At 75.2% G+C, this 103,366-nt stretch carries 95 protein-coding genes and 3 tRNA genes; 37 read left to right on the top strand and 61 right to left on the bottom strand.

What is annotated here, in order from left to right:
• The coding region (locus D459_RS0109200; RefSeq protein ID WP_017592710.1) for a histidine kinase N-terminal domain-containing protein at window positions 1-989 on the bottom strand (989 nt) is incomplete at its 3' end.
• A gap of 106 nt (window positions 990-1,095) precedes the next feature.
• Between D459_RS0109200 and D459_RS0109205 the strand changes: the two genes are divergently transcribed.
• Together D459_RS0109205 and D459_RS0109210 are read left to right on the top strand one after the other, a co-directional pair.
• Window positions 1,096-1,839, top strand: coding sequence for a GntR family transcriptional regulator (locus tag D459_RS0109205; protein WP_017592711.1), 744 nt, complete (start codon window positions 1,096-1,098; stop codon window positions 1,837-1,839).
• 94 nt (window positions 1,840-1,933) lie between these two features.
• On the top strand, window positions 1,934-3,592 hold the full coding sequence (locus D459_RS0109210) for an acetolactate synthase (protein WP_017592712.1): 1,659 nt from the start codon (window positions 1,934-1,936) through the stop codon (window positions 3,590-3,592).
• A gap of 115 nt (window positions 3,593-3,707) precedes the next feature.
• Here D459_RS0109210 and D459_RS0109215 read toward each other — a convergent pair whose 3' ends face one another.
• The 5 genes from D459_RS0109215 to D459_RS0109240 all read right to left on the bottom strand — a co-directional run bounded on the left by D459_RS0109215 (window position 3,708) and on the right by D459_RS0109240 (window position 8,657).
• Window positions 3,708-4,115, bottom strand: coding sequence for a thioesterase family protein (locus tag D459_RS0109215; RefSeq protein WP_017592713.1), 408 nt, complete (start codon window positions 4,113-4,115; stop codon window positions 3,708-3,710).
• A gap of 132 nt (window positions 4,116-4,247) precedes the next feature.
• Window positions 4,248-5,540, bottom strand: a complete 1,293-nt coding sequence (locus tag D459_RS0109220; protein ID WP_017592714.1) for an HD-GYP domain-containing protein — start codon at window positions 5,538-5,540, stop codon at window positions 4,248-4,250.
• Window positions 5,540-6,877, bottom strand: coding sequence for an HD domain-containing phosphohydrolase (locus tag D459_RS0109225; protein WP_017592715.1), 1,338 nt, complete (start codon window positions 6,875-6,877; stop codon window positions 5,540-5,542). Before D459_RS0109225 ends, D459_RS0109220 begins: the two co-directional genes overlap by 1 nt.
• 830 nt (window positions 6,878-7,707) lie before the next feature.
• A complete protein-coding gene (gene rsrA, locus D459_RS0109235; RefSeq protein WP_017592716.1) occupies window positions 7,708-7,992 on the bottom strand; it encodes a mycothiol system anti-sigma-R factor in 285 nt (94 codons plus the stop codon).
• Complete coding sequence (locus D459_RS0109240; RefSeq protein ID WP_026120217.1) at window positions 7,989-8,657, bottom strand: sigma-70 family RNA polymerase sigma factor; 669 nt, start codon at window positions 8,655-8,657, stop codon at window positions 7,989-7,991. The genes rsrA and D459_RS0109240 overlap by 4 nt, the downstream gene beginning before the upstream one ends.
• A gap of 377 nt (window positions 8,658-9,034) precedes the next feature.
• Here D459_RS0109240 and D459_RS0109245 point away from each other — a divergent pair, with 377 nt between their 5' ends.
• Window positions 9,035-9,895, top strand: a complete 861-nt coding sequence (locus D459_RS0109245; protein WP_017592718.1) for a methyltransferase domain-containing protein — start codon at window positions 9,035-9,037, stop codon at window positions 9,893-9,895.
• A gap of 204 nt (window positions 9,896-10,099) precedes the next feature.
• On the opposite strand, the gene thiC is transcribed toward D459_RS0109245, so the two are convergent.
• Together thiC and D459_RS0109255 are read right to left on the bottom strand one after the other, a co-directional pair.
• Window positions 10,100-11,764 carry a phosphomethylpyrimidine synthase ThiC gene (gene thiC, locus D459_RS0109250; RefSeq protein ID WP_040709628.1) on the bottom strand — a complete coding sequence of 555 codons (1,665 nt, stop codon included), beginning with the start codon at window positions 11,762-11,764 and terminating at the stop codon, window positions 10,100-10,102.
• A gap of 285 nt (window positions 11,765-12,049) precedes the next feature.
• Window positions 12,050-12,916, bottom strand: coding sequence for an SOS response-associated peptidase (locus D459_RS0109255; protein ID WP_017592720.1), 867 nt, complete (start codon window positions 12,914-12,916; stop codon window positions 12,050-12,052).
• A 332-nt stretch (window positions 12,917-13,248) separates the two neighbouring features.
• Between D459_RS0109255 and D459_RS0109260 the strand changes: the two genes are divergently transcribed.
• Window positions 13,249-14,313 carry an ABC transporter ATP-binding protein gene (locus D459_RS0109260; protein ID WP_017592721.1) on the top strand — a complete coding sequence of 355 codons (1,065 nt, stop codon included), beginning with the start codon at window positions 13,249-13,251 and terminating at the stop codon, window positions 14,311-14,313.
• The gene (locus D459_RS0109265) at window positions 14,310-15,122 is read left to right on the top strand and encodes an ABC transporter permease (RefSeq protein ID WP_017592722.1); all 813 of its coding nucleotides are present in this window, start codon (window positions 14,310-14,312) and stop codon (window positions 15,120-15,122) included. Before D459_RS0109260 ends, D459_RS0109265 begins: the two co-directional genes overlap by 4 nt.
• 80 nt (window positions 15,123-15,202) lie before the next feature.
• On the opposite strand, the gene D459_RS0109270 is transcribed toward D459_RS0109265, so the two are convergent.
• Complete coding sequence (locus tag D459_RS0109270) at window positions 15,203-15,688, bottom strand: OsmC family protein (protein WP_017592723.1); 486 nt, start codon at window positions 15,686-15,688, stop codon at window positions 15,203-15,205.
• Between the two features lie 117 nt (window positions 15,689-15,805).
• On the opposite strand from D459_RS0109270, the gene aroA reads away from it, so the two are divergent.
• On the top strand, window positions 15,806-17,080 hold the full coding sequence (gene aroA / locus D459_RS0109275; protein ID WP_040709630.1) for a 3-phosphoshikimate 1-carboxyvinyltransferase: 1,275 nt from the start codon (window positions 15,806-15,808) through the stop codon (window positions 17,078-17,080).
• On the top strand, window positions 17,077-18,075 hold the full coding sequence (rsgA, locus tag D459_RS0109280; RefSeq protein WP_017592725.1) for a ribosome small subunit-dependent GTPase A: 999 nt from the start codon (window positions 17,077-17,079) through the stop codon (window positions 18,073-18,075). Before aroA ends, rsgA begins: the two co-directional genes overlap by 4 nt.
• Window positions 18,076-18,097: 22 nt before the next feature.
• Here rsgA and D459_RS0109285 read toward each other — a convergent pair whose 3' ends face one another.
• From D459_RS0109285 to D459_RS33555, 4 genes are all read right to left on the bottom strand, one after another.
• Window positions 18,098-19,411, bottom strand: coding sequence for a YeeE/YedE family protein (locus D459_RS0109285; protein WP_017592726.1), 1,314 nt, complete (start codon window positions 19,409-19,411; stop codon window positions 18,098-18,100).
• A 370-nt stretch (window positions 19,412-19,781) separates the two neighbouring features.
• Entirely contained in the window at window positions 19,782-20,363 is a 582-nt protein-coding gene (locus tag D459_RS0109290; protein ID WP_241484982.1) for a DUF2087 domain-containing protein, read from the bottom strand.
• A gap of 51 nt (window positions 20,364-20,414) precedes the next feature.
• Complete coding sequence (locus tag D459_RS0109295; protein WP_017592728.1) at window positions 20,415-21,134, bottom strand: HAD family hydrolase; 720 nt, start codon at window positions 21,132-21,134, stop codon at window positions 20,415-20,417.
• Between the two features lie 124 nt (window positions 21,135-21,258).
• Window positions 21,259-22,101: an NAD-dependent epimerase/dehydratase family protein gene (locus D459_RS33555; protein WP_017592729.1), complete on the bottom strand. Its 843-nt coding sequence runs from the start codon at window positions 22,099-22,101 to the stop codon at window positions 21,259-21,261.
• Between the two features lie 242 nt (window positions 22,102-22,343).
• On the opposite strand from D459_RS33555, the gene D459_RS0109310 reads away from it, so the two are divergent.
• Complete coding sequence (locus D459_RS0109310; protein ID WP_017592731.1) at window positions 22,344-22,907, top strand: TetR/AcrR family transcriptional regulator; 564 nt, start codon at window positions 22,344-22,346, stop codon at window positions 22,905-22,907.
• A 52-nt stretch (window positions 22,908-22,959) separates the two neighbouring features.
• Here D459_RS0109310 and D459_RS0109315 read toward each other — a convergent pair whose 3' ends face one another.
• Window positions 22,960-23,562, bottom strand: coding sequence for a TetR family transcriptional regulator (locus D459_RS0109315; RefSeq protein WP_017592732.1), 603 nt, complete (start codon window positions 23,560-23,562; stop codon window positions 22,960-22,962).
• A 163-nt stretch (window positions 23,563-23,725) separates the two neighbouring features.
• Here D459_RS0109315 and hisN point away from each other — a divergent pair, with 163 nt between their 5' ends.
• The 4 genes from hisN (at window position 23,726) to D459_RS0109335 (ending at window position 27,999) form a co-directional block, all read left to right on the top strand.
• Window positions 23,726-24,532, top strand: a complete 807-nt coding sequence (gene hisN / locus D459_RS0109320) for a histidinol-phosphatase (RefSeq protein ID WP_017592733.1) — start codon at window positions 23,726-23,728, stop codon at window positions 24,530-24,532.
• Between the two features lie 412 nt (window positions 24,533-24,944).
• Entirely contained in the window at window positions 24,945-26,180 is a 1,236-nt protein-coding gene (locus D459_RS0109325) for an ABC transporter permease (protein ID WP_017592734.1), read from the top strand.
• Between the two features lie 14 nt (window positions 26,181-26,194).
• Complete coding sequence (locus D459_RS0109330; RefSeq protein ID WP_017592735.1) at window positions 26,195-27,259, top strand: HlyD family efflux transporter periplasmic adaptor subunit; 1,065 nt, start codon at window positions 26,195-26,197, stop codon at window positions 27,257-27,259.
• Window positions 27,259-27,999 (top strand): ABC transporter ATP-binding protein, encoded by a 741-nt coding sequence (locus tag D459_RS0109335; RefSeq protein ID WP_017592736.1) that lies wholly within the window; start codon window positions 27,259-27,261, stop codon window positions 27,997-27,999. The genes D459_RS0109330 and D459_RS0109335 overlap by 1 nt, the downstream gene beginning before the upstream one ends.
• A 126-nt stretch (window positions 28,000-28,125) precedes the next feature.
• On the opposite strand, the gene D459_RS0109340 is transcribed toward D459_RS0109335, so the two are convergent.
• The 4 genes from D459_RS0109340 to D459_RS0109355 form a co-directional block, all read right to left on the bottom strand.
• A tRNA-Met gene (locus D459_RS0109340) sits at window positions 28,126-28,202 on the bottom strand.
• A 350-nt stretch (window positions 28,203-28,552) separates the two neighbouring features.
• Window positions 28,553-28,629, bottom strand: a tRNA-Met gene (locus D459_RS0109345).
• A gap of 202 nt (window positions 28,630-28,831) precedes the next feature.
• Window positions 28,832-28,908 (bottom strand) — tRNA-Met (locus D459_RS0109350).
• Window positions 28,909-29,073: 165 nt separating this feature from the next.
• The gene (locus tag D459_RS0109355) at window positions 29,074-32,094 is read right to left on the bottom strand and encodes a UPF0182 family membrane protein (RefSeq protein WP_051065386.1); all 3,021 of its coding nucleotides are present in this window, start codon (window positions 32,092-32,094) and stop codon (window positions 29,074-29,076) included.
• A gap of 298 nt (window positions 32,095-32,392) precedes the next feature.
• On the opposite strand from D459_RS0109355, the gene D459_RS0109360 reads away from it, so the two are divergent.
• Window positions 32,393-32,914, top strand: a complete 522-nt coding sequence (locus tag D459_RS0109360) for a PPA1309 family protein (protein ID WP_017592738.1) — start codon at window positions 32,393-32,395, stop codon at window positions 32,912-32,914.
• A gap of 146 nt (window positions 32,915-33,060) precedes the next feature.
• Here D459_RS0109360 and D459_RS0109365 read toward each other — a convergent pair whose 3' ends face one another.
• From D459_RS0109365 to D459_RS0109375, 3 genes are all read right to left on the bottom strand, one after another.
• Entirely contained in the window at window positions 33,061-34,149 is a 1,089-nt protein-coding gene (locus D459_RS0109365) for a YlbL family protein (protein WP_017592739.1), read from the bottom strand.
• Between the two features lie 75 nt (window positions 34,150-34,224).
• Window positions 34,225-34,671 carry a molybdenum cofactor biosynthesis protein MoaE gene (locus D459_RS0109370; protein ID WP_017592740.1) on the bottom strand — a complete coding sequence of 149 codons (447 nt, stop codon included), beginning with the start codon at window positions 34,669-34,671 and terminating at the stop codon, window positions 34,225-34,227.
• Between the two features lie 40 nt (window positions 34,672-34,711).
• Window positions 34,712-35,806 (bottom strand): NAD-dependent epimerase/dehydratase family protein, encoded by a 1,095-nt coding sequence (locus D459_RS0109375; RefSeq protein WP_017592741.1) that lies wholly within the window; start codon window positions 35,804-35,806, stop codon window positions 34,712-34,714.
• A 145-nt stretch (window positions 35,807-35,951) separates the two neighbouring features.
• Between D459_RS0109375 and D459_RS0109380 the strand changes: the two genes are divergently transcribed.
• Window positions 35,952-37,358 (top strand): zinc-dependent metalloprotease, encoded by a 1,407-nt coding sequence (locus tag D459_RS0109380; protein WP_017592742.1) that lies wholly within the window; start codon window positions 35,952-35,954, stop codon window positions 37,356-37,358.
• Entirely contained in the window at window positions 37,355-37,906 is a 552-nt protein-coding gene (locus D459_RS0109385) for an NUDIX hydrolase (protein ID WP_017592743.1), read from the top strand. The genes D459_RS0109380 and D459_RS0109385 overlap by 4 nt, the downstream gene beginning before the upstream one ends.
• A gap of 121 nt (window positions 37,907-38,027) precedes the next feature.
• Here D459_RS0109385 and D459_RS34965 read toward each other — a convergent pair whose 3' ends face one another.
• The 7 genes from D459_RS34965 to D459_RS0109420 all read right to left on the bottom strand — a co-directional run bounded on the left by D459_RS34965 (window position 38,028) and on the right by D459_RS0109420 (window position 44,151).
• Window positions 38,028-38,681: a hypothetical protein gene (locus tag D459_RS34965; protein ID WP_086003868.1), complete on the bottom strand. Its 654-nt coding sequence runs from the start codon at window positions 38,679-38,681 to the stop codon at window positions 38,028-38,030.
• A gap of 79 nt (window positions 38,682-38,760) precedes the next feature.
• Window positions 38,761-39,315, bottom strand: a complete 555-nt coding sequence (locus D459_RS0109395) for a M48 metallopeptidase family protein (RefSeq protein WP_026120222.1) — start codon at window positions 39,313-39,315, stop codon at window positions 38,761-38,763.
• 428 nt (window positions 39,316-39,743) lie between these two features.
• Window positions 39,744-39,911: a hypothetical protein gene (locus D459_RS36130; RefSeq protein ID WP_169558453.1), complete on the bottom strand. Its 168-nt coding sequence runs from the start codon at window positions 39,909-39,911 to the stop codon at window positions 39,744-39,746.
• A 102-nt stretch (window positions 39,912-40,013) separates the two neighbouring features.
• Window positions 40,014-40,292 (bottom strand): WhiB family transcriptional regulator, encoded by a 279-nt coding sequence (locus tag D459_RS0109405; RefSeq protein ID WP_017592747.1) that lies wholly within the window; start codon window positions 40,290-40,292, stop codon window positions 40,014-40,016.
• A gap of 189 nt (window positions 40,293-40,481) precedes the next feature.
• The gene (locus tag D459_RS0109410) at window positions 40,482-40,802 is read right to left on the bottom strand and encodes a hypothetical protein (RefSeq protein WP_017592748.1); all 321 of its coding nucleotides are present in this window, start codon (window positions 40,800-40,802) and stop codon (window positions 40,482-40,484) included.
• A 225-nt stretch (window positions 40,803-41,027) separates the two neighbouring features.
• Window positions 41,028-41,975: an acyl-CoA thioesterase II gene (tesB, locus tag D459_RS0109415; RefSeq protein WP_017592749.1), complete on the bottom strand. Its 948-nt coding sequence runs from the start codon at window positions 41,973-41,975 to the stop codon at window positions 41,028-41,030.
• Entirely contained in the window at window positions 41,965-44,151 is a 2,187-nt protein-coding gene (locus D459_RS0109420; protein ID WP_017592750.1) for an ATP-dependent DNA helicase UvrD2, read from the bottom strand. Before D459_RS0109420 ends, tesB begins: the two co-directional genes overlap by 11 nt.
• Window positions 44,152-44,513: 362 nt before the next feature.
• On the opposite strand from D459_RS0109420, the gene D459_RS0109425 reads away from it, so the two are divergent.
• Together D459_RS0109425 and D459_RS0109430 are read left to right on the top strand one after the other, a co-directional pair.
• The gene (locus D459_RS0109425; protein ID WP_017592751.1) at window positions 44,514-44,774 is read left to right on the top strand and encodes a mycoredoxin; all 261 of its coding nucleotides are present in this window, start codon (window positions 44,514-44,516) and stop codon (window positions 44,772-44,774) included.
• 89 nt (window positions 44,775-44,863) lie between these two features.
• Window positions 44,864-45,358, top strand: a complete 495-nt coding sequence (locus D459_RS0109430; RefSeq protein WP_017592752.1) for an ANTAR domain-containing protein — start codon at window positions 44,864-44,866, stop codon at window positions 45,356-45,358.
• Window positions 45,359-45,379: 21 nt separating this feature from the next.
• Here the strand turns inward: D459_RS0109430 and nudC are convergent, their stop codons facing one another.
• Entirely contained in the window at window positions 45,380-46,360 is a 981-nt protein-coding gene (nudC, locus tag D459_RS0109435) for an NAD(+) diphosphatase (protein ID WP_017592753.1), read from the bottom strand.
• A 61-nt stretch (window positions 46,361-46,421) separates the two neighbouring features.
• The gene (locus D459_RS0109440) at window positions 46,422-47,798 is read right to left on the bottom strand and encodes a dipeptidase (protein WP_026120224.1); all 1,377 of its coding nucleotides are present in this window, start codon (window positions 47,796-47,798) and stop codon (window positions 46,422-46,424) included.
• A gap of 308 nt (window positions 47,799-48,106) precedes the next feature.
• Here D459_RS0109440 and D459_RS33560 point away from each other — a divergent pair, with 308 nt between their 5' ends.
• From D459_RS33560 to D459_RS0109465, 4 genes are all read left to right on the top strand, one after another.
• Window positions 48,107-50,470, top strand: a complete 2,364-nt coding sequence (locus tag D459_RS33560) for a sensor histidine kinase (protein WP_017592755.1) — start codon at window positions 48,107-48,109, stop codon at window positions 50,468-50,470.
• Between the two features lie 309 nt (window positions 50,471-50,779).
• Window positions 50,780-51,457 carry a response regulator gene (locus D459_RS0109450; protein WP_081620498.1) on the top strand — a complete coding sequence of 226 codons (678 nt, stop codon included), beginning with the start codon at window positions 50,780-50,782 and terminating at the stop codon, window positions 51,455-51,457.
• Window positions 51,458-51,559: 102 nt separating this feature from the next.
• Complete coding sequence (locus D459_RS31175; protein ID WP_017592757.1) at window positions 51,560-52,399, top strand: alpha/beta hydrolase; 840 nt, start codon at window positions 51,560-51,562, stop codon at window positions 52,397-52,399.
• 619 nt (window positions 52,400-53,018) lie between these two features.
• Window positions 53,019-54,272: an acyltransferase family protein gene (locus tag D459_RS0109465; protein WP_241484983.1), complete on the top strand. Its 1,254-nt coding sequence runs from the start codon at window positions 53,019-53,021 to the stop codon at window positions 54,270-54,272.
• A gap of 79 nt (window positions 54,273-54,351) precedes the next feature.
• Here D459_RS0109465 and D459_RS0109470 read toward each other — a convergent pair whose 3' ends face one another.
• From D459_RS0109470 to D459_RS0109500, 7 genes are all read right to left on the bottom strand, one after another.
• A complete protein-coding gene (locus tag D459_RS0109470; protein WP_152522935.1) occupies window positions 54,352-57,750 on the bottom strand; it encodes an ATP-dependent DNA helicase in 3,399 nt (1,132 codons plus the stop codon).
• A gap of 142 nt (window positions 57,751-57,892) precedes the next feature.
• Entirely contained in the window at window positions 57,893-61,171 is a 3,279-nt protein-coding gene (locus tag D459_RS0109475) for an ATP-dependent helicase (protein WP_017592761.1), read from the bottom strand.
• A gap of 194 nt (window positions 61,172-61,365) precedes the next feature.
• The gene (locus tag D459_RS0109480) at window positions 61,366-61,881 is read right to left on the bottom strand and encodes a GNAT family N-acetyltransferase (protein ID WP_040709632.1); all 516 of its coding nucleotides are present in this window, start codon (window positions 61,879-61,881) and stop codon (window positions 61,366-61,368) included.
• A 68-nt stretch (window positions 61,882-61,949) separates the two neighbouring features.
• Window positions 61,950-62,288, bottom strand: a complete 339-nt coding sequence (locus D459_RS0109485) for an MGMT family protein (RefSeq protein ID WP_017592763.1) — start codon at window positions 62,286-62,288, stop codon at window positions 61,950-61,952.
• 53 nt (window positions 62,289-62,341) lie between these two features.
• Window positions 62,342-62,710: an SPW repeat domain-containing protein gene (locus D459_RS0109490; protein WP_017592764.1), complete on the bottom strand. Its 369-nt coding sequence runs from the start codon at window positions 62,708-62,710 to the stop codon at window positions 62,342-62,344.
• Between the two features lie 115 nt (window positions 62,711-62,825).
• Window positions 62,826-64,004, bottom strand: coding sequence for an adenylyltransferase/sulfurtransferase MoeZ (moeZ, locus tag D459_RS0109495; RefSeq protein ID WP_017592765.1), 1,179 nt, complete (start codon window positions 64,002-64,004; stop codon window positions 62,826-62,828).
• Between the two features lie 97 nt (window positions 64,005-64,101).
• Window positions 64,102-65,076 (bottom strand): alpha/beta fold hydrolase, encoded by a 975-nt coding sequence (locus tag D459_RS0109500; RefSeq protein WP_017592766.1) that lies wholly within the window; start codon window positions 65,074-65,076, stop codon window positions 64,102-64,104.
• A gap of 167 nt (window positions 65,077-65,243) precedes the next feature.
• On the opposite strand from D459_RS0109500, the gene D459_RS0109505 reads away from it, so the two are divergent.
• The 3 genes from D459_RS0109505 (at window position 65,244) to D459_RS0109515 (ending at window position 67,508) form a co-directional block, all read left to right on the top strand.
• Window positions 65,244-65,465, top strand: coding sequence for a hypothetical protein (locus D459_RS0109505; protein WP_017592767.1), 222 nt, complete (start codon window positions 65,244-65,246; stop codon window positions 65,463-65,465).
• A 209-nt stretch (window positions 65,466-65,674) separates the two neighbouring features.
• A complete protein-coding gene (locus D459_RS0109510; RefSeq protein ID WP_026120225.1) occupies window positions 65,675-66,307 on the top strand; it encodes a TetR/AcrR family transcriptional regulator in 633 nt (210 codons plus the stop codon).
• Between the two features lie 340 nt (window positions 66,308-66,647).
• Window positions 66,648-67,508, top strand: a complete 861-nt coding sequence (locus D459_RS0109515) for a mechanosensitive ion channel family protein (RefSeq protein WP_017592769.1) — start codon at window positions 66,648-66,650, stop codon at window positions 67,506-67,508.
• A 66-nt stretch (window positions 67,509-67,574) separates the two neighbouring features.
• Here D459_RS0109515 and D459_RS0109520 read toward each other — a convergent pair whose 3' ends face one another.
• From D459_RS0109520 to D459_RS0109530, 3 genes are all read right to left on the bottom strand, one after another.
• Window positions 67,575-67,817 (bottom strand): hypothetical protein, encoded by a 243-nt coding sequence (locus D459_RS0109520; RefSeq protein WP_026120226.1) that lies wholly within the window; start codon window positions 67,815-67,817, stop codon window positions 67,575-67,577.
• A gap of 244 nt (window positions 67,818-68,061) precedes the next feature.
• Window positions 68,062-68,373 carry a DUF6401 family natural product biosynthesis protein gene (locus tag D459_RS0109525; protein ID WP_017592771.1) on the bottom strand — a complete coding sequence of 104 codons (312 nt, stop codon included), beginning with the start codon at window positions 68,371-68,373 and terminating at the stop codon, window positions 68,062-68,064.
• Between the two features lie 193 nt (window positions 68,374-68,566).
• Complete coding sequence (locus D459_RS0109530; protein ID WP_017592772.1) at window positions 68,567-69,262, bottom strand: ferritin-like fold-containing protein; 696 nt, start codon at window positions 69,260-69,262, stop codon at window positions 68,567-68,569.
• Window positions 69,263-69,842: 580 nt separating this feature from the next.
• On the opposite strand from D459_RS0109530, the gene D459_RS31180 reads away from it, so the two are divergent.
• The gene (locus D459_RS31180; protein ID WP_241484989.1) at window positions 69,843-71,294 is read left to right on the top strand and encodes a DEAD/DEAH box helicase; all 1,452 of its coding nucleotides are present in this window, start codon (window positions 69,843-69,845) and stop codon (window positions 71,292-71,294) included.
• Between the two features lie 126 nt (window positions 71,295-71,420).
• The gene (locus tag D459_RS0109540; RefSeq protein ID WP_040709634.1) at window positions 71,421-72,308 is read left to right on the top strand and encodes an alpha/beta fold hydrolase; all 888 of its coding nucleotides are present in this window, start codon (window positions 71,421-71,423) and stop codon (window positions 72,306-72,308) included.
• A 123-nt stretch (window positions 72,309-72,431) separates the two neighbouring features.
• Here D459_RS0109540 and D459_RS0109545 read toward each other — a convergent pair whose 3' ends face one another.
• The 5 genes from D459_RS0109545 to D459_RS0109565 form a co-directional block, all read right to left on the bottom strand.
• Window positions 72,432-73,634 (bottom strand): MBL fold metallo-hydrolase, encoded by a 1,203-nt coding sequence (locus tag D459_RS0109545; RefSeq protein WP_017592775.1) that lies wholly within the window; start codon window positions 73,632-73,634, stop codon window positions 72,432-72,434.
• A gap of 134 nt (window positions 73,635-73,768) precedes the next feature.
• On the bottom strand, window positions 73,769-74,662 hold the full coding sequence (locus tag D459_RS0109550; protein ID WP_017592776.1) for a PHP domain-containing protein: 894 nt from the start codon (window positions 74,660-74,662) through the stop codon (window positions 73,769-73,771).
• A 45-nt stretch (window positions 74,663-74,707) separates the two neighbouring features.
• Window positions 74,708-75,373, bottom strand: coding sequence for a DUF6758 family protein (locus tag D459_RS0109555; protein WP_051065389.1), 666 nt, complete (start codon window positions 75,371-75,373; stop codon window positions 74,708-74,710).
• A 197-nt stretch (window positions 75,374-75,570) separates the two neighbouring features.
• Complete coding sequence (locus D459_RS0109560; protein WP_241484984.1) at window positions 75,571-76,899, bottom strand: CPBP family glutamic-type intramembrane protease; 1,329 nt, start codon at window positions 76,897-76,899, stop codon at window positions 75,571-75,573.
• A 39-nt stretch (window positions 76,900-76,938) separates the two neighbouring features.
• Entirely contained in the window at window positions 76,939-77,862 is a 924-nt protein-coding gene (locus D459_RS0109565) for an RNA polymerase sigma-70 factor (protein WP_017592779.1), read from the bottom strand.
• A gap of 222 nt (window positions 77,863-78,084) precedes the next feature.
• On the opposite strand from D459_RS0109565, the gene D459_RS0109570 reads away from it, so the two are divergent.
• On the top strand, window positions 78,085-79,224 hold the full coding sequence (locus D459_RS0109570; RefSeq protein ID WP_026120228.1) for an Mrp/NBP35 family ATP-binding protein: 1,140 nt from the start codon (window positions 78,085-78,087) through the stop codon (window positions 79,222-79,224).
• Window positions 79,225-79,376: 152 nt separating this feature from the next.
• On the top strand, window positions 79,377-79,844 hold the full coding sequence (locus tag D459_RS0109575; protein ID WP_017592781.1) for a nucleoside deaminase: 468 nt from the start codon (window positions 79,377-79,379) through the stop codon (window positions 79,842-79,844).
• Window positions 79,845-79,946: 102 nt separating this feature from the next.
• Here the strand turns inward: D459_RS0109575 and D459_RS31185 are convergent, their stop codons facing one another.
• The 4 genes from D459_RS31185 to sigE form a co-directional block, all read right to left on the bottom strand.
• On the bottom strand, window positions 79,947-81,038 hold the full coding sequence (locus D459_RS31185) for a S1C family serine protease (protein WP_040709668.1): 1,092 nt from the start codon (window positions 81,036-81,038) through the stop codon (window positions 79,947-79,949).
• A gap of 463 nt (window positions 81,039-81,501) precedes the next feature.
• Window positions 81,502-82,596, bottom strand: coding sequence for a sigma-E factor regulatory protein RseB domain-containing protein (locus D459_RS31190; protein WP_152522933.1), 1,095 nt, complete (start codon window positions 82,594-82,596; stop codon window positions 81,502-81,504).
• Window positions 82,590-83,267, bottom strand: a complete 678-nt coding sequence (locus tag D459_RS0109590; protein WP_020380105.1) for a zf-HC2 domain-containing protein — start codon at window positions 83,265-83,267, stop codon at window positions 82,590-82,592. Before D459_RS0109590 ends, D459_RS31190 begins: the two co-directional genes overlap by 7 nt.
• A gap of 2 nt (window positions 83,268-83,269) precedes the next feature.
• Window positions 83,270-83,869 carry an RNA polymerase sigma factor SigE gene (gene sigE / locus D459_RS0109595; protein ID WP_017592785.1) on the bottom strand — a complete coding sequence of 200 codons (600 nt, stop codon included), beginning with the start codon at window positions 83,867-83,869 and terminating at the stop codon, window positions 83,270-83,272.
• A gap of 357 nt (window positions 83,870-84,226) precedes the next feature.
• Here sigE and D459_RS0109600 point away from each other — a divergent pair, with 357 nt between their 5' ends.
• A complete protein-coding gene (locus tag D459_RS0109600; protein ID WP_017592786.1) occupies window positions 84,227-84,895 on the top strand; it encodes an O-methyltransferase in 669 nt (222 codons plus the stop codon).
• 13 nt (window positions 84,896-84,908) lie between these two features.
• Here D459_RS0109600 and D459_RS0109605 read toward each other — a convergent pair whose 3' ends face one another.
• A complete protein-coding gene (locus D459_RS0109605) occupies window positions 84,909-86,399 on the bottom strand; it encodes a leucyl aminopeptidase (RefSeq protein ID WP_017592787.1) in 1,491 nt (496 codons plus the stop codon).
• 88 nt (window positions 86,400-86,487) lie between these two features.
• Window positions 86,488-86,655, bottom strand: coding sequence for a DUF3117 domain-containing protein (locus D459_RS34205; RefSeq protein ID WP_081620500.1), 168 nt, complete (start codon window positions 86,653-86,655; stop codon window positions 86,488-86,490).
• A gap of 279 nt (window positions 86,656-86,934) precedes the next feature.
• Here D459_RS34205 and D459_RS0109615 point away from each other — a divergent pair, with 279 nt between their 5' ends.
• Window positions 86,935-87,747, top strand: a complete 813-nt coding sequence (locus tag D459_RS0109615; RefSeq protein ID WP_017592789.1) for an enoyl-CoA hydratase-related protein — start codon at window positions 86,935-86,937, stop codon at window positions 87,745-87,747.
• 212 nt (window positions 87,748-87,959) lie between these two features.
• On the opposite strand, the gene D459_RS0109620 is transcribed toward D459_RS0109615, so the two are convergent.
• The 3 genes from D459_RS0109620 to D459_RS31195 form a co-directional block, all read right to left on the bottom strand.
• Window positions 87,960-88,550 carry a hypothetical protein gene (locus D459_RS0109620; RefSeq protein ID WP_017592790.1) on the bottom strand — a complete coding sequence of 197 codons (591 nt, stop codon included), beginning with the start codon at window positions 88,548-88,550 and terminating at the stop codon, window positions 87,960-87,962.
• A 184-nt stretch (window positions 88,551-88,734) separates the two neighbouring features.
• The gene (locus D459_RS0109625; RefSeq protein WP_017592791.1) at window positions 88,735-89,322 is read right to left on the bottom strand and encodes a DNA-3-methyladenine glycosylase I; all 588 of its coding nucleotides are present in this window, start codon (window positions 89,320-89,322) and stop codon (window positions 88,735-88,737) included.
• Between the two features lie 52 nt (window positions 89,323-89,374).
• A complete protein-coding gene (locus D459_RS31195) occupies window positions 89,375-89,794 on the bottom strand; it encodes a hypothetical protein (RefSeq protein WP_017592792.1) in 420 nt (139 codons plus the stop codon).
• Window positions 89,795-89,870: 76 nt separating this feature from the next.
• On the opposite strand from D459_RS31195, the gene D459_RS0109635 reads away from it, so the two are divergent.
• Window positions 89,871-90,185: a hypothetical protein gene (locus D459_RS0109635; RefSeq protein ID WP_017592793.1), complete on the top strand. Its 315-nt coding sequence runs from the start codon at window positions 89,871-89,873 to the stop codon at window positions 90,183-90,185.
• 10 nt (window positions 90,186-90,195) lie between these two features.
• Here the strand turns inward: D459_RS0109635 and D459_RS0109640 are convergent, their stop codons facing one another.
• From D459_RS0109640 to D459_RS0109650, 3 genes are all read right to left on the bottom strand, one after another.
• Window positions 90,196-90,993 (bottom strand): LOG family protein, encoded by a 798-nt coding sequence (locus tag D459_RS0109640; protein ID WP_017592794.1) that lies wholly within the window; start codon window positions 90,991-90,993, stop codon window positions 90,196-90,198.
• Window positions 90,994-91,043: 50 nt separating this feature from the next.
• Entirely contained in the window at window positions 91,044-92,129 is a 1,086-nt protein-coding gene (gene dapE / locus D459_RS0109645; RefSeq protein ID WP_017592795.1) for a succinyl-diaminopimelate desuccinylase, read from the bottom strand.
• A gap of 78 nt (window positions 92,130-92,207) precedes the next feature.
• Window positions 92,208-93,044: a 2,3,4,5-tetrahydropyridine-2,6-dicarboxylate N-succinyltransferase gene (locus D459_RS0109650; protein WP_017592796.1), complete on the bottom strand. Its 837-nt coding sequence runs from the start codon at window positions 93,042-93,044 to the stop codon at window positions 92,208-92,210.
• Between the two features lie 267 nt (window positions 93,045-93,311).
• Here D459_RS0109650 and D459_RS0109655 point away from each other — a divergent pair, with 267 nt between their 5' ends.
• Window positions 93,312-94,232, top strand: coding sequence for a hypothetical protein (locus tag D459_RS0109655; RefSeq protein WP_026120230.1), 921 nt, complete (start codon window positions 93,312-93,314; stop codon window positions 94,230-94,232).
• Between the two features lie 237 nt (window positions 94,233-94,469).
• Here D459_RS0109655 and fepB read toward each other — a convergent pair whose 3' ends face one another.
• Window positions 94,470-95,441: a Fe2+-enterobactin ABC transporter substrate-binding protein gene (gene fepB, locus D459_RS0109660; protein WP_017592798.1), complete on the bottom strand. Its 972-nt coding sequence runs from the start codon at window positions 95,439-95,441 to the stop codon at window positions 94,470-94,472.
• 35 nt (window positions 95,442-95,476) lie between these two features.
• Between fepB and fes the strand changes: the two genes are divergently transcribed.
• Both fes and D459_RS31200 read left to right on the top strand, forming a co-directional pair.
• Window positions 95,477-96,826, top strand: coding sequence for an enterochelin esterase (gene fes / locus D459_RS0109665; RefSeq protein ID WP_026120231.1), 1,350 nt, complete (start codon window positions 95,477-95,479; stop codon window positions 96,824-96,826).
• Between the two features lie 206 nt (window positions 96,827-97,032).
• Entirely contained in the window at window positions 97,033-97,407 is a 375-nt protein-coding gene (locus D459_RS31200) for a MarR family winged helix-turn-helix transcriptional regulator (protein ID WP_017592800.1), read from the top strand.
• 185 nt (window positions 97,408-97,592) lie between these two features.
• Here the strand turns inward: D459_RS31200 and dapC are convergent, their stop codons facing one another.
• Window positions 97,593-98,714, bottom strand: a complete 1,122-nt coding sequence (gene dapC, locus D459_RS0109675) for a succinyldiaminopimelate transaminase (protein WP_026120233.1) — start codon at window positions 98,712-98,714, stop codon at window positions 97,593-97,595.
• A 156-nt stretch (window positions 98,715-98,870) separates the two neighbouring features.
• A complete protein-coding gene (gene fdxA / locus D459_RS0109680) occupies window positions 98,871-99,194 on the bottom strand; it encodes a ferredoxin (RefSeq protein WP_017592802.1) in 324 nt (107 codons plus the stop codon).
• Window positions 99,195-99,397: 203 nt separating this feature from the next.
• On the opposite strand from fdxA, the gene D459_RS0109685 reads away from it, so the two are divergent.
• The 3 genes from D459_RS0109685 to D459_RS0109695 all read left to right on the top strand — a co-directional run bounded on the left by D459_RS0109685 (window position 99,398) and on the right by D459_RS0109695 (window position 102,498).
• Entirely contained in the window at window positions 99,398-99,616 is a 219-nt protein-coding gene (locus D459_RS0109685; RefSeq protein ID WP_241484985.1) for a putative acetyltransferase, read from the top strand.
• Window positions 99,617-99,721: 105 nt separating this feature from the next.
• Window positions 99,722-101,050, top strand: a complete 1,329-nt coding sequence (locus D459_RS0109690; RefSeq protein WP_017592804.1) for a hypothetical protein — start codon at window positions 99,722-99,724, stop codon at window positions 101,048-101,050.
• A 224-nt stretch (window positions 101,051-101,274) separates the two neighbouring features.
• Window positions 101,275-102,498 (top strand): site-2 protease family protein, encoded by a 1,224-nt coding sequence (locus D459_RS0109695; protein WP_017592805.1) that lies wholly within the window; start codon window positions 101,275-101,277, stop codon window positions 102,496-102,498.
• A 73-nt stretch (window positions 102,499-102,571) separates the two neighbouring features.
• Here D459_RS0109695 and D459_RS31205 read toward each other — a convergent pair whose 3' ends face one another.
• Window positions 102,572-103,015, bottom strand: a complete 444-nt coding sequence (locus D459_RS31205; RefSeq protein WP_017592806.1) for a hypothetical protein — start codon at window positions 103,013-103,015, stop codon at window positions 102,572-102,574.
• Window positions 103,016-103,366 lie beyond the last annotated feature (351 nt).

Raw genomic sequence — 103,366 nt, forward strand, 5'->3', positions numbered from 1 at the left:
CGGCGGGCCTGCAGCCGGAGCAGCGCCGCCACGGTCTGCAGGTTGTTCTTGACCCGGTGGTGGATCTCCCGGATGGTGGCGTCCTTGGTCATCAGCTCGCGCTCGCGCCGGCGCAGCTCGGTGACGTCGCGGACCATGACCAGCGCGCCGACCCGCACCCCGTCGTTGACCAGCGGGATGGCGCGCAGCTGCACGGTGGAGCCGCGCGCCTCCACCTCCGCCTCGCGCGGGGCCCGGCCGCCCGCGGTCCAGGTCAGCGACTCGTCCCGGGCGTCCCCGGCGGAGGCCAGGGCGAGCGTGGTGCGGGCCAGGCTGGTGCCGTACAGGTCGGCGGTCAGCCCCAGCCTGCGGTAGGCCGAGAGCGCGTTGGGGCTGGCGTAGACCACGTCGCCGCCCTGGTCCAGGCGGAGCAGCCCGTCGCCGACCCGCGGCGAGCGGACCATGAGCGGCTCCTGGTCGCTGAACGGGAACTGGCCCTCGGCGATCATCTGCGCCAGGTCGCTGGCGCTCTGCAGGTAGGTGAGTTCGAGCCGGCTGGGGGTGCGCGCGGAGCTCAGGTTGGTGCTGCGCTGGATCACCCCGATGAGCTTGCCGTCCCGGCGGACCGGGATGGCCTCCTCGCGCACCGGCACGCCGCCGGACCAGTCGGGGTCGCCCTCCCTGCGGATCCGGCCCTCCGCCCACGCCCCGTCGATCAGCTCCAGGCGCGCGGTGATGCGGGGGCGGTCGGCCTCGTCGGCGGCGCGCGCGGTCTCCGCGGAGAGCTCCGTCTCCACCAGGTCGTCCTGGAAGGCGGTGGGGCCGGTGGTGGGCCGCATCTGGGCGACCGAGACCCAGCCGGTGTCGTCGCGCATCCGCACCCACAGCACGAGGTCGGCGAAGGAGAGGTCGGCCAGCAGCTGCCAGTCGGAGACCAGCGAGTGGAGCCACTCCAGGTCCGCGCTCTTGAGTGCGGTATAGCGTCGGATCAGGTCGCTGAGGTGAGGCACTCACAGATCATCCCACGGGTGGAGGCATACTCGAGGAACGTACTCGACCAGTGGTCCACACCAGTGGGCCCGCGTGCACCGCGACGGCGGGTGGAGGCAGAACGACGTGACGGGTCAGCGAACGATCCGCGAGGATCCCCGGGTCCCCAAGTACTACCAGGTCAAAAAGCAGCTCCTGGAGCTGATCGAGACCATGTCCGCGGGCGAGCCCGTTCCTCCCGAGCGCACCCTCGCCGCGGAGTTCGGCACCTCCCGGACCACCGTGCGCCAGGCCCTCACCGAGATGGTGGTCGAGGGGCGGCTGCTGCGCATCCAGGGCAAGGGCACCTTCGTCGCCCAGCCCAAGGTGGCCCAGGTGCTCCAGCTGCAGAGCTACACCCAGGAGATGCGCGCGCACGGCCTGCACCCGGCCACCCGGATCCTGGACGTCAGCTACATCAACGCCGACGACCAGCTGGCCGAGCTGCTGGCGATCCGCTCCGGCGGGCGGGTGCTGCGGATCGAGCGGCTCCGGCTGGCCAACGGCGAGCCGATGGCGGTGGAGACCGCGCACCTGGCGGCCCGCCGGTTCCCCGGGCTCCGCCGGCAGCTGGACCGGTACGCCTCGCTGTACGAGGCGCTGGCCTCCGCCTACGAGGTGCGGCTGGCCGAGGCCGAGGCGACCATAGAGACGGTGCTGGCCACCCCGGACGAGGCGCGGCTGCTCGGCGTGGACGTCGGCCTGCCGCTGGTGCTCCACTGCCAGCACAGCTTCGACGCCGACGGGCACCCGGTGGAGTGGGTCCGCTCGCTGTACCGGGGCGACCGGTACAAGTTCGTCACCCGGCTGCGCCCGCCGGACCGGGACTGACCCCCGCCCCTCTTGTCCTGATGCGACGCGGATCACTACGGTTCTTTTGAACTCACCGGTAACGTGACCGCGGACCAGGACAGCGAGGCAGGACATGGACACGCCCCCCTTCTCCGGGCGGATCGAGGGCCACGGCGGCGCGCACGCGGTGGCCGTCGCCCGGCACCACGGCGCCGACACGATGTTCACGCTGAGCGGCGGGCACGTGTTCCCGCTGTACGACGCCGCGGTCAAGCCGGAGCCGACGATGCGGCTGCTGGACGTCCGGCACGAGCAGACCGCGGTCTTCGCCGCCGAGGGCGTCGGCAAGCTGACCCGGCGGGCCGGGCTGGCCGCGGTGACCGCCGGCCCCGGCGTCACCAACGCGGTCAGCGGCGTGGCCACCGCGCACTTCAACGGCTCCCCGATGGTGCTGATCGGCGGGCGCGCCCCGGAGGCCCGGTGGGGCCAGGGCCTGCTCCAGGAGCTGGACCAGCCGCCGCTGCTGGAGTCGGTCACCAAGCTCTCCCGGACCGCCCGCACCACCGGCTCGATCGCCGCCGAGGTGGACGAGGCGTTCCGCACCGCCAACGCCGCGCACCGCGGCCCGGTCTTCCTCGACGTGCCGATGGACGCCCTGTACGACCAGGCCTCGGTGGAGCCGGGCGGCGCCGCCGCGGAGCGCCCCGCCCCCGACCCCGGGGAGGTCTCCGCGGTGGCCCGGCTGATCTCCGAGGCCGAGCGGCCGGTGCTGGTGCTCGGCTCCGACGTGTGGCTGGACGGCGCCGAGGACGCCGCCCTGGAGACCGCCGAGGAGCTGGGCGTCCCGGTGGTCACCAACGGGCAGGGCCGCGGGCTGCTGCCGGGCGGCCACCCGCTGCTGGCCAACCGGGCCCGCGGCGCCGCCCTGGGCCGCGCCGACCTGGTGGTGGTCGTCGGCACCCCGCTGGACTTCCGGCTCGGCCACGGCCTGTTCGGCGGCAGGGACGGCGCGCCCCTGGCCAAGGTCGCGCACGTCGCCGACTCCCCCGGCCAGCTGGCCGCGCACATGGTCCCGGCCGCCACCGCCGCCGGCGACCTGTCCGCGGTGCTGCGCGGCATCGGTGACGAGGCCCGGCCGCGCCCGGAGGTCCGGGAGTGGCGCGCGGAGATCACCGCGGCGGCGGCGCGGGCCGCGGCCGCCGACGCGGAGGTGCTGGCCAGCGGCTCCGACCCGATCCACCCGGCGCGCGTCTACGGCGAGCTGAACAAGGTGCTGGCCGAGGACGCCGTGGTGATCGGGGACGGCGGCGACTTCGTCTCCTACGCGGGCAAGTACATCGAGCCGAAGCGCCCGGGCAACTGGCTGGACCCGGGGCCGTTCGGCTGCCTGGGCACCGGGATGGGCTACTCGATCGCCGCCCGGCTGTCCCGCCCCTCCTCCCAGGTGGTGACCCTGCTCGGGGACGGCGCCGCCGGCTTCTCCCTGATGGACGTGGACACCCTGGTCCGGCACCGGCTGCCGGTGGTCATGGTCTGCGGCAACAACGGCGTCTGGGGCCTGGAGAAGGCGCCGATGCGGATGCTCTACGGCTACGACGTGGCCGCCGAGCTCACCCCGCAGACCCGCTACGACGAGGTGGTCCGCGCCCTGGGCGGCGGGGGCGAGCTGGTGACCGACCCGGACGAGATCGGCCCGGCCCTGAAGCGCGCCTTCGACTCCGGGGTGCCCTACATGGTGAACGTGGCCACCGACCCGGACGACGTCTACCCGCGCAAGACCATGGGCGTCTGACCCGCCCCCGGGGTCCCGGGCCCCGCCCCCGATGATCTTGACGTTGCGGGGGTATCAGAGCGCTCTGCTGCCCCCGCAACGTCAAGATCATCGCCCAAGGGCGCGGCCGGAGCGCTCAGCCGGCCGCGGAGGCGATGAAGCGCTCCCGGTCGACCACGACCCGCTCCACGGTCCCGTCGGCGACCACCCGGCCGCCGCCGGGGCCGCCCTCCTGCACCGCTTCGACGGCGAAGACCAGCCGGCGGCCGTCGGCCTCGCGCAGCTCGGCGCGGACCCGGACGCGCGCGCCCACCGGGCTGGCCGCGAGGTGGCGCAGGCCGACCGAGGTGCCCACCGTGGTCCTGCCCGGCTCCAGGCGGCCGGCCAGCGCCGCCACCGTCGCCTCCTCGGCCAGCGCGAGCACCCGCGGCGTGCCGAGCACCGGCACGTCGCCGCTGCCCAGCGCCTGCGCGGTGTCGGCGGGGCCCACTTCGAGCCGGGCCTCCCCGGTGAGGCCGGGACGCGGTTCCTCGATATCGCTCATGGTCCGGAAACCTACCCGGGGGCTGTTCGGCGGCGGCGGGCAGGCCCCTCCCGTTCCCGATGATCGTGACGTTGCGGCCCCGTCGGCGCGCGTCGACGGGGCCGCAACGTCACGATCATCGGCCGGGGCGGGCTACCAGCGCGGCCGGGCCCGGTGCAGGGCGCGCGCCGCGGCCTCGACCACCTCGGGGTCGTACTCGCCGCCGGAGTCCATCCGCAGCCGCTCCAGCACCGCCTCGCCGCGGTCCGGGTCGACCGACTCGCCGACCAGGTCGTCGAAGGCGTTGGCCACCTTGATGATCCTGCTGCCCAGCGGCGGCGGCCCGGCGGCGCCGTCGCCCTCGCACCCCTCGCACTGCCGGCGGACCAGCTCGGCCACCGGGTCGAGCACCCCGGTCTCCCGGATGATCGCCGAGCCCAGCTCCGCGATGCGGCGCTGCTCGCGCGGGGCGGCCAGCACGGTGGCGCCGCTGGCGATCGGGTCGCGCAGGGACAGCTGGCCGATGTCGTGCATCAGCGCCGCGTACTCCAGCTCGCGCAGCTCCGACTCGCGCATGCCCAGCTCGCAGCCGATCGCGGTGGCCAGTTCGGAGACCCGGCGGGAGTGGCCGGCCTCCACGTAGCCGCCGACCTCGGTGACCCGGGACAGCGCGCGCACGGTCTGCAGGTAGGTCAGCCGGATGTCGGCGAACCGGCGGAACGCCACCTGGGTGACGAGCAGCGGCGCGATGAACACCAGCAGGCCGACCAGGCCGGTGGCGGTGCAGGCCAGCGAGATCAGGATGCCGGTGGCGCCGATCGCCATGCCGATGCCGAACTGGGCGCGGAACTCGTCGCGCAGCGCCACCGAGATGCGGGTGCCCACCCGCTCGGCGCGGATCAGCGCGGCCAGGGCGGCGTCCACGCACCAGGCGGCCAGGACCAGCGCGATCATCACCGCCAGGGTCAGCCACCAGTCGCGCGGCGCCGGGGAGAGCAGGTCGGCGAAGGGGCGGAAGGCGGCGGCCAGGGCCACCGCCGTCAGCAGGCGCCGGGAGAGGTCGCTCCAGCGCGGGCCGCGCCCCACCGCGATGTGCGGCAGCTCGCCCAGGGCCAGCCCGAGCGCGACCACCGCCACCACCTGCTCGGCGGAGTGGTGCACCGGCCGGCCGCCGATGTCGGCGAGGAGCGCGTAGCCGATCGCGCCGGCCGAGGCGATGGGCGCGGTCTCCCGGCGGCCCGGCAGGGTGATCCGGACCAGCTCGCCGACCGCGATGAGCACGCCGAAGGCGAGCGCGACCTGGGTGTCGGCGAACCCCGCGGCCAGCGTCCAGACCAGTGCGCCCAGCCCGCAGACCACCGCGGCGGCGATCACCCACATCCGGACCGGGTCGATGCGGGTCGGCCCTCCGCGGCCGCGCAGCGGGCTCCTCGCCCCCTGGGCCATCACCGGTCGCCCTCCCCGGCGACGCGCAGCGGGACGCTCGGGTCGTCGTGGTCCTGCTGGGCGACGTCGGCGCCGTCGTCCGGCGGCTCGATGTCGACCGGCGGGTCCCAGCCGTCCCGCTCGACCGCCCGGACCAGCGCCTCCACCATCCGCGGGTCGAACTGCTCGCCGGCGCAGCGGCGCAGCTCGGCGACGGCCTCCTCGACCGAGCGGGCCTTGCGGTAGGAGCGGGTGGAGGTGATGCAGTCGAAGACGTCGGCGACCGAGACGATCCGGGCGCACTCGGGGATGTCCTCCCCGGCCAGGCCCATCGGGTAGCCGCGGCCGTTCATCTTCTCGTGGTGGTGCATGATTCCGGCCAGCGCCTCGTCGAGGAAGCCGATCTCGCGGACGATCTCGTAGCCGCGCATCGGGTGCAGCTGGATCGCGGCGAACTCCTCCTCGGTGAGCCCGCCCGACTTCTGCAGCACCTTGGTGGGGACGCCCAGCTTGCCGATGTCGTGCAGCATTCCGGCATAGCGGACGTTGCGCACCCGCTCGGCGCTGAGGCCGAGCTCCTGGGCGATCATCCCGGACGCCTTGGAGACCCGCATGCAGTGGCCGCGGGTGTAGTAGTCCTTGGTCTCCACCGCCTGGGCCAGGGTGGCCAGGGTGGCGTCGTGCGCGTGCTGCTCGGCGACGTACTGGTAGAACGCCCAGCGCGCGATGAACAGCGGCAGCAGCACCAGGAGCACCGCGAACAGCCCGACCAGGTCCCAGATGGCGGCGATGAGCAGGCCGAGCATGGCGTAGCCGAGGGAGGCCAGCTCCAGGCCGACCACCGGGCGCCAGCGCATCCGGCCGGGCCGGCGCAGCTGCAGCACGCCCAGGCAGCGCAGCAGGCCGGCGATGAGCGCGCCGTTGACCGCGGTGTGCACCAGGATCGCCGCCGTGTAGGGCAGCACGATCCACGGGAAGTCATCCCGGTCCGGGACCCCCATCCGCCCGCCCAGCAGCAGGTAGGCGTGGCCGGCCGCGTAGCCGGCCAGGGCGAACTGGGCGCCGTTGAAGAACCGCTTGACCAGGTTCTGCCGGCGCAGCACCACCAGGACCGAGCAGAACCCGACCACGGCGGCGCCGACCGGACCGGTGAGCACGACGGCGGCCAGGGCCGCCGAGGAGCTCGGCGAGATGCCGGTCCGGTCGCCCTCGCCGCCGCCGTTGTCGACCATCGTGCTGATCGACTCGGCCACCAGGAACAGGACCGCGAGGAGGACCAGGGTGACCGGTTCGATCCCGGAGTAGGGTCCGGCGGCCAGCACCGCGAGGGCGCTCAGGACGACGAGGCCGACGTACAACCGCGCCGCTACCGGCAGCGAACGCAATTCTCCGTACCTCCTGCCCCATTGCCGACCGAACCGTCATGATTTCATCGTTTCCGTTCTACCACCAGGACCAGCCTCCCGCTGCGTTGACCAGCAAGAGAGCGGCCACCATCAGCGTGTGCAGCAGTGCGATGATCCCCGTCATGTCGCCTCCGCCTCCCTCGGTTCCGGCCGCCGCCCCCTGCGACCCGGCACGGATCCCCCCTCGGGGGCGGCAAGCGAATTACCCCAAACGGTCGATATGGCGGCCAGTTTAACGGCCTGTTCGAGGGCCCCGATTTCCGCGGACCGAACCGTGAGCCAACCGTGAGAAACGGTGTTCATCCCCGTTCCGGAATGCGAAACTACGAATCCGTTTCGAATTCCATTCAACTACTCGGAGTGATTATGGGCGCCGCCCCCGGCCTTCGCCGACCACCTGTCCGCGCGGAGCATTCGGCAGGTCACGGCGGAGATGAGGCGTCTACCGGCGACGGAGAGTCACGGCCCCGGCGGCCGCGCCGGCCAATGGGCCCCTTGCCCGCCTTCCGGGAGGCCGGATAAAAATTGATTCGACCATCGGGCGTGTCGACCGGCCACCGTTCCACCCATCCCCCATTTCACCGCCATTCGCGAATAACGACCGCTTGACACCGTTACATGCCGAATGCCGCACATCACGAAAATTCACGGGGGATGAGGTGAATCGCAGGAGAACGCACCGGTCGTCCCGGAAGGTCCCCGGGGTGCGGGCACGGAAAAAGCGGCGCCCCGCAGCTGCGGAACACCGCTTCCGGGCGGCCCCGGCCGGGCCGGGCTCGCGGTCACTCCACCGCGCCCTCCCGCTCGACCAGGTCGGTCCGGGCCGCCTCCAGCCGGAACAGCACCTTGCTGCGCAGGTCGTCCGGGACCGGGTCGCAGCCGCAGCACTTGGCCACCAGCTTCTTGACGACCTCCTCCAACCCGTACTCCTCCAGGCAGGGGCGGCACTCGTCGAGGTGGCGGCGGACCTCCTCGCAGCCGGCCTCGGCCAGCTCGCCGTCGATGTAGGTGTAGAGGTTCGCGAGAACCTCGCTGCACGGTGTCTCGTGCGTTCCTCCGCAGCTCATCGCCGTTCCTTCCGCGCCGCCCCGCCCTGGGAGGCTCCCGTGGCCACCGATTCCCTACCCGACCCGCCGGCCCCGCCGAGGCCTTCGCTGGAGAGGATCCCGCGGTCCACCGCGTACTCCTCCAGCAGGGTTCTGAGCTGCCGCCGCCCCCGGTGCAGCCGCGACATGACCGTCCCGATCGGGGTGTCCATGATCTCGGCCACCTCCTTGTAGGCGAAGCCCTCGACGTCGGCGAGGTAGACCGCGATGCGGAAGTCCTCCGGGAGCTCCTGCAGGGCGCGCTTGACGTCGCTGTCGGGGAGGTGCTCCAGCGCCTCGGCCTCCGCGGACTTCAGGCCGCTGGAGGAGTGCGACGCGGCCTGGGCCAGCTGCCAGTCCTCGACGTCCTCCGTACCGGCCTGCTTCGGCTCGCGCTGCTTCTTGCGGTAGGAGTTGATGAAGGTGTTGGTGAGGATGCGGTACAGCCAGGCCTTGAGGTTCGTGCCTTCCTTGAACTGGTGGAACGACCCGAAGGCCTTGGCGAATGTCTCCTGGACGAGGTCCTCGGCGTCGGACGGGTTGCGCGTCATGCGCAGCGCCGCCGAATACAGCTGGTCCAGGAACGGGAGCACGTCCCGTTCGAACCGGGCCCCCCGCTCGTCGAGTGTCTCCTGGCCTTGACTCAAGCCCGCCTGCCTCCTTGTACTGGTGTGCCGTGGGGCAACCGTCGCCTCACGATACGACGCCCAAGGAGCGGACCGCACGTCCGGACCCGCAGGTCGCGCGGTGGAGGGCCGGTCGAGCACCGGATCCTCGGTCACAGTCGGCATCGACCTCGCTGACCTCCTCTTCGACTTCCCGTTCCGATGCGTCCCCGGCGGGCCGGGCGCCCTGCCGGGACGATGAAGGTGCCAACAACGGCGCTCCCCCGCTGATTCCGGCGGCCGGACCGGCGCCGAAACCCGAGAACGCGACCGGAATTCCTCGCACCGCCTGCCCCCACCGGGTGATGCGTGCAAGAGTGCGGGTAGAACCGTCAGCAAAGACGTGGGAGAGGAGTGTCGTGCGCCCGTCCTCCAGTTCCGCGGCCCGTGAGCAGGCGTCCCCCCGAGGCGATGCCGCCGCGGAGCCGCCACCGCCCCGGTCCCCCGCGGCGCACTTCGCCACCACCGATTCGCTCACCGCCTACTGGCGGTTCTACTGGGCCGTGGCCGGGACCCAGCTCGCCCGCTGGCTCCCGGAGGAGCCGGGCGTGCTGCTCGACATGTCCGCCCCGGACTTCCGCGGCGCGCCGCGCGCGCTGGCCGCCGGGCACGACGTGGTCACCCTGCTGCCCTCCGCCGAGACCGCGCCCCGCCGGACGCTCTCCCTGGTCAACGGGAGCGCCCAGGTACCGCGCCGGCGGCGCTCCCCCGGGCGGCTCCGCCCGGTCGTGGGCGACCCGGCCAACCTGGACGGCTTCGCCTCCGGGGCGTTCGACGGCGTCATCGCGGACAACAGGGTGCTCTCCCGGCAGCTGGCCACCGAGGCCTCGCTGGCCGAGATCGCGCGGGTGCTCCGGCCCGGCGGCCGCACCCTGATCTGCGTCGACTCGGTGGTGCTCGGCATGGCCCTCCTCGCCGAGCAGGACTGCTGGCCGGAGCTGAGCTTCGCGCCCAGCGCCGACGTGCTGCTGGTGCCCTGGCCGGACGGCTCCATCACCCGGTGCTTCACCGCCGAGCAGCTCACCGAGCTGCTGGCCGGGGCCGGCCTGGAGGTGGAGTGGATCCGGCCGCGCACCGTACTGTCCGCCTCCACCGTGGAGCACATGGTCGAGTCCGACCCCCGGGCGCTCAACCGCCTGGTCGAGATGGAGCTGCGCGCCGAGGAGTCCGACGACTACGTGGGCGTGCACCTGCTGGCCAGCGCACGCAAGTCGGATTAGGCCGCCGCCGACCGCGATGACCGCCGCGGCCCCGTCGGAGCGCTCCGGCGGGGCCGCGGCGCCGAGACCACGGCGGAAGCGGGTGGACCGGGCGCCGCTCCCCGCTCGGCAGCGGCGCCCGAAGGGGGCCGGGGCCCGCCCGTCCTCCGCCGGGGCCTTCCGGCCCCGGCGCCGTCCGGCCGTCCTGCGGGCCCCGGGTGCGGCTCAGTCGGCGAGCGGGAGGTAGACCCGCTTGCCCTGCTCCGCGAACTCGGCCGACTTGTCGGCCATGCCCTTCTCGATGGCCTCGACCGTGGACAGGCCGTTCTTCTCCGCGTAGTCCCGCACGTCCTGCGAGATGCGCATGCTGCAGAACTTCGGCCCGCACATGGAGCAGAAGTGCGCGGTCTTCGCCGGCTCCGCGGGCAGCGTCTCGTCGTGGAAGGACTGCGCGGTCTCCGGGTCCAGCGACAGGTGGAACTGGTCCTGCCAGCGGAACTCGAACCGCGCCCGGGACAGCTCGTCGTCCCACTCCTGCGCCCTGGGGTGCCCCTTGGCCAGGTCCGCGGCGTGCGCGGCCAGCTTGTAGGTGATGACGCCGGTCTTGACGTCGTCCCGGTTGGGCAGCCCCAGGTGCTCCTTGGGGGTGACGTAGCAGAGCATCGCCGTGCCGTGCCAGCCGATCTGGGCGGCGCCGATGGCGGAGGTGATGTGGTCGTAGCCGGGCGCGATGTCGGTGGCCAGCGGGCCCAGCGTGTAGAACGGCGCCTCGCCGCACAGCTCCTCTTCGAGCCGCACGTTCTCGGCGATCTTGTGCATCGGGACGTGCCCGGGGCCCTCGATCATCACCTGCACGTCGTGCGCGCGGGCGATGTGCGTGAGCTCGCCGAGCGTGCGCAGCTCGGCGAACTGCGCCTCGTCGTTGGCGTCGGCGATGGAGCCCGGGCGCAGGCCGTCGCCGAGCGAGAAGGTGATGTCGTAGGCCCGGAAGATCTCGCAGAGCTCCTCGTAGTGGGTGTAGAGGAAGCTCTCCTTGTGGTGGGCCAGGCACCAGGCGGCCATGATCGAGCCGCCGCGGGACACGATTCCGGTGATCCGCCTGGCGGTCAGCGGGACGTAGCGGAGCAGCACGCCGGCGTGCACCGTCATGTAGTCCACGCCCTGCTCGGCCTGCTCGATCACGGTGTCCCGGTAGATCTCCCAGCTCAGCTTGGTCGGGTCGCCGTCGACCTTCTCCAGCGCCTGGTAGATCGGCACGGTGCCGATCGGCACCGGCGAGTTGCGCAGGATGCGCTCGCGGGTCTCGTGGATCCGCTTGCCGGTGGACAGGTCCATCACGGTGTCGGCGCCCCACCGGGTGGCCCACACCATCTTCTCCACCTCCTCCTCCACCGAGGAGGTGACCGCGGAGTTGCCGATGTTGGCGTTGATCTTCACCAGGAACCTCTTGCCGATGATCATCGGCTCGGACTCCGGGTGGCGGCGGTTGGCCGGGATGACCGCCCGGCCGACGGCGACCTCGGAGCGGACGAACTCGGGGTCCATCCCCTCCCGCGCCGCGATGTAGCGCATCTCGGGGGTGACCACCCCGGCCTTGGCGTAGGCCAGCTGGGTGACCGCGCCGCCGATCGGCTCGCGGGCCCCGATCCACTCCGCGCGCATCGGGGCCAGGCCCCGGTGGACGTCGATGTCGGCGGTGGAATCGGTGTAGGGCCCGGAGGTGTCGTACAGGTCGAAACGGGTGCCGTTGCCGAGTCCGACGCGGCGGTGCGGCACGCGGAGCACCGCACCGGTATCGGGGTCGGTGACCTCGTGGTAGGCCTTCTCCGAGCCCATGATGGGGCCGGTGGTCACCTCATGTCGGACGTCACGGTCGTCAAGCGCCGTCAAGGCACGCCTCCCTACGTCGGAATTACCCGAACAGGTTCTGCGGTCGGCGGCACCGGCCCCCTTCTGGGGGCAGCCGCCCTCTCAGCCCGCCAAGGCGCGAGCTCCCGCGTGCTATCGATTTGTCGAACCGCGCACCGCCGTCGCGGTGCGCGCCGCGCCGTCGCGCGGCGGATCATATGACCGGGGCCACCATACACAGAGCGCTACCGCCGCTCCACCCCCGCCCCTCCCCGCCCGGCGCCGGCCCCGGGGCGAGGGGGCGGGCCGCGGCCGGAAGCGCAGGGGTCAGAAGAGGGTGGCCGGCTCGGCCGCGGCGGCCTCCGCCGGGTCCGGCGGGTCCAGCAGCGCGGGGCCGTTGTTCTTGATGCTGTTGACCGCCGCGGAGACCTCGCGGAGCTCCAGGCCGCCGACGGGGGTGGCGTCCATCGCGCCGCGCACCGCGTCCCAGCCGGAGGCGGGGTCGAGCCAGGCGTCCCACTCCTCCGGCGGCAGCACGATCGGCATCCGCTCGTGCACGCCGGCCAGATCGCCGCGGGCCTCGGTGGTGACCACGGTGCAGCTCCACACCCAGGCGGCGGGGTCGCCGTCGGGCCGCGCCGGGTCGCGCCAGCGCTCGAACAGCCCGGCCAGCGCCAGCGGCGAGCCGTCCGGGTAGGCGACGGAGAAGGGGCGCTTGCGCGACTTGGCCTTGCGCCTGCGGTGCCCGGGGTCGGTGGCGGGCGAGGTGCCCGCCTCGGCGGTGCCGGGGGCGGCGTCCGGCAGGTACTGCCACTCGTAGTAGGCGGTGGCGGGCAGCAGGCAGCGGCGGCGGCGCAGCGCGTCCCGGAAGGCGGGCTTGTCCGCCACGGTCTCGCTGCGCGCGTTGATCATCTTGTAGCCGACCGCGGCGTCCTTGGCCCAGGAGGGGATCAGGCCCCAGCGGAACGTGCCCATGCCCTGCGGCCCGCGCGGCGCGTCCGGCCCGCGGCGGCCCGGCGGCGTGCCGAGCACCGCCTGCACGCTCTTGCCCGGGGAGATGTTGTAGTCCGGCTCCAGCTCCTCCAGCGGCGGCATGGCCGGGCCGCCGCCGACCGGAGCGGGGGCGGCTCCGGGGATGTCGAAGGCCAGCTGGAGTCCATGCAGGTTGCGAGCCTGGGCGAAGCGTCCGCACATGGGACGAGTCTGCCATCCCGCGCGGACCGCCCGCGCCGCGGCCGCCGGAAGGCCGGTCCGGGCCCGCGGGGCGGCATTCCGTGAATCGATGCCCGTATTCCTCACCCCTCTTTCCCCGACATTCCGCCGACCTGGCGGACTTTTTCTTGAACATCGATTCATTTTTTCGCTTTTCCGCAGGTCAGAGCGAATATGAACAGACGTCTCATGTTTGCTTTCCGCCGTTCTCCGAGTAAGAATCGGGGGCTCCCAGCGGCCGACCCCGGAACCGGGCCCACGGCCATGCCCGGATCCGGGCGCCGCCATTCCCACCGACACCCCGAGGAGGGGCCATGATCCATGCCCGCGGACTGACGCGGAGCTTCACCACCCAGCACGGAAGGGTGGACGCCGTGCGCGGCCTGGACCTGGACGTGGAGCCGGGGACGCTGGTCGCGTTCCTCGGCCCGAACGGGGCCGGGAAGAGCACCACCCTGCGGATGCTCACCACGCTGCTGCCGCCCACCTCGGGCACGGCGACCGTGGCCGGCGCCGACATCGCGACCGATCCGGCCGCGGTGCGCGCCCGGATCGGCTACATCAGCCAGAAGAGCAGCGCCGCGGACACCCAGCGGGTCGGCGACGAGCTGTTCTACCAGGGCCGGGCCTACGGGATGAGCCGGGGGCGGGCCCGCCGCCGGGCCGGCGAGCTGCTGGACCGGCTCGGCCTGGCCGACCTCGCCGACCGCAAACCGGTCTCGCTCTCCGGCGGCCAGCGCCGCCGGGTCGACATCGCCCTGGGGCTGGTGCACGGCCCGCCGCTGCTCTTCCTGGACGAGCCCTCCACCGGGCTCGACCCGCACAGCAGGGCGGAGATCTGGAGCACCATCCTGCGGCTGCGCGAGGAGACCTCGATGACGCTCTTCCTCACCACCCACTACCTGGAGGAGGCCGACAGCATGGCGGAGCGGGTGGTGATCATCGACCGGGGCCGCACCATCGCCGACGGCACCGCCGAATCGCTCAAGGCCGAACTGGCCGGGGACCGGGTGACCGTCGCGCTGCACGAGGCGGACGACGCCGACCGGGCGGCGCGGGTCGCCGCCGGGTTCGCCACCGCCCCGGACCGGGTCTCCCGCCTCGCCCCGGGCGAGTCCGCGCCCGGCACCGCCGACGCGCTCAACGGCTCCCGGGACGGCGCCGCCCGGGTGACCGCGCAGGTCGCCGACGCCGACGCCGCGCTTCCGGTGCTGCTGAGCGCACTGGAGGCCGCCGGGGTGAAGACCGCGGCCGCGCGCGGCGCCCGCCCCACCCTCGACGACGTCTTCCTCTCCCTGACCGGCCGCAGCCTCACCGAGGAGCAGGCCGCCGACGACCCCCAGGCCCACCACCAGCCCGAGAAGGAGCCCTCCGCATGACCGCCACCGCCCCGTCCGCCCCCTCCCCGGCCGGCGCCGGGTTCGCCCGCGACGTCGCCACCGTCTTCCAGCGCGAGATCCGCCCCTCCCTGCGCGAACCGCTGGGGCTGATCCTCTCCCTGGGGCAGCCGCTGCTCCTGCTGTTCTTCTTCGGCCCGCTGCTCGGCGGCGCCCAGGGGGTGGGCGCCCCGGGGGCCGGCGGCGACTCCTCCTGGCAGTGGTTCGTGCCCGGGGTGCTGGTGATGCTCTGCCTGTTCGGGCCGATGATGTCCGGCTACAACCTGCTCACCGAGCTGCTCACCGGCTCGATGGAGCGGATGCTGGTCAGCCCGATCGACCGGAGCGCGATGCTGGTCGGCCGCACGCTGAAGGAGTTCGCGGTACTGCTCGCCCAGGCGGTGCTGATCATCGCCCTGGCGGTCCCGCTGGGCTTCCGGCTGCACCCGGCGGGCATCCTGGCCGGCCTGCTGCTGCTCGGCGTCTTCGGCATCGGCCTGGGCGCGTTCTCGTTCTTCCTGGCGATGAAGTCGACGCCGAGCGGGGAGCTGTTCTACGGCGTCACCCAGCTGGCGCTCTTCCCGCTGATGCTGCTCTCCGGGGTGCTGCTGCCGATGGACTTCGGCCCGCGCTGGCTGCAGATGGTCGCCCTGGCCAACCCGGTCAGCCACATCACCGACGGCGTCCGCGCCCTGTTCTCCGGCGCCTACACCGACCCCTCGGTCCTCTGGGGCTTCCTGGCCGCGGGGGCGATCGCCGCCGCCGGCCTCCTCCTCGGCAACCGCGCCATCCGCAAGGGCGTCGGCGTCTGAGAGAACCGGCGACGGCCCGGCCCCGGCCGGGCGCGGGCCCCGCCTCCCCCGGCGGGGCCCGCGTTCGGGGGCGGGCGGGGTCAGGTCCCGGCGACCTCGATCACCGGTTCGTGGCGGACCGGGAAGTTCACCGAGCGGGCGATGAAGCAGGCGCGGCCGGCGGCCTCGTGCAGGTGCTCGGCCTTCTCCGCCATGGAGGCGTCGGCGACGGTGACCACCGGGTGCAGTACCGCCTCGGTGAACTCGCCGCCGGAGTCGGCGTGGGTGACCATGGTGGCGGTCGCGGTGTCCCGGTAGCCGACCACGTCCACCCCGGCGCCGACCGAGAGCGCCAGGTAGGACAGCATGTGGCACTCGCTCAGCGCGGCCAGCAGGAAGTCCTCCGGGTTCCAGCGCTCCGGGTCGCCGCGGAAGGCCTTGTCCGCGGAGCCCTTCAGGGTCGGCCGGCCGGGGGCGGAGACGTCGTGGTCGCGGCCGTAGCCGCGGTAGGTCGCGGTGCCGGTGCCCGTGTTCCCGGTCCACTCGACGCTGACCTCGTAGTGGTGGCTCTTGTCCTTGGCGTGCACGGCGGGCTCCTCCGGGGTCGGGGCGGCGCGGGCGTTCGGCGTCCAGTCTGGCACCGGGCCCGCGGCGGGGGCCGCGCGGCCGGGCGTTACCGGCGGGGCGGCCGCTAACCTGGGGGCATGCCTGCTGACGCCCCGAACTGGCCTGCGCCGACCGCCTCCAGCGCCGTGGACGCCACGGTCGAACTGCCCGGCTCCAAGTCGATGACCAACCGCGCCCTGGTGCTGGCCGCGCTGTCGGAGACGCCGACCGCGGTCCGGCGCCCGCTGCGCAGCCGCGACACCGACCTGATGGCGGCGGCGCTGCGCGCGCTGGGCGCCCGGATCACCGAGGACGGCGGCGACTGGGCCGTCTCCCCCGCCCCGCTGCGCGGCCCGGCCCGGCTGGACGTGGGCAACGCCGGCACCGTGATGCGCTTCGTGCCGCCGCTGGCCGCGCTGGCCGACGGCGACGTGCACTTCGACGGCGACCCGCGCGCCCGGGAGCGGCCGGTCGGGCCGCTGCTGGAGGCGCTGCGCGCGCTCGGCGCCGGCATCGACGACGAGGGGCGCGGCGCGCTCCCGCTGACCGTCCGCGGCACCGGGGCGCTGCGCGGCGGCCGGGTCGTACTGGACGCCTCCGGTTCCTCCCAGTTCGTCTCCGCGCTGCTGCTCGCCGGGGCGCGGTTCACCGAGGGCGTCGAGGTCCGGCACGAGGGCCCGCCGGTGCCCTCCCGGCCGCACCTGGACATGACCGTGCAGATGCTGCGCGAGGCCGGGGTGTCGGTCGACGACTCCGAGCGGGACGTGTGGCGGGTCGCCCCCGGCCCGGTGAAGGCCGCCGAGATCGCGGTCGAGCCGGACCTGTCCAACGCCGCCCCGTTCCTCGCCGCCGCGCTGGTCGCCGGCGGCCGGGTCACCGTGGCGGGCTGGCCGCGCCGCACCGCCCAGCCCGGGGACGCGCTGCGCGACCTGTTCTCCCGGATGGGCGGGGAGGTCTCCTTCGACGACGCCGGCCTCACCCTGCGCGGCACCGGGGCGGTGCACGGCATCACCGCCGACCTGCGCGAGGTCGGCGAGCTGACCCCGACCATCGCGGCGGTGGCGGCGCTGGCCGACTCGCCGTCCCGGCTGACCGGCATCGCGCACCTGCGCCGGCACGAGACCGACCGGATCGCCGCGCTGGCCCGGGAGGTCAACCGGCTCGGCGGCGACGCCGAGGAGCTCCCGGACGGCCTGGTGATCCGCCCGCGCCCGCTGCACGGCGGCGTGTTCCGCAGCTACGAGGACCACCGGATGGCGACGTCCGGCGCCGTGATCGGGCTCGCGGTGCCCGGGGTGGAGGTGGAGGACATCGCCACCACCGGCAAGACGCTGCCGGACTTCCCCGCGCTCTGGTCGGAGGTGGTGGCGTGAGGGGCGGCGGCCGGCACCTGGACGAGGACGACATCCGCGTCCGGGCGCGCGGCGGCTCCCGCCCCCGCACCCGGATCCGCCCCAAGCACGAGAACGCCCGGGTCGGCATGGTGCTCACCGTCGACCGGGGCCGCTACCGGTGCCTGGTCGACGGCCGGCAGGTCAGCGCGATGAAGGCCCGGGAGCTGGGCCGCGGCCGGATCGTGGTGGGCGACCGGGTGGCCCTGGTCGGCGACCTGTCCGGGGTTCCGGACACGCTGGCCCGGATCGTCCGGGTGGAGGAGCGCTCCTCGGTGCTGCGCCGCACCGCCGACGACACCGACCCGGTGGAGCGGGTCATCGTCGCCAACGCCGACCAGCTCGTCATCGTGTGCGCGCTGGCCGACCCCGAGCCGCAGCCGCGGTTCATCGACCGCTGCCTGGTCGCCGCCTACGACGCCGGGCTGGAGCCGCTGCTCTGCCTGACCAAGGCCGACCTGGCCGGCCCCGAGGAGCTGCTGGCCGGCTACGCGGCGCTGGACCTGCGCGCGGTGGTCACCGACCACCGCGGCGACCTGACCGAGCTGCGCGGCCTGCTCGAAGGGCGGGCCAGCGTGCTCGTCGGCTCCTCCGGGGTGGGCAAGTCGACGCTGGTCAACCGGATCGTCCCGGAGGCCGAGCGGGCCGTCGGCCGGGTCAACCCGGTGACCGGGCGGGGCCGGCACACCTCGACGTCGGCGGTGGCGCTGCCGCTGGACGAGGGCTGGATCATCGACACCCCGGGGGTGCGCAGCTTCGGCCTGGCGCACATCGCCCCGGACGACGTGGTGGCGGGCTTCCCCGACCTGGAGGAGGCGGTGGAGGAGTGCCCGCCCGGCTGCCCGCACGCCGAGGGCGCCGACGGGTGCGCGCTGGACGCCTGGCTGGACGCGGGCCGGCTGGGCCCGGCCCGCGTCGGTTCGCTGCGCCGGCTGCTGGCCGGCCGGGCCGGCGAGGAGGAGGCCGTCACCGGCTGACCCCCGCCGGGGGCGGCCCGGCTCAGCAGACGCCGTCGCCCGGCTTCGGGTTGGCCAGTCCGAACAGGGTGCGGGCGCGCAGGCCCGCCCAGGTGCCGGCCAGCGCCGCCACCGCCCACAGCCAGCCGTGCAGGCTGCCCGAGGCGATCCCGGCCAGGTAGGCGCCGATGTTGCAGCCGCCGGCCAGCCGGGCGCCGATGCCCATCAGCACCCCGCCGATCAGGCCGGCGGCGGCGGTGTTCCAGGCGAGTCCGGTGTGCAGGCGCCAGGACCCGGCCGCGGCGGCGGCGATCGCCGCGCCGAGGATGATGCCGATGTCGGTGAGGCTGGTCTTGTCGGCCAGGACCGGCCCGGCGAGCTGCGCGGCCTGCTCCGGCCGGCTCCAGAACGCCCACTCCTCCGGGTGCGCGCCGAGCAGCTGGAGCAGCTTGGCGCCCCACAGGTTGAACGCCGAGGTGATGCCCCAGGCGCCGCCGGAGACCAGCAGCACCGCGCCGCCCAGCACGGCCAGCGCCGCCGCCCCGGCCGTCATCGGCCAGCCGCCCCGGATGACCCGCAGCGCCCCGGAGGCGGTGGGCACCGCGCCGACCGGCGGCGGGACCCGGCGGTTCTGCACCGCGCGGGTGCCCACCACCACGGCGAGCAGCACGGCCACGGTGATCGCCCAGGAGCCGGCCCAGCCGACGTACTCGGAGAGCAGGAGCGGCGGCAGGGCGGGCAGGTCGGCGACGAGCGGCCAGGCGGCGCTGTAGACCACCGAGCCGATGACGAACCCGGCCAGGGTGACGAGGATGGCCGACTGGCCCGAGCCGACCGCGAAGAGCGTCCCCGAGGCGCACGCGCCGCCCAGCTGCATGCCGACGCCGAAGAGGAACGCGCCGAGGAGGAGCGCGATGCCGATGGGCCCGGCCGACGGCTGCGGGTCGCTGCCGAACAGCCCGGTCCCGGTGCCGATGATCAGGGCGAACAGGGTCGCGGTGGTGCCCAGCAGCAGGGCGTGGGCGCGCAGCCCGGCGCCGTTGCCGACGGCGATGAGCTGCCGCCAGGCCGAGGTGAAGCCGAACCTGGAGTGGAACAGCGCCACCCCGAGCCCGGTGCCGAGCAGCAGCAGGACGGCGGGGAGCGCCCCGTGCACGGCGCCCGTGTAGGCGGCGAGCGCGGCGGCGGCCGCCAGGGCGACGGCCAGCGGGCCGCGGCGGACCGGGCCGAGGCCGGGCGGCCGGGGCGGGGGCGCGGACAGGGCGGGCGGCCGGTTCAGCGCGAGCAGGGGTGCCGGGGCGGCGGGCCCGGCTCCGGGCCCGCCCGCCGGTGCGGGGTCGGCGGATCTCGATGTCACGGCGTCTCTCTCCAGGGGATCGCGGGCGGCCTCCGGGGCCGGCTGCGGGCGGCGGGAAGAACGCACCGGTACCGCCGCCGTGCGCGGCGCGGGGAACCCGCGGGTCAGGGAGGCCGGAACGCCCCGGTGGAGGGGCCCGGCCGGGAGAGGGGTCGCCCGGTGTCAGCGCACGCTTCGACGGCACCGGCGGCGACAGAGGCCGTCATCGGTGCTCGTCAGCGACATGGAGATGAGCACCATGCGCAGGAACCGAGTCGGACCGGACATGTTTCGCAATGGTACGCGCCCGGTCCCGGCCCGGTCCGCCCGGGGCCTCCCCGGTGGAGCGGGGCGGAGGCCGCTTCGGAACCGGGGCGGCGCCCCGGCCCGCTCAGACGTCGACGGTGCCGCCGCAGCGCCAGTAGCGGGAGCCGTCGCGGTCGAGGAAGCCCTCGTCGACCAGGGAGCGGCGGAGCAGGGCGTGGTCGGAGTAGAAGGCCCGCAGCATCGCGTTGACCTCGGGCTCGGTGTAGCGCAGGCCGGGTTCGAAGGCGCGGGCCACGTGGTCGAGCAGGATGAGCCGCTTGGCCCGCTGGACCGGCAGGGTGAGGATGCGGCCGTCCCGGGTGAAGGAGCGGAGCACCCGGGCCTGGTCGGCGGGGGTGCCCTCGGGGACGGGGGCCGCGGAGCGGTCCTCGGCGGCGGCGGTGACCGCGGCCCGGAGCGTCTCCGGGCGGGGCGACCACCGCCCCTCCGCGGAGCGGGCCGCGATGCCGCCGCGCTCCAGCTGGTCCAGGGCGCGCAGCGCGTCCTTCACCGGCAGGCCGGAGCGGAGCGCGACCTCCTCGCCGGTTCCGGCCCCCAGGACCAGGGCGGAGAAGGCGCGCAGCCGTTCGGGGGCGCTGAGCAGGCCGAGCAGGCGCAGGGCGTCGGGGTCGGACATGACCGCCATGCAACCAGAGGTCTCCGCCATCCGTCGCCTCCTTTCCGGCCGGGCGCCGGCGGGCTCCGGGCCGGCGGCGGGTCAGCCGCCCTCCTCCGCCCCGCGGACGCCCAGCTCGTCCAGGCGCGCGAGCAGCTCGGCGGGGTCGGCGTAGACCCGGTAGGCGCCCGCACGCTCCAGTTCGTCCCTGCCGTACCCGCCGGAGAGCACTCCGACGCCCAGCGCGCCGGCCCGGCGGGCGGCGAGCATGTCCCACACGCTGTCGCCGACGACGACCGTGTGCCGCGGGTCGACGCCGAGGTGCGCGGCGGCGGCCAGGAACAGGTCGGGGTCGGGCTTGGCGAACCGGACCTGGTCCCGGGTGACCATCGGGGTGTCCTCGGGCAGGCCGAGGAGCTCCAGGGCGTGCCCGGCGGTGCGGCGCTGGCCGCTGGTGGCGATGGCCCAGGAGATGCCGCGGGCGCTGAGCGTGCGCAGCAGCTCGGTGGCGCCGGGCAGCGGGACGACCGACGAGTGCTGGCGAAGGTACTCCACGGCGTGGTCCTCCACCGCCTCGGCCACCTGCTCGGTGGAGAGCCGCAGCCCGGTCTCGCGCATCAGCGCGTTGACGAACAGGCCGCCGCTCATCCCGATCCGGCGGTGGATCCGCCACACCGACAGCTCGATGTCGGCCTTGGCCAGGGCGTTGCGCCAGGCGATGACGTGCTGGTAGACGCTGTCGATCAGGGTGCCGTCCAGGTCGAACAGCAGGGCCGGTGCGACGGGCTCGGGGAAGGCCGCGGTGGTGCTCGATTCGCTCACCCCGCCAGTCTCGCCCCGGGGCCGGGCCGTTGGAAAGCGGCGCACCGGAGGTTCCCCTGAGGTTCACCCGCCCCATGCGCACCGGCCCGGCCGGGGCGCGGACCCGGCCGGGCCGGGCCGGGCGTCAGGGCGCGCCCGCCCGTCCGCGCCCGGCGAGCGCGGCGGCGACCACCTCCGTGAACGGCCGCGGCGCGTGCCCGGTGAGGTCCGCGACGACGGTGGTGGTCCGGTCCTCCGCGCCGGCCGCGATCGCCGTGTCCAGGCCGGCGAGGAGGCCGGCGTACTCGGCCGGGAGGCCCGCCTCGGCCAGTCCGGCGGCCAGTTCGCCGGCGCCGACGGAGCGGTGCCGCACCGGCCGCCCGAGGGCCGCGCCGAGGATCGCGGCGACCTCGTCGTGGCTCAGCGCCTCCGGTCCGGTGATGATGTGGTCGGTGTTGTGCGGCTCGGGGTCGGTGAGGGCCGCCGCGGCCACGTCGGCGATGTCGTCGGCAGCGACGAAGGCGACCCGCCCCCGCCCCGCGGCGGTGACGATCTCGCCCCGCTCGCGGGCGCTCCGGGCGTGCGGGTGGTCGCCGGTGAAGTTCTCCATGAACCAGGACGGCCGGAGCACCGCCCACTCGCCGAAGAGCTCGCCCAGCCGGGTCTGGACGGCGCCCAGGCCGGGCGCTCCCGGTTCGATCGCGGACGAGCCGAGCAGGACGGCGCGGCGGACGCCCGTCCGCGCGGCGAGTTCGAGGAACGGCCGCATGACCGGTTCCGGGTCGGGGTCGCCGACCGGTGCGAGCAGGTAGACGGCGGTGGCGCCCGCCAGCGCAGCGCGGTGGGTGGCGGCGTCGTACCAGTCGAAGCGGGCCCGGCCGCCGGCGCCGCTCCTGGAGGCGGCCCGGACCGGCAGGCCCCGGTCGGCCAGTCTGCGGGCGATCCGGCTTCCGGTGGTCCCGGTGCCGCCGGTGACGAGGATGCTCATCGGGCGCCCCCTCCGTCCGCCGCCGGGAAGGGGGAGAGCGGGTTCCGGTGGCCGCGGCGGCGGCCGATGAAGCCGGCCGCGTCCTTGGCGGGGAGGGGCCGCAGGCCCCGTGGGAAGAGCTCGGCCGGGTCTTCTGGCATGGGTGCGCCTCTCACTGTCCGGACCCCGGCCCGCTATGATGCGGACCAGCGGTCCGGTTCAACTTAACGGACCGATGGTCCGTTTATCAAGGAGGGTGCTCCGTGCGCGCAGACGCCGTGCGCAACCGGGAGGCCGTGCTGCGCGCCGCCGGCCGGCTCTTCGACGCCGCCGACGACCCGGAGCGGGTGTCGATGGACGACGTCGCCGCCGCGGCCGGCGTCGGCAAGGGCACCCTGTTCCGGCGGTTCGGCGACCGCGCCGGGCTGATCCGGGCGCTCTACGAGGAGCGGGCCGAGCGGCTGTACGCCTCCCTGGAGCCCGACCCCGGCCGCCCCGCCGCCGACGCCGTCGGCGACCTGATGAGCGCGCTGCTCCGGTTCAAGATCGAGAACCGGGCGCTGGCCCGCGCCTTCGAGAACGCGGGCGGCGGCCCGTACACCGCCTCCGGCTACGACCGCCTGCACTCCCGGCTCACCGGGCTGATGACCGAGGCGCGCGGCCCGGACTCCGCCGACTTCCTCGCCCACGCCCTGCTCGCCGGGGTCCGCAGCGACCTCGTCGAGCACCTCGGCGACTGGCCGGAGGAGCGCCTCCGGGCCGGGATGGCCGCCCTGGTGCGGTCGGTGCTGTCCGGCGGCGGCTCCCCCGGCCGGCCAGAGCGGTGATCCCGGTGCCGCGGCCCCCTCAGAGCGCTCCGGCGGGGCCGCGGCACCGGGATCACCGGGGAGGGGCCTCCCGGACCGGGGCCTCGGCGATGCCGGCGACCGCGGCGACGATGCGGTCCGCGGCGCGCTCCGGGTCGGTGGGCAGCAGCACGTAGGAGAGGCTGAGCCTGACCGCGACCTCGGTCATCGCCTCGCCCCGGCGGCCCAGGCCGGGGTGGTGGCGGCGCAGGTAGGCGTCGATCCGCTGCTCCAGCGCCACGTGCAGCGGCTCGGCCCTGGTGGTGAGCACCGGGAGGAGTTCGTCGTCACCGGTGATGATGGCGCGCAGCAGCGGGTCCTCGGCGGTGGTGGCCAGGGTCCAGCGGGCGGCCGCGGCCACCGTGCCGGCCGGCGTCCCCCGGTGGCCGGCCAGGATCCGCTCGACCCCGTCCAGGAACCGGTCCGCCTCGCGCAGCACCACGGCCTGGAGCAGCCCCTCCTTGGTGCCGAACTCGTTGTACAGGGTCTGCCGGGACACCGCGGCGGTCTGCGCGATGTCGGCCATCCGCATGCGCGACCAGCCCCCGGCCACGACCGCGCCGTAGGCGGCGTCCAGCAGCCGCTCGCGGACGCCGCCGGTGCGCGGGGGGCCGGGGTGTTCGGTTCGGGCCGTCATAGGGCCATCGTGTCAAAGATCCGGGCGGCCCCGGGCCGGACTCCGCGGAGGGCGGGGCGGATGAGACGGGTGGGGCGCACGGGGCACCCCCTGCCCGCCCGATCGGCCGGGCAGGGGGTGCCGCCCTGTCTGAGCGCGCCCCGGAGCGGTACCGTTACACGCCATGGCGGCCTTTGACGACGACCTGCGTCTGGCCCACGTCCTCGCGGACGCGGCCGACGACCTGTCCATGCAGCGCTTCCGCGCCCTCGACCTGCGTGTGGAGACCAAACCGGACCTGACCCCCGTGACCGAGGCCGACCAGGCGGTCGAGGAGACCCTGCGCAGCGTGCTCTCCCGGGCCCGCCCCCGGGACGCGGTGGTCGGCGAGGAGTACGGCAAGACCGGGAACAGCAGCCGGGTGTGGGTGCTCGACCCCATCGACGGCACCAAGAACTACGTCCGCGGGGTGCCGGTCTGGGCCACCCTGATCGCCCTGCTGGAGCACGACCGCCCCGTGGTCGGCCTGGTGTCCGCCCCGGCGCTGCAGCGCCGCTGGTGGGCCTCGCTGGGCGGCGGCGCGTGGACCGGCCGCAGTCTGACCAAGGCGTCCCGCTGCTGGGTGTCGAAGGTGGCGGAGCTGGAGGACGCCTCGCTCTCCTTCTCCGAGATGTCGGAGTGGGAGGAGCAGGGGCGGCTGGAGTCCTTCCTCGGGCTGACCCGGAACGTGTGGCGGACCCGCGCCTACGGCGACTTCTGGTCGCACGTGATGGTCGCCGAGGGCGCGGTGGACATCGCCGCCGAACCGGAGCTGTCGCTGTGGGACGCCGCCCCGCTGCCGATCATCCTGGAGGAGGCCGGCGGCCGCGCCACCGACCTGCGCGGCCAGGCGTTCACCGACGGCGGCGCCCTGGTCTGCACCAACGGCGCCCTGCACGACAAGACCCTGATGTGGCTGAACGGCGGGCCGACCCCGGTCCGCTCCGACTGACCCTCCGAACCGCCCGCGCCCGCCCCGGCGCCGCGCCCCGGACCTCCCGGCGGCCCGGTGCCGGGGCGGAGCCGTGTCCGCCCCGCGCCGGACGCGCCCCGCCGGTGTGACACCGCTCTCCCCGGGCCGCGGAGGCCCCGCCCGCCCGCGCCGCGCCCCGGTCCGGCCGCCCCGCTCCGAACAGGGGCCGCGGCGCCCCGCCCGGCCGCGGAGCGGCCCGGAACCCCCGCCGCAGAGGGGTTTTCGGCCCCCTGCTCACTTTGACGACACACGTCCCTTACGCGACGCTGATGCGCACTGGGGCACAGTGGCATCCCGGACCACTCCGGTCACCCGGGGCGCCCCCGCCCCTCCCATCCGCCCCCCGGGTGCGCCGCCCGCACCCCGTACACGCCGGGGAAGAGGCCGACGCTTGCTGCGCTCACTCATCTCGGGCCTGGTCCTGGCCTTCGCCGGTTCCCGAGCCAACATCTCGCGGACGATCCTGTCCTGCGCCGGCATCGTGGTCGGCGTCGGCGCGCTGATCGCGGTGGTGACCGCCGGGCACGTCGGCCAGACCTACGCCAAGGCCTACGGCGAGGCCAACACGGGCGTGGCCGCCACCTACGAGGTCACCTCGCCGGCCCCGGTCGACGACGTCGAGGCCTTCGAGGAGGACATGCTCCGGGCCGGCGGCGAGGCCGTCGCCCTGCAGCAGCCCCTGGACTCCGCCGGGATCCAGCTCCGCCAAGGCACCTCGGTGTTCAAGGACCCGACGGTCTTCTACACCGACCCGTCGCTCTCCGACATCCGGCGGATGAACCTGGTCGAGGGGCGCTGGTTCACCGAGGCCGACAAGGGGTCGCTGGCCCCCGTGGTGGTGCTGAGCGAGAACCTCGCCGAGCAGCTGGACCCCTCCGGCGGCTACGCCGACCTGCAGATCGGGAACAGCGAGTGGCTGCGGGCGCGGGTGGCCGGCGTGGTCGAGGGCACCGCGATGGACGACTGGGGCGGCTCGGGCACGGTCTACCTGATGCGCTCGCCGGCCACCGAGGAGATGGCCTTCCCCGCCGGGATCGGCGCCGCCGACGAGATGGGCATGGGGCTGACCTACCGGGTCCGGGTCTCCCCCGACGGGAGCCCGGGCGAGGAGGCGTTCACCGAGCGGCTCGCCGGCACCTCCTGGCGGTGGGGCCCCCAGGCCGACACGGAGATGCTCATCGTCTTCCGGGCGGACAGCTTCGAGGAGATCGAGGAGGTGCTGGGCTACCTCTCCCTCGGGCTGTTCGGGATCGCCGGCATCACCCTCACCACCGGCATGCTCGGGGTGCTCAACGTCGGGCTGGTGACGGTCCGGGAGCGCCGCCGCGAACTGGCCACCTACAGGGCGCTCGGCGCCGACCGGTTCGCCATGTTCGTCGTGGTGGTCGCCGAGGCGGTGGTGGTCTCGGTGGTGGCCGGGCTGATCGCGCTGCTGGGGTGCTACGGGATCGCCGGGGGCGTCCAGGCGTTCGTCGGGGACATGCTCCCCGCGGGCGTCTCGGTGACCGTTCCCCTGCAGGGGGTCCTCGTCGGACTGGGCAGTGCCGCCGCGGTCGGCCTGCTCGCCGGGGTCATCCCGGCGTGGCGGGCGCTGCGCACCTCGGTGGTGGCCGGATTGCGGGAATAGGAGCGGAAGAACCCTTGAAGAAGTGGATCATCACGGCGGCCGTCCTGGTCGTCCTGGCCGCCGCCGGCGGCACCGGCTGGTTCCTGCTGCGCGGCGGTGGGGGCGACGCGCCCCCCGACGACATCGCCGTGGGGGCCGAGGAGGCCGCCCCCGTCCCGGTGGAGTACGGCTCGATCACCGACGAGGTCGTCCTGGACGCGCAGGTCGAGGAGGACCCGGCGAAGAAGGTGGTGTCCAAGCGCGGCGGCACCGTCACCCGGGTGTGGGTGGGCGACGGCCAGGAGGTCCAGGAGGGCGCGCCGATCGTCTCGGTGCGCTCCGAGGACCCCGGCGCCGCCCCGGAGGCGGGCGGCGCCGGGGACGGCGGCGACGGCGGTGAGGGGGCCGGGGCCGATCGGCCCGCGGCGACCGAGGTCACCGTCACCGCCCCGGTCTCCGGCAAGGTCCGCGGGCTGGACGGGCTCGCCGCGGGCGACCCGGTGGAGCAGGGCGCATCGGTCGCCTCGATCAGCCTGGAGCGGTTCCGCGCGGTCGCCCCGATCCCCGCCAACGACCTGTACCGGTTCTACGACGACCCCGAGGAGATCACCCTCAAGATCGACAAGGGCCCGCCCGCCCAGGCCTGCAGGTTCCTCTCCATCGGCGAGTCCGAGGAGTCCGGCGACGGGGGCGGCTCCGCCCCCGAGGAGGACATGGGCATGCCCGGCGGCGGAGAAGGAGGCGGCGGCACCGGGGCCACCTCGCGGATCTCCTGCCGGGTCCCCGAGGACCTGCAGGTCTTCCCCGGCGTCACCGGGAAGATGTCGATCGTCACCGGAAGCGCCGACCGGGCGCTGCTCGTCCCGGTGACCGCGGTGCGCGGCGGGTTCGAGGAGGGCGAGGTCATCGTCGTCGGCGACGGCGGCGGGCAGGAGACCCGCCGGGTGGAGCTGGGCATCACCGACGGGGACCGGATCCAGGTCGTCGAGGGGCTCGACGAGGGCGAGCAGGTCCTGGACCCGATCCCGCTGGAGGAGGGCTTCGACGCGCCCGGTTCCGGCGGCGAGGAGGAGTCCTCCGAAGAAGGGGTGATGTTCTAGTGGGCGCCGCCGGCGCCCGGCGCGCGCGGCGCGCGGGCGGGGAGCCCCCGGCCGCGCCGCCCGGACCGCTGCTGCGCATCTCCGGCCTGACCAAGGGCTTCCCGGTGGACGGGGAGCGGATCCAGGTGCTGTCCGGCTGCTCCCTGGAGATCGACCGCGGCGAGGTGGTCGCGATCGTCGGGCAGTCCGGCTCCGGCAAGTCCACCCTGCTCAACATGGTCGGGCTGCTGGACACCGCGGACGGCGGCGAGCACGTCTTCAACGGGGTTGACGTCACCCGGCTCGGCGAGGCCGGCCGGGCCCGGCTGCGCAACACCGGGATCGGCTTCGTCTTCCAATCCTTCCACCTGCTGGAGCGGCGCACCGCGCTGGCCAACGTGAGCGTCCCGCTGGTGCTCAACGGCATGCCGCTGATCCGCCGCCGCGCGCTCGCCCGCGAGCTGCTGGAGTCGGTGGGCCTGGGGCACCGGCTGGGCTCCCGGCCGCACCAGCTCTCCGGCGGCGAGCAGCAGCGGGTGGCGCTGGCCCGCGCGCTGAGCCTGAACCCCCCGCTGATCCTGGCCGACGAGCCCACCGGGGCGCTGGACGCCGCGACCAGCTCGGCCGTCCTGGACCAGCTCATCTCGCAGGCCCGCAAGCGGAACGCCGCGGTCGTCATCGTCACGCACGACCCGCTGGTCGCCGAGGCCGCGGACCGCCGGATCACCATCCGCGAGGGCAAGACCTTCGAGGAGCCCTGAGCGGCCCCGCCCGGCCGGGCCCGCCGCTGCTCCGGGCCCGCCGGGGCGGCGGGCGGGAGAGGCCGCTGCGCGGCGCCCGGGAAAGGCGAAGGGCCCGGCACTCTTCCGAGTACCGGGCCCCTGCTCTGGTAGCGGGGACAGGATTTGAACCTGCGACCTCTGGGTTATGAGCCCAGCGAGCTACCGAACTGCTCCACCCCGCGTCGTTGTGTTCACAACCCTAGCGCCCCGCGACCACCAGTGCCAACTCGGCGCCGCACCGCCCCGGAGCGTCCCTCGGGGCCGGCCCCGCCCCCTTCCTTGAGGGCGGCGGAGGCGGCCCCGCGCACCGCCCGCCGTCCGCGAGGGCGCGGCTCCGCCCCACCGCCGGGAGCAGGGCGCACACGGCCCGCAGGGCGCACGGGAGGCGGGAGCCGGCACCGGAGGAGCGCGGCGGGGCGGGGCCGTGCCCGGAGGCCTCGACCGAGCGGAGGGCACCGGGGCCGCCGAGAGGGCGGACCCGCCGGGAAAAGCGCGGAGGCCGGGCACTCTTCCGAGTACCCGGCCTCTGCTCTGGTAGCGGGGACAGGATTTGAACCTGCGACCTCTGGGTTATGAGCCCAGCGAGCTACCGAACTGCTCCACCCCGCGTCGATGTGCCTTCAGCTTAGCGGTTCCCGCTCCCAGCACCAAATCGTTTCCCGCAGGGGCACCGCCGCCCCCCAGGGACGATGATCTCGACGGCGCGGGGGTGCCGCGGAGCGCTCCGGCAGGGCCGCAACGCCGAGAGCATCGCGAGAGGGGCGGGAAAGGCGAAGGGCCCGGCACTCTTCCGAGTACCGGGCCCCTGCTCTGGTAGCGGGGACAGGATTTGAACCTGCGACCTCTGGGTTATGAGCCCAGCGAGCTACCGAACTGCTCCACCCCGCGTCGTTGTGTTCACAACCCTAGCGCCCCGCGACCACCAGTGCCAACTCGGCGCCGCACCGCCCCGCGGGCCCTGGAACGCGCCCCGGAACGCGCCGCGGGGCGGGGGTCGCACACCCCCGCCCCGCAGTGGACTCCGCCGGCCGGACCGGACCGGGAAGGGCCGCCCTACTCGCCCTGCTCCTCGCGCGCCTTCTCCGCGCGCTCCAGAGCCTTGCCCAGCTCGTCGACGGCCTTGCCGTAGGCCTCCCAGTCGCCGTTCTTCATGGCCTCCTGGCTGTCCTCGTAGGCCTTGGCCGCGTCGTCCAGCGCCTGGGTCAGGGCATCGCCGTCGCCGCCACCGCCGTCGCCGCCGTCCTGGCCGTCCTCCTTCGGCTGCTCCTCCTCGAGCGGGCCCTCGCCGCCCTCGAACAGGTTGTTGAGCGCCTCCTGGAGGTTGCCGCCGATGGCGACCTCCTCACCGAAGCCGACCATGACCTGCTGGAGCAGCGGGTAGGAGGCGTCTCCTCCGCCGCCGGCCTGCACGTACAGCGGTTCGACGTAGAGCAGCCCGTCGCCGAACGGCAGGGTGAGCAGATTGCCGTAGGTGACCTCCGCCGAGCTCTGCTCCAGCGGGAGCAGCACCTCTCGGACGTTCGCGTCGGACTGGAAGGCGTTCTGCACCTGGCCGGGGCCGAGGATCACCGTGCTGCGCGGCAGCTCCAGCATCCGGATCTTGCCGTACTCCTCGGACTCCACGTCGCTGACCACCGACATGAACGCCGCCAGGTTGTCCCTGCCCCTCGGCACGAACGTGGAGGTGAGGGCGAAGCTCGCCTCCTCGTCCCCGGGGTAGCGCAGGGTCTGCCGGTACGGCGGCTCCGGGCTGTCCCCCTCCTTCGTCGGGTCGGAGGGGATGTCCCAGAAGTCCTGGCCGCCGTAGAAGGCGTCCGGGTCGGTGATGTGGTAGCGCTTGAGGATCTCCCGCTGCACCTTGAACAGGTCGTCCGGGTAGCGCAGGTGCCGCTGGAGCTCGTCGCTGATGTCCTCCTTGCTGGTGACCACCCCGGGGAACGCCTCGGACCAGGTCTTGAGGACCGGGTCCTTCTCGTCCCAGCCGTAGACGGTGACCGTGCCGTCGTAGGCGTCGACGGTGGCCTTCACCGAGTTCCGGATGTAGTTGACCTGGTTGCCGGGGATCGTCGTGGCCGAGTCGGTGCCCTGGCTGAAGGTGTCCTCGGTGGCCCGGGCGAAGTCGATCGGCGTCGAGTAGGGGTAGTGCGAGCTCGTGGTGTAGGCGTCCACGATCCACTGCACCCGGCCGTCGACCACCGCCGGGTAGGGCTTGCCGTCCACGGTGAGGAACGGCGCGACCTTCTCCACCCGGTCGGACGGGTCCCGGTCGTAGAGGATCTTCGACTCGCTGGTGATCGCGGTGTTGAGCAGGATGTCCGGCTCGCTGTACTTCAGCGCGTACAGGATGCGGTCGAAGAACGAGCTGAGCTGGACGCCGCCGTCGCCGTCGTAGTGGTTGGTGGCCTGGCTGCCGCCGCCTTCGCCACCGCCTTCGCCGCCGCCTTCGGTGGCCTCGGGGCTCTCCTCGGTCGCCTCGGGGCTCTCCTCCGGGGAGGGCGAGGCGTCGGCCTCGGCCTCGGCGCCGTCCGCCGGCGGCCGGGCCTCGTCGGCGCCGCCCTGGCCCTCGACGTCCTCGCTGGTGGTGATCTCCTCGTTGTCGCCGCCGCCGGAGTCGAGCGGGTAGTCGTACTCCGGCTCGGCGTTGACGATGACGTAGTCGGCGCCCTGCTGGCCGTAGTAGATGCGCGGCTCGTACTCGCCGTTCACCTCGGAGAGCTCACCGGTGGGCGGGATGTTGTACTGGGTGAAGACCGGCCGCCCCTCGGCGTCGACCTGGTTGCCGGCCGCCGCCACGATGCCGAACCCGTGGGTGTAGACGGTGTGCCGGGTCAGCCAGTTGTCCTGGCCCTCCGGCGGCCCGTCCAGCTCGCGGGCGGCGATGATGGTGTCGACGGTGTTGCCCTCGGCGTCCTCGTACCGGTCCACGTCGAGCACTTCGGGGAACTGGTAGAAGCCGCGGACCTGCTGCATCTGCTGGAAGGTCTGCGAGACGACGGAGGGGTCGACCAGCCGGACGCTGGGGATGGTGGAGGCCTCGTCCGCCAGCTGCTCGGGGGTGAGCTCGGTCTTGGCGTCGTAGGTCTCGCTCTCCGCCTCGGCGATGCCGTAGGCGCCGCGGGTCGCCTCGATGTTCCGCGCGATGTAGGGCTTCTCCTCGCGCTGCTCGTTCGGGCTGACCGTGAACTGCTGGACCAGCTGCGGGTAGACGCCGCCGATCAGCACCGCCGAGAGCACCAGCAGGCCCAGGCTGACCATCGGCACCATGGCGTTCTTGAAGTAGATGTTGGCGAAGAACAGCAGCGCGCAGACGACCGCGATGATCGCCAGGATGACCTTGGCGGTGAGCACCGCGTTCACGTCGGTGTAGGAGGCGCCGAAGGTGTAGCCCCGGGTGGAGAAGACCAGGCCGTACTGGTCGAGCCAGTAGGCGGCGGCCTTCAGCAGCACGAACAGGCCGAGCAGCACCGACAGGTGCACCCGCGCCGCCGGAGTGGCGCGCTGCCCCTGGGACTGCAGCCGGACCCCGCCGAACAGGTAGTGCACCACGACCGCGGCGATGAAGGCGAGCACCACGGCGGCGAACAGGTAGCCGAGCACCACCCGCAGGAACGGGTAGGTGAACGCGAAGAACGAGATGTCGATCCCGAACTGCGGGTCGGTCTGGCCGAACGGGTTCCGGTTGGCGTACTGCAGGTAGGTGCCCCACTCGGCGCTGGCCGAGGCGCCGGTGAGCAGACCCAGGCCGCCGGCGATCAGCCAGAAGAAGAGCTTCCGGTGCGGCTCGATCGCCATCCGGTAGCGGTCCAGGCCCTGCTGCTCCAGGCTCATCGGCCGGGTCAGCGGGCGGGACCGGTAGGCGAAGTAGATGCTGGCACCGACGATGAGCATCATCAGCAGCGCCGCGCCCACGAAGAGCATGGCGCGGGTGCGCAGCTCGGTCAGGAAGACCGATGTGTAGCCGACCGACTCGTACCACTTGTAGTCGGTCACGAAATTCGCGGCGACCAGAAGGCCCGCGACGATGACGACGACGACCGCTGCGACGGGCGCGAGCAGCCGGGATCGTCGAGGCATGCGCGCGGTTGGAGCGCCGGGCGATCGGAAGCTCACGCCTCCCCCTCGTCATGACTGTCGTTGAACGCGAGGAGCGTGGCCGCCCCTCTGTATCGGCAACTTATTGGCTCTGCCACGGGTTCCCGAAACCCCGCGCCGGTGCGGTGACAACATCACATCGGAGCGGCATCGGCGGGGGCTCGGCGGAGCCCGCACGTCGACCCTAGCGCCCGCGGCGGGCGCGTCCGCAGGGGATCGGGGAGGCCGGCCCGCGGCCTCAGAGGACCGCCGGGGGCCGGGTTTCGGGCACCATGGAGGGGTGACCTATCTGATCCGCGACGCCGTCATGGACCTGGAGCGCCACGCCTCGGAGCAGGGCTGGGACCAGCCGCCCCGGGTGTACGCCCTCGTCCCCACCGCCGAGCTGGCCCGCCAGGAGCCGGCGCTGGCCTCGATGCTCGGGCTGGACCCGTCCGCCGACCCCGCCGAGCTGACCCCGGTCGAGCAGGAGGCGCTGCCCGACGGCGTCCCGCTGGAGGAGGCCCTGGGCAGCATCGCCTGGCCGGAGGCGGTGGCCGGGTGCGCCCTGGTGCTGGAGCGGCTGGTGCTGAAGGGGTCGGACGCGACCCTGGACCCGCCGCGCGGCGCCGACACCGGGGAGTGGGCCAAGGCCCAGGACGGCAGCGAGGAGATCCGGATGGTCGCCGGCGTGCTGCGGGACGGCGGCCGGCACGCGGCGCTGCGGATGCGCTCGCACGACAGCGACGACCAGGTGCTCAACGGGGAGGACCTGGTGCCCGCGCTCACCTCGGCGCTGGCGCTGACCTTCGAGGAGGAGTGACCGCTCCCCCGCGCCCTTCCGGCCGCCGGCGGGAAGGCCCGCCGAGGCGATGGCCGTGGCGCCGCGGCCCTGCCAGAGCGCTCTGACGAGGCCGCGGCGCCACGGTCATCGGGGCGGGGCGCCGGGTCCGGCGGGCGCCGCCGGGCTCAGCCGGCCTGGCCGGACTGGCCGGGCTCGCAGCGCGGCAGCTCGGACAGGCCCTCGCCGGTCTTGATCGCCTCCAGCGCGCGGACCGCGTCGGAGAGCTCGGCGACCTTGAACACCTCGATGTCGCCGGTGGCGGCCGACTCGAAGGTCTGCGCGCAGCTCTCCTCGGCGACCAGGAAGTACTCGGCGCCCAGGTCGCGCGCGCTGACCATCTTCTGCGCGACGCCGCTGACCCCGCCGACCCTGCCCTCGGTGTCGATGGTGCCGGTGCCGGCGACCTGCTCCCCGCCGGTCAGCCCGTCCGGGTCGAGGCGGTCCATGATGCCCAGCGCGAACATCATCCCGGCGCTGGGGCCGCCGATGTCGCCGACCTGGAACTCGACGTCGAAGGGGAAGTCCGGGTCGTCGGCGATCATGATGCCGACGACGGCCCCGCCCTCGTCGCTCTCCTCGGTGGTGAGCTTCAGGGCGGTCTCGTCCGCGCCCTTCTCCGCGGCGCGGTCCACGGTGAGCTCGACCTCGTCGCCGGGGTCGCGGTCGCCGACCCGCTCGGCGGCCTCGGCCTTGTCCCCCACCGGCTCGCCGTCGACCTCCAGGATGACGTCGCCCTGCTCCAGCTCGCCCTCGGCGGGGGCGCCCTCCTGCACCCCGGCGACCATGGGGCGCAGCCCGTAGTCGACGCCGAGCTCGTTGAGGGCGGCCGCGGTCGCCGTGGTCTGCGAGTCGTCCATGGCCAGGGTCTGGCTCTCGGTGACGTCCTCGATGCTGCGGTCCGGCGGGAAGAGCGCCGCCTCGGGCAGCACCGCCTGGGTCGGGGAGAGCCAGGCGCCGATCACGGAGAGGATGTTCAGCCGGGCGTCCGGCCCGCCGGAGTACTGCACGGTGACCATGGAGAGCCCGCCGTCGTGCCGGTACTCCTCGGTGCCCTCGATGTGGATCACCGGGTCGCCCTCGGAGTTGTCGCCGAGGGTGTTCAGCGCGAGGCCGGGCGAGGCCACCAGGTAGGGGACCGGCAGGTAGGCCGCGCCCACGGCCAGTGCGCACAGCACGATGAGTGCCGCGAGGAGGGTCTTGACACGACGGAGCATGGGGCACAGCCTACGGCCCGCGCAGTTCCGGACGTTCCCGGCATGCCGCGGCGGGCCGCCGCGCCCCGGGGCCGGTCAGCCCTCGGCGCCGACCCACTCCGCGCCGCCGTCGCCGAAGGTCTGGTGCTTCCAGATCGGCACCTCGGCCTTGATGTCGTCGATCAGCCGGCGGCAGGCCTCGAAGGCCTCCGCGCGGTGGCCGGCGGCCGCGGCGACCACCACCGCCGTGTCGCCGATCTCCAGGTCGCCGACGCGGTGCAGCGCCGCCGCCCGGCGGACCGGGCGCCCGTCCCCGGAGGCGTCGGCGACGACCTTCTCCATCACCTCGCGCATCCGCTCCTCGGCGCTGGGGTGCGCCGAGTAGGCCAGCCGGGCGACGCCGCGCCCCTGGTCGTGGTCGCGGACGGTGCCGATGAAGAAGGCGGTCCCGCCGGCGCGCGGGTCCTCGACCGCTGCGAGGACCTCGTCGACGGAGATCGGGGTGTCCCGAATGCTTGCAAGAGTGATGGCTTCCACATCCATGACCGTACCAACGCCCTGTTCCGACCCCGCCGGGCCGCGCTCACCCCCGGCGGCGCTTGCGCAGGTGGCGGACTGCCGCGGCGGTGCCGATCGCGGCGACCGCGGCGCCGGCCGCGCTCGCCGCGGTGATGGTGGCCTCCTTGCGGCCCAGGGTCCGCCCGACCAGGGCGTGCTTGCCGCCGCGCGCCTCCAGCAGCGCCCGCAGCGCCTCGGCGTTGGTGTAGGACGGCCGCCACCCGGCCTCGCGCAGCGTGGCGCAGTCCACCACGCACGGGTAGACGAGGAACTTCAGCTCGCCGGCGGAGGCCGGGGTGATCCCGGCCCGGTGCAGCCGCTGGGTGGCGCCGAAGGCGAGGTTGGCCGGGACCTCGAAGCGGCGCAGCCCGGCGATCTCCTCGGCCTCCTCCTGGCCGAGCGACCCGTCGCAGCCGACCGCGAGCGCCCCCTCCTTGCCGTCCAGCCCCCGCACCGCGACCAGTTCCAGCGCGCCGGCCAGGTCGTCCACGTGGCAGAACTGCCAGCGCTGCTCGGTCCCCTTGACCGAGATGAGCCGGGGCGCGGCGAAGTGCCGGGTGAGCACGGTGTCCAGCTCCGGCCCGACCAGGGGGGCGGGCCGGACCACGGTGACCGACAGGCCGGGGTGCGCCCGGCGGGCCTTGCGGGCCAGGTCCTCCACCTCCGCGAAGTCGCCGACCAGGCCGACCCCGCCCTCGACGGCGACCTCGCCGTCCTCGCTCAGCGGGACCGGGTTGTCCGGGGCCGCGCCGTAGACCATGGTGCTGGTGACCAGGACCACCCGGGAGACCCGGGCCGCCGCGGCCGCGGTGAGCAGGGTCTGGGCGGCGCGCACCGCGGCCGCCCTGCGCTCCCGGTGCGAGGCGTCCGCGCTCCGCTCCGCCTCGGTGTGCACCAGCACGTCCACCCCGGCGAGCCGGGAGGCGACCAGCGGGTCGCGGATGTCGGCGGCGCACCACTCCACCCCGCCGCCCTGCGGGAAGGGCTCGGAGCCGTCCTCGCCCGCCGGGGCCGCGTCGATCCCGACGACGCGCGCGACGCCCCCGGAACCCGCGGCGGCCCGCAGACGTTCGACCAGCAGTCGGCCCACACCGGAGGCGGCGCCCGTGACCGCGATCACGGGGCCGTCGCCGTCCGGGCTGTGCTGTGGGCGAACCTGGCCGTTTTCAGTACTCACTCCGGGCTGCTCCCAGCTAACGTGACAGTGGAGACATTCCTATCCTGCCTGAGGTCTAATCGTGAGTGACCTGCCTTTTGGTTTCAGCATGCCGAACGACCCCGACGACGAGTCCGGGCGCGGCTCGGGCGGCTCCGGCCCGGGCGCCGGCAGCGGCGGCCCAGGCGGTGGGACTCCCGGGCCGGGCGACTTCCCCTTCGGGGACCCGCAGCAGATGGCCCAGATGCTCCGCCAGTTCGCCGACATGATGGCGGCGGCGCCCGCGCCGGGCTCCGCCGGCCCCGGTGACACCGGCAGCGGCATCAACTGGGACATGGCCAAGAACATCGCCCGGCACACCGTCTCCCAGCAGGGCGACGCCAGCATCGGCCCGCTGCAGTACGCGCAGGTCTCCGAGGCGCTCCGGCTGGCCGACCTGTGGCTGAACGAGGCCACCCCGCTGCCGTCCGGCGTGCAGACCACCGAGGCGTGGAGCCGTGCCGAGTGGGTGGAGCGGACCATGTCCACCTGGACCCGGCTGTGCGACCCGCTCACCTCCCGGATCGTCACCTCCATGGGGCAGAACATGCCCGAGGAGATGCAGTCCGTGGCGGGCCCGCTGATGGGCATGATGCAGCAGATGGGCGGCATGCTCGTCGGGCAGCAGGCCGGGCAGGCCATCGGCGAGCTGGCCGGCGAGGTGATCGGCTCCACCGACGTGGGGCTGCCGCTGGCCGGCGAGGGCCGCGCCGCGCTGCTCCCGCACGGCGTGGAGAAGTTCGGCGAGGGGCTGCAGATCCCCGAAGAGGAGGTCCGCCTCTACCTGGCCGCCCGCGAGGCCGCCCTGCACCGGCTCTACGCGCACGTGCCGTGGCTCCGCTCGCACGTCCTCGGCCTGGTCGAGGAGTACGCCGCCGGGATGTCCTTCGATATGAGCGGCCTGGAGGAGCGGCTCGGCGGGATCGACGTGTCCGACCCGGCGGCCCTGCAGGAGGCGCTCTCCGGCGGCGAGGGCCTCTTCCAGCCGGAGGACACCCCGCAGCAGAAGGCCTCGCTGTCCCGGCTGGAGACCTCCCTCGCGCTGGTCGAGGGGTGGGTCTCGGTGGTGGTGGACGAGGCGGTGCGCGACCGCCTGCCGCAGGCCGGCGCGCTGGCCGAGGCCACCCGGCGGCGCCGTGCGACCGGCGGCCCGGCCGAGCACACCTTCGCCACCCTGGTCGGCCTGGAGCTGCGCCCGCGCCGGCTGCGCGAGGCCGCCGCGCTGTGGAGCGCGCTGACCGAGGCGCGCGGCGGCGAGGGCCGCGACGCCCTGTGGGAGCACCCCGACCTGATGCCCTCCGGCTCCGACCTGGACGACCCCGAGGGGTTCGTCTCCGGTGCCGGCTCCGGCGGCGACCAGCTCGACCTGGACATCTCCCGGTTCACCGAGGGCCTTGAGGACGGCGGGAAGGACGACGAGAAGGGCGGCGGGGAGAAGGGCGACGGCCCGGAGAGCGGTCCGCGGGACGGCGCATGAGCCTGGCCGACGACGCCCGCGCCGAGCTGTCCGCCTGGCCGGCCCCGGACGCCGGGCAGGAGCGGCTGCGCCGCGCCTACCTGGAGCACATCGACGCCCACCCGGACGCCCTGCACCGCTCCTGCACCGCCGGCCACATCACCGCCAGCGCCGCGGTGCTCGACCCGAGCGGGACCAAGGGCGTGCTCACCCTGCACGGCAGGATCGGGCTGTGGCTGCAGACCGGCGGCCACTGCGAGGAGACCGACGCCACCCTGCTCGGCGCCGCGCTGCGCGAGGCCGAGGAGGAGTCCGGCATCGCCGGCCTGCGCCCGGTGCCCGGCCCGGTCCGCCTCGACCGGCACCGGGTCCCCTGCGCCGGCGGGACCTGGCACCTGGACGTGCAGTACGCGGTGATCGCCCCGGACGGCGCGGCGCTCTCCATCGACCCCGACGAATCCGCCGACCTGGGCTGGTTCCCCGTCGACGACCTCCCCGAGCCGACCGACGACGCCTGCCGCGCCCTGTTCGCCGCGGCCTCCGCCGCGGTCCGCGCCCACTCCGGCTGAGAGACCGTCGGGTGTGCGGGTGGTCACCCGGCCGGGCCCCTAGGCTGGTGGGGGTTTTCCGCCCGCCACGGAGCCCCGGCCCTCCCTGACCCCCGCACCGCGGCGCTGCCTCATCGAGGGCTCAACGAGGTGGCGCTGTGCCGCGGGGCGCTACGGCGCTGCGGGCCGTGGCGGCCGGGCCCTCCAGTAGGGCGCGGGTGCACTCCCAGCCCTCCAGGCCGGGGTCGAGGCGGGCCGTGTCGGCGGGGGTGCGCAGCCGGTGCCAGCCGGGGACCAGGGCCAGTGCGGAGCGGGACGGGCGTGCGGCGGTGAGCGCCGCCACCGCGTCCGGGGCGTCCAGTCCGATTCCGGAGGTCCAGGCCGGGGCGGGCAGCCGGGCGGCGAAGGCGGCGAGCCCGCCGCCGTCGGCCGGGCTCACCGCGGCCTCGGCCCGGCCCAGGGCGCGGAAGAGCTTGGCCATGAGCAGCGGCGGGAAGTCGGGGGCGTCGGCCGCCAGTACCGCGGCCAGCCCGGTGCCGCGCCGGTGCAGCTCCGCCAGGAGCGCGTCCAGCGCCGAGGGTCCGCCCAGCCTCAGCACCGGGGTTCCGGGCCAGGTCAGGCCGGCCGCGCGGGACTCCAGCAGGGCGGCCCGCCCCGGGTCGGGCGCCCAGACCGCCAGCGCCGCACCGCACCGCTCCAGCCCGGCGGCCACCTCGTAGGCGTCCTCGGTGAGCGCGTCGGCGAAGGCGCCCGGGGCGATCCCGGGAGGGGGCGCGGCCCCCGTCTCACCGGTCATGAGCACGGCGGCCGTCCTCTGCACCCGCGGGTCCCCTTCCTCTGCGTCCGCGTCCACTCCGTCCGGCCCGGCCGCCGGCTCAGTCGACGACGTCGTCCTCGTCCTCGCCGAGCGGGGCGGTCCCGTCGCCGGGGAGCCGGGAGGCGGCGCTGACCCCCTCAAGGTAGCCGCGGGCCCGCTCGGCCTTGGGGTAGCGGCGCACCATCGCCCAGAACTCCGGTCCGTGGTTGGGGATGATCAGGTGGACCAGTTCGTGCAGGAGGACGTAGTCCACCACCCAGGCGGGCATGCCGGACAGGCGCTTGGAGAGGCGGATGGCCCCGGTGTCGGGGGTGCACGAGCCCCAGCGCGTGTTCTGGTTGTCGACCCATCGGACGCTGGAGGGGCGGGCGAGGCCGCCGAGGTAGCGGTCGGCGAGTTCCACGGCGCGGTCGTGCAGTGCCGCGTCCCCCGGTCGGCGCCGCACGTCGCGCGCCTGGAGCCGACCCAGCATCCGGTCGACCCACTGCTCTTCTTCGGCGCGGGAGAACGTGGCTGGCACGAGGACGACCGTCTTGTCCCCGTCGCGGTAGGCGGAGACCGTCCGCCGCCGGCGGGGACTTCGGCGTACCTCGACTTCTGTGTTCTGAGGCACAAAGCCACGTTATCCCACCGGTGCGACACTCCCCAGAGGCCGATCTCGCTTTTTGGCGATGAAGCACACCATTTCCCCGGCCGGAACGGCCGCTCCCCGGGCCCGCTCCCCCGGGCGGCGGAGGTGAGCCCGTGCCCCGGCGCCCCCGGCGGTCCCGGGCGCCCCGCACCCGGCGGCGGATGCTGGCCGGATCCGGCCACCGGCCGGCGCGGCCCCGCTGGCCGGGGCCGCTCCCCCCGCCGAACGCCCGGGGAACGCGGCCCGGACGGCGGGTGTCCGCCCCTCCCCCGGGGGCTCCGGGACCGGCCGCCCCGGGAGGGCGACGGCCGCCGGAGGCGGCCGGAGGGCCCGGAAAGGCCGGAGGGCCCGGAAAGTCCGGAGGGCCGGCGCCCGGCGGGCGCCGGCCCTCCGGACCGGGGTTCAGGCCGTCAACACAGCCGCGACCACGCTATTTCCATGATCGCGCGCTCCTGGCGCTCGCGTTCGCGCAGCTCGGCGCGGAGCCGGCGGGCGGAGAGCCTGCGCCGCTCCCGATCGCCGGCCTCGGCGGATTCGGCGGTGCGGACGGGCTTGAGCAGTTCCAGCATGGTGTGCATGTCCATCATTCCTTCGCGTGTCTCTCCGGTACCGGGCCCTTCACGTGTCCGCGCGGGCCGGGCGGGTTCTGCTTCTTCTTCTCGGGGCGGGTGCGGACCGGGTCAGGCCGCGACCGGGCGGGGGTGCTTGCGCGGGCGGCCGCGGGGCCGCTTGCGGGCCACGACCTTCCCGGCGACGAGCAGCTCACCGCCCCAGACGCCCCACGGCTCCCGGCGCTCCAGGGCGTCGGCCAGGCAGCTCTCCTTGAACGGGCAGCTCTGGCAGACGACCTTGGCCGCCTCGACATCGGCCGGGGCCTCGGCGAAGAAGAGGTCCGGCTCCCGACGGCAGGGAACCTCCTCCTCCGCGAGCCACGGGGTCTCCAGGACCGACGCGAGCATCGGTGTCCTCCCTGATTCGTTCGTCCTCGGCGTTACGACTCGGATCTTCGATCGGGGCCGGACTGATCGGACGCTCCACGAAGACCGGCCATGCCTCGGACGAGGCTGGAAACGGGCTTCTGCGGAGGAACGAGAAAGCCGCGGCCCCTCAGTGAGGGCCGCGGCCACGGGAGGTCGTCCCGGCTGGAGTTAAGCCGGTGCGCTCCGTGGACACACCCCCACCGCGCCCTTGGGGCGCTGGGTTTCTGCGTGTGCGAGCAGCTGAATCGGTCCGCTATCGGCGGTGTGCTCCGGCCGGCCCTCGCCATAGCCGGCCTTCGAGCGGACGCCGCCGGACATACCGGTGGTGCTCTCATTGCCGGACGCATTGGCGAGGATCAGGGCGGCGGCGCTCAGGGCGCCGGCCTGGTCGCCGGTGGACACGCGAGCGCCGCGCTGGGTGCCCCACTCGCCGGAAACGAGCACGGCGAAGCGCACGGCGCTACCGAAATCGCTCTTCATCTCCGTCATCGGATTGGGACACCTCCTTCTGATCGGGCCTGCGGCTCTCGCCGCCTGCCTGCGCGGGCGCTGACGAAGTCAACTGTAGAGTGGTCCGCCGAAAACCGGCAACCTATTTTTGACCTGCGTTTTCGTCCGGACCCGGCCGGGATTTCCGGGAACCGCGGGCGGTCCGGGAACGTCAGGGGCCGGGACCGCGGCGCCGGCCTCGTCCGCCGGCGCCGCCCCTCGGCGTCACCCCTCGGCGGGGTCGCCGACCACCCGGATCAGCCCCTCCTGCACCACCGAGCAGACCAGGTCGCCGCCGCGGGTGTACACCAGGCCGCGGGCCAGCCCGCGGGCGCCCGAGGCGCTCGGCGTCTCCTGGGCGTAGAGCAGCCAGTCGTCGGCGCGGAACGGCCGGTGGAACCACATGGCGTGGTCCAGGCTGGCCATCGAGATCCCGGCGAACGAGCGGCCGTGCCGGAGCAGCACGGTGTCCAGCAGGGTCATGTCCGAGGCGTAGGTCATCAGGCAGACGTGCAGCAGCGGGTCGTCCGGGAGCTCCCCGTCGACCTTGAGCCAGACCAGGTTCTCCGTGGTGCTCAGCGACGGGTCCCGCTCCACCTCGAAGGAGAGCGGGCCCACCGGGCGCAGCTCGATCGGGTGCCAGCCGGCGAACCGGGGCACCTTGCCGAAGGCGGCCTGCAGCCGCTCCCGCATGCCGGCCAGCTCCTCCGGGCCGGGCACCTCGGGCATGGCGATCCGGTGCTCCAGGCCGGGCTCGGCCTTGTGGAACGAGGCCGACAGGGTGAAGATCGCCCGGCCGTGCTGGACCGCGGTCACCCGGCGGGTGGTGAAGGAGCGGCCGTCGCGGACCCGGTCCACCTCGTAGACGATCGGCACCGAGGGGTCGCCGGGCCGGATGAAGTAGGCGTGCAGCGAGTGCACCCGGCGCTCGGCGGGCACGGTCCGCCCCGCCGCCACCAGGGCCTGGCCGGCCACCTGGCCGCCGAAGACCCGCTGCGGGCCGTCGTCCGGGCTGGAGCCGCGGAAGATGTCGTCCTCGATCCGCTCCAGGTCGAGGATGTCGAGCAGGGCGGCGAGGGTCTGCCTGCGGGCCGGGTCGGCCGGGGGCGCGCCGCCCGGCTCGGCGGGCGGTTCGGGCGCCGCGGTCGCGGTCCGGCGGTCGTCACTCGTCATCCGGCTCCCCCACTCCGTCCGGTGCCGGGGGCTCCTCCCCCGCGCACAGGGCCAGCACGGCCTCACCGTAGCGGTCCAGCTTCACCGCGCCGACACCGGATATCCGGGACAGCTGCGCGGTGCTGCTCGGCACGTGCTCCGCGACGGCCTGCAGGGTGGCGTCGGTGAACACCACGTAGGCGGGGACCTTCTGCGCGGCCGCGGTGGTCCTGCGCCACTCCCGGAGCCGCTCCAGCAGCTCCTCGTCGTAGTCGGCGGGGCAGGTCAGGCAGCGGGCCAGCTTCCGCTCGGCGGCCTCGGTCAGGGTGTTCCCGCAGATCCGGCAGCGCACCGTCTTCGCCGAGCGGGACCGGTCCCGGCGGCCGGCCGCCAGCGACGGGGAGGCCGGGCGCAGGCCGTCCAGGAACCGGCTGGGCTTGCGGGTCCTGCGGCCGCCCGGGGAGCGCGCCAGCGACCAGGAGGCGGACAGGTACTCGCGGGCCCGGGTGACGCCCACGTAGAACAGCCGGCGCTCCTCCTCGACCTGCTCGTCGGTCTCGGCGTAGATGATCGGCATCATGCCCTCGGTGAGGCCGACCAGGAAGACCGCGTCCCACTCCAGGCCCTTGGCGGCGTGCAGCGAGGCGAGGGTGACGCCCTCCATCTCCGGCGCGTGCTCGGTGGCGACCCGGGCGTCCAGCTCCTCGGCGAAGTCGTCCAGGGTTGCGGTGTAGGGGCGGCCGCAGGCGCAGTTCTCGCCCAGCGGCGCGTTCTGCGGCCGGTCCGCGGCGCCCCCGCCGTCCAGGCCGCACTCGCCGCGGTGCCGCTCGGCCGCGATGTCGTCGGCGAGCTGGGCCAGCGCCGCCAGCGACTCCCAGCGCTCCCTGGCCTGGCGGCCCTCGGGGGCGGCCGCGGTCAGCCCGAGGGGGGCGAGCAGGTGCCGGACCGTGCCGGTGATCGGGTCGGAGCCGCCGCCCTGGCGGGCGCCGCGCAGCGTGTGCACGGCCTGCTTGATCTCGGGGCGGTCGAAGAACCGGGTGGCGCCGCGGACGGTGAACGCGATCCCGGCGTCGGCCAGCGCCTGCTCGTAGGCGGCCGACTGGGAGTTGGTGCGGAACAGCACGGCGATCTCGCGGGCGGGGGTGCCGGTCTCGATCAGCGCGGCGATCCGGCGGGCCACCGAGGTGGCCTCGGCGGGCTCGTCGTCGTACTCGGTGTAGGACGGGTCGGGGCCGTCCGGCCGCTGCGCGACCAGCTCCAGGCCGGCCTCGGCGCCGCCGGCCGCCGGCCGGGCGCGGCGCAGCACCTCGTTGGCGACCCGCACCACCTGCGGGGTGGAGCGGTAGTCCCGGACCAGGCGGACCAGGGTGGCGTGCGGGTAGGCGGCGGCGAACCGGGTGAGGTAGGAGGGCGTCGCGCCGGCGAAGGAGTAGATGGTCTGGCTGGGGTCGCCGACCACGCACAGGTCGTCCCGGTCGCCGAGCCAGGCGTCCAGCAGCAGCTTCTGCAGCGGGTTGACGTCCTGGAACTCGTCGACGACGAAGTAGCGGTACTGGCTGCGGACCCGCTCGGCGATCTCCGGCCGCTCCAGCAGCATCGCGGCGGTCAGCTCCAGCATCGACTCGAAGTCGAGCAGGTTCCGCTCCCGGCGGATCTCCTCGTAGCCCTCGAAGACCCGGGCCACCTCGCCGGCCTGCATCGGCGGGGTGCGGCCCGCCTTGGCCACCGCCTTCTCGTACTCGGCCGGGCGGACCTGGGTGACCTTGGCCCACTCGATCTCGGAGGCGAGGTCGCGCAGCCCGGTGCGGTCGGCGTCGACCCCGCAGGCGTGCGCGGCGCGCGCCACCGCCTGGATCTTGCTGTCGATCAGGGTGGGCTGGGGGCCGCCGACCGCCTGCGGCCAGAAGAAGGAGAGCTGGCGCAGGGCCGCCGCGTGGAAGGTGCGGGCCTGCACCCGGGGGGCGCCCAGGGCGCGGAGCCGGCCGCGCATCTCGCCGGCGGCGCGGGTGGTGAAGGTGACCGCGAGGATCTGCTGCTCGGCCGCCACCCCCGAGGCGACCGCGTGCGCGATGCGGTGGGTGATCGCCCGGGTCTTGCCGGTTCCGGCGCCCGCGAGGATGCACACCGGCCCCCGCAGCGCGCGCGCCGCCTCCAGCTGCTCCGGGTCGAGCCCTTCCAGCACGCGGTCGGGGTCCATGCACGTCCTCCGTTTCCGTTCCTGCTTCTGCGGCCCGGGGCCGCCTCCGGCCACACCGTGCACCGGACCGCACACCGAGTCTCTCAAGTATCGGTGACCGGACCGCCGGATTCGGCGTGTTCGCACCGGTCCTGTGGACGGCCGCGGCCCGACCGGTCGGGCCGGAACCGGCCGCGCGCACCGCCCGCACCGGGCGGGACGGCGGGAACCAGGTCGCATCCGGCGGCGTCCCACGAGGTGACGGAGACCTCCCCGGGAAGCCGGGAGCGGTCCGGTGCGTTGTCACTAGGCGGTGTTCTCATGGCACGCGAGCGGCGTGAGGCGTTCGCGACGGCCCGGACGATAAGGAGAGACGAGACCCGATGACCACCCCCAGCGCCGCCCCGATCACGATGTACAGCACCCCGTGGTGCGGCTTCTGCAAGCGGCTGAAGAGCCAGCTCTCGCGCGAGGGCATCGCGATCGACGAGATCGACATCGAGCAGGACCCGGCGGCGGCCGAGTACGTGATGAAGGTCAACGGCGGGAACCAGACGGTCCCGACGGTTTTGTTCGGCGACGGGACCGCACTGACCAACCCGTCGCTCAAGCAGGTCAAGGAGAAGATCGCCGAGCTGTCGTAGGTGCCCGCGCCGCCCGCACCCCGCGGGCGGCGCCGGCACCTCGGCCCGCGCCCCGCACCGGGGCGCACGGGGCGACGGAGAAGTAGGGGATGCACGTGGCAGCAGAGAGCACGATCCGAGACGGCGACGGCGGCACGCCCGCCGCGGGCAGCATCATGCGGACGCCCGGAGGGTGGCGCGTGCACGGCGGCGAGGAGCTCCCGGACCTGCTCAACGCCATGGTCCTCGCCGATCTGCTGATGGCGGAGGAGGGCGGGGTCCCGGCGCCGGGCCCGGCCCCTTCGCGCGCCCCGGAGGACGCCTCCGAGGTGGAGCGGCTGCGCGCCACGGTCGCGCAGCTGGAGCACGCCCTGCAGACGCGGATCGTCGTGGAGCAGGCCATCGGGGTCCTCGCCGAGCGGCACAGGCTCGCCCCGCGCAAGGCCTTCGAGCTGCTGCGCACGGCGGCCCGGTCGCGCGGCCGCAAGGTCGCCGACCTCTCCCGGGACGTCGTCGCCAGCTGCAGCAACCCGCTCACCGCGCTCCCCGGCGAACTCGCCGGGGAGAGCACCGCGGCGCAGAGCGCCCCTTCCCCCCGCGGCTGACCGCGGCGGGGAAGGGGGAGGTCACCGGTCGCCGGGCAGTTCCCCGCCGTACCAGTGCTCGATGAGCAGCCGCGCGATGGAGAGCCGCCCGGGGAGCAGCACCTCGCCCGAGCCGGTCGCGGCGCGCAGCTCCTCGCGGGTGAACCAGCGCAGGTCGGCGAGTTCCTCGGTGTCGGTGCGCTCGGCCTCGCCGACGGCGCGCGCGGTGAAGCCCAGCATCAGGCTGCGCGGGAACGGCCAGGGCTGGGAGGACAGGTAGCGGGGGTCGGCCACGGCGACGCCGGCCTCCTCCGCGACCTCGCGGACCACCGCGCTCTCCAGCGACTCGCCCGGTTCGACGAAGCCCGCCAGCACCGAGTAGCGGTTCTCCGGCCAGGCCGGGTTGTGCCCGAGCAGGCACTGCTCGTCCGCCCCGGAGCCGCGGTGCACCAGCATGATGACGGCCGGGTCCATCCGCGGGAACTGCTCGGTGCCCTCCCGCTCGCAGATCCGGACGTGGCCGGCGGACTCCGCCCGGGTGGGCGAGCCGCAGCCGGGGCAGAAGGCGTGCGAGGCGTTCCAGTTGGCCACCGCGACCGCGTGCACCAGCAGCCCGGAGTCGCGGGCGCCGAGCAGCGGGCCGACCTCGCGCAGCGACGCCGCCCGGCCCCGGCCGGCCTGCTCGGCCTCGAGGAACGGCTCCCGGTCCGGCTCGGCGCGGACCGCGAAGTAGGCCCGGCCGTCGCCGTCGGCGCCGAGCAGGTAGCGCTCCCCCGGCGGCGCCTCGGCGGGCGCGGTGAAGACCAGCCGCGCCGCGCCGTCCTCCTCGGCGACCAGCGCCCGCGACTGCCGCGCCAGCAGCCCCTTCCAGCCGTAGGCGACGGGGTCGCCGCCCTCCAGGACCAGTACCCGGGTGCGGGGGTCGGCCCAGGCCTTCTCCAGCCACTCCCGGTCGGCCCGCCGGTGGCCGGCCATGTCGACCGTGCTGCGGGAGAGCAGGGGCGTCGCTTCGTTCGGGGTCATCGCGTCTTCTCTCGTGCCGGATGGGGCGTGCCGGGGCGGGCGCGGGCGCCGCCCGGGCGGGTCAGGCCTGCTCGGCCAGGGACTCCCAGAGGTAGGCGATGCTCTCCGCGCCCTTCAGCAGCAGCGGCACCTCCACCTTCTCGTTGGGGGCGTGGATGCGGTCATCGTCGAGGCCGACGGCGACGAAGACGAGCGGGGCGCCGAGCGCCTCGGCCAGGTCGGCCTCGGGGCCGCTGCCGCCCTCCCGGGTGTAGAGCACGTCGGTGCCGAAGGCGCGCCGCATGGCGTCCCGGGCCGCGCGCACCGCGGGCGAGGAGAGGTCGGAGGCGCACGGGCGGACGCCGGGGCCGGCGAACTCCACCTCGGCGCGGACCCCGTCGGGAACGGCGGAGCGCACGTAGGCCCGGACCGCCTCCTGGATGCGCAGCGGGTCCTGGTCGGGCACCAGCCGGAAGCTGACCTTGGCGTGCGCGGACTTCGGCACGATGGTCTTGCTCCCGGCGCCGGTGTGCCCGCTCCACATCCCGTTCACCTCGGCGGTGGGGCGCACCCAGATCCGCTCCAGGGTGCTGCGGCCGGCCTCGCCCGCCGCCGCGGCGGCGCCGGCGGTGCGCAGCCACTCCGCCTCGTCGAACGGGAGCCGGGCGAGCAGCGCGCGCTCCTCCTCGCCGATCTCCAGCACGTCGTCGTAGAAGCCCGGCACGGCGATGCGGCCGTCGTCGGCGTGGAGGCCGGCGAGCAGCCGGGCCATCGCGGCGGCCGGGTTGGGCACGGCGCCGCCGAAGGAGCCGCTGTGCAGATCGCGGTCGAGGGCGTACAGGTCGATCCGGCAATCCGTGAGGCCGCGCATGCCGACGCACATCGACGGGGTGTCCGCGGACCACATGGTGGTGTCGGAGATGACGGTGACGTCGCAGCCGAGCCGGTCGCGGCGGGTCTTGAGCAGCTCCGCGAAGTTCGGCGACCCGGACTCCTCCTCCCCTTCCACCAGCAGCTTCAGGGTGACCGGCGGGGCGTCGGCGCCGGAGGCGGCCAGTCCGGCGCGCACCCCCAGGAGGTGGAAGAGGACCTGGCCCTTGTCGTCGGAGGCGCCCCGGCCGACCAGCCGGTCGCCGCGCTCGACCGGGTCGAACGGGTCGGTCTCCCACTCTTCGACGGGGTCGACCGGCTGCACGTCGTGGTGGCCGTAGACGAGGACGGTGGGCGCCTGCGGGTCGCGGGCGGGCCACTCGGCGAAGACCGCCGGCATCCCTCCGGTCTCCCACACCTCGACGGTGGGGAAGCCCGCCGCGGACAGGCGGCCGGCCAGCCACTCGGCGGAGCGTCGCACGTCGGGGTGGCGCTCCGGATCGGCCGAGACCGACGGGATCGCCAGCCACTCCTTCAGTTCGGCGACGAACTCGTCCCGGTGGTCTTCGATGTAGGTACGCACGTCCATGACCGGCGGCACCGTTGCCCTTCCGTTTCCGACTCCGGCCTCGTGGGCCGGTAACGAGCCTAATGCTCCCCGGAAACCGGGATGCCCGGTGGTCGGACCTTCCGCCGGCCGGCGGGACGCCTCTTCGGCGTCGATCCCGGCGTCGCCGCCGTCTCATCCGGCGTTGAGGCGGCGGCGACGCCGGGATGGCGCCCGGCGGGGTCACTCCCCGGTCGTACACCGGGTCCCTCCGTGGCGGGATGGCCGGGCGGCCGACCGGCCAATACGGTTGAGGTCCGCCGGGGCGGCGGCAGCAGCACGGGAGGACCATGGCCACTGAGACACCCGGTCCGGCGGACGGCGGCGGGGCCGGGCCGGAGCAGGCCGAGCAGCGCGGCGGGGGCACCGTGCGGCTGGGCCGGATGCTGTACGCCCTGCTCTGGCAGGCGCCCTCGGAGCTGCCCCGGCTGCTGCCCGCGGTGCCGGAGCGCCCGGTGCCCCGGCCGCTGCTGGGCGGGGTGTTCGCCGAGTCCGCCGCGCGCTCCGGGCGGCCGGTGCGGCGGGTCCGCATACTGGCCGCGGTCACCGTCGTCCCGCTGCTGCTCTACCCGGTGCTGTGGGCGGTGCACGCCGCGGGCCGCCCCTGGGCGACCGGGCGGGCCGCCGCCAACCGGATGCTGATCCTCTCCGCCGCCGCCCTGCTCACCGGGGCGGACGCCGCCACCGAGATGTCCGCGCAGGGGTCCGTCCTGGTGCACGGGTTCCCTCCGCCGGACGGGCTCCCTCCCGCGGTGGCGATCCCGCTCGGCGCCGCCGTGGGGCTGCCGCTCCTCCTGCTGGCGAGCTCCCCGCTGCTGGCCTGGCGGCTGATGACCGCGGCGGTGGTGCTGACCTCGCTGGTGCCGAGCGGCGACGGGCCCAACGACACCGTCGTGCTGGGCACCGCGCTCCCCGGCTACCTCGTGGTGCTGTTCGTGGTGGCGAGCCAGTACCGGGTCTCGGTGACGGCCGGGGTGGGGGCGGTGACCGCCGGGCTGCTCCTCCTGGCCACCGCCTACCCCTACACGAGCTGGGTGCTGCTGACGCTGGCCATGGCGCTGGCCGCCCTGTTCGCCGGGGACAACCTGCGCACCCGGCGCGAGGAGGAGGGGCGCGGCCTGCCGCTGCCGGGCCGGCCCCCGCGGCCGCGGCCGGACGGGTCGCCGCTGTCCCCCGTGGACGGCGTGGTCGACGCCGCCTGGCGGGAGCGGGTGGCCCGGCCCGGCGGGCCGGTCCGGCTCCTGCGCGGCCTGCGGCGGCCGCGCGGCACCCGGCTGCTCGGCGGGGTCTGCGCCGCCCTGGCCGGCGATTCCCGGCGGCTCCGGGTGGTGCTGCGGCTGGCCGCCGTCCTGCTGCTGCCCGGGACGGCGCTGGCGGCCTACCCGGTGCTGTGGCTGCTGCTGCCCTCGGAGGGCGACCCGCCGCCGCGCGCCCTGGAGGAGGACCCCGACCCGCCGGTGACCGGGCGGGAGTGGACGGCCTGGGCGCTGCTGGCGGTGGTCTCCGGGCTCGCCGCGCTGGGCGCGGGCGGGCAGCTGTTCGGCTTCCACGGGCTGGGGCTGCCGCTCGCCGCGGCGCTGGGCGCGCTCTGCGCCCTGCCGCTGGCGCTGGTCCCGGTCGCCCCGCTGCTCGGCTGGCGGATCGCGGCCGGCGGGCTCGCGCTGACCGTGCTGCTGGTCGCCTCGGAGGGGTCGGCCCCCAACGACCTGTGGCCGTGGCCAGCGGCGGGCCTCCTGGTGATGGCGGTGCTGCTGTACGCGGTGGCGGCCGCGCACCCGGGCCGAGTGGCGGGCGGCGCGGCCGCGATCACCGCGCTCCTCTGCTTCGCGCCCGCGCCCGCGGTGGCGGGCACCCCGTTCGGCCAGCCGCTGTGGATCTCCGCGGTCGCGGTGGGCGTCGCCGTGCTCGGCGCGAGCGTGCGCGGCCGCCGCTCGGCCCAGCGCGAGCTGGCCCGGGAGAGCGAGCTGCGCCGCCGCGACCAGGAGCGCAAGGCCGCGGCCGAGGAGCGCTCCCGGATCGCCCGGGAGCTGCACGACGTGGTCTCGCACCACATGTCGATGATCGCGATCCAGGCGGAGGCGGCGCCCTACAAGTACCCGGACCTCCCGCCGGGGGCCGCGGAGACGTTCGGCACCATCCGGGACGCGGCCCGCGGCGCGCTGTCCGAGATGCGCCGGGTGGTGGGGCTCCTGCGCGAGCAGGGCGAGGAGGCCGAGCGCACCCCGCAGCCCGGGCTGGAGCGCCTGGCCGACCTGGTGGACGGCGCCCGGCAGGCGGGCATGCGGGTGGACCTGGAGGACCGGTCGGCGGAGGCGGCGCCGCCGGACGCGGTGGGGCGCTCGGCCTACCGGATCGTGCAGGAGGCGCTGAGCAACGCCGCCCGGCACGCCCACGGCGCCCCGGTCCGGGTCCGGCTCGCCCCGGAGGGCGGCGCGCTGGAGGTGTGCGTCTCCAACGGCCCGGTCCCGGACGGCTCCGGGCCCGCTCCGCGCGCCGAGGAGGACGGCCCCCGGGGCGGGCACGGCCTGGTCGGCATGCGGGAGCGCGCTGCGGTCCTCGGCGGCACCCTGGAGGCCGGCCCCGCCCCCGGCGGCGGCTTCCGGGTCCGCGCCCTGCTCCCCCTCACCGACCGCGCCCCGGGCCGGGCGGAGTGACCGCCCCGGCCTCCGCACCGGGGGCGGCCGCCCTGTCCTGCCCGGACCGCCCCGCCGGCCGGCGGGGCGCCGGGCCGCACGGAACCGCGGCCCCGCCGGGCCGCCTGCACGGACGCCGGGGCCGGACCCGGGCCGCCTCCCGGCAGGCCGCGGACGCGGGCGGCGGGCCCCCGGGGCCGACGGGGAACGAACGGGGGGAGGGACGCCGGCTCCGCACCGCCGAGGCGGGCCTCTCCGGGGTCCTCCGGGGCGGGCCGGCGGGGCCGGGAGGCCCTGCGGCGGACCGGTTCCGGGCAGTAAGGTGGCCTGGTGCCGATCACCGTGATAGTCGCCGACGACCAAGCGATGGTGCGCGACGGCATCGCCACGCTCCTCGGGGCCGCGGACGACATCGACGTCGTCGCGCAGGCCCGGGACGGGAGCGAGGCGGTGCGGCTCGCCGCCGAGCACCGTCCCGACGTCGTCGTGATGGACGTCCGCATGCCGGTCATGGACGGCCTGGAGGCCACCCGGGAGATCACCGCGCCCGCCGGCGGGGCGTCGGCCGGGGAGGGCGCCGACGGCCCCAGGGTCCTCGTGCTGACCACCTTCGACCTGGACGAGTACGTCTACGAGGCGCTGGGCGCCGGGGCCAGCGGGTTCCTGCTCAAGGACGCCCCGGTGGACGACCTGCGCGCGGCGGTCCGCACCGTCGCCCGGGGCGACGCGCTGCTCGCCCCGTCGGTCACCAAGCGGCTCATCGCCGACATCGCCGCCCGCCGCCGCGACCGGGTGCACGCCCGCCCCGAGGCCTACGCCGACCTCACCCCGCGCGAGGCCGACGTGCTGCGGCTGGTGGCCCGCGGCCTGTCCAACGCCGAGATCGCCGCGGAGCTGGTCGTCTCGGAGCAGACGGTCAAGACCCACGTCGGCCGCATCCTGATGAAGCTCGACCTGCGCGACCGCACCCAGGCCGTGGTCTTCGCCTACGAGAACGGCGTCGTCTGACCCGGAGCGGAACCGCTCCGGAGGTCCCCCTCCGGGGGCAGTCCCGGGTTCACCTTGCGGGGGGACGACCGGGTATGAGCCGGATCCGTAGCTTCTCGGAGCATGCTCCAGCGCGCCCTCACCCTGCTCCTCGTCCTGACCGTCGCCGCCGCCGGGCTCGCCGCCGGGTGGTGGTCGCCCGCGGCCGAGGCCCGCGAAGCCGCCGACCCCCTCCGCTACTCGCAGGTCCGGGAGGCCGGCTCCGGCCGGACGCTGCTCGCCGACGACCCGGGGACCGGGCGGATCGTGGAGGTCATCGGCGACCTGGACGGCGCCGAGAACGTCGCCGTGGTCGTCCCGGGGACCGGGCAGAACCGGGGGAACTTCCGCACCAGCGACCGGGGCGCCGGAACCGTCCCGGTGCAGAACGGGGAGGCGCTCTACGCGGAGATGCGCGAGCGCTCCGACCGGGTCGCCGTCGTCGTGTGGCTGGGCTACCGGCCGCCGCAGGACCTGAACGCCACCGCCTACCGGCTGGACTCCGCGCGCGAGGGCGCCGACGAGCTGACCCGGCTCACCCGGGACGCGCTGCCCCGCGACGCGCACGTCACCCTCGCCTGCCACAGCTACGGGGCCTCGGTGTGCGGCCTGGCCGCGCGGCGCCCCGGGGTCGCCGACGACGTCGTCGCGCTGGGCGCGCCGGGGATGGGCGTCGGCTCCGCCTCGGAGATCGACGCGCGGGTCTGGGCCACCCGGGCCGGCGACGACTGGATCCGGTTCGTCCCCGGCATGCGCCTGGGCGGCTTCGGGCTGGGGCCCGAACCGGTCTCCGACGGTTTCGGCGCCACCGTCTTCACCGACGACCGGATCAGCGGGCATGAACAGTACTACCAGGAGGGCAGCGCGTCCCTGTCCGCCATCGCCGACATCGCCGTGGACGGCGCCGCGGCTCCGGCCTCCTGAACGGCCGGACCGGAAAGGCCGAGCGCATGTTCCAGCACCATTTGCACTCCGGACCGCGTCCCGCCCCGGCGAAGGGCGGGGGGCCGAACCGGCACGGTGCCCTCCGGCCCTCCGAGGCCCTCCCGGGCCGCGTCTCCGGGTTCCGCCGCGGAGTCCGGCCGGGGGAACGGGCCGCCCAGGCCCCTCCGGCCCTCCGTGCAGGCCTCCGGGCGCCGGGAAGGGAGAACCGCCCGCCGTTCCCGCCCGGAGAACCCCGGGACCGGGCGGAGCAGCGCCCGGGAGAACACCTCCCCGGCCGCGCCGCGGAGCCCTTCGGCGCCCCTCCGCCCGGACTCCGCGACGCCTCCGGCGCTCCGGCGGCCCCGACCGGCTCTGAGGCGGGGAGAACGGCACGTACCCCGCGCCAAGAGGCGTCCGGACGGCTCCAGGGCCCGGCGGAACCGCGTCCGCGGGGCCGCGGAGAACACCCCTCCGACCGCGCGGTGGAGCCCCTCGGCGCCGCCGCCGTCCGGGTGGGGCGGACCGCCGGCGGAGCGGCGGGGGGCGGTCCCGGGCTGCGGGGAGCGGTACTCCGCCGCGCCGGGGCGGCCGGGGGCGCGGTCCGGCGGGGGTGGTCCCGGTGACCGTCGTAGCGGCGAAGGGGACCGGGCCGCTGGGGCTGATCGGGGTGGCGGCGCGGCTGCTGGACGCGGCGACCCCGCCCGATCGCGAGCGGGCCGTCGACGGGCTGCGGGCGGTGGCGATCTGCGGGGTGGTGCTCGGGCACTGGCTGGTGACGGCCACCGTGCTGTGGGGCGACGGCGGGCTGCGCATCTCCAGCCCGCTGCGGGCGCTGCCCGAGCTCGCCGCCGCGACCTGGCTGTTCCAGGCGCTGACCCTGTTCTTCCTGGTCGGCGGGTACGTCTCCGCCCGCGGGCTGGAGCGCTCCCGGGCCCGGGGCGAAGCCGACCGGGCGTGGCTGCGCGCCCGGCTGCTCCGCCTGGGCCGCCCGGTGCTGGCCGTGGCGGCGGTGTGGGGCGCCGCCGCCCCGGTCCTGCTCGCCGCCGGGGTGCCCGAGGCGAGCGTGCGCAGCGCGCTGCTGCTGGTGCTGCAGCCGCTCTGGTTCATCGGCGTGTACGCGGCCGCGACCGCGCTCACCCCCTGGCTCCTGGCCGCGGAGCGGCGGCTGGGCCCCGCCGCCGCGCTGGCGGCCGTGCTGCTCACCGCCGGGGTGGACCTGCTCCGCTTCGGCCCGTGGAGCGGCCAGGTGCCCGAGTGGGCCGGGCTCGCCAACGTGCTGCCCGCCTGGTTCTTCGGCTACCTGCTGGGCATCTCCTGGGCGCGGGGGCGGCTGCGCCGGCCGTTCGCCGCCGCCCTGCTGGCCGGCGGTGCGGTGCTGCTCGCGGTGCTGGTCACCCGGCTGGGGTACCCGGTGAGCGCGGTGGGGGTGCCGGGGATGGAGCGGAGCAACTCCAACCCGCCGTCGCTGTTCGTGCCGGCGCTGGGCGCGGTGCAGGCCGGGGCGGCGGTGCTGCTGGCCGCCCCGCTGGAGCGGCTGCTGCACCGCCCGCTCGTGTGGGCGTGCGCGGTCCGGCCCAACCTGAACGCGCTCACCCTGTTCTGCTGGCACCAGACCGCGCTGCTCGCGGTGGCGCTGCCCGCCTCCGCGCTGCCGGTGCCGCTGCCCGGCCTGACCTCGGCCGTCGACGGCGCGGCCTGGCTCGGCGCCCGGCTGCTCTGGCTTCCGGTGCTCGCCGCGGTGCTGGCGGCGCTGTGCGCGGCGCTCCGCCGCTTCGAGCCGCCGTGGACCGGCCTGGCCGCCACCCTTCCGGGGCGCACCGCCGCGGCCCTGGGCGCCGCCGCCTGCGTCGGCACGGCCGTGCTGCTGGTCTGACCCGCACCCGGCCCCCGCGGGGCGCCGGTCGCGGCGCCGCCGCGGTCTCGACGCCGGCCGAGACCGCGGGGCGCCGGGATCAGCGCGGTTCGGGGCGGTCCGGCCCGGAGCGGCCCGGTCCGGGCCGGTCCGGTTCGGGGACGCGGTCCAGCAGGGCCGCCAGGCCCGCCTCGTCGAGGAGGTCGGCGGGGCGGACGGTGACGTCGGCGCGGACGTAGTGGAAGGCGGCGCCGACCCGGTCGAGGGGCACGCCGGTGAGGTCGGCCCAGGCGACGCGGTACGCGGCGAGCTGCACCGCCACCGCGTCCCGCTCCCGGGCGCTGCGCGGCGGCCGGCCGGTCTTCCAGTCCACCACGTCGTAGCGGTCCCCGACCGGGTCGTGGAAGACCGCGTCCATCCGGCCGCGCACCAGCCGGTCGCCGATGACCGTCTCGAACGGCACCTCCACGTCCAGCGGGACGCGCGGGCCCCACTCGCTCGCCTCGAAGAGCCGGCGCAGCTCCTCCAGGTCCTCGTCGCCGCCGGCGCCGTCGTCCGCCGCGCCGGGCAGCTCGTCCGGGCCGAGCAGGGTCTCCTGGCCGTGCCGGCGCTCCAGCCAGCCGTGGAACGCGGTGCCCCGTCGGGTGTGCGGGGCGGGCGGGCGCGGCATCGGGCGGCGGATCCGCTGCGCCAGGGCGGCCGGGTCGCGGGCCAGGGTGACCAGGGAGGAGACCGTCAGGTGCTCGGGCAGGTCCACCTCGGCCGGGCCGCCGGAGCGCTCGCCGGCGGCGTCCCGGTGCGCGAGCAGCAGCTCGGCGTCGCGCGCCCAGCCGTCCAGCCGGCGGCGCATCGACGCCGGCATCGACGCCCGCTCCAGGGTCTCCAGCCAGCGCCCGCCGTCCTCGCGGGCCTGCTCGACCAGGGCCGCGCCGGCCGCGATCTCCCGGTGCCGCTCGGCCGCCGCCCCGGTCTCCTCCTCCGGCGGGAGCGGCCAGTCGACCGGCTCCTCCCCGGAGGTCTGCGGGTTCTCCTCGCCCTCCTCCGGCGGCGGCGCCCAGACCGCGACCCGGCCGCCGCCGGCCTCGCAGGCCTCGCGCACCTCCTCCAGGAACGGGGAGGGGCCGCGCCGGGTGGCGCTGTCCCTGCCCCACCAGTGCCCGGTGCACAGCAGCGCGTAGGAGGCCCGGGTGACGGCGACGTAGGCGAGCCGCCGCTCCTCCATCAGGTGCCGGGCCTTGTCCGCGGCGAGGAACTCCTTGACCCCGTCCTTGTCGACGTCGTCCAGCCGGGGCAGGCCGGCCGCGTCGCCGCGGAGCGGGAACGGCAGCTGGTGCGCGTGGCGCACCCACGACCCGGCGTCCCGCGGGCTGGTGGGGAAGACCGAGGAGCGCCCGCCGTCCCCGGACAGCCCGGGGACCACCACCAGCGGCCACTCCAGGCCCTTGGCGGCGTGCACGGTCATCAGCTTGACCGTGTCGGTGGAGCCGACCCGCTCGCCGGGGGCGAGCCCGCGCTCGGCGTCCTCGGCCGAGCGCAGGTAGGTGAGGAACGCCGCCAGGGTGGGGTCGTCGGTGCTGCCGGCGAAGCGGACCGCGGCGTCGGTGAAGGCGTCCAGGTCGGCGCGGGCGGCGAGCGGGTCGCGGCCGGGCCGGGCGGCCACCTCGATGTCCAGGCCCAGCACCCGCTCGGTCTCGGCGATCAGGTCGGGCAGCGGCTGCCCGGCGAGCTTGCGCAGGCCGCGCAGGTCGGCGGCGAGCATCGCCAGCCGCTCGTAGCCCGCCTCGGAGTACCGCTCGGCGGGCCCCAGGTCGTCCAGGGCGTCGACCAGGCTGCCGCTCTCCGCGGTCAGGTCGAGCACGGTGCTGCGGAGCAGGTCCTCGCTGTCGCCGGGGGCGCCGTCCGCGCCGGGCTCCGCGGCGCCCTCGGCCGCTTCGGCTCCCTGGCCGACGAGGTCGCGGCGGGACTCGCGGACCAGTTCGGAGGCGCGCTCGCCGAGCGCCACCAGGTCGCGCGGGCCGAGCCGGAGCCGCGGCCCGGTGAGCAGCCGGGCCAGCTCGTTGCCTGCGGCCGGGTCGTGCACCACCCGCAGCGCGGCGATGACGTCGCGCACCTCGGGCACGGTCATCAGCCCGCCGATGCCGACCACCTCGACCGGGATGCCGCGCGCCTCCAGCGCCTCGCGCATCGCGGAGAACTGGGCCCGCTTGCGGCAGAGCACCGCCACTCCGCCCGGGGTGAGCGGGCCGTCCTCGCCGGCGGGGCGGACCAGGCCGTCGGGGGCGAGGTCCTCGCGCTGGTCCAGGGCGGCGTGCACGGTGCGGGCGATCCACTCGGCCTCTTCGGTCTCGGTGCTCAGCAGCGCGCAGCCGACCGCGCCGCGACCGCGCCGGTTCGGCCCCGGGTGCAGCACCGGCACCTCGGCCCGGCCGCCGGCCGGCTCCCGGCCCCCGTCCCCGCCGGTGCGCAGCGGTTCGGAGATCCGGGTGGCGACGTCCAGGATCCGCTCGCCGTTGCGGAAGCTGGTGGAGAGCGCGTGCAGCGGCGCGGGCCGGCCGGGGGCCTCGGGGAAGTCGGTGGGGAAGGTGGTGAGGCCGCCGGCGCTGGCGCCGCGCCAGCCGTAGATCGACTGACAGGGGTCGCCGACCGCGGTGACCGGGTGGCCGCCGCCGAACAGCTCGCGCAGCAGGGTGAGCTGGGCGTGGCTGGTGTCCTGGTACTCGTCGAGCAGGACCACCCGGTAGCGGCTGCGCTCGGTCATGCCGACCTCGGGGTGGCGGGAGGCGATCCGCGCGGCCAGCGCCACCTGGTCGCCGAAGTCCATCACCTCGCGCGCGGCCTTGGCCGCGATGTACCGCTCCACCAGCGGCAGCAGCTGCTCGCGCATGCGCTGCGCGCCGACCAGCCGCCCGGTGGTCTCCTTGGTCTTCCGCTTGGCGGGCAGGGCGGCGGCGCGGTCGTCGATCCAGCGGCCGACGCCGCGCACGTCCTCGGGGGTGCGCAGGTGGTCGGAGAGGTCGCCGGCGAGTGCCAGCACCCGCTCGACCACGGTCTGCGGGCCGAGGTCGACGGCGTCCATCGGGCCGTCGTAGGTCTCCACGATGTGCGCGGCGAGCTGCCAGGACTGCCCCTGGCTGAGCAGCCGGGTGCCGGGCTCGATCGCCTCGCGCAGCGCGTGGTCGCCGACCAGCCGGGCGGCGTAGGAGTTGTAGGTGGAGACCTCCGGTTCGCCGTCGAGGACCTCGGCGGGGACCTGCTCGGTGCCGCGCAGCTGGCCCAGCCGGGTGCGGACCCGCTCGGCGAGCTCGGCGACGGCCTTGCGGGTGAAGGTGAGGCCGAGCACCTGCTCGGGGCGGACGAAGCCGTTGGCGACCAGCCACACCACCCGGCCGGCCATGGTCTCGCTCTTGCCCGACCCGGCGCCCGCCACGACCACCGAGGGCCCCAGCGGCGCCGCGATCACCCGCGCCTGCTCGGGGGTGGGCTCCGGGCGGCCCAGCATCCGGGCGATCTCGGCGGGCGTGAGCACCCGCCGGGGGCGCTCCCCGTCCCCGGTCCCCCATGCGGCCCGATCGGTCACCTGCTCCTCCTCCGTCTTCCGCTCCGCTCCGCCTTGCCGTCCGCGCCGCACCCTCCGGGGCCGGTCACAGCCGCCTCCCCTCGTCGTGGGCGGGGCAGCTGGACCGGACCGGGCAGCGGCCGCACCGGTCGTTGCGGGTGGCGGAGAACCGGGCGCCGGACATGCCCTCGGCGGTCTCCAGGACGAGCCGGCCGGCCCACTCCGGGTCGGGGTCGCCGCCGAGCGGCCCCTGCTCCTGCTCCTTGGGGTTCTTCAGCGACCCGCCGACCTGGACCAGCGAGGCCCCGCCCGGTTCGGTGAGGCCGAGGCCGGCGAAGGCGCCCTTGAGCACCGCGAGCTGGTAGACGCCCAGCTGCGGGAGGCGGCCCAGCTCGTCCTTGCCGGGCATGCTGCCGCCGGTCTTGATGTCGACGACGAAGCCGCGCCCCTGCTCGTCCCGCTCCAGGCGGTCCACCCGGCCGGTGATCTCCACCCCGCCCACGTCGACCTTGAACCCCTCCTCGGTGACGACCAGTTCGCGCGGGTCGGCGCGGTGCCAGGCGATGAGCTTGCGCACCATCTCGTCGGTCTTCTCCCGCTGGCGGCCGGCGTACCAGGGGCCTCCGAAGTCCATCTCCGACCAGATCTCGTCCAGCCGGTGGTCGATCTCCTCCTTGGTGACGCCCTCGGCGACCAGCACCGCCACCGCGTGCACGATGCTGCCGAGCGCCGAGGCGGTCTCCGTCCCGGAGGCACCGGCGCCCTTCTCCAGCAGCCAGCGGAGCCGGCAGGTGCTGAACGTCTCCACCTGGGACGGCGAGACCCGGATGCCCTCGCCCTCCTCGGCCAGCGGCCGGTCGTCGGAGATCGGCGTCAGCGCGTGCCATTCGGCGGGGTCGGCGCCGCGCTCGCCGGCGGCGGCCAGCCGGGCCAGGTGCGCGGCGGCGGCGCGGCGCAGCGGGTCGGGCCGGCCGGGGTCGGTCGCCACCGAGCGCAGGTCGGCGACGAGCGCCGGCAGCGACAGCCAGCGCCGCCCGGTGCCGACCCGCTCCGGTTCGCCCAGGCCCAGCTCGGCCAGGAAGCGCGACGGGCGCTCCTCGGTCTCCTCCCCGCCCACGGCGGTGACGACGAGCCGGCGGCGGGCCCGGGTCACCGCCACGTAGAACAGCCGGCGCTCCTCGTCGAGGAGCTTGGAGGCGACGGCCGCCCCCGCGGCGGAGGACTCCGGAGCGAACCCCGAGGCGGTGTCGACCAGCTCCTCCACCCCGAGCAGCGAGCCGCGCAGCCGCAGGTCGGGCCAGTCCCCCTCCTGCACCCCGGCGACGACCGCCAGGTCCCACTCCAGCCCTTTGGAGCGGTGCGCGGTGAGGATCCGCACCGACTCGCCCTCGGGGGCGTGCTCGGCGAGGGTGTCGCCGGGGATCTCCTGGGCCTCCAGGTCCTCCAGGAACCCCTCGGGGGCCCCGGGGGGCAGCCGGTCGCAGTAGCGGGCGGCGTTCTCGAACAGCGCCACCACCGCGTCCAGGTCCCGGTCGGCGGCGGCGCCGCGCCTGCCGCCGGCCTGGCTGGCGCGGAGCAGCCGGTCGCCCAGGCCGCTCGCCTTCCACACCTCCCAGAGCACGTCCTCGGCGCTGCCGCCGCGGGCGGCGGTGTCGGTGACGGTGGCGAGCAGCCGGGCCACCCGCCGGGCCGGCTCGGCCACGGCCGGGTCCACCAGGGTGAGTTCGCGCGGGTCGCGCAGCGCGTCGGCGATGAGCACCGCCGAGGAGCGCGGGCGGCGCCGCCCGCCGCCGGGCTCCTCCCCTTCGCCGTCCCCGGCGCCGCCTCCGGTGCCGCTCTCCGCCGCCTCCGCCGAGCTCTGCTCCGGGCCCCGCTCCGAACTCCGCTCCGCGCCGCCGTCCGCGGCGAAGGCGTCCAGCTCCAGCCGGCGCAGCGCCCTGCCGAGCCGGCGCAGCCGGACCGTGTCGGCCTCGCCGAACGGGGAGACCAGCAGCTCGTGCGCGGTGTCCGGGTCGAGCGAGTCCGGGTGCAGCCCGCAGCGCAGGAGCAGCAGCAGCGGGCGGACCACCGGCTCGGCGGCCAGCGGCAGCTCGTCGCGGGCCACCGCGACCGGCACGCCGGCCGCCAGCAGCGCCCGGCGCAGCACCGGGACCTGGCGGGTGGCCGAGCGGACCAGCACCGCCATCCGGGACCAGGGCAGGCCGTCCACCAGGTGGGCGCGGCGCAGCACGTCGGCGATGACCGCGGCCTCCTGGGTGGGGCTCTCCATGGCGAGCACCCGCACCTCGCCCTCCGGGGCGTCCGGCACCGGGGCCAGTTCGCGGTGGGCGTTGACCGGGCCGCCGTCCGGGGAGGGCGCCGCGGGCAGCCGCCGGGCCACCCCGCGCGAGGCGCGCAGCAGCGCCGGGCCGCTGCGCCGGCAGGTGCGCAGCGCGACCACCGGCGCGGGCTCGCCGGCGGCGTCCGGGAACCGCTGCGGGAAGTCGAGGATGCCGCGCACGTCGGCGCCGCGGAATCCGTAGATGGACTGGTCGGGGTCGCCGACGGCGATCAGGTCCCGGCCGTCGCCGGCCAGCGCGCGCAGCAGCTCCTCCTGCGCGGGGTCGGTGTCCTGGTACTCGTCGACGAAGACGACCTCCCGGGCGGCCCGCTCCCGGGCCAGCACGTCGGGGTCGGAGAGCAGGTTCGCGGCGACCCGGACCAGTTCGGCGTAGTCGAGCGTGGGCACCGGCGCGACGTCGAACCGGCCGGTGTAGCGGTCCAGGAAGCCGCCGGCGGCCGCCCAGTCGTCCCGGCCCCGCTCGCGGCCCATCCGCTCCAGGTCGGCGGAGCCCAGGCCGCGCTCCTGGGCGCGCATCAGGAAGTCGCGCAGCTCCTCGGCGAAGCCGCGGGTGGCCAGGGCCGGGCGGAGCCGCTCCGGCCACCCCTGGGCCCCGTCCTCCAGCTCGCCGGCGAGCAGCTCGCGCACCTCCATCAGCTGCTCGGGGCCGGAGAGCAGCCGGGGCGGCAGGTCGCCGAGGCGCTGGAACTCTCGGCGGATCAGCGCATAGGCGTAGCTGTGGAAGGTGAGGGCGAGCGGTTCGCGGGTGGTCCGGCGCAGCCGCGAGGTGATGCGGTGCCGCAGCTCCTCGGCGGCCTTGCGGCTGAAGGTCAGCACCAGGACGGAGCGGGGGTCGGCGCCGCGGTTCTCGATCCGGTCGACGACGGCCTCGACGATCGTGGTGGTCTTGCCGGTGCCGGGGCCCGCCAGGACCAGCAGCGGCCCGCCCTTGTGCGCCACCACCCGGCGCTGGGCGCCGTCGAGCACCGGCGGCGGTGCGGCGCGGCGCGCACGCCTGACGAGCCGGTACGGGGATGGGTTCACCCCGCCAAGTTCACCACATCCCCACGGGGATCGCCGCCATTCGGATCGAACATTTGTACGTGATCTTCACACGGTTCCCGCTGGGCGACCGCCCGGACCCGCTCGGTGAGCGGCCCCGGCACCGAGCGCGCTGCCGCGGTCACCCCGCGTCCCCGCGGCGCCGGGATCGCCGCCCTGGGAGGGCGCTGCTCCCGTCAGCGGCCCGACGGGGCCCGGAGCAGGTATTCGAGGTGCGGGCGGCCGTAGGCCTCCACCTCGCGGGAGAAGGCGAAGCCCAGCTTCTCCAGCACCCGGGACGAGGCCGGGTTGGCCGGGTCCACCACCCCGGTGAGCAGGGGGAGACCCAGCTCGCCGAAGGCCGCGGCGGTACAGAGCCGCCCGGCCTCGGTGGCCAGGCCGCGCCCCCACCACGCGCGCGCCAGGGTGTAGCCGAACTCGGCGCCCTCCTCCCGGGCCTCGAAGCCGGCGTCGCCGATGACCGCGCCGGTGGCGGCGTCCTCCACCGCCCAGAAGGCGTAGCCGTGCTCTTCCTGGTGCCAGATGTACCCGGCGACCATCTCGGCGGTCTCGGCGGCCGCGGCCGGCTTTCCGTGGGCGACGTGGCGCATCACCTCGGGGTCGCCGTAGACCTCGTGGACGGCGTCCCGGTCGCCGTCCCGGAACGGGCGCAGTCGGATCCGGTCGCTCTGCAAGGGGAATCGGATGCTCACGTGCGCCCACCCTTCCCGCGCCCCCGGCCCGCCGTCAACGCGTTTTCCCCGCGGCCGCGGCGCGCCCCTCAGCGCTCCGGCCCGTCCTCGGCGCCGGGGCCCTCCCAGCGGGCGCGGCGCATGTCGACCCGGTCGGCGCCGGGGCGCATCGGGGTCGCCTCCTCGGCGTAGCGGGCCAGGGCGCGCACCTCGTGGCCGGGCGGCGGGGTGCCGTCCGCGCGGATGACCCGCCACCACGGAACGCCGCCGCCCCAGGCCGCCATCGCCGCGCCGACCTGGCGCGGCCCGCCCTCCCCCAGGTACTCGGCGACGTCGCCGTAGGACATCACCCGGCCGGGCGGTATCCGCTCCACGAAGTCGAGCACGCGCTCGCCGTACTCGGTGGGGTGCGATTCGTATCGGGCCATGCCCCGACCCTAGACCGGCGCCGGCCGGACCGGGGCGGGGCCTCCGGGGCCGGTCAGTGCGCCACCGGGCGGCGGCCGCCGACGCCGCCGGGGCGGCCCACCTGGACGATGCCGGCGGCGCCGGCGATCATCACGACCGCACCGAGGATCCACGCCGTCCAGGCGGCGCCCGCGTTGGTCCCGGCGAAACCGGTCAGCCAGGGCGAGAGGAAGACCAGCGCGCCCAGGCCGAAGATGAACCCCTCGCCGGCGAGCATGCCCGGGTGGGTGATCGACATCGTCGATGCGAGCACGATGAGCAGGGCCAGTACGAACAGCGCCGCCTTCTGCGGCCCGAGCATCCCGTGCCAGATCCAGCTGACGGCGAGCAGCACGCCCGCGGTGATCGCCGCCCAGTCCTGCCAGCGTCCCTTGACCGTCATGGCAGACCTCCTCCGCACCGGCTCCGCCGCCGGCGCTGTCTGCCATATACCCGCTCCGGGCCCGGACGGCACGGCGCCCCGGCCGCGCGGGGCGGCCGGGGCGCACGGGGGCCGGTCAGTAGGTCGGCAGGCTGGGGTCGACCTGGTTGATCCAGGCCAGCACGCCGCCGCCGACGTGCACCGCGTCGGAGAACCCGGCGCCCTTGAGCGCCGCCAGGGCCTCCGCGGAGCGGGCGCCGGACTTGCAGTGCAGGACGATCTTCTTGTCCTGGGGCAGCTTGGCGAAGGCCTCGCCGTTCAGGAACTCGCCCTTGGGGATGAGCACCGAGCCGGGGATGCTGACGATCTCGTACTCGTTCTTCTCCCGGACGTCGACCAGCTGGAAGTCCTCGCCGCCGTCGATCATCCGCTTGAGCTCGCCGGCGGTGATCGTGGAGCCGGCCGCGGCCTCCTGGGCCTCCTCGGAGACGGTGCCGCAGAACGCCTCGTAGTCGATCAGCTCGGTGATCGTCGGGTTCTTGCCGCACAGCGGGCACTCGGGGTCCTTGCGGACCTTCAGCGCGCGGTAGTTCATCTCCAGGGCGTCGTAGGTCATCAGCCGGCCGACCAGCGGCTCGCCGAACCCGGCGATGAGCTTGATGGCCTCGTTGACCTGGATCGACCCGATGGAGGCGCAGAGCACGCCGAGCACGCCGCCCTCGGCGCAGGAGGGGACCATCCCGGGCGGCGGGGGCTCCGGGTAGAGGCAGCGGTAGCAGGGGCCGTGGTCGGCCCAGAAGACCGAGGCCTGCCCGTCGAAGCGGTAGATCGAACCCCACACGTACGGCTTGCCCAGCAGCACGCAGGCGTCGTTCACCAGGTAGCGGGTGGCGAAGTTGTCGGTGCCGTCGACGATGAGGTCGTACGGCTCGAAGATGCGGAAGGCGTTGTCGGAGTCGAGCCGCTCCTCGTGCAGCACCACCTCGGTGTTCGGGTTCACCTCGCGGACCGAGTCGCGCGCGGAGACGGCCTTGGGCCGGTCCACGTCGCTCTGCCCGTGGATGATCTGGCGCTGCAGGTTGGACTCGTCCACGACGTCGAAGTCGATGATGCCGAGCGTGCCCACGCCCGCGGCGGCGAGGTAGAGCAGGGCCGGCGACCCCAGCCCGCCGGCGCCGACGACCAGCACCTTGGCGTTCTTCAGGCGCTTCTGACCGTCCATGCCCACGTCGGGGATGATCAGGTGGCGGGAGTAGCGGCGCACTTCGTCGACGGTCAGCTCGTCGGCTGGCTCGACCAGCGGCGGCAGCGACACAGTGGCTCCTCAACAGTTCTCGTCGGCGCCACGACGCCCGCGGGCCTCCGGTGCCGGAGGGGATCGGGCACGTGACGAGCTTGCTCTCATACCCAACCTACGGGGTGGGGTTTGCATTCCCGCCGCCGGGCCGCCCCCTCGCGCCGGTCTCCGGACCCGCCGGCCCGGCGCCGCCCTCCCGCGGGGCCCCGTCCGCGGCGAGGAACCGGCGGAGCTCCCGGGCGACCAGCTCGGGGCGCTCCTTCATCGCCACGTGGCCGGTGCGGGGCAGCAGCACCATCCGGTTGCGGCGGAAGGTCCGCGCCGCCCGGCGGGCCATCCGCGGGTCGATGAACCGGTCGGCCGCGGCGTAGACGAGCAGCACCGGGTGGCCGACCCGGGCCGCCTGGCGCCACAGCGACCGGGGCCCCCGGCGCAGGTACTCGGCGACCAGCCCGCGCAGCGACTCCAGCACCGAGCCGACCGCGTGCGGGAGGCCCTCCCGCTCCCGCTCGGCCTCCAGCGCCTCCAGCACCCGCTGGGCCGGGGCGGACGCCGGGTCGTAGTAGGTGGCGTCCAGGGTGTCCTGCACCCGGACCTCGGCGGGGCGCCGGGCGATGCGCGCGTAGACCGCGGGGCCGAGCACCGGGACCAGCGCGCCGGCCATCTGGTACGGGACCAGCCGGGGGCGCAGGTCGGGCAGGGCCGGGGAGATCAGGGTGAGGGTGCGCACCAGCTCGGGGCGCTCGGCGGCGAGCCGCACCGCGATGCTGCCGCCCAGCGAGTTGCCGACCAGGTGGACCGGGCGCTCGCCGGCGGCGATCAGGTCGGCGGCGGCCGCGACGCCGGCGTCCAGCCCGTAGTCGCCGTCCTCGGGCGGCGGCGACTTGCCGAACCCGGGCAGGTCGGGCGCCTCGCCGCGGTACTCCCCGGCCAGGGCGCCCATCAGGTCGGTCCAGTCCGCCGAGGACCCGTTGAGTCCGTGCAGGTAGACGACGCGCGGCCGGTCCCGCGGGCCGCCGGCGCGGACGTGCATCCGCCGCCCGCCGACGGTGCGGAACTCGCCCGGCCACGGTTCGATGGGCTCCGCCATGCCGCCCTCCTCGGTCTCCGGGCCCGCGCGGTCCCGCCGCCGCGGCCCCTCGGTGGCACTCTACGCACCGCCGCCCCTTACCCGGCCGTGGCCTCGCCGTTTCCCCCGGCCGAGGCAGAGCGAGTAACGTGGGGGGCACGTTCCGCGACGATCCGAGGGGGGATCCCGTGACGTCTGCACGACCGCCGCGCGAACCGGGGGAGGCCGCCCCGGACGAGTCCCTCGACTCCCCGGAGGCCGACCGCGCCGACCAGCTGGCCTCGGTCGGCGACGAGGAGGAGGGGTGGACCCCCGACCGCGCCCTGGACGCCCCGGACGACGTCTCCGAGGGCGACGCCGTCGAGCAGCACCAGGAGGTCGGAATGGACGAGGACGAATACCGCGCCTGACCCTTCCCCGAGCGCCGGGATATCCGAGATCATCGGGGGCGGAGGCGGCCGGGGTGGTGGCCGGTGCCGGGTGAGCGTAACCTACGTCCGAGTAAGATGAAGGGATGCGCGCCGGGGTGTTCCGGTTCCCCGTTCCCAGGGCGCTTCCCGGATTGAACCGTCGAATGCGGCGCCAGCAGAGCCGCCGCACCAGTTCGGAGGGTGTGGGTGTGACAGCTCCTTCAGATGCCAGGCCGCGCGGCACCCGGCTGCCCCGCGTCGCGCGCAGGCGGCAGCTGCTGGCGGCGGCTCAGGAGGTGTTCGTCTCCCAGGGCTACCACCAGGCCGCGATGGACGAGATCGCCGAGCGGGCCGGCGTCAGCAAGCCCGTGCTCTACCAGCACTTCCCCGGGAAGCTGGAGCTCTACCTGGCGCTGCTGGAGCAGCACTGCGAGGCTCTGGTCGAGAAGCAGCGCAAGGCCCTGGAGAGCACCACCGACAACCGGGAACGGGTCGTCGCCAGCTTCACCGCGTTCTTCGAGTTCGTCGCGGGCGACGGCGAGGCGTTCCGCCTGGTGTTCGAGTCCGACCTGCGCAACCTGCCCGCGGTCCGGGAGAAGCTCGACCACACCCTGCACCGGTGCGCCGAGCTGATCGGCGAGGTGATCCGCCAGGACACCAGCATCTCCGAGGAGGAGGCGCACCTGCTCAGCGTCGGCCTGGTCGGCCTGGCCGAGACCAGCGCCCGGTACTGGACCGGCAGCGGCGGCGGCGTACCCAAGGAGACCGCGGAGCTGCTCGTCTCCCGGCTCGCCTGGCGCGGCCTGAGCGGCTGGGACCTCACCCGGGAGAGCGCCGAGTAACCGGGACGGACGCGGCCGATCCCCGCCCCCGCCCCGGGTTCTCCGTTCTCCGCCCCGGGTTTTTCCGCCGCCCCGACTCCGCTCCGTGACCACCGGGGGTCCTCCCGGGGCGCCTCCGGGTTCCCCCGCCGCTCCGGTGATCGGGGGGCGCGGCGACCCGCCCACCCCCGCCCCGCCCCCCGAGAGTGGGCACCCTCCGTGATCGCCGGTCACCCTCCGACGATTCGGCCTGGTCGATAACGGGTAATCGCCGTGGTGAGAAGCGATCCGTTTCGGTTTCGCCGAGCGTACGCGGGATCACTCCCGGGTACGGGCGGGGCCCCATCGGGGGTGAAACGACATGGACATCGGTCAGGGACTCACGGCGGCGTGGTCCGCTGTCGCGTCTTTCGCACCGAGACTCGCCGCGTTCCTGGTCATCCTGATCCTGGGCTGGCTCGTGGCCAAGCTCATCGGCCGGCTGGTCGGCAAGGGGCTCGCCCGCCTCGGCCTCGACCGGGGACTGGAGCGCTCGGGGGTCGGCGAGTACTTCCAGCGCAGCAAGTACTCCGCCAGTGAGCTGTGCGGGAAGATCATCTACTACGCCGGTGTGCTGATCACGCTGCAGCTGGCGTTCAGCGTGTTCGGGCCGGCCAACCCGATCACCCAGATGCTGAACCAGGTGGTCGCCTGGATCCCGCAGGCCGTGGTGGCGCTGGTGATCGTGGTGGTCGCCGGCATCATCGCCAAGGCCCTCCGGGACATCGTCTCCAGCGCGCTGGGCGGGCTGAGCTACGGCCGGCTGGTCGCCAACCTGCTGGGGATCTTCGTGATGGCGCTGGGCGTCATCGCCGCTCTGAACCAGATCGGCGTCGCCACCACCGTCACCCAGCCGGTGCTCATCGCGGTGCTGGCCACGGTCGGCGGCATCCTGGTCGTCGGCGTGGGCGGCGGCATGATCCGGCCGATGCAGGCGCGCTGGTCGCGCTGGCTGGACGCGGCCGAGCGGGAGACCTCCCGGCTCCAGGAGGGCCAGGGGTACGCGGCCGGCATGTCCGACGCGATGCGGGCCGAGCAGGGCGCTCCGCAGCAGCGCGCCGAGGCCCGGCAGGGCGCCGAGGCCCGGCAGGGCGCGGGCGGCGCCAGCCCGTCCGGGTACGGCCGCACCCGTCCCGAGGAGGGCGGGCCGGTCGGCGAGCACCGCCGGCCGCCGGAGCCCTGACGGGGCGCGGACGCACACCTGAGCGGGGCGGGGCCGTACGGGCCCGCCCCGCTCCGCGTCCGCCGCCTAGAGCAGCTCCTCGTCCCGCAGCTCGTCGCGGGAGAGCCGGTCGATGCGGCGGATCATCAGCACCAGGGTCGCTCCGATGGGCAGCAGCGACAGCCAGAAGGCGGGTGAGGTCCACCCGGAGACCGCCATCACCGCCAGGGCGACCACGACGATCAGTGCGAAGAGCATGAAATCGGTGCGATCCTGCCGGACCAGGACGCCGATAGGAGGCCGCGCCGCCCCATGCCGACCGCTCCTCATGCGCTCTTCCTTTCTCGCGGCACCTCGCGGCCGCATCTTCGATGCCCGGGCATGCGGCCGAGACGGGCTCCGCGCCGGGAACGCCGCATGCGGAGGCGCCCCTCGCCCTCTGGATACCCACCACGGGCAGCATGACCCCGGGTACGGATCAGCGTACGCCCCGTGAGGGCCTCAGTGAGATCACTTCGCGGATCGGCGGCCTGGTACCGCCGATCCGTGAGGTTCCACTTGGGGCGTGACCAACCTAGCGGACGAAGCCGCTCTCCTTGGCCAGCCGACAGATGGCCAGGAGGCGAACGGTCTCCCAGTCGTACTCAGCGGAGGTGGAGTGCCATCCCCGCTCCCGGCAGCCGTCCACGAACCCGCGGAGGTAGCTGGTCAGGCTCCGCAGAGTGAGCGAGGCGCCGCCGGACGCGATCGAATCGCGGACCGCGGCGGCGTGCTGGTCCAGCTCAGCGGTGAGCCAGGGCTCGGTGGATCCGCTGAGCGGACCGAAGACGTCGAATTCGCGAGAGAGGCGGGCCAGCGGGCCCTGCGCGTCGAACCCACTGCGCATGGACGAGACACCTCATGGCCGGGAGCATTCGGAACCCAACCGACTATATGTCAATTCGGAACCGAATCATGACCGTTTCGTGTTCGAGTGGCCGGAGTCACCGGCCCCGCGGCGGGCACCCCGGCCGGCTCCCCCTGCGCGGCGGCGGCTCCCGCCCCGCCGGGCCCGGTTCCGCGGGCCGGGGCGGACGCGCTCAGGTGCTCAGCCCCATCGCGGCCAGCCGCGCGGAGTGCGCCTCGGTCAGCCCGGCGAACATCCGGCTGATCGAGGCCAGGTCGCTCTCCCGGCCGGACTCCTCCCCGGCCCGCTCCGCCCCCGCGGCCACCAGCGCGGCCAGGTCCGGGCGGTGCGCCGCGACCAGCTGCGCCTGGCTCAGCGCCTCACCGACCAGGCGGCGGGCCCACAGCGACAGCGGGCCGGCGAGCCTGGGGTCGGCCTCGACCGCGGCGCGCACCCGGGCGCCGATCACCTCGGCCCGCTCGTCGTCGTCGACCGCGCCGTCCACCAGCTCCGCGGTCCGCGCGTCGGCGACCTTGGCGACCACCCGGTAGAAGTCGCCCGAGATGCCGTCGCCCACATAGGTCTTGACCAGGCTCTCCAGCCAGTTCTTCGGCTCGGTCCGGGCGTGCCAGGCCTCCAGCGGCTCGACGAACGGCTCCATCGCGGCCTCCGGGTCGGCCCCCAGCTCGGTGAGCCGGTCGTGCAGCAGGCGGTAGTGCCGGTACTCGGCGGCGGCCGCCCCCGCCAGCTCGCCCTTGGCGGCCAGGTCGGGCGCCAGGCCCGCGTCGCCGGAGAGCCGGAAGAAGGACACGAGTTCGGCGTAGGCCAGCAGGCCCAGCAGGTCGACGACGCCCGCGGACGCCGTCTCGGAAGGGGAGCCATTCGTCATGGAGCACAGGTTAACGAGCCCCGGGGGCCCGCTCCGAACCACCGCCCGCGCGATGCCCGCGCGAGCGGGGATTATTCGGGCGCGTCCGGGGCGTTGCACGTGTCAGCGCCGCGAGCGGGCCTGATGGGGCATGTCCAGGGACGGAGCGCCACGCTAGACTCTGCGCTGTGATCGGCGGCCGAACGCCGTCCGCACGGACGCTCCGCACGGGCGCGGCGGGTGCCGCGGCCGTGGCCGGTCGTCCCGACCGGCGGAGCGGAGCGGCCGGATGCGGCGCCCCGCCGCGCGGTGCAGGAGCGCCGCGCGCCAGGACAACAGAGAACGGACGGCCCATGCGCCGAGTGCGCGAGCGCGCCGCGGAGGGCGGAACACCCGCCCCGCGTGCCGCGCCGCCCCTCGCCCGGCCCCGCGCCGCAGCGGCGGCGCCCGTCCGCAGCACACGAGGCCACGAACGCCATTGCGGCCCGCCCAGATGGAGGCATGAGCCCTGAGCAGCACCGAGAACACGAGCGAACCCCGACGTACCTTCCGCGACCTGGGCGTCAGCCCGGAGATCGCCGACGCCCTCGAAGCCGAGGGCATCATCGAGCCCTTCCCCATCCAGTCCCTGGCCCTTCCGCTCGCGCTGAACGGCTCCGACATCATCGGCCAGGCGCGCACCGGCACCGGCAAGACCTTCGCCTTCGGCCTGCCGCTGCTGCAGCTCGCGCAGAAGGAGCCCGGCGAGTCCAAGCGGCCCCGCGCCCTGGTCGTCGTCCCCACCCGCGAGCTCGCGATCCAGGTGGCGGCCGACCTGACCACCGCGGGCAAGCGGACCGGGGCCCGGATCCTCACCGTCTACGGCGGCCGCGCCTACGAGCCGCAGATCGACGGGCTGAAGAGCGGCGTCGACATCGTCGTCGGCACCCCCGGTCGCCTGCTCGACCTGGAGAAGCAGAAGCACCTGAGCCTGGGCGGCGTCGGCGCCGTCGTGCTCGACGAGGCCGACAAGATGCTCGACCTGGGCTTCCTCCCGGACATCGAGCGGATCCTCAAGCGGATCCCCGACCAGCGCCAGTCGATGCTCTTCTCGGCCACCATGCCGAGCGAGATCGTCGGCCTGTCCCGCCGCTACCTGACCCGGCCCACGCACGTGCGCGCCGGCGACGACGACGAGCCGGGGCAGACCACCACGAGCCACATCGACCAGTACGTCTACCGCACCCACCAGATGGACAAGGGCGAGATGCTCGCCCGGCTGCTCCAGGCGGAGGGGCGCGGCCTGAGCATGGTCTTCTGCCAGACCAAGCGGGCCTGCGACCGGGTCGCGAGCGACCTGAAGTCGCGCGGCTTCGCCGCCGCCGCGGTCCACGGCGACCTGGGGCAGAGCCAGCGCGAGCGGGCGCTGCGCGCGTTCCGCAACGGCAAGATCGACGTGCTGGTCGCCACCGACGTGGCCGCCCGCGGCCTCGACGTGGACGACGTCACCCACGTGGTGAACTACGAGTGCCCCGACGACGAGAAGACCTACACCCACCGGATCGGCCGCACCGGCCGCGCCGGGCGCTCGGGCACCGCGGTCACCTTCGTCGACTGGCGCGAGATCGCCCGCTGGAAGCTGATCAACGCGGCGCTGGAGCTGTCCTTCGCCGACCCGGAGGAGACCTACTCCACCTCGCCGCACTTCTTCGAGCAGCTCCGCATCCCCGAGGGCACCAAGGGGCGGCTGGCCAAGGAGAAGCAGGAGCGGGCCGGCCTGGAGGCCGAGGAGATCGAGGACATCGGCGACACCGGGGTGCACGCCAAGCAGCGCGAGCCGCGGGAGCGCGGCGACCGCGAGCGCGGCGGCCGGAGCCGGACCCGGAACCGGCGCCGCACCCGCAAGGGCGGCGAGGCGGCCGCCTCGGACGCCCCGGCCCGCACCGAGTCCCCCGCCGCCGGCGGCGACGGCGAGGCCGCGCCCGCACCCGCACCGCGCCGGCGCAGGCGCCGCCGCACCCGCGGCGGGCTCGAGGTCGGCCGCGGCCAGGAGGGCACCGCGCAGGAGGGCTGACCCTCCTCCGCGGTGCGCACGCACGGACCGGGGCGGCGGGCGACCGCCCCGCAGCCGTGTCCGGACACCCCCGGCTCACCGGGCCGGGGCCCTGGTCGGAGGGCGGATCGTCTAGGGTGATCCGTCGTGAGTACACCGCGGTTTCTGGAACTTCCGCCCGGCGTCCGGCGGATCGACGTGCCGACGGCGCTGGGCACCGTCGCGGCGCTGCGGGCCCTGCCCGCGGCGGGCGGCCACGACCGGCAGCCCGCCCTCCTCGTCCCCGGCCTGACCGGGAGCAAAGAGGACTTCATCGCGCTGCTGCAGACGCTGGCCCAGGCCGGGCGCCCGGTGGTCGCGATCGACCTGCCCGGCCAGTACGAGTCCCCGGCCCCCGGCGACCTGGCCGACTACGGAACCGCCTGGCTGGGCCGCTCCGTCGCGGCCCTGGCCGAGGCCCTCGACGAGGGCCCGGTCCACCTGCTCGGCCACTCCTACGGCGGGCTGGTCTCCCGGGAGGCGGTCCTCGCCGACCCCTCCCCCTTCCTCTCCCTGGCCCTGATGAGCTCGGGCCCCTCCGCGGTCCCCTCGGCCGGCCGGATCTCCGACGCCGAGCGGCTCATCGCCTTCCTCCGCCCCGACCCCAGCCCGGAGCGGCTGCGGCTGCTCTGGGACCGGTTCCTGGACGGCCCGTCCCGCTCCGCCGGCCTCTCCGCGGAGATCCAGGAGTTCCTGCAGGCCCGGATGGTCGCGAACAGCCCGGGCGCGCTGGTGCGGATGTGCGAGGAGATCCTCTCCGCCCAGGACCGCACCGGCGAGCTCGCCGCAGTGGACCTGCCCCGCCTGGTGCTCTACGGGGAGAACGACGACGCCTGGCCGCCGAACCTGCAGGCGGCGATGGCCGAGAAGCTCTCCGCCCGCAAGGTCGTCGTCCCCGGCGCCGCCCACTCCCCCAACGTCGAGGCCCCGGAGACCACGGCCCGCGCCCTGACCCTCTTCTGGGACGCGGTGGAGACCCCGGACCGGACGGGGTAGCCGCGCTCCGTCCCGCGATCGCCGCGGAACGGCCGGCGACGGCGACGGCCCGCCTCCGGATCTCCGGTGGCGGGCCGTGCGCATGCCGGCCGGGGCGCGGTCGCGGCCCGGTCGGTTCCCGGGTCAGACCCAGGAGTTGAAGTTGCCGGACTCCTCCTCGACGGTGGTCTCCGGGCCCTGGTCGGGCAGGATCCGGGTGTCCGGCGGGAGGGAGAGCAGCACCTCGCCGACCGAGTGCAGCTGGCGGGTGTAGTCGAGGTAGCCCTCGCCGACCGTGCCCAGCTCGCCGGCGCGCAGGGTGTCGCCGCTGAACACGGCGCCCAGCTCGGCGATGTAGTAGCCGACGGTGCCGCTGGAGGTGCCGGGCAGCGGGAGGATGTCGACCTCCAGGTCGCCGGCCTTGAGCGAGCCGCCGCCCTCGACCTCGATCTCCGGCGGGTTCTCCGCGCCGTGCACCCGGCGCCAGGAGCGGACCTCGCGCCGGTGCAGGGCGATCGGGGCCTCGTCCCGCTCGGCCACCTCCTGGGCCGCGCCGATGTGGGTGTTGTAGCCGTTGGTGCAGGCCACCAGGTAGATCTCCCGGTCGCCGACGGCCTCCAGGATGAGCTCGGCGTCGTGGGCCGGGTCGATGACGATGACACCGTCGTCGTCCGCCTTCACGATCCAGGTGTTGCTGACGACGGAGTACTCCTCGTCGTCGACCTTGAGCACGCCGGCGGTCCGCACCCGCTGGACCCCGTCGGAGTCGGGCTCGCCGATGCCCGGCTCCTCGGGCTCGATCTCGCGCTTCTTCGCCGCCGCGGGCTCCTCCTCGGAGTCCTCTTCGCCGGCGTCGTCGGCGTCGGTGTCGGCGTCGGAGTCGGCGCTGTCGGCGTCCTCCTCGCCGGCGTCCGAGGCGTCCGCGTCATCGTCCGACCCGTCCGAGTCGTCCGAGGCGGAGTCCTCCGCGTCCTTCGCGGACTCCTTCTCCGCGCCCTCGTCCTTCGCGGACTCCTTCTCGGCGGAGCCCTTCTTTCCGGAGTCCTCGGAGTCCGCGGACTCTTCCTCCGCGGAGTCCTTCTTCCCGGAGTCCTCGGCGCCGGCCTCGGCCTTCTCCTCCGCGTCCTCGGGGTCCGCGGAGTCGGCGCCGTCCTTCGCCGAGTCCTCCTCCTTCTTCTCCTCCGCCTCGGCGGCGGGGCGGGCCTTCGCGGACTTCTTCCCGTCCGCGGCGTCCTCTCCGTCCTGCACGGCGGTGTCCGGCTCGTCGCGCGCCTCGTCGAGCGTCACCGTGGCGGCCTCGCCGGTCGCCTCGCCGTCCTTCTTCTTGCCCTTCCGCTTCCAGAACACGGTGCCGACCCTTCGATTCGCGTCCGAACTTCCGACTGGTACTTCCGATGTGTGCGGGACCATTGTTCCGGTCCCGGCGCGCGGTCCGGTACCCGCGCCAGCCTGGCAGACCCGCGCTAAGCCTCCGGTAAGCCCTACCCCGCCCGGCCGGTGACGGGCGCGGCGCCGGTCGCCGGCTCGATCAGCCGGGCGAACTCCTCCGGGGCCGTGGTGCGCGCGCCGATCCGGTGGCCGGTGAGCGCGCCGTGGTCGTCGCTGGAGCCGGTGACCGCCACCCCCAGGTCCCGGGCGATGCCGCGCCACCGCTCGGCCTCGGCCTCGTCGTGCGAGGGGTGGTCCGCCTCGATCCCGCCGAGCCCGGCGCGGGCCATCCGCTCGGCCAGGTCCACCGGGACCGCCCCGGTGAGCATGCCCTCGGCGCGCGCCGGGTGGGCCAGCGAGCACACGCCGCCGGCCTCGCGCACCGCCCGCACCGCCCGCACCGGGTCCAGCGCGTAGCGGGAGGCGTAGGCGGGGCCGCCCGACCCGATCCAGCGGTCGAAGGCGTCCTGCACGTCCGCCGCGGCGCCGGCGGCGACGATCGCCCGTGCGATGTGCGGCCGGCCGACGACCACGCCCGCCTCCAGGTCCCCGTCGTCCCCGCCGCCGTTCAGCGCGATGTCGCGGACCTGCTCCCAGGTGACCTCGACGCCGGCCTCGCGGAGCAGGCGCACCATCTCCTTGGCCCGGTTCACCCGGTCGTCCCGGATCCGGTGGAGCTCCGCGGCGAGCGACGGCGCCTCCGGGTCGAACAGGTAGCAGACCAGGTGGACACTGGCCCCCCGGTAGGCGCAGGAGAGCTCCATCCCGGGGACCAGGGTGAGGCCGGGGGGCAGCGCGGCGGCCGCCTCCTCCAGGCCGGCCGCGGTGTCGTGGTCGGTGAGCGCGAACACGTCCACCCCGGCCGCGCGGGCGCGGGCGGCGACCTCGGCCGGCGGCTCGGTTCCGTCCGAGACGGAGCTGTGCGTGTGCAGATCGATGCGGGTCACCCGGCGATTCTATGGACCGCCGGGCGGCCGCGCCGCGGGCCGGGGTCAGCCCTCCGGTTCCTCCAGCGGCTTGAGCCCATCGGCCAGGAACGGGGAGAGGGCGCCGAAGGGCGGCGGCAGGGTGGCGCCGTCGACCCGGTCGCGCATGTCCCGCAGCCCGCTGAGCTCGCAGGTGAGGACGTCGGTGTCGGCGGGGCTGAGCAGCAGCCACAGCCAGCTCGCGTAGGCTTCGCCGGCGTAGACCGAGCGCTTCTTGCATCCGGGCACCGGCCACATCGGGATGTCGTGCCCGCCGTGGCGGAGCCGGAGCGCGGCGGGCCCGGTGTCGAACCCGGCCCCGGGGTCGGGGGCGTCCATGCCGGCCAGCCGGGCGCCCAGCCCGATGCCGGGGTCCTCGGCGACGACGACCATCTCGCCCACTCCGCCCAGCGGGGCGGGGCCGGACAGCGCGACCGCGATGCCCAGGGCGCCGCTTCGCTCGTCGCCGGCGTCGGCGAACCCGGTCACCACCCAGCCCGCCGGGAGCGGCCAGGGCAGCCAGACCGGGACCCGGGCGCTGTCCAGCAGGAGGTCCAGCGAGGTCTCCCCGGGGGCCCGCAGCGGCTGGAGCGGGGCGACGGGGCCGTGCACGGCGCACTGCCACGCGCTCGACCACAGATTGGGAGCGCGGACGGCGCGGCCGCAGCGTGGACACGATGGCTCATGCTTCATGGTCTCCCCGAAGATACCCGGACGACCTGCGGGAAAACCGCTTCCCGCACGGCGTGGCGGCGGAGGCGGAACCGCGCCCCGGCCGGCGCGCCCCACGCCCCGGGGCGATGGTCTCGGCGCTGGGGCCCCGTCAGAGCGCTCTGACGGGGCCCCAGCGCCGAGACCATCGGGAGAGGAGGGGCGCCCGGGGGCCGCGTTCAGCTTGCGGGGCCCGCCGTTCCTCCGCCGTACTGCGGGGGGCCGTAGGGGCCCTGCGAGGGGCCGGGCGGGGTGCGGAAATGCGAGCCGTGGGCGCCGGGCGGTTCCGCGCCGGCCGGGTCCTGCACCGGCGGGGCCTGCGTCACCCAGCGCGGCAGCCGGCGGCGCTCCGGCGGCGCCTGCACCGCCTCGGGGTCGCCGGGGGCGGTCCGGCGCAGGCCCCTGCGCCGGGCCAGCAGCACCACCACGGAGCAGAACAGCACCGCCTCGGTGGTGGTGCCGACCACGCCCTCCCAGGAGCCGCCGCCGGTGGCCGCCTCGGCGAGGGTGCCTTCGAAGGCGCTCAGCCCGAAGGCGGCCAGGTTGTGCACCACGTGCAGCGCGATGGCCGCCTCCAGGCCGCCGGTGTACCAGGTCAGCCAGGCCATGGCCACGCCGAAGACGGCGACGTCGGCCAGCGCCCAGCCGTGGTAGTCGTGCAGCAGCGCGAAGACCGTGCCGCTGACCGCGATGCCCAGTGCCGGGGTGCGCAGCGCCCGGGAGGCGAGCGAGCCGCCGCGCCGCTCGGCGGCGCCGCGCCCGTACGAGCCGACCAGCTGCATCAGGAAGCCGCGCAGCGCGAACTCCTCCGCCGAGGCCTGGAACGGCACCAGCAGCAGGATCACCGCGAGCGCCGGCAGGAACCGCTCCGCGCCGACGAACGGCCCGACGAAGGCCGCCTCCGGGGAGGTGACCAGCTGCAGCGTGTAGAGCACGCCGAGGTAGGCGGCGATGATCGGCAGCGACACCAGGAAGCAGGTGCGCAGCCAGCCCCAGCGCATCCGGCCCTCGACCGAGAGCAGCCCGCCCACCCGGCGCCACTGCACCACGCGCGCGGTGAAGAAGACGATCGGGGTCATCGTCGCCAGCACGATGAGCATGAAGGCCAGGTCGGGGATCTCCGCGCCGAGCGGGGAGTCCGCGGTGGGCGTGCGCCCGCCGAGCAGCGCGGCCACGTTCCCGGCCAGGATGAGGACCACCTGGGTGACCAGGATCAGCAGGACCGCGGTGATCAGCGCCAGCGGCGGGATCCACCAGCGGAACCGCCAGGTCCGGGCCATCCGGTGGTAGGGCGTCCCCGGGGGCGGCTGCGCCGGGCCGGACGGCGCCCGCGGGGGCTGCGGCGGAGGCCACGCCCACACCGCCTGCGCCTCACCGGGGGCGGCGGAGCCCGCGGCGGCGCCCGGCGGCCAGGCCCAGTCCTGCGGATGCTGCTGCGCCCCCGGCTGCTCCGGCCCGCTGGGCCCGGAGTGCCACGAGGGCCCCGTCGGCGGTGGCGTATTTCTCATCGTTTGCCGAGATTACTATCCGGCCGTGTATTGCCGCTGTTAAGAACGCGCCGCATCCCCCGGACCCGCCGCCGAAGTGCGGAAACCACCGAGTTTGTCGGGGTTGCGCAGGACCAGGACGCGGGTGATCAGACCGTCGGAGACCTCCATCGCGAGCATCGCGTCGACCTCCCCGTCCGAACCGCGGAGCAGCCCGGCGGGCTCGCCGCCGACCACCGCCTCCTCCAGCCGGAAGCCGGAGTAGCCGGGGCCGATGGCCGCCAGGAAGCGGGCGCACTTGTCCGCGCCGAGTATCGGCCGCAGCGCCGCCTTGCGCTTGCCGCCGCCGTCGGAGACCAGCCGGACGTCCTCGGCGAGCAGCGCCTTCAGCCCGGCCACGTCGCCCTGGAGGCTGGCGGCGAGGAACCGCTCGGTGAGCCGGCGCCGCTCGGCGTCGTCCGGAGCGTAGCGGGGGCGGCGCTCCCGCACGTGCGCCCGGGCCCGGTGCGCGATCTGGCGGACCGCCTGCTCGGACCGGTCCACCGCGGCGGCGATCTCCGCGTGCGGGAAGCCGAACACCTCGCGCAGCACGAACACCGCCCGCTCCACCGGGCCCAGCGTCTCCAGGACGACCAGCAGCGCGTAGGAGACCTCCTCGGCCCGCTCCGCCCGCTCGGCCGCGTCCGGCGCGGCGCCCAGCGGCTCGGGGAGCCAGGGCCCGATGTAGGTCTCGCGGCGGGCCTTGGCCGAGCGCACCTTGTTCAGCGCCCGGTTGGTGACCGCCCGGACCAGGTAGGCGCGGGGTTCGCCGACGGCGGCGCGGTCCGCCCGGTGCCAGCCCAGCCAGGCCTCCTGCACGCAGTCCTCGGCGTCGTGCACGCTGCCCAGCATGTCGTAGGCGACCGCGAAGAGCAGCCTCCGGTGGCGCTCGAACACCTCTTCCCCGCTGTCGGCGCCGGCTTCCGGTCCGGCAGTGCCCGCCATCCGGTCCTCCCTCGCTCCGCCCTCGCTCCGCGTCCGTGCGCGCCGGGCGCTCCGCCCGGTACGACTCTCCCAGAGGAGGCGCCGGGGCCGCGCGGCGGGCCCGGGGTGTGAGGAGCCCCCGGGACGGAACCGGGAATACCCTGCTGACCTGCAGATAAGGGTACCCTTACCAGGTATCCGCCGATGTACTTGACACCGCGGGGCTTCACTACCATGGGGTACATGTCCTCCACTCCCACCACCGAGCAGGTGAACGCGGCCCTGGCGACCGTCCAGGACCCAGAGATCCGCCGCCCCATCACCGACCTCGACATGGTCAAGAGCGTCGAGATCGGCGACGACGGCGCCGTGCACGTCGGCATCTACCTCACGGTGGCCGGCTGTCCGATGAAGGGCCGGATCGAGAAGGACGTCACCGAGGCCGTCGCCAAGGTCGGCGGCGTCACCGGGGTCAAGGTCGAACTCGACGTGATGAGCGAGGAGCAGCGCAAGCAGCTGCAGACCAAGCTCCGCGGCGGGCAGGCGGAGAAGGAGATCCCCTTCGCCAAGCCCAGCTCGCTGACCAAGGTCTTCGCGGTGGCCTCCGGCAAGGGCGGCGTCGGCAAGTCCTCGATCACGGTGAACCTGGCCGCCGCGATGGCCGCCCAGGGCAAGAAGGTCGGCGTCGTCGACGCCGACATCTACGGCCACTCGGTGCCGCGGATGCTCGGGGTCGAGCACGCGCCCACCAAGGTCGAGGACATGATCATGCCGCCGACCGCGCACGACGTGAAGGTCATCTCGGTGGGCATGTTCACCCAGGGCAACCAGCCGGTGGTGTGGCGCGGCCCGATGCTCCACCGCGCGCTGCAGCAGTTCCTCGCCGACGTGTTCTGGGGCGACCTCGACGTCCTGCTGATGGACCTGCCCCCGGGCACCGGCGACATCGCGATCTCGGTGGCGCAGATGCTGCCGGGCGCCGAGATCCTGGTGGTCACCACGCCGCAGCAGGCCGCCGCCGAGGTGGCCGAGCGGGCCGGCGCCATCTCCGCCCAGACCCACCAGCGGGTCGCGGGCGTGATCGAGAACATGTCGTACTTCACCGCCCCGGGCAGCGAGGAGAAGACCTACCTGTTCGGCGAGGGCGGCGGCCGGACCGTCGCCGACGGCCTGACCAAGGCGCTCGGCGCCGAGGTGCCGCTGCTCGGCCAGGTGCCGCTGGACGTCCGGCTGCGCGAGGGCGGCGACGAGGGCGAGCCCCTGGTGCTGACCGACCCCGACTCCGAGGCCGGCGGCGTGCTGCGCGGCATCGCCGAGCGGCTGGTCGGCAAGCCCCGCGGCCTGTCCGGGATGCAGCTCGGGATCAGCCCGACCAGGAAGTGACCTGCGGCGGGGTCGGCGCGGTCTCCCGGTGACCGGGCGGCCGCGCGGACCCGCGCCGCCCCACGCGATGATCTTGACGTTGCGGGGGTATCAGAGCGCTCTGATACCCCCGCAACGTCAAGATCATCGCCTTGTCGAGGAGGGAGGGCCGCGTGCCCGACACCGAGGAGTACCGGGGCTGGCTGCGCATCGCCCTGGAGGAGGCCCGCGCCGGGCTGGCCGAGGGCGGCGTCCCGATCGGCGCGGCCCTGATCGGCGCCGACGGGTCGGTGCTGGGCCGGGGCCGCAACCGCAGGGTGCAGGACGGCGACCCGTCGGTGCACGGCGAGACCGCGGCGTTCCGCGACGCCGGCCGGCAGCGCTCCTACGCCGGCACCACCATGGTGACCACGCTCGCGCCCTGCTGGTACTGCAGCGGCCTGGTGCGCCAGTTCGGCATCTCCCGGGTGGTCGTCGGCGAGGCCCGGACCTTCTCCGGCGGGCAGGACTGGCTCGCCGAGAACGGCACCGAGGTGGTACTGCTGGACGACCCGGAGTGCGTGGAGCTGATGAGCGGCTTCATCGCCGAGCACCCCGCGGTGTGGAACGAGGACATCGGCGAGGAGCCCGAGGGGAGCTGACCCCCGGCGCGCAGCGGAGAGGGCCCCGGCCCGGTGGAAGCCCACCGGGCCGGGGCCCTCGCTTTTCCGTCCGCGGCCTCCCCGGGGTCCGGGGCGGCGGGCTCAGAGGGTGACGTCGGTCGTCCTGCTCCGGCCGTTGCGCTCGTACTCGACCTCCACGGTGTCGTCCGGCTTCTTGTCGGCGACCAGCTCCTGGAGGGTCTCGCTGTCGGTGACGGTGCGCCCGTCGAAGCGGGTGATCACGTCGCCGGGGCGCAGGCCCGCCTCGTCGGCCGGGCTTCCCGGGGTGACGGCGCCCTCCTCGTCGGCGATCTGCGCGCCGCCGTCCGCGTAGCCGCTGTCCAGCGCGACGCCCAGCGCCGCCTTGGAGGACGATCCGCCGGACTCCCCGGAGCCCGCGGAGCCGCCGTCGATGATCTCGTTCACGACCTCCTCGGCCACGTCTGAGGGGATGGCGAAGCCGAGGCCGATGCTGCCGCTCTGCTCGCCGGGGGCCCCGCCCATCGTGGCGATGGCGGTGTTCACCCCGATGACCCGGCCCTGCTCGTCGACGAGCGGGCCGCCGGAGTTGCCCGGGTTGATCGCGGCGTCGGTCTGCAGCGCCTTGATGTCGGTGCGGGCGCCGTCCTCGCCGAGCGCCACCGAGCGGTCCTTGGCGCTGATGATGCCGGTGGTGACGGTGCCCGCCAGGCCCAGCGGGGCGCCGATGGCGATCACCTGGTCCCCGACGGTGACGTCCTCGGAGGAGCCGAACTGGAGCGGCTCGACGTCGCGCAGCGGGCGGCGGATCTTCAGCACCGCCAGGTCGCTCTCCGGCCGGGTGCCGACGATGTCGGCGGGGCTGGTGCGGCCGTTGCTGTAGGCGACCTCCATCCCCTCCTCCAGGGCGCCCGCGACGTGGAAGTTGGTCACCACGTGGTCGTCGTCGATGATGAAGCCGGAGCCGTTGCCGCCGCGGGAGCGGTCGTCCGGCTGGATCGAGACCACGCTGGGGCTGACCCGCTGGGCGACGCCGGCGATGGTGTCCGGGGCGCGGCTGGGCGCGTCACTGGGGGCGTTGTTGAGCTTGACGCCCTCGCCCTGGGTGCCCCCGTCGGCCGCGGGCGCTCCGACCCTTCCGCCGACGAACCCGCCGACCCCGGCGGCGACCAGTGCGACCAGCACCACCACCAGCAGGACTGACCAGATCGGCATGCCCCGGCGCGGGGGCCGGGGGGCGGCGGGCGCCTCCCCGCCGGGCGGCGGCGGGGGCGGGCCGGGGGGCACCGCACCGGGAGGCACCGCGCCGGGGGGCGGCCCCGGCGGCTGCATCGCCCCGCCCGCCGGAGCGGGGCCGGGGCCGGCCGGCTCCGCGCCGGGCGGGACCTGCCCGCCGGGGCCGAAGGGTCCGGGGCGGTGGGCCGGCTGCTGACCGGTGCCCGGGCCGTACGGGCCCGCCGGGTTCGGCCGCGACGGGCCTTCGGGGGGCGGGGTGCCGGTCTCGTCCGTCATGAAAGTCGTCTCCGTCTGTCGCTGCCTCCTCCCGATTGTGGAGGAGATCGCGTAAACCGTCGGTTAGTGGGCGCCACCGACCGCGTCCACCCGAGTGAACACTATGCCGCCAATGCGCGGTATACCCCATCGAGGACGATGCCGGGCATCGCGCGTCCGGGGCCGGTCAGATTCCGAACCAGTCGCCGAACCGGGCGAAGCCCCGGTCCACCCGGTCCCAGAAGCCGACCTCGTCCGGTCCGGGCAGCGAGGCGGCCGCCGCGGCGACCGCGTCCGCCGGGGCGTCGGCGAGCATCGTGTACACGTACTCCTCCGACTCCCACATCCGGCGCTGCTGACCGGCCCCGCCCATGTAGACGGTTCCGCCGCCGCCTTCGACCGCGCGCATGCCCTGTCCGGTTCCGCCCGATCCGGGACCGAGCCGGCCGCGCTCGACGAAGACCGAGATGACCGAGAGGCCGTCGGAGTAGCTGAGGTGCACCACCGGCCCGGAGGGCTTGCGCTTGGTCCGCGCGTCCATCAGCCGGTAGTTCCAGGAGAGCCGGTCCGGCGCGGTCCAGCCGTCGGCGCGCAGCTCCCGGAGCTCGCCCTGGTCCAGCCGGTCGCCCCACGGGTCGGGGGAGCGCCCGTCCCCGGCCGCGCCGGCGGCCGCGTCCACCACCCGGAACTCGGTGAACTCGGAGAAGTGCACCACCCGGCCGAGCGGGTCCAGGGTCATCCGGCGCAGCGGCAGCCCGGTCTCGCCGTCGATCCAGAACCGGCCGGCCGCGCCGCCGTCGGCGCGCAGCGCCTCGACCAGCTCCGCCGGGCGGCCGGAGACCTCGCCGGCCCCGGCCCGGACCACCCGGTAGTTCTCCTCCAGGGCGTCCAGGACGCGGGCGCCGGGGTCGGGCCACTCCGAGGAGGCGGCGGGGCGGAGCCGCATCCCGCCCGCGCCGCCCGGCTCGTGGAACCGGGTGCCCGTCTCCGCGCTGTGCTCGACCTCGACGACCCGGTGCTCGGTGCCGGCCGGGCCGGTGGAGCTGATCGCCTGCACCCCCTGGTAGGAGACCTTCCGGGAGGCGTCCGCGGCCCGGCGGAGCAGGTCCATGCCGTCGTCGGCGCCGCCCGCCGGGCCCTGCCCGCTGCCCGGACCAGACGAGGCGGTCAGGGTCAGCGCGAGCAGCAGCGCGCAGCAGAGGGCGAGCAGGGCCGTAGAGCCGTCGTACCGGGAGCGATCGCCCCCGCAGGGCCATGGAGCTCCGTCGCGCCCGGTCACCACGCCCGCGGGGTGCCGTCGCCCCCGGACGTCCCGGGGACGTGTGCGACGGGCCCGACCGGGGTGCCGGGGGCGCTCCGCGCCCCCTCCGCGCCGTCCTCGGAGGCGGGCAGGGCGGCCTGCCCCGCGGTCAGCGCGTGCTCCACCGCGTAGTCCTCCAGGGAGGGGCGGACCACCGGGGCCTGCTCGGCGTCGCCGCCGGCCACGAAGGCGGTGCCCAGGGTCAGCGCGAGCGCGGACACTCCTGCCACCGCATAGCGGGTGCGGTGCCAGCCGGGCCGCAGCACCGACGGGGCCTGCAGCGGGCGCCGGGGCCGCCGGGCCGGCGGCTGGGCGGCCGCGGGGCCCGGGGCGGGGCCGGCGGGCGGCGGGCCGCCCAGCGGCCGACTCGACCCCAGCGGCGGCGGTCCTCCGAACAGGCCGCCGCTACCGGGGCCGGGTGGTTCCGACGAGCGGTCGGGCGGGCCGGCGCCCAGCGCGGACAGCCTGCCGAGGAAGTCGCTCGACGGGTCCGGGGCGTCCAGCCCGTGCAGCCGGCGCTTGAGCCGGCGGAGCATGTCGGCCTCGAAGCGGCACGAGTCGCATGAGGCCAGATGGATCAGCGCCCGGTCCCGCTCGGCGGGCCCCAGCTCACCGTCGACCAGGGCGGAAATCCGCTCGCCCAGGTGCTCCATGCTCATTCCACCTCCCGGGTCCATACCTGTGCCTCGGCGCCGGCCGTGTCCTTCCCGGCCAGCCTGCGCCGGTGCTCCAGCGCCTTGCGGAGCTGGGCCCGGCCGCGGTGGATCCGGCTGCGCACGGTGCCGAGCTTGACCCCGAGCGTCGCCGCGATCTCCTCGTAGGACAGCCCCTCGATGTCGCAGAGCACCACCGGGGCGCGGAACTCGGCGGGCAGCGCGTCCAGCGCGGCCTGCACGTCGGCGTCGAAGTGGCGGTCGTCGTAGGACTGCGCGGGCGAGGGCTCGCGGCCCTGCAGCCGCTCCGCGGCGTTGTCCGCCAGGCCCTCGAACCGGATGCGGGCCTTGCGCCGCGCCATGTCGAGGAAGAGGTTGGTGGTGATCCGGTGCAGCCACCCCTCGAACGTCCCGGGGGTGTAAGAGGAGAGCGAGCGGAACACCCTGATGAAGACCTCCTGGGTGAGGTCCTCGGCGTCGTGCTTGTTCCCGGTGAGGCGGAAGGCGAGGCGGTACACCCGAGCGGAGTGGTTCTGCACCACTTCCTCCCAGCTCGGAGGCTGCCACTGCTCGAAGTCGACGGCAGCGTCGGGGTCGGCCACCGTTGCTCCTTTCGGTTCGTACCGCGCATCCGGCCGTTCCCGGACACCGCCGGGCGCGGGGATCGCGCCGGCGGGGGCCGTCACCGGTTCCGGGGAGGGCTCGGCGCCCACCGGTTCTTCGGCCTTGTCGGTCCTTCCTCCGGTGCAACGCCGGGCGCCGCCGATTAAGTTCCTTCCGGCCGCCCGTTCTTTTCCACTCCGCTCCCCGGTTTTTTTCGCCGTTCCGCGTGCCGACCTGCGTCGGACGTGGTAGCGGGGGGCTGTTGGGCTAATCTTTCGGTGACGCACGGGCCCGGACGTGACCGCACGCCTACTTTGCGCAACGGCGTCCCCAGAGGCCCGCCAGCTCCGTTCCACGTGTGGGAGGCCGTCATCATCGGCAGAAACGAAACCCTGGCGCACCTGGAGCACTACGCGGACGACGATCCCGCGCTGGCCTGGGTCCGCGACGCCGCCGGGGCCGATCCGGGCGCGCAGCCGGTGAGCGCGGCCTGCGGCGCCGCGCTGCGCTTCCTGGCCGCGGCGATCGGCGCGCGGGCCGCGGTGGAGGTCGGCACGGGGTACGGGGGGTCCGGGATCTGGCTGCTCCGCGGCATGCGCCCGGACTCCATCCTGACCACGGTCGACATCGACCCGGTCTGCCAGGAGACCGCGCGCGACGCCTACCGCGAGGCCGGGTTCTCGGCCAACCGCACCCGGCTCATCCGGGGCCTGGCGATGGAGGTCCTGCCCCGGCTCACCGACGGCGCCTACGACCTGGTCTTCGCCGACGCGGCGAAGAGCGAGTACCCCGCCTACCTCGCCGAGGCGCTGCGGCTGCTGCGGCCGGGCGGGGTGGTGGTCTTCCACGACGCGCTGGAGTCCGGCCCGGCCGGCGACGGCCCGCTCAGCGCGACCGACGCCGGGACCGCCGCCGTCCGCGAGGTGGGCCGCGCCGTCCGGGAGGACGACTCGCTGGTCCCGCTGCTGCTCCCGATCGGCGCGGGCCTCCTCGCGGCGATCCGCGAGGAGGCCCGTCCGTCCTGAGCCGGCCGGCCGGTCAGGCCAGCCAGCGGAGCAGCGTTCGGGTGGCGAACGCGGTGCCGCCCTTGGTGAGCACGCCCTGCTCGCTCATCGACCGGCCGGGGCCGGCGATGTCCAGGTGGGCCCAGGGCAGCCCGCCGGTGAACTCGCGCAGGAACAGCGCCGCCTCGGTCGCCCCGACGTGGCCGTAGTCGCTCTTGGTGGCGATGTTGGCCAGGTCGGCCACCGGCGACTCCAGGGCGTCGCGGTACTCCTCGGTGAGGGGCATCCGCCACAGCGGCTCGCCGGCCCGCTCGCCGGCCGAGCGCAGCGCCTCGGCCAGCCCGTCGTCGGTGGCGAACAGCGCGCCGATCCCGGTGCCCAGGGCGACCTTGGCCGCCCCGGTGAGCGTCGCGACGTCCACCAGCTGGTCCGGGGCCAGCTCGGCGACGGCGTAGTCCAGGGCGTCGGCCATCACCAGCCGGCCCTCCGCGTCGGTGTTGAGCACCTCCACGGTGCGCCCGCCGTAGGTGGTGAGCACGTCCCCGGGGCGCTGCGCCGACCCGGAGACGGAGTTCTCCGCCACCGCGATGAGCCCGGTGACCCGGGTCCGGGACCCCAGCTCGGCCAGGGCCGACAGCACGCCCAGGACCACCGCCGAACCGCTCATGTCGGTCTTCATGAGCTTCATGTTGTCGTTCGGCTTGAGCGACAGCCCCCCGGTGTCGAAGGTGATGCCCTTGCCCACCAGCACGACGTGCCGGTCCGCGTTCTCCGGGGTGTAGGAGAGCCGGACCATCCGGGGCGGCCGGGCCGACCCCTGGCCGACCGCGAGGATCGCGCCGAACCCGCCGCGCTCCAGATCCGCCTCGTCCCAGACCTCGACCTCCAGCCCGGCGCCGGCGGCGATCTCCCGGGCGCGCTGCGCGAGCCACTCCGGGTCCTTCTCCGCCGACGGGGTGTTGATCAGGTCGCGGGCCAGCGCGGTGGCGCGGGCCAGCGCCGTCCCCCGGCGCACCGCCTCCACCGGCTTGTCGCCGTCCCCGCAGACCAGCTCGATGCCGCCCACCGGGGCGGGCCCCTTGTCGGCGGTGGCGAGGCTGAACCGGTAGGAGGCGAGCAGCGCCCCCTCGGTGAACGCGGTGACGGACTCCGCACCGTCCCCCGGGAAGGGAAGCCGGGCGATGCCGGTGGCCGCCTTGGTCCGCCCCTTGGCGAGGCGGGCCAGCGCCGCGCCGGCGGTTCTCAGGTCGGCGGGGTCACCGGACCCGGTGCCGAGCAGGGCCACCCGGACCAGCCCGCGGCCGAGGTCCGCGGCGAACTGCGCGGTCTCGCCGGGCTTCCCGGTCAGCTCATAGTGCGCGACCAGCTCGGCGAGGGGTGCCGGCAGCCGCGCGTCCAGGTCCCCGGCCGCCGCGGTGACCGCCTCGGGCCCCGCGTCCGTCGCCCGGACGGGGATCGCCACCAGGTCGGCGTCGGTGTCCGCGAGGGATCCCGGAACCGGCCGGATCTCCGTTTCGAAAGGCACGCTCGATCGCTCGCAATCTAGGGGGACGTGGTGTACCGCGCCCGCGGCGCTGCCGCGGCGGGCGGGGTCTCGGTCACCGGTGCGGAGTTCAGCCGACGACTCCGTCCAGGGCGTCCTTGAGCTCCTTGGCCTCGTCCGGCGTCAGCTCGACGACGAGGCGCCCGCCGCCCTCCAGCGGGACCCGCATGATGATGCCGCGGCCCTCCTTGGTGACCTCCATCGGACCATCACCGGTCCTCGGCTTCATCGCCGCCATGCCATTTCCCCTTTCATAGGAAACATCGCTGTGGACCACCGCGGGATCCGCGAGCCGGTCCGCGACGGCGGACCGGGCCGGGGGCTCCGGGCCCTCGTCCAAGCGACTCTTAGGGTCGGGATCCCCGTTCCGTCATTATCTCGGGTTTACGACCGGAATGGGAACGATCGGACAGCCCCGGGCCCGCCGGCCCCAAGGAATCCGAACAGTAAGGTTATAGCCGCAGCGCCGGAACAGGGGTGCCGGCGCCGTCCACCCGAGCCGATCGAGGAGTCCTCCGTGGCCGACAGCGACAGCACCGAGAGCGCCGCCGAATCCGTCTCCTACGACCTCTCCGAGGGGGTCGCCACCATCACCCTGGAGCGGCCCGACGCGATGAACTCGCTGACCAGAGCGGCCAAGGAGGAGCTGCTCGCCGCGATCGAGCGGGCCAAGGGCGACCGCGCGGCCCGCGCCGTGGTGCTCACCGGGCGCGGCCGCGCCTTCTGCGCCGGACAGGACCTGCGCGAGCACGGCGAGAACCTGAGCGAGGGGCGCGGGCTGGACGGCACGGTCCGCGAGCACTACAACCCGATCGTGCTCGGCCTGGCGAACATGCCCAAGCCGGTGATCGCCTCGGTCAACGGGGTGGCGGCCGGCGCCGGGGCGTCCCTGGCCTTCGCCTGCGACCTGCGGATCGCCTCGGAGAAGGCGTCGTTCTCGATGGCCTTCGCCAACGTCGGGCTCGGCTCGGACTCCGGCGCCTCCTGGACGCTGCCCCGGCTGGTCGGCCAGGCCCGCGCCGCGGAGATGCTGATGCTGGCCGAGCCGGTCAAGGCCGACCGGGCCCTGGAGATCGGCCTGGTCAACAAGGTGGTGCCGGCCGACGAGCTGGCCGGGGCCACCCGCGAGCTGGCGCTGCGGCTGGCCTCGGGCCCCACCGTGGCCTACGCGGCGATCAAGGCCGAGCTGGCGTTCGGCCAGGCGCTCGACCTGTCCCGGGCACTGGACATGGAGGCCTCCCTGCAGGAGCAGTGCGCCGAGACCGTCGACCACAAGAACGCCACGCTGGCCTTCCTGGAGAAGCAGAAGCCCGTCTTCGAGGGCCGGTAGCGGCGCCTGCGGGCTCCGGTCCCGCCCTCCGCGCGAGGTCCTGCGGCGCTCCCGCCGCCCCGGCCGGCGGCGGTCTCAGCGCTGCGGGGGCGGTGGGGAGGGGCGGGCCCTCCGGTGCCCGCCGCCTTCTCCCGGACGCGGCCGCGAGGCCGGTGGGGGCGGGCCGCCGCCCCGGGCGGGAGCGCCCCGGGGCGGGGCGGCGCAGGGCGCCGTCAGCGCAGGGTGCCGGTGGAGACCATCTCGGTGCCGTCGTGCGACAGCGCCTCCCAGCGGGCCTCCAGGGTGCCCTCGGCGGCGCCCGGGGACAGCCGCAGCACGGAGGAGTCCACGCACCGGTCGTCCGGGTCGTAGGTCTCGACGTAGTCGAAGACGAAGCCGTCCCCGGTCCGCTCGGACAGGGTGAGGCTGCCCCGGCAGTTGAGCGTGTACCACTCGGAGCTGCCGCGCTCCTCGCCGGACTCCAGCCGGACCTCGGCCCCCCAGTCGGTGACGTGCGCGCCGGACTCGTCCTGCTGGCTCATGTCGCCCCGCCAGGACCCGGCGAAGGAGTCGGAGACGCCGGCCCCCGCGGCCTCCTCCTCGCCGGGGCCGGAGGCCAGGCCCCAGTAGGCGGCCGCGCCGGCGCCGCCCAGCAGCACGGCGGCGGCCGCGGCGATCGCGATCACCCTGCCCCGGCGGCGGCGCGCCGCGCTGTGCCGGGTGGAGCGGGGCGGGGCCCACAGCGACATCTGCCGCACCGGGGAGGCGGGGGGCGGCCCCTCCTCGGCGCCGCCCTCCGGCCGGCGGGTGGGAGCCTCGCTCACCGGGCGTCCTCGGCCGGGGGCCGGCTGGCGGCTCGTTTCAGGAACATCGCACTCACTCATCCTCACGTGCGAACGGCGTGCTCGGGCACCGGCACGGGCGGTCGCCCATCCGGTACAGCGTCAGAGGATATGGCACGGCGCGAGCGGGCGGCCGCCGGTCCGGCGGAGCGCGCCCCGGCGGGGGTCAGCCCCTGCTCCCCCGGCGGAAGCAGTCCGCGAGGTGGTCGTCGACGATACCGGTGGCCTGCATCGCGGCGTAGGCGGTGGTGGGGCCGACGAAGCGGAACCCGCGGGCCTTGAGCGCCTTGGCCAGGGCGGCGCTCTCCGGTGTGGCGGCCGCCACGTCCGCGTCGGTCCGGGGGGCGGGGCGCTCCGGTCCGGCGGCGTGCCCGCGCACGAACGCGGCCAGGCCCTCCTGGAGTTCCAGGGCCGCGCGCGCGTTGCCGATCACCGCTTCGATCTTGGCCCGGCTGCGGATCAGCCGGGCGTCGCCGAGCATCCGCTCCACCTCCGCATCGCCGTAGCCGGCGACGGTCCGCGGGTCGAAGCCGGCGAACGCCTCGCGCAGCGCCTCCCGCTTGCGCAGCACGGTGAGCCAGGAGAGGCCGGCCTGGAAGGCCTCCAGCGAGATCCGCTCGAACATGTCCCGGTCGGTGCGGACCGGCAGCCCCCACTCGGTGTCGTGGTAGGCCATCAGGTCCGGGGTGCCCAGCGCCCAGGTGCAGCGGCGCCGGCCGTCGGGGCCCTGGGGCGCGGTGGAGGCGCCGGTCATCGGGGAGTCCTCTCCTGGGGCGGTACGGGGGGCGGAGCGGGTCAGGGGCGGGTCAGCCGGCCGAGCCGGGGCGGCCCCGCTCGGCCTCTCCGCCGTCGCCGTTCCGGCCCGTCCCGAGCGGCTGCCCGCCCGGGGGCGTCCGCGGGTAGAGCACCCGCGGCCCGGTGGAGGCCGGGACCTCGGCGAGCCGCCGCTCCAGTTCGGCGATGTGCTCGTCGCGCTCGTTCAGCGCCGCCGAGGCCCTGCGCAGCACCTCGTCGACGCCGCGGACATGGTAGCCCCACAGCGCCAGCGGCAGGGTGAGGCGTCCGATGTCCGCGGACGTCAGGCCGCGCCCCTCCGGCAGGTCGAGCGGCGGCCGGTCGGCCTCGAAGCGCGCCAGCCGGCCCCCTTTGCCCATGACCGCGTAGGCGACCCCGCACAGCACGGCCGCCGCGGCCACCGCGATGAGGAACAGGATGGTTGGATTCACGGTCCCGATCGTGCCATACCGCGGCGGCCCGGTGCCCGGGAGCCGGTCGCCCCGCGGCCGTGGCAGACTCGGTGCGATGGAGACGCACGACGCCGGCCTCGGCTGCGAGGTCCTGGAGCCCGGGGCCGCCGCCCCCGCGGGCGCGGTCGACGCGGGGCACCGCCCGTCGGCCGCGCGGGTGCGCGCGCTGGCCGCGGGCCCGCTGCCGGTCCTGGTCCGCTGCGAGGCCGAGGACGAGGCGGAGAGCACCGCCCTGGTGGCGCTCTACGCCTGGCTGGGCGCGCGGCTGTTCACCACCGGCCACCCCCGGTCGGCCCGCCAGGCGCTGGACATGGTGGCCTCGGTGGCCGGGGGCCGGCCGCCCGCCGCGGTCCGCCGCGGGCTGGCCTGACCCCTCCGGGCTACTCCCCGTCGCCCTCGCGGGCCAGCGCCTCGGCGGCGGCCCGCTCCTCCTTCTCCCGGACCATGTTCTGGCTGGCCTTGTCGATGACCGCGACCGCCTCGGCCGGGTCGTCGGTGAGGTGGATCAGGTCCGGGTCCTCCGGCGAGATGACGCCCTCGTCCAGCAGCCGGCCGCGGATCCAGTCGACCAGCCCGCCCCAGAACTCGGTGCCCAGCAGCACCACCGGGAAGCGGGTCACCTTGCGGGTCTGCACCAGCGTGATGGCCTCGAAGAGCTCGTCCAGGGTGCCGAAACCGCCCGGGAGCACCACGAACGCCTGGGAGTACTTCACGAACATCGTCTTGCGGACGAAGAAGTACCGGAAGGTGACGCCGGTGTCCACGAACTCGTTGAGCGACTGCTCGAAGGGGAGCTCGATGCCCAGTCCGATGGAGGTCCCGCCGGCCTCGGCGGCGCCCTTGTTGGCCGCCTCCATCAGGCCGGGGCCGCCCCCGGTGATCACCGTGTACCCGGCCCGCGCCAGCAGCGAGCCGACTTCGGTGCCCAGGTCGTAGTAGGGGGTGTCGGGTTTGATCCGGGCCGAGCCGAACACGCTGACCGCCCGGCCCAGCTCGGAGAGGAGCCCGAAGCCCTCGACGAACTCCGACTGGATGCGCAGCACCCGCCACGGGTCGGTGTGCACCCAGTCGGTGGGACCGCGCCGGTCGAGCAGGCGCTGGTCGGTGGTGGTCTGCGGGATCGCGTCGCCCCGGTAGGTCAACGGCCCCGCCCGTCGGATCTTGTCGGCGTCGGTCATGGGCCCAAACTATCCGGTCCGGCCCTCTCGGGCGGGGCCGGTTCCGGCAACTATCCGCGGCCGTTCGCCGAACCGCCCGCGCCCGTCAGCCAGTCGGTCATCCGCCGCTCGGCCTGGTCGACCAGGGCCAGGTCCACCCATTCGCCGCGGGTGTGCGCCAGGGTGGGCTCGCCGGGGCCGTAGTTGACCGCGGGCACGCCCAGCTCGGACATGCGCGCCACGTCGGTCCAGCCGAGCTTGGCCCGGGCCTCGCCGGCGCCGACCGCGGCGACGAACTCGGCGGCGGCCGGGTCGTCCAGCCCGGGGCGGGCCGGCGGGGCCGCGTCGGTGACCCGCACGTCGAAGCCGGCGAACACCTCGCGCAGGTGCTCCTCGGCGTCCTTGACCGAGCGGTCCGGGGCGAACCGGTAGTTCACCGTGACCGTGCACTCGTCCGGGACGACGTTGCCGGCCACCCCGCCGGAGATGAAGACCGCGTTGAGCCCCTCGTGGTAGCGGAGGCCGTCCACCTCGGGCTCGCGCGGGGTGTAGCCGCGGAGCACGTCCAGGATCCGCCCGGCGCCGTGGATGGCGTTCTCGCCCATCCAGGAGCGGGCGCTGTGCGCGCGCTCGCCGCGCGCGATCACCTCGACCCGCATGGTCCCCTGGCAGCCGCCCTCGATCACGCCGCCGGTGGGCTCCAGCAGCACCGCGAAGTCGCCGGTGAGCCACTCGGGGTGGTCCCGGGAGAGGCGGCGCAGCCCGTTCCGCTCGGCGTCGACCTCCTCGCAGTCGTAGAAGACGAAGGTGAGGTCGTGCACCGGCTCGGTGAGGGCGGCGGCCAGCCGCAGCTGCACCGCGACGCCGCTCTTCATGTCGGAGGAGCCGCACCCGTAGAGCCGGTCGCCCTCGCGCCGGGAGGGGACGTTGTCCACGATCGGCACGGTGTCGATGTGCCCGGCCAGCACGACGCGCTTGGCGCGGCCGAGGTCGGTCCGGGCGACCACGGCGTCGCCGTCCCGGTCCACCCGCAGGTGGCCCAGCCCGGACAGGGAGCGTTCGATCATGTCGGCCAGCGCGCGCTCTCCGCCGCTGACCGACTCGGTGTCGACGAGTCGCGCGGTGAGGGTGCGGACGTCTGCTGTGAGGTCGAGCATCTGAGGGCTTTCCGGGTCGGCACTCATGGCGTGGCCCGGGGGCGGGGCCGCCCCCGGGCCGTCACGGCTGCGCCGGCGTCAGGCGTTGACGCCGTGCTCGCGGAGCAGGTCGTTGAGGGCCAGCTTGTCGTGCTCCTGGCCCTCCTCCAGGCGCTTGAGGACGAGCAGCACCGGCATCCCGAAGTCGCCGCCGGGGAAGCTCTTCACCTTGTTCGCGGTGACGCACACCGACCAGGCCGGGGCCTCGCCGCGGGGCAGCTCCTCGCCGGTCTGCGCGTCGTAGACCCGGGTCGAGGCGGTGAGGATGGTGCCCGCGCCGAGCTTGGCGCCGCGGCGCACCCGGGCGCCCTCGACGACCATGCTGCGCGAGCCGAGGAACGCGTCGTCCTCGATGATCACCGGGGAGGCCTGCGGCGGCTCCAGCACGCCGCCGACGCCGACGCCGCCGGAGAGGTGGACGTTCTCGCCCACCTGGGCGCAGGAGCCGACGGTGGCCCAGGTGTCGACCATGGTGCCGGAGCCGACCCAGGCGCCGAAGTTGGTGAAGGACGGCATCAGCACGACGCCGGGGGCCAGGTAGGCGCCCCAGCGGGCGATGGCGCCGGGAACGACGCGGACGCCGTCGAAGCGGGTCTTGAGCGGGATCCGGTCGTGGTGGTGGAAGTCACCGACCTTGGACTCCTCCATGCCGAGCACGCGGAAGCTCAGCAGGATGGAGCGCTTGGCGCGCTCGTCGACGACCACCTGGTCCGTGTCCGGGTCGACGAAGGCGACCCGGGCCTTGCCGGCGTCCAGTTCGTCGACGGCGCCGACGATGGTGTCGCGGGCCGCGGTGTCGTCAGGGGTCAGCTCGGAACGGCGCTCCCAGAGATCGTCGATCTCGGCGGGCAGCGGGCTGGTGAACGAGGTGGTCATGGCCTGTGAGCCTACTGGTTCCGGGCTGGTCCGACCAACCGGGGGCGCCGCGCGTCCACCTCGGCCCGGTACGCTCCTGCGGCGCGGGGAGTCCGGCCCGCCCCGGTCGGGCACGCCTTACCATTCGGGGTGAGCGACCCCCGGCTCGCAAGACGTGAGAGATCCCCGGCCCCGATCGACTCCGGGGGCCGGTCCCTGTCCGACGGGGTCTTCCGCCGTGCGGCCCTGCGCCGCCGGGCGGGCCCCCTGAATCCCTACGGTCTGCCTGTGCACGATAACCCGCGCCGACAGAGGCGAGAACGGCGGAAGAGGAAGTCCTCCGCCTTCATCAAGATCCTGGTGGCACTGACGCTCGTCTGCGGTGCCCTGGTCGCCGTGGGCGTCTACGTGATCCGCTCGATCGGACCGGTGGACATCGACCCGCCGGTCGCCGCGGGCTGCGCGGTCTCCGGCGAGGGGCGCGACGACGTCCTCGAGCCCGAGCAGGCCGCCAGCGCCGCGACCGTGTCCGGTGTCGCGTTCGCCCGGGACCTGCCCGAGGAGGCGGTGGTCATCGCCTTCGCCACGGTCTGGCAGGAGACCAAGTTCTTCAACATCGACTACGGCGACCTCGACTCCGTGGGCCTGTTCCAGCAGCGCCCCTCCCAGGAATGGGGCGAGCCGGAGCAGATCATGGACCCGGTCTACGCCAGCGGGAAGTTCTACGAGCACCTGGAGAAGGTGGACGGCTACACCGAGATGCCGGTCTACGAGGCGGCCCAGGCGGTGCAGCGGAGCGCCGACGGGTTCGCCTACGACCAGCACGAGAAGCGCTCCCGGGAGATGGCCGCGGCGTTCACCGGCTCCTCCGGGGGCGCGCTGACCTGCTGGCCGGCCCGGCCGGCCGGCGGGGAGGGGTCCCCCTCCCCCTCGGCCCGCCCGGCGGCCGAACCGGACGACGTCCGGGCCGCCCTGGAGGAGATGGAGCGGGTCTTCGGCGCCTCGCCGGAGGCCGTGCCCGCCTCCGGCGAGCAGCCGCGCACCGGCGACCTGGGCTGGGCGATGGCGCTGTGGGCGGTGGCCCACTCCGAGGAGTACGGGCTGAGCTCGGTCACCTACCAGGACCAGCGGTGGACCGCGCAGAACGGCGAGGAGGGGTGGGGCACCGTCCCGGACGCCGCCCCCGACGGCGAGGTGGTCCTGGGCTGACCCGCCCGGAAGGGCCCCGGCCGGCCCTCCCTGAGGATCTGTGCGTTGCGGCCCTGTCAGAGCGCTCTGACAGGGCCGCAACGCCGAGATCGTCGCCCGGTCGACGGTCTCGGGGCCGCCCCGGCCGAGGGCGCCCCGGGAACGGGATCGCGCAGAGCCGGCGGGCCCGTGCCGCCCCTTCCCCGGCACGGGCCCGCCCGCTGCCCGGGTGCGGCGGCGCCGCGCCCCGGGCGGGGGTCAGCCGAGCACCTCGACCAGGCGGTCGGTGACGATGGGCACGCTGTAGTAGTCCAGGCGGAACGCCTCCGCCCCGAGGGTGAAGGCGCGGTCCTCCTCGAAGGCGGGCGTCTTGGCCAGGTTCGGCGCGGTCTCGGTGTACTCCTCGACCTCCTCGCCCAGCGTGTTGACGAAGAGCAGCGAGGCGTCCCCGAAGGCCGAGGCGTTCTCCGAGGAGACCGAGAGGGTGTCCGAGCGCCCCTCCCTGCGGGTGGCCTCGCCTTCGGCGAACTCGTGCTGGGGCACGCCCAGGTCGCCGAGGAGGCGCCCCTGAGGGGACTCGGGGGTGAACACGTTGAACCCGTCCGGCGTCCCGGTGAGGGCGACGACCTCCTGGTCCCCGCCGATCTTCTCGGCCGCCTCCGCGGTGAGGTCGGCGTACTCGCCGGCGATCTCCTCCGCCCGGTCCTCGGCTCCGAACGCCCCGGCCATCTGCTCGGTCAGCTCCGGCCAGGGGATGTCGGACTCGCCGTAGACCACGGTGGGGGCGATCTCGGAGAGCTTCCGGTAGGTCGACTCGTCCACGGCGTCCGCGCCGAACCCGTTGCCGACGATGACGTCCGGCTCCGCCGCGGCGACGGCCTCCAGGTCGGCCTCGGGGCCGGGGAGCGGCTCCACGCCCCGCTCGTCGGCGGTCTCCGCCCACTGGGCGAAGAAGCCCTTGTCGTCGGTGAGCGCGGAGGGGCTGGTGGTGCCGGCGGCGACCACCGGCACGTCCAGGCTGAGCAGGACCGGGGTGGAGGTGACGCTGACCGCCACCACACGCTCCGGGTCCGCGGGGAGCTCGCTCTCACCGTAGATGTGCTCGACGGTGCGGGTCCCGCCCTCGGCGGCGGGGGCCTCCGCGGTCCCGGACGAGCAGCCGGCGCCGAGCAGCGCGAACGCCGCGGCGGCCAGGGGGATGATAGGTGAGGCGAACTTTTCTTTCTTCATTGCAAGCATTTTTAGGTATGCCTATCCTCATGTCAATGTCCGAGACTGTGAACGCACCCACGCCGATGACGGTTCCGCCCAAGTTCAAGCCCGCGGTGGTCTTCCCGCGCGGCACCGCGCCGGTGGTCCGGGCCGCCGAGCTGGCCGCCGCCCGGGGCCCCGCCGCGGTCGAGGAGTTCTGGCGCGCCGCGGAGCGCACCGGCACCCCGGTGGTCGAGGAGACCGGCTCCCCCGGCGAGCGCACCGCCACCTTCCTGTGGCGCGGCGGGGACGGGCTCTCCGATGTGATCCTCGTCGCGGACCGCAGCGCCGACGCCCGCTCCTTCGAGCGGAACCGGATGGAGCGCGTCCCCGGGAGCGACATCTGGCACCTCACCTACCGGATGCGCTCCGACTGGCGCTGCTCGTACGCGGTGGCGCCGGTCCCGGCCGACGGGAGCCCGCCGCCGCCCGGCCCCGCGAACGAGATGTCCCGCGTCCGCCGGGCCCGCGCGCTCGCCGCCGCCGACCCGGCCGACGCTCCGGCCATCGCCCGCTGGTTCGACGCCCTGGCGCACGCCCGCCCCGACCCGCTGGCCCGGGAGCGGCTGGACGGCGCCTGGTCGGTGGCCTCGCTGCCGGACGCCCCCGCCGAGCTCTGGCGCACCGCCCCCGGCGGCGCACCGCAGGGCAGGGTGGACCGGCACCGGCTGGCGAGCGGGGCGCTCGGCAACACCCGCACCGTCCGGGTGTACACGCCCGCGGCGGAGCCGCCGGAGGGCGGGTGGCCGGTCGCGGTGCTGCTGGACGGCGAGGAGTGGTGGTCGCTGCCGCTGGCCCCGCTGCTGGACCGGCTCATCGCCGCGGGGACCCTGCCGCCGATGCTGGTCGCGATGGTGCCCTCGCTCGGCTTCGCCGTCCGGACCCGCGAGCTGGCCTGCCACGACCCGTTCGTGGAATTCCTCACCGGATCGGTGCTGCCGCTGCTCCGCGCCGGGCACGGCGGCTGCGCCGACCCGCGCCGCACCCTGGTGGCCGGGCAGAGCCTGGGCGGGCTCACCGCGCTCTACACCGCGCACCGGGCCCCGGAGCACGTCGGCCGGGCGCTCTCCCAGTCCGGCTCCTACTGGTGGCCCAACCCGGGCGGCACCGGCGGCGAGACCGAGCGGATGGCCCGGCTGCTCGCCGAGGCGCCGTCCCCGCCCGACCGGGTCCACCTCAGCGTCGGCCTGAACGAGCCGGTCCTGGTCGGCCCCAACCGGCGGCTGCGCGACGTGCTCCGCGAGCGCGGCGCGGACCTGCACTACACCGAGTTCAACGGCGGCCACGACCGGGCCTGCTGGCGGGCCGGCCTGCCGGACGCCCTGGCCGCCCTCACCTCCGACTGGCCCGCCGCCCGCCGCTGACCCCGCCCGTCCCCTTTTCCGCGATGATCTTGGCGTTGCGGCCGCCTCGGCACCGGTCGAGACGGCGACAGCGCCGAGATCACCGCGGCCCCGTCCGCCGAGAGAGCAGGAGGATCGCCATCACCGACCCCGACCCCGAGAGCGCGGCCCCGGGAGCCGACGGCCGCCGGCCGTCGGCGCGCGACGCCGGGGAGGCCCTGCTGCGCGTGGCCCACCGGGTGGAGTCCCTGCTGGGCGAGCTGGCCGCCGAGCACGGCCTGACCGCCCTGGAGGCGCGCGCCCTGCGCGCGCTGCTGGACGGCCCCTCGCAGGGCGGCCTCGCCCTGCAGCTGGGCCGCGCCCCCTCCGGGGTGTCCGTGCTCACCCGCAGGCTGGAGGAGCGCGGCCTGGTCTCCCGGGTCCCCTCCCGGAGCGACAAGCGGGTGCGCACGGCCCGCCCCACCGAGCAGGGCATGCGGGTGATCCACGCGATCGGCGCCGGCCTGACCGAGCGCTCCCCGCTGTCCACCCGGCTCACCGACGCCGAGATCGCCGCCCTGTACCGGCTGCTGGACGCCCTCGACCGGGAACCGCCGGACTGACCCCGGCCTCGGCCCGGAGGGCGCCGGGGCCCCGGGCCGTCGGCCCTGCGGCCCTGCGGCCCGGTGGAGCGGCCCATCGGGCGGCGCGGCGTCCGGGCCCGACGCGCCCTTGACAGCGCTGCGGCCCGCCGCGCCGGACCGGGAGGTCGGCGGGGCGGGCCGGGAGCGGAGCGGCCGGGGCCGGATCAGGGCGCGGAGAGCGCGTCCAGGCGCTCGACCGCGGCGGCCACCGCGTCGTCGGTGGCGGTGAAGGCGACCCGGACGTGCCGGGAGCCGCGCGGGCCGTAGAAGTCGCCGGGGGCGGCCAGGATGCCGTGCTCGGCGAGGAGGCCGACCGCGCTCCACGCGTCGTGGTCGGGGTGCGAGGCCCACAGGTACAGGCCGGCCTCGGAGTGGTCGACGGCCCACCCGGCCCGCTCCAGGGCGGCGCGCAGCGGGCCGCGGCGGGCCGCGTAGCGGGCCTTCTGCTCCTCGGCGTGCGCGTCGTCGTCGAGCGCGGCGGCCATCGCGGCCTGGACCGGGGCCGGCACGATCATCCCGGCGTGCTTGCGCACCGCGAGCAGCTCGCCGACCAGCTCGGGGTCGCCGGCCACGAAGGCCGCCCGGTAGCCGGCCAGGTTCGAGCGCTTGGACAGCGAGTGCACCGCGAGCAGGCCCTCGTGCGAGCCGCCGGAGACCTCCGGGTCCAGGATCGAGACCGGGGGCTCGCCCTCCCAGCCCAGGTCCAGGTAGCACTCGTCGGAGGCGACGACCGTGCCGCGCTCGCGCGCCCACTCCACGACCTTGCGCAGGTGGTCGCGGCCGAGCACCCGGCCGGTCGGGTTGGCCGGGGAGTTGACCCAGATCAGCCCGGGCCGCGCGGGGCCGATCGCGGTCAGCGAGTCGGCGGCCAGCGGCGCGGCGCCGGCCAGCCGGGCGCCCGCGTCGTAGGTGGGGTAGGCCAGCTCGGGGTGGACGACGGTGTCGCCCTCGCCCAGCCCGAGGAGGGTGGGCAGCCAGGCCACCAGCTCCTTGGAGCCGATGGTGGGCAGCACGTGAGCGGGATCGATCCGCACGCCGTGCCGGCGCTCCAGCCACCCCGCGACGGAGGCGCGCAGCGCCGGGGTGCCGTGGGTGAGCGGGTAGCCGGGGGCGTCGGCGGCCTCGGCCAGCGCCTCGCGGATGCTCTTCGCGACCGGGTCGACCGGTGTGCCGACGGACAGGTCGGCGATGCCCTCCGGATGCGCCGCCGCGGTCCGCTTGTACTCGGCCAGGCGGTCCCACGGAAAGACCGGAAGCCGGTCCGCCAAGCGCCGTCGTTCACCCATCGGTTCTCAACCCCACCGTTCCCGTCCGCCCCCTGCGGACGCTCTCAACCGCGCCGGCCCCGCCGGCCCGTACTCCCCTTCGCCTCCGGCGCGCACCGGTGGCCGCCCCGCGGCCCCTCCCGGGCGCGGGCGCGGCCGCCGGCGCGGCGCGCGCTCCTACCCCTCGGCCTGCGGGGGCAGCTTCGCGATCAGCGGGTGGTCGGTCTCGTACTTGCCGACCTTGGAGGCGCCGCCGGGCGAGCCGATCTCGTCGAAGAACTCGACGTTGGCCTTGTAGTACTCGGACCACTGCTCCGGCAGGTCGTCCTCGTAGTAGATCGCCTCCACAGGGCACACCGGCTCGCAGGCGCCGCAGTCGACGCACTCGTCCGGGTGGATGTAGAGCATGCGCTCGCCCTCGTAGATGCAGTCGACGGGGCACTCCTCGATGCAGGCCTTGTCGAGCACATCGACGCACGGCTGCGCGATGACGTAGGTCACGTCGTTACTCCTCTTCGGTCTTCGCCACGTTGACCGCGTGCAACTGTGTTCGCTGTCGTAGCCTGGGCGACGCCGGGGACCCGGCACGCGGACTCGCCGGGCTTTCGTCAGACGATTCGCAGCTTCCAGTATTGCGCTCGCAGCGCTTTTCCACGCAATCGGGGGTGGACCGAGTGGCCCAAGCCGCCAAATTCTTCAACGAAGTGACCCCTGATGACCTGGGACGCCGTGCCACGCTGCGGCTACGGCTGCCCGACGGCCGCTTCCGGGATATCGTCGGTGTACTCGAATGGTGGCGCGGGGGCGTGATCGGGGTGCGCAGGCGCGACGGGGAGCTGGTCGAGGTCGCCGCGGCGGACGTGGTCGCCGGCCGGCTGGTGCCGCAGCACCCGCCGAAGCGCCGCGGGTCCGGCGGGGCCTGAGCGCTCCGCCGCCGGGCTCCGCCATCGAGAACTGCAGACGACCAGGCCGCCCGGCGGCGCGAAACGCCCGGCTCGGCCGGCACGGGGAGGTGTCGAACCCACGCCATGCAGGAGACCGTCGCGTCCGCCCTCGCCCAGCTCGCCCGGCTGGACCCCCGGGCGGCCCGCCTGGCCGAGAACGCCCTGGCCTCCATCACCGGGGGCAGCAGCCTGCAGGACCTGACCCAGCGCGCCGTCCAGGAGTTCTGCTGGTACGTGCTGCCGGTCCGGTTCGGCGGCGAGACCGGGGAGCGGATGCTCACCGCCCGCTCCCTGGGCCGCCTCTTCTCCCTGCTGGACCTGGACCGCTACGCCGCGATCTGCTCGTCGGCCACCACCCGCGCGGTGCTGGACGCCCACTCCGGCGGGTACGACGGCGGCCTGGCCGCCTACCACCGGGCGATGCGCGCCTCCGGGGTGGAGCCCCCGGACCTGCCCGAGCTGACCTGGGGCGCCTCGCTGGGCAGCGCCGAGATCGAAGCGAACCGGGCGGTGTCGGCCGCGCTGGAGCTGGCGATCGCCGCGGGCGACGTGCGGCCGGGCACCCGCGGCTGGAGGCCGGAGCAGGAGCGCTTCACCCACGCGTTCCTGACCCAGCCCGACGCGCAGGGGCGCAGCCGCCTGGACCGGATCCGCGAGGAGCGCGCCCGCGGCTGGCTGGGCTCCCCCTCGCACCCGCACCGCCAGCGGCTCTGGCCGCTGCTCGGCCGGCTGATCGGCGGCGCCGAGGCGCCGCAGGACGCCGCGGAGGCCCTCGCCCCGGTGCGCCGCCTGCTCGACTTCGCCGACGAGGGCATCGGGCTCACCCAGATCGGCTACATCTCCCCCAGCGTGGTGCGCGAGCTGTGCGCCGAGTTCGACTGGGACACCTCGCCCTCGCCGCCGCGCAGTGAGACCGACGCCATGCAGCTCATCGTGTTGAACAAGCTGCTGCGCGGGATGCGCGCGGTGCGCCGCTCCGGCCGCCGCCTGGTGCTCACCCGCCGCGGCCGGCACCTGCGCGCCGACGACCGCGCGCTGTGGCGGGCGGTCGCCGAGAACCTGCTGGACGCCGACGGGTTCACCCAGGCCTCCGCGGAGACCCTGCTCGGGCTGCTCCTGCTGCGCACGCCGCGCGCCACCGGCAGCCACGCGCGCGCCGAGGCCGTCGGCATCGGCGCGGAGGCGCGGAAGGTGCTGGCCGACGCCGGCTGGGGGGACGGCGGCGGACCGCCCGAGGCGGGCCGGTTCCAGTCCGCGCTGCTCCACCTCACCTGGCTGATGGAGACGCTGGGCTTCGCCCGCAGCGGGGACCTGGTGGCCGAGGAGGGCTGCCCGGACCTCTCCCGCTCCGGCCAGGCCTTCGCGCTGACCGCGCTGCACCTCTCCGCGACCGCGCCGCCGGCCTCGCTCTGACCCCTCCCCGCCGGGTCCCGGCGTCGGCCGGGACGGCGGCGGCGGTGAGACCGACGTCCTGCGGCGCCGCGGCGCGCCCCGGTGAGCGGGGGTCTCCGGATGGCCGTAGCCTTGTGGTCACCGGCCAGGGCGCGACCCCCGACGCCCTTCGACGCCGCGCAGGCGACACGTCCCGGCGCCGTCCGCCGCACATGACGCACGACCTTGAGACCCGTGGGAGAAGCATGTCCACGCCCGATCCGGCCGGCACGGATCCCGAAGAGAGCACAGGCGGCACCGCGTCCGCCGTCGCCGCAGACGAGCCTGCCCCGGACACCCCGGAGAGCGGGCCGGCCGATGCCCCGGAGGCGCCCTCCGGGACGTCCGGGGCCGGGCGGGACGCCTCCGCCGAACGCCCCGAGGGCGGCGCGGAGGAGACCGGGGACCCCGAGCCCGCGAAGGACCGCGACGGCGACCTCGACGGCGACGGCGATGCCGACCGCGATCCGGCCGGCCCGGCGGAGGGGCCCGCGAACGGCGCCGTCGACGAGGAGGAGGCCGGGAAGGTCCCGGCCGCCGGCGGCGAGGGCGACGGCCGCTCCGGCGGGGCGGGGGCCTCCGGTTCCGCGCTGGACTTCGTGCCCAGCCCGGTCTTCCTGCTGGTGCTCGCCGTCACCGGCATCGCCGGCTGGTTCAGCTGGAACCGGACCGAGCTGGAGCTCGGCTGGAACGACGGCGGCAGCGTGTACGCGCCGTTCGTGTTCATCATCGGCGGCTGGATCGCCTCGGTGGCGGTGCACGAGTTCGCGCACGCCCTGGTCGCCTACCTCTCCGGCGACCGGGGGCTGCGCGGCAGCGGCTACCTGCGGCTCAACCCGTTCGCCTACCGGGAGCGCAGAGTCACCGCCTCGGGCGAGCGCGGCGGCGGCGTCTTCACCGGCCTGGTGCTGCCGCTGCTGTTCGTGCTCATCGGCGGCCTGGGCATCACCGGCCCGGCCTCCTACACCGACCGGGAGGCGGTCGGCGGCCGGGGGCGGCGGATGCTCGCCCCGCTCGCCGGGATCGTCGCCAGCCTGGTGCTGGCCGTGCTGCTCGCGGCCGCGGTGACGGTGCTGCTGCCGGCCGGCTCGGTGACCGACAACTGGTTCATCGGCGGGCTGATGTTCCTGTGCTTCCTCAACCTGACCGCCGCCCTGGTCAACCTGCTGCCCATCCCCGGCCTGGACGGCTACGGGATCCTGGTGCCGCTGCTGGAGGCGGCGACGGCGAGCCCGCGCCGGTTCGAGGGGATGGAGCGGGTCGCCCGCGGCTTCGGCCTGTTCGGCGTCATCGCGGTCTTCGGCGTGCTCTGGCTGCCCGAGGTCCAGATGGTCTACCTGAACGAGATCACCGGGCTGTTCCAGGCGATCGGCATGCCGCAGATGGACGTCCTCTACGGTGACGTGCTGATGCGCTTCTGGGCCTCCTGACCGGCCCCTGTGCACCGGCCCCCGCGGCTCCGCCGCGGGGGCCGCGCCGTGCCCGGGGCCGCCGTGCCCAGGGTCAGCGGGCGGCCGCGCGGGTAGTGGAGAGCAGCCCGAACATGACCGCGCCGACCCCGCCGAGCAGGTAGAGGTAGTTCACCCCGGCGGCGCTGAAGACGACGTCGCCGTTGGCGCCGACCCCCACCAGCACCATCTGGGCGAGGACCCAGCCGATGGTGCAGAGCAGCGGCCCCAGCGGCCCGCCGGTGGCCCGGTGGACGCCCCGCACCGCGGCGTAGAGCGCGGCCAGCACGACCGCCAGCGTGATCAGCGCGAGCGCCTGGCCGACCAGGCCGGTCATCCAGAGCCAGCCGAGCCAGCCGGCGTACACCCCGCCGACGACGCCGGTGCCCAGCGCCGCCAGGAAGAGCAGGGTGTAGGCGGCGATGCCGACGGCCAGCCGCGCGGGCCCGGCACCGGACGGGCCGGCCGAGGGACCGGTCGAGGTGGAGGAAGCAGACACAGGGGAAGCCTACCGACCCCGTGCCCCGAGCCATGCCGATGATCTCGACGCTGCGGCCTTGTCAGAGCGGGTGGTTTCCAGTGTCCGCTGCAACACCGCGCACCAGAGGACAGGAGGAGCCCGACCGGCCGATCGGTCGGGCGCGGCGCCCCACGGAGCGAAGGTCAAGGCGGGCGGCGACGGCGCAAGTAGGGGCGCGGTCGGGCGCTCCAGCCGGGTGCGGCGTCTCGCGGGGTGCAGGTCCAAGCAGGCAGCGAAGGCAGCGGTGGGGACCGGCCGGTCGGTCCAGCGCGGCACCCCGCAGAGCGAAGGTCAAGACGAGCGGCGACGGCGAAAGTAGGAACGGGGCGG

The organism is Nocardiopsis potens DSM 45234, from assembly GCF_000341105.1.
In the GTDB taxonomy this organism is placed as follows: Bacteria; Actinomycetota; Actinomycetes; order Streptosporangiales; family Streptosporangiaceae; genus Nocardiopsis_A; species Nocardiopsis_A potens.

Bases quoted from the DNA above. Each gene is read 5' to 3' on its own strand.
- D459_RS0109210 (WP_017592712.1), top strand. From the start codon at position 1,934: ATGGACACGCCCCCCTTCTCCGGGCGGATCGAGGGCCACGGCGGCGCG.
- D459_RS0109215 (WP_017592713.1), bottom strand. From the start codon at position 4,115: ATGAGCGATATCGAGGAACCGCGTCCCGGCCTCACCGGGGAGGCCCGG.
- D459_RS0109220 (WP_017592714.1), bottom strand. From the start codon at position 5,540: ATGGCCCAGGGGGCGAGGAGCCCGCTGCGCGGCCGCGGAGGGCCGACC.
- rsrA (WP_017592716.1), bottom strand. From the start codon at position 7,992: ATGAGCTGCGGAGGAACGCACGAGACACCGTGCAGCGAGGTTCTCGCG.
- D459_RS0109255 (WP_017592720.1), bottom strand. From the start codon at position 12,916: ATGTGCGGACGCTTCGCCCAGGCTCGCAACCTGCATGGACTCCAGCTG.
- D459_RS0109260 (WP_017592721.1), top strand. From the start codon at position 13,249: ATGATCCATGCCCGCGGACTGACGCGGAGCTTCACCACCCAGCACGGA.
- D459_RS0109265 (WP_017592722.1), top strand. From the start codon at position 14,310: ATGACCGCCACCGCCCCGTCCGCCCCCTCCCCGGCCGGCGCCGGGTTC.
- aroA (WP_040709630.1), top strand. From the start codon at position 15,806: ATGCCTGCTGACGCCCCGAACTGGCCTGCGCCGACCGCCTCCAGCGCC.
- D459_RS0109290 (WP_241484982.1), bottom strand. From the start codon at position 20,363: ATGGCGGAGACCTCTGGTTGCATGGCGGTCATGTCCGACCCCGACGCC.
- D459_RS33555 (WP_017592729.1), bottom strand. From the start codon at position 22,101: ATGAGCATCCTCGTCACCGGCGGCACCGGGACCACCGGAAGCCGGATC.
- D459_RS0109315 (WP_017592732.1), bottom strand. From the start codon at position 23,562: ATGACGGCCCGAACCGAACACCCCGGCCCCCCGCGCACCGGCGGCGTC.
- hisN (WP_017592733.1), top strand. From the start codon at position 23,726: ATGGCGGCCTTTGACGACGACCTGCGTCTGGCCCACGTCCTCGCGGAC.
- D459_RS0109355 (WP_051065386.1), bottom strand. From the start codon at position 32,094: ATGCCTCGACGATCCCGGCTGCTCGCGCCCGTCGCAGCGGTCGTCGTC.
- D459_RS0109365 (WP_017592739.1), bottom strand. From the start codon at position 34,149: ATGCTCCGTCGTGTCAAGACCCTCCTCGCGGCACTCATCGTGCTGTGC.
- D459_RS0109370 (WP_017592740.1), bottom strand. From the start codon at position 34,671: ATGGATGTGGAAGCCATCACTCTTGCAAGCATTCGGGACACCCCGATC.
- D459_RS0109380 (WP_017592742.1), top strand. From the start codon at position 35,952: ATGCCGAACGACCCCGACGACGAGTCCGGGCGCGGCTCGGGCGGCTCC.
- D459_RS0109385 (WP_017592743.1), top strand. From the start codon at position 37,355: ATGAGCCTGGCCGACGACGCCCGCGCCGAGCTGTCCGCCTGGCCGGCC.
- D459_RS34965 (WP_086003868.1), bottom strand. From the start codon at position 38,681: ATGACCGGTGAGACGGGGGCCGCGCCCCCTCCCGGGATCGCCCCGGGC.
- D459_RS36130 (WP_169558453.1), bottom strand. From the start codon at position 39,911: ATGCACACCATGCTGGAACTGCTCAAGCCCGTCCGCACCGCCGAATCC.
- D459_RS0109405 (WP_017592747.1), bottom strand. From the start codon at position 40,292: ATGCTCGCGTCGGTCCTGGAGACCCCGTGGCTCGCGGAGGAGGAGGTT.
- D459_RS0109410 (WP_017592748.1), bottom strand. From the start codon at position 40,802: ATGACGGAGATGAAGAGCGATTTCGGTAGCGCCGTGCGCTTCGCCGTG.
- tesB (WP_017592749.1), bottom strand. From the start codon at position 41,975: ATGACGAGTGACGACCGCCGGACCGCGACCGCGGCGCCCGAACCGCCC.
- D459_RS0109420 (WP_017592750.1), bottom strand. From the start codon at position 44,151: ATGGACCCCGACCGCGTGCTGGAAGGGCTCGACCCGGAGCAGCTGGAG.
- D459_RS0109425 (WP_017592751.1), top strand. From the start codon at position 44,514: ATGACCACCCCCAGCGCCGCCCCGATCACGATGTACAGCACCCCGTGG.
- D459_RS0109430 (WP_017592752.1), top strand. From the start codon at position 44,864: ATGCACGTGGCAGCAGAGAGCACGATCCGAGACGGCGACGGCGGCACG.
- nudC (WP_017592753.1), bottom strand. From the start codon at position 46,360: ATGACCCCGAACGAAGCGACGCCCCTGCTCTCCCGCAGCACGGTCGAC.
- D459_RS0109440 (WP_026120224.1), bottom strand. From the start codon at position 47,798: ATGGACGTGCGTACCTACATCGAAGACCACCGGGACGAGTTCGTCGCC.
- D459_RS33560 (WP_017592755.1), top strand. From the start codon at position 48,107: ATGGCCACTGAGACACCCGGTCCGGCGGACGGCGGCGGGGCCGGGCCG.
- D459_RS31175 (WP_017592757.1), top strand. From the start codon at position 51,560: ATGCTCCAGCGCGCCCTCACCCTGCTCCTCGTCCTGACCGTCGCCGCC.
- D459_RS0109470 (WP_152522935.1), bottom strand. From the start codon at position 57,750: ATGCTGGGCCGCCCGGAGCCCACCCCCGAGCAGGCGCGGGTGATCGCG.
- D459_RS0109485 (WP_017592763.1), bottom strand. From the start codon at position 62,288: ATGGCCCGATACGAATCGCACCCCACCGAGTACGGCGAGCGCGTGCTC.
- D459_RS0109490 (WP_017592764.1), bottom strand. From the start codon at position 62,710: ATGACGGTCAAGGGACGCTGGCAGGACTGGGCGGCGATCACCGCGGGC.
- D459_RS0109500 (WP_017592766.1), bottom strand. From the start codon at position 65,076: ATGGCGGAGCCCATCGAACCGTGGCCGGGCGAGTTCCGCACCGTCGGC.
- D459_RS0109515 (WP_017592769.1), top strand. From the start codon at position 66,648: ATGGACATCGGTCAGGGACTCACGGCGGCGTGGTCCGCTGTCGCGTCT.
- D459_RS0109520 (WP_026120226.1), bottom strand. From the start codon at position 67,817: ATGAGGAGCGGTCGGCATGGGGCGGCGCGGCCTCCTATCGGCGTCCTG.
- D459_RS0109525 (WP_017592771.1), bottom strand. From the start codon at position 68,373: ATGCGCAGTGGGTTCGACGCGCAGGGCCCGCTGGCCCGCCTCTCTCGC.
- D459_RS0109530 (WP_017592772.1), bottom strand. From the start codon at position 69,262: ATGACGAATGGCTCCCCTTCCGAGACGGCGTCCGCGGGCGTCGTCGAC.
- D459_RS0109555 (WP_051065389.1), bottom strand. From the start codon at position 75,373: ATGAAGCATGAGCCATCGTGTCCACGCTGCGGCCGCGCCGTCCGCGCT.
- D459_RS0109560 (WP_241484984.1), bottom strand. From the start codon at position 76,899: ATGAGAAATACGCCACCGCCGACGGGGCCCTCGTGGCACTCCGGGCCC.
- D459_RS0109565 (WP_017592779.1), bottom strand. From the start codon at position 77,862: ATGGCGGGCACTGCCGGACCGGAAGCCGGCGCCGACAGCGGGGAAGAG.
- D459_RS0109570 (WP_026120228.1), top strand. From the start codon at position 78,085: ATGTCCTCCACTCCCACCACCGAGCAGGTGAACGCGGCCCTGGCGACC.
- D459_RS31185 (WP_040709668.1), bottom strand. From the start codon at position 81,038: ATGCCGATCTGGTCAGTCCTGCTGGTGGTGGTGCTGGTCGCACTGGTC.
- D459_RS0109590 (WP_020380105.1), bottom strand. From the start codon at position 83,267: ATGGAGCACCTGGGCGAGCGGATTTCCGCCCTGGTCGACGGTGAGCTG.
- D459_RS34205 (WP_081620500.1), bottom strand. From the start codon at position 86,655: ATGGCGGCGATGAAGCCGAGGACCGGTGATGGTCCGATGGAGGTCACC.
- D459_RS0109625 (WP_017592791.1), bottom strand. From the start codon at position 89,322: ATGACCGGCGCCTCCACCGCGCCCCAGGGCCCCGACGGCCGGCGCCGC.
- D459_RS0109635 (WP_017592793.1), top strand. From the start codon at position 89,871: ATGGAGACGCACGACGCCGGCCTCGGCTGCGAGGTCCTGGAGCCCGGG.
- D459_RS0109640 (WP_017592794.1), bottom strand. From the start codon at position 90,993: ATGACCGACGCCGACAAGATCCGACGGGCGGGGCCGTTGACCTACCGG.
- dapE (WP_017592795.1), bottom strand. From the start codon at position 92,129: ATGCTCGACCTCACAGCAGACGTCCGCACCCTCACCGCGCGACTCGTC.
- D459_RS0109650 (WP_017592796.1), bottom strand. From the start codon at position 93,044: ATGACCACCTCGTTCACCAGCCCGCTGCCCGCCGAGATCGACGATCTC.
- fepB (WP_017592798.1), bottom strand. From the start codon at position 95,441: ATGAAGAAAGAAAAGTTCGCCTCACCTATCATCCCCCTGGCCGCCGCG.
- fes (WP_026120231.1), top strand. From the start codon at position 95,477: ATGTCCGAGACTGTGAACGCACCCACGCCGATGACGGTTCCGCCCAAG.
- dapC (WP_026120233.1), bottom strand. From the start codon at position 98,714: ATGGGTGAACGACGGCGCTTGGCGGACCGGCTTCCGGTCTTTCCGTGG.
- D459_RS0109690 (WP_017592804.1), top strand. From the start codon at position 99,722: ATGCAGGAGACCGTCGCGTCCGCCCTCGCCCAGCTCGCCCGGCTGGAC.
- D459_RS0109695 (WP_017592805.1), top strand. From the start codon at position 101,275: ATGTCCACGCCCGATCCGGCCGGCACGGATCCCGAAGAGAGCACAGGC.